79 protein-coding genes, 1 tRNA gene and 2 rRNA genes (1 of these 82 only partly in view) are annotated in these 88840 nt (G+C 67.4%); 44 read left to right on the top strand and 38 right to left on the bottom strand.

Translation table 11 applies throughout. The annotated features are described in order from the left end of the window. The 43 genes from IT361_18115 to IT361_17905 form a co-directional block, all read left to right on the top strand. Positions 1-402 (top strand): 23S ribosomal RNA (locus tag IT361_18115); the annotation flags it as partial. 94 nt (positions 403-496) lie between these two features. Next, positions 497-613: ribosomal RNA gene (gene rrf, locus IT361_18110) — 5S ribosomal RNA — on the top strand. Between the two features lie 64 nt (positions 614-677). Continuing rightward, a complete protein-coding gene (gene era, locus IT361_18105; protein MCC6319590.1) occupies positions 678-1550 on the top strand; it encodes a GTPase Era in 873 nt (290 codons plus the stop codon). Between the two features lie 8 nt (positions 1551-1558). Continuing rightward, positions 1559-1723: a Trm112 family protein gene (locus tag IT361_18100; GenBank protein ID MCC6319589.1), complete on the top strand. Its 165-nt coding sequence runs from the start codon at positions 1559-1561 to the stop codon at positions 1721-1723. A gap of 40 nt (positions 1724-1763) precedes the next feature. Beyond that, on the top strand, positions 1764-2696 hold the full coding sequence (locus IT361_18095; protein ID MCC6319588.1) for a PorV/PorQ family protein: 933 nt from the start codon (positions 1764-1766) through the stop codon (positions 2694-2696). Between the two features lie 457 nt (positions 2697-3153). Beyond that, positions 3154-4149, top strand: coding sequence for a diguanylate cyclase (locus IT361_18090; GenBank protein ID MCC6319587.1), 996 nt, complete (start codon positions 3154-3156; stop codon positions 4147-4149). A gap of 35 nt (positions 4150-4184) precedes the next feature. Continuing rightward, positions 4185-5117, top strand: a complete 933-nt coding sequence (locus IT361_18085) for a hypothetical protein (protein MCC6319586.1) — start codon at positions 4185-4187, stop codon at positions 5115-5117. Positions 5118-5264: 147 nt separating this feature from the next. Continuing rightward, entirely contained in the window at positions 5265-6356 is a 1092-nt protein-coding gene (gene prfB, locus IT361_18080) for a peptide chain release factor 2 (GenBank protein ID MCC6319585.1), read from the top strand. Next, positions 6353-7888 carry a lysine--tRNA ligase gene (gene lysS / locus IT361_18075; protein MCC6319584.1) on the top strand — a complete coding sequence of 512 codons (1536 nt, stop codon included), beginning with the start codon at positions 6353-6355 and terminating at the stop codon, positions 7886-7888. The genes prfB and lysS overlap by 4 nt, the downstream gene beginning before the upstream one ends. Next, positions 7885-9135, top strand: a complete 1251-nt coding sequence (locus IT361_18070; GenBank protein ID MCC6319583.1) for an ABC transporter permease — start codon at positions 7885-7887, stop codon at positions 9133-9135. The genes lysS and IT361_18070 overlap by 4 nt, the downstream gene beginning before the upstream one ends. Before the next feature lie 48 nt (positions 9136-9183). Next, positions 9184-10437, top strand: a complete 1254-nt coding sequence (locus IT361_18065; protein MCC6319582.1) for an ABC transporter permease — start codon at positions 9184-9186, stop codon at positions 10435-10437. Between the two features lie 54 nt (positions 10438-10491). Beyond that, a complete protein-coding gene (locus tag IT361_18060) occupies positions 10492-11244 on the top strand; it encodes an ABC transporter ATP-binding protein (GenBank protein ID MCC6319581.1) in 753 nt (250 codons plus the stop codon). 35 nt (positions 11245-11279) lie between these two features. Continuing rightward, complete coding sequence (locus IT361_18055) at positions 11280-11729, top strand: UvrB/UvrC motif-containing protein (protein ID MCC6319580.1); 450 nt, start codon at positions 11280-11282, stop codon at positions 11727-11729. Continuing rightward, positions 11726-12808, top strand: a complete 1083-nt coding sequence (locus IT361_18050; protein MCC6319579.1) for a protein arginine kinase — start codon at positions 11726-11728, stop codon at positions 12806-12808. Before IT361_18055 ends, IT361_18050 begins: the two co-directional genes overlap by 4 nt. A gap of 28 nt (positions 12809-12836) precedes the next feature. Then, a complete protein-coding gene (locus tag IT361_18045; protein ID MCC6319578.1) occupies positions 12837-15338 on the top strand; it encodes an ATP-dependent Clp protease ATP-binding subunit in 2502 nt (833 codons plus the stop codon). Between the two features lie 82 nt (positions 15339-15420). Next, positions 15421-17847 (top strand): outer membrane protein assembly factor BamA, encoded by a 2427-nt coding sequence (gene bamA, locus IT361_18040; GenBank protein ID MCC6319577.1) that lies wholly within the window; start codon positions 15421-15423, stop codon positions 17845-17847. A gap of 12 nt (positions 17848-17859) precedes the next feature. Further along, the gene (locus IT361_18035; GenBank protein ID MCC6319576.1) at positions 17860-18459 is read left to right on the top strand and encodes an OmpH family outer membrane protein; all 600 of its coding nucleotides are present in this window, start codon (positions 17860-17862) and stop codon (positions 18457-18459) included. Between the two features lie 8 nt (positions 18460-18467). Further along, positions 18468-19526: a UDP-3-O-(3-hydroxymyristoyl)glucosamine N-acyltransferase gene (gene lpxD, locus IT361_18030; protein MCC6319575.1), complete on the top strand. Its 1059-nt coding sequence runs from the start codon at positions 18468-18470 to the stop codon at positions 19524-19526. After that, positions 19523-20797 (top strand): UDP-3-O-[3-hydroxymyristoyl] N-acetylglucosamine deacetylase, encoded by a 1275-nt coding sequence (gene lpxC / locus IT361_18025; GenBank protein MCC6319574.1) that lies wholly within the window; start codon positions 19523-19525, stop codon positions 20795-20797. The genes lpxD and lpxC overlap by 4 nt, the downstream gene beginning before the upstream one ends. Continuing rightward, on the top strand, positions 20794-21570 hold the full coding sequence (gene lpxA / locus IT361_18020) for an acyl-ACP--UDP-N-acetylglucosamine O-acyltransferase (protein MCC6319573.1): 777 nt from the start codon (positions 20794-20796) through the stop codon (positions 21568-21570). The genes lpxC and lpxA overlap by 4 nt, the downstream gene beginning before the upstream one ends. After that, positions 21567-22574, top strand: a complete 1008-nt coding sequence (locus IT361_18015) for a Gfo/Idh/MocA family oxidoreductase (protein MCC6319572.1) — start codon at positions 21567-21569, stop codon at positions 22572-22574. The genes lpxA and IT361_18015 overlap by 4 nt, the downstream gene beginning before the upstream one ends. Further along, positions 22567-23679 (top strand): lipid-A-disaccharide synthase, encoded by a 1113-nt coding sequence (gene lpxB / locus IT361_18010; protein ID MCC6319571.1) that lies wholly within the window; start codon positions 22567-22569, stop codon positions 23677-23679. Before IT361_18015 ends, lpxB begins: the two co-directional genes overlap by 8 nt. Beyond that, positions 23676-24335 carry a lysophospholipid acyltransferase family protein gene (locus tag IT361_18005; GenBank protein ID MCC6319570.1) on the top strand — a complete coding sequence of 220 codons (660 nt, stop codon included), beginning with the start codon at positions 23676-23678 and terminating at the stop codon, positions 24333-24335. Before lpxB ends, IT361_18005 begins: the two co-directional genes overlap by 4 nt. Then, on the top strand, positions 24325-25353 hold the full coding sequence (lpxK, locus tag IT361_18000) for a tetraacyldisaccharide 4'-kinase (GenBank protein ID MCC6319569.1): 1029 nt from the start codon (positions 24325-24327) through the stop codon (positions 25351-25353). Before IT361_18005 ends, lpxK begins: the two co-directional genes overlap by 11 nt. Positions 25354-25394: 41 nt before the next feature. Then, positions 25395-26702, top strand: a complete 1308-nt coding sequence (locus IT361_17995) for a Glu/Leu/Phe/Val dehydrogenase (GenBank protein MCC6319568.1) — start codon at positions 25395-25397, stop codon at positions 26700-26702. Between the two features lie 78 nt (positions 26703-26780). Then, complete coding sequence (locus IT361_17990; GenBank protein MCC6319567.1) at positions 26781-27239, top strand: 23S rRNA (pseudouridine(1915)-N(3))-methyltransferase RlmH; 459 nt, start codon at positions 26781-26783, stop codon at positions 27237-27239. Positions 27240-27282: 43 nt separating this feature from the next. Further along, on the top strand, positions 27283-28857 hold the full coding sequence (bshC, locus tag IT361_17985) for a bacillithiol biosynthesis cysteine-adding enzyme BshC (GenBank protein ID MCC6319566.1): 1575 nt from the start codon (positions 27283-27285) through the stop codon (positions 28855-28857). Next, a complete protein-coding gene (murJ, locus tag IT361_17980) occupies positions 28854-30431 on the top strand; it encodes a murein biosynthesis integral membrane protein MurJ (protein ID MCC6319565.1) in 1578 nt (525 codons plus the stop codon). The genes bshC and murJ overlap by 4 nt, the downstream gene beginning before the upstream one ends. Positions 30432-30476: 45 nt before the next feature. Continuing rightward, on the top strand, positions 30477-32417 hold the full coding sequence (gene uvrC, locus IT361_17975) for an excinuclease ABC subunit UvrC (protein ID MCC6319564.1): 1941 nt from the start codon (positions 30477-30479) through the stop codon (positions 32415-32417). Between the two features lie 58 nt (positions 32418-32475). Continuing rightward, a complete protein-coding gene (locus IT361_17970; protein MCC6319563.1) occupies positions 32476-33621 on the top strand; it encodes a threonine synthase in 1146 nt (381 codons plus the stop codon). A 47-nt stretch (positions 33622-33668) separates the two neighbouring features. Then, the gene (gene larC / locus IT361_17965) at positions 33669-34856 is read left to right on the top strand and encodes a nickel pincer cofactor biosynthesis protein LarC (protein MCC6319562.1); all 1188 of its coding nucleotides are present in this window, start codon (positions 33669-33671) and stop codon (positions 34854-34856) included. A 68-nt stretch (positions 34857-34924) separates the two neighbouring features. Next, positions 34925-36535 (top strand): hypothetical protein, encoded by a 1611-nt coding sequence (locus tag IT361_17960; GenBank protein MCC6319561.1) that lies wholly within the window; start codon positions 34925-34927, stop codon positions 36533-36535. Positions 36536-36765: 230 nt separating this feature from the next. Next, a complete protein-coding gene (locus tag IT361_17955; GenBank protein ID MCC6319560.1) occupies positions 36766-38067 on the top strand; it encodes a DUF512 domain-containing protein in 1302 nt (433 codons plus the stop codon). Further along, a complete protein-coding gene (gene der, locus IT361_17950; protein MCC6319559.1) occupies positions 37998-39371 on the top strand; it encodes a ribosome biogenesis GTPase Der in 1374 nt (457 codons plus the stop codon). Before IT361_17955 ends, der begins: the two co-directional genes overlap by 70 nt. Further along, positions 39368-39997 carry a glycerol-3-phosphate 1-O-acyltransferase PlsY gene (gene plsY / locus IT361_17945; protein ID MCC6319558.1) on the top strand — a complete coding sequence of 210 codons (630 nt, stop codon included), beginning with the start codon at positions 39368-39370 and terminating at the stop codon, positions 39995-39997. Before der ends, plsY begins: the two co-directional genes overlap by 4 nt. Continuing rightward, positions 39997-40989 (top strand): NAD(P)-dependent glycerol-3-phosphate dehydrogenase, encoded by a 993-nt coding sequence (locus tag IT361_17940; protein ID MCC6319557.1) that lies wholly within the window; start codon positions 39997-39999, stop codon positions 40987-40989. Before plsY ends, IT361_17940 begins: the two co-directional genes overlap by 1 nt. Further along, positions 40989-41381, top strand: a complete 393-nt coding sequence (locus IT361_17935) for a MerR family transcriptional regulator (GenBank protein MCC6319556.1) — start codon at positions 40989-40991, stop codon at positions 41379-41381. The genes IT361_17940 and IT361_17935 overlap by 1 nt, the downstream gene beginning before the upstream one ends. Positions 41382-41414: 33 nt before the next feature. Next, positions 41415-42176 carry a 5'/3'-nucleotidase SurE gene (gene surE, locus IT361_17930; GenBank protein MCC6319555.1) on the top strand — a complete coding sequence of 254 codons (762 nt, stop codon included), beginning with the start codon at positions 41415-41417 and terminating at the stop codon, positions 42174-42176. Next, positions 42146-42811, top strand: a complete 666-nt coding sequence (locus IT361_17925; protein MCC6319554.1) for a protein-L-isoaspartate(D-aspartate) O-methyltransferase — start codon at positions 42146-42148, stop codon at positions 42809-42811. Before surE ends, IT361_17925 begins: the two co-directional genes overlap by 31 nt. A 279-nt stretch (positions 42812-43090) precedes the next feature. Beyond that, the gene (locus IT361_17920) at positions 43091-44347 is read left to right on the top strand and encodes a hypothetical protein (protein ID MCC6319553.1); all 1257 of its coding nucleotides are present in this window, start codon (positions 43091-43093) and stop codon (positions 44345-44347) included. A gap of 16 nt (positions 44348-44363) precedes the next feature. Then, positions 44364-44639: an acylphosphatase gene (locus tag IT361_17915; GenBank protein MCC6319552.1), complete on the top strand. Its 276-nt coding sequence runs from the start codon at positions 44364-44366 to the stop codon at positions 44637-44639. 4 nt (positions 44640-44643) lie between these two features. Then, the gene (locus tag IT361_17910) at positions 44644-45171 is read left to right on the top strand and encodes an adenine phosphoribosyltransferase (protein MCC6319551.1); all 528 of its coding nucleotides are present in this window, start codon (positions 44644-44646) and stop codon (positions 45169-45171) included. Between the two features lie 77 nt (positions 45172-45248). Continuing rightward, a tRNA-Arg gene (locus IT361_17905) sits at positions 45249-45322 on the top strand. 72 nt (positions 45323-45394) lie between these two features. Here IT361_17905 and IT361_17900 read toward each other — a convergent pair. Beyond that, entirely contained in the window at positions 45395-45814 is a 420-nt protein-coding gene (locus IT361_17900; GenBank protein MCC6319550.1) for an AP2 domain-containing protein, read from the bottom strand. Between the two features lie 185 nt (positions 45815-45999). Here IT361_17900 and IT361_17895 point away from each other — a divergent pair, with 185 nt between their 5' ends. Then, a complete protein-coding gene (locus tag IT361_17895; protein MCC6319549.1) occupies positions 46000-46653 on the top strand; it encodes a tetratricopeptide repeat protein in 654 nt (217 codons plus the stop codon). Positions 46654-46972: 319 nt separating this feature from the next. Here IT361_17895 and IT361_17890 read toward each other — a convergent pair whose 3' ends face one another. The 37 genes from IT361_17890 to nuoL all read right to left on the bottom strand — a co-directional run. Further along, positions 46973-50014 (bottom strand): aminotransferase class III-fold pyridoxal phosphate-dependent enzyme, encoded by a 3042-nt coding sequence (locus IT361_17890; protein MCC6319548.1) that lies wholly within the window; start codon positions 50012-50014, stop codon positions 46973-46975. A gap of 1 nt (position 50015) precedes the next feature. After that, entirely contained in the window at positions 50016-50852 is an 837-nt protein-coding gene (gene dapF, locus IT361_17885; protein ID MCC6319547.1) for a diaminopimelate epimerase, read from the bottom strand. Continuing rightward, positions 50849-51619 (bottom strand): polyprenol monophosphomannose synthase, encoded by a 771-nt coding sequence (locus IT361_17880; GenBank protein MCC6319546.1) that lies wholly within the window; start codon positions 51617-51619, stop codon positions 50849-50851. The genes dapF and IT361_17880 overlap by 4 nt, the downstream gene beginning before the upstream one ends. Continuing rightward, positions 51612-54044, bottom strand: a complete 2433-nt coding sequence (locus IT361_17875) for a YfhO family protein (protein ID MCC6319545.1) — start codon at positions 54042-54044, stop codon at positions 51612-51614. Before IT361_17875 ends, IT361_17880 begins: the two co-directional genes overlap by 8 nt. 135 nt (positions 54045-54179) lie before the next feature. Next, on the bottom strand, positions 54180-55337 hold the full coding sequence (locus IT361_17870) for a glycosyltransferase (GenBank protein ID MCC6319544.1): 1158 nt from the start codon (positions 55335-55337) through the stop codon (positions 54180-54182). 3 nt (positions 55338-55340) lie between these two features. Continuing rightward, complete coding sequence (locus IT361_17865; GenBank protein MCC6319543.1) at positions 55341-56411, bottom strand: glycosyltransferase; 1071 nt, start codon at positions 56409-56411, stop codon at positions 55341-55343. Next, positions 56412-57908 (bottom strand): RNA polymerase factor sigma-54, encoded by a 1497-nt coding sequence (gene rpoN / locus IT361_17860; protein MCC6319542.1) that lies wholly within the window; start codon positions 57906-57908, stop codon positions 56412-56414. After that, entirely contained in the window at positions 57905-58816 is a 912-nt protein-coding gene (gene lptB, locus IT361_17855) for an LPS export ABC transporter ATP-binding protein (protein MCC6319541.1), read from the bottom strand. The genes rpoN and lptB overlap by 4 nt, the downstream gene beginning before the upstream one ends. Before the next feature lie 311 nt (positions 58817-59127). Continuing rightward, on the bottom strand, positions 59128-60666 hold the full coding sequence (locus IT361_17850; protein ID MCC6319540.1) for a hypothetical protein: 1539 nt from the start codon (positions 60664-60666) through the stop codon (positions 59128-59130). Next, positions 60663-61220, bottom strand: a complete 558-nt coding sequence (gene lptC / locus IT361_17845) for an LPS export ABC transporter periplasmic protein LptC (protein ID MCC6319539.1) — start codon at positions 61218-61220, stop codon at positions 60663-60665. Before lptC ends, IT361_17850 begins: the two co-directional genes overlap by 4 nt. Continuing rightward, positions 61217-62137 (bottom strand): KpsF/GutQ family sugar-phosphate isomerase, encoded by a 921-nt coding sequence (locus tag IT361_17840; protein ID MCC6319538.1) that lies wholly within the window; start codon positions 62135-62137, stop codon positions 61217-61219. The genes lptC and IT361_17840 overlap by 4 nt, the downstream gene beginning before the upstream one ends. Positions 62138-62178: 41 nt before the next feature. Beyond that, complete coding sequence (locus IT361_17835) at positions 62179-62748, bottom strand: HAD hydrolase family protein (GenBank protein MCC6319537.1); 570 nt, start codon at positions 62746-62748, stop codon at positions 62179-62181. 23 nt (positions 62749-62771) lie between these two features. Continuing rightward, entirely contained in the window at positions 62772-63611 is an 840-nt protein-coding gene (gene kdsA / locus IT361_17830) for a 3-deoxy-8-phosphooctulonate synthase (protein ID MCC6319536.1), read from the bottom strand. 3 nt (positions 63612-63614) lie between these two features. After that, on the bottom strand, positions 63615-65258 hold the full coding sequence (locus IT361_17825; GenBank protein ID MCC6319535.1) for a CTP synthase: 1644 nt from the start codon (positions 65256-65258) through the stop codon (positions 63615-63617). 26 nt (positions 65259-65284) lie between these two features. Next, positions 65285-66046: a 3-deoxy-manno-octulosonate cytidylyltransferase gene (kdsB, locus tag IT361_17820; GenBank protein ID MCC6319534.1), complete on the bottom strand. Its 762-nt coding sequence runs from the start codon at positions 66044-66046 to the stop codon at positions 65285-65287. Between the two features lie 260 nt (positions 66047-66306). After that, positions 66307-67266 (bottom strand): site-specific tyrosine recombinase XerD, encoded by a 960-nt coding sequence (gene xerD / locus IT361_17815; GenBank protein ID MCC6319533.1) that lies wholly within the window; start codon positions 67264-67266, stop codon positions 66307-66309. Further along, on the bottom strand, positions 67205-67831 hold the full coding sequence (locus IT361_17810) for a DedA family protein (GenBank protein MCC6319532.1): 627 nt from the start codon (positions 67829-67831) through the stop codon (positions 67205-67207). Before IT361_17810 ends, xerD begins: the two co-directional genes overlap by 62 nt. A 4-nt stretch (positions 67832-67835) precedes the next feature. Continuing rightward, positions 67836-68309 carry a 2-C-methyl-D-erythritol 2,4-cyclodiphosphate synthase gene (ispF, locus tag IT361_17805; GenBank protein MCC6319531.1) on the bottom strand — a complete coding sequence of 158 codons (474 nt, stop codon included), beginning with the start codon at positions 68307-68309 and terminating at the stop codon, positions 67836-67838. Between the two features lie 13 nt (positions 68310-68322). After that, complete coding sequence (mqnC, locus tag IT361_17800; protein ID MCC6319530.1) at positions 68323-69360, bottom strand: dehypoxanthine futalosine cyclase; 1038 nt, start codon at positions 69358-69360, stop codon at positions 68323-68325. Between the two features lie 99 nt (positions 69361-69459). Beyond that, the gene (locus tag IT361_17795) at positions 69460-70299 is read right to left on the bottom strand and encodes a menaquinone biosynthesis protein (GenBank protein MCC6319529.1); all 840 of its coding nucleotides are present in this window, start codon (positions 70297-70299) and stop codon (positions 69460-69462) included. A gap of 1 nt (position 70300) precedes the next feature. Continuing rightward, entirely contained in the window at positions 70301-71458 is a 1158-nt protein-coding gene (locus IT361_17790; GenBank protein MCC6319528.1) for a CofH family radical SAM protein, read from the bottom strand. An 8-nt stretch (positions 71459-71466) separates the two neighbouring features. Further along, positions 71467-72711, bottom strand: coding sequence for a beta-ketoacyl-ACP synthase II (fabF, locus tag IT361_17785; GenBank protein MCC6319527.1), 1245 nt, complete (start codon positions 72709-72711; stop codon positions 71467-71469). Further along, positions 72711-72950 carry an acyl carrier protein gene (locus IT361_17780; GenBank protein MCC6319526.1) on the bottom strand — a complete coding sequence of 80 codons (240 nt, stop codon included), beginning with the start codon at positions 72948-72950 and terminating at the stop codon, positions 72711-72713. Before IT361_17780 ends, fabF begins: the two co-directional genes overlap by 1 nt. A gap of 56 nt (positions 72951-73006) precedes the next feature. Beyond that, positions 73007-73738, bottom strand: coding sequence for a 3-oxoacyl-[acyl-carrier-protein] reductase (gene fabG / locus IT361_17775; protein MCC6319525.1), 732 nt, complete (start codon positions 73736-73738; stop codon positions 73007-73009). 5 nt (positions 73739-73743) lie between these two features. Further along, the gene (gene fabD, locus IT361_17770; GenBank protein MCC6319524.1) at positions 73744-74688 is read right to left on the bottom strand and encodes an ACP S-malonyltransferase; all 945 of its coding nucleotides are present in this window, start codon (positions 74686-74688) and stop codon (positions 73744-73746) included. Between the two features lie 2 nt (positions 74689-74690). Continuing rightward, positions 74691-75680 carry a ketoacyl-ACP synthase III gene (locus tag IT361_17765; protein MCC6319523.1) on the bottom strand — a complete coding sequence of 330 codons (990 nt, stop codon included), beginning with the start codon at positions 75678-75680 and terminating at the stop codon, positions 74691-74693. Then, positions 75677-76708, bottom strand: a complete 1032-nt coding sequence (gene plsX, locus IT361_17760; GenBank protein MCC6319522.1) for a phosphate acyltransferase PlsX — start codon at positions 76706-76708, stop codon at positions 75677-75679. The genes IT361_17765 and plsX overlap by 4 nt, the downstream gene beginning before the upstream one ends. A gap of 3 nt (positions 76709-76711) precedes the next feature. Further along, positions 76712-76894 (bottom strand): 50S ribosomal protein L32, encoded by a 183-nt coding sequence (rpmF, locus tag IT361_17755; GenBank protein ID MCC6319521.1) that lies wholly within the window; start codon positions 76892-76894, stop codon positions 76712-76714. 33 nt (positions 76895-76927) lie between these two features. Continuing rightward, positions 76928-77431 (bottom strand): DUF177 domain-containing protein, encoded by a 504-nt coding sequence (locus IT361_17750; GenBank protein ID MCC6319520.1) that lies wholly within the window; start codon positions 77429-77431, stop codon positions 76928-76930. A 102-nt stretch (positions 77432-77533) separates the two neighbouring features. Next, positions 77534-77953, bottom strand: a complete 420-nt coding sequence (gene ndk / locus IT361_17745; GenBank protein MCC6319519.1) for a nucleoside-diphosphate kinase — start codon at positions 77951-77953, stop codon at positions 77534-77536. A 63-nt stretch (positions 77954-78016) separates the two neighbouring features. Further along, positions 78017-78889, bottom strand: a complete 873-nt coding sequence (gene sucD, locus IT361_17740) for a succinate--CoA ligase subunit alpha (protein MCC6319518.1) — start codon at positions 78887-78889, stop codon at positions 78017-78019. Beyond that, positions 78886-80031 carry an ADP-forming succinate--CoA ligase subunit beta gene (sucC, locus tag IT361_17735; GenBank protein ID MCC6319517.1) on the bottom strand — a complete coding sequence of 382 codons (1146 nt, stop codon included), beginning with the start codon at positions 80029-80031 and terminating at the stop codon, positions 78886-78888. Before sucC ends, sucD begins: the two co-directional genes overlap by 4 nt. A 142-nt stretch (positions 80032-80173) precedes the next feature. Further along, positions 80174-82654: a UPF0182 family protein gene (locus tag IT361_17730; protein ID MCC6319516.1), complete on the bottom strand. Its 2481-nt coding sequence runs from the start codon at positions 82652-82654 to the stop codon at positions 80174-80176. A gap of 3 nt (positions 82655-82657) precedes the next feature. Next, positions 82658-84025 (bottom strand): phosphomannomutase/phosphoglucomutase, encoded by a 1368-nt coding sequence (locus IT361_17725; GenBank protein MCC6319515.1) that lies wholly within the window; start codon positions 84023-84025, stop codon positions 82658-82660. Between the two features lie 51 nt (positions 84026-84076). Then, positions 84077-85606, bottom strand: coding sequence for an NADH-quinone oxidoreductase subunit N (locus tag IT361_17720; protein MCC6319514.1), 1530 nt, complete (start codon positions 85604-85606; stop codon positions 84077-84079). Position 85607: 1 nt separating this feature from the next. Then, complete coding sequence (locus IT361_17715; GenBank protein ID MCC6319513.1) at positions 85608-87203, bottom strand: NADH-quinone oxidoreductase subunit M; 1596 nt, start codon at positions 87201-87203, stop codon at positions 85608-85610. A gap of 4 nt (positions 87204-87207) precedes the next feature. Next, a protein-coding gene (gene nuoL, locus IT361_17710) for an NADH-quinone oxidoreductase subunit L (protein ID MCC6319512.1) crosses the window boundary here: on the bottom strand, positions 87208-88840 show its 3' portion. It continues 545 nt past the right edge of the window; the window shows 1633 of its 2178 coding nt (coding positions 546-2178); its start codon lies beyond the right edge, outside the window — the gene reads right to left on this strand; the stop codon is at positions 87208-87210.

Genomic DNA, 88840 nt, shown 5'->3' with positions numbered 1-88840 from the left:
TCGGCTTGTCACATCCTGGGGCTGGAGAAGGTCCCAAGGGTCCGGCTGTTCGCCGGTTAAAGTGGCACATGAGCTGGGTTCAGAACGTCGTGAGACAGTTCGGTCTGTATCCGTCGTGGGCGTTGGAATGTTGAGGAGAGCGGACTTTAGTACGAGAGGACCGAGTCGGACGATCCGCTCGTGTCCCGGTTGTCCCGCCAGGGGCAGCGCCGGGTAGCGATGATCGGTGGCAATAACCGCTGAAAGCATCTAAGTGGGAAATGCCCTCCAAGATGAACATTCCCTGTGGCCTTTGAGCCACCTGAAGGGCCGGGAGAGACGATCCCGTCGATAGGCCGCACGTGGACACGTGGTAACACGTTCCGAGCGCAGCGGTCCTAATCGCCCGTGAGGCTTGACTCACCCTTTGCAACATCTGCAGAGCATGCAAGATCTGTGTTGAGAACCAGTACCACCGATCTACTCCATTTCCGCTTGTCGTTCCTTTTCACGACTCGCTGGCGACTAGAGCGCAGGGGCCACACCCGTTCCCATTCCGAACACGGCAGTTAAGCCCTGCAGCGCCGATGGTACTCCGATCGAGAGATCGCGGGAGAGTAGGCCGTCGCTGGCACCCCTTCGCGGGCCATCCCTCCGGATGGCCCGCGTTTTTTTTCCTCCCCACTTCCGCTTCACCCGTGACCCGCTGCGCCTTCGTCGCCGTCGTCGGCGCACCCAATGCCGGCAAGTCCACCCTGTTTAACCGACTCATCGGGCAGCGGTTCGCCATCGTCAGCCCCAGGCCACAGTCCAGTCGCCAGCGCGTCGTCGGGATTCACTCGACCGATGATGTCCAGCTGATCTTCACCGACACGCCCGGCCTGCTGGATCCAAAGTATCACCTGCAGCGCGCGATGAAACGTGAGGCACTGGAAGCACTTGAGGGCGCTGATCTCGTGCTCTTTCTCGTGGACGGGCAGCGCGACGATGCCCCAGGACCGGACACGCTCGCCAACCTCGGACTCAGCCGCCGCGCGCCGCTGATCGTCGCCGTCAACAAGCTCGATGAGCTCGGCGAGGACCGCCGTCGTCAGCTCCAAACGACGTTCCCCGAGGCGGCATTCATCTCGGCGGCACGAGGAGATGGAGTTGCCGAGCTGCTCCTCAGCATCCAGGCGGCCGCGCCCGAAGGGCCGTTCCATTTCGACCCCGAGGACGCCAGCACGCAGCCGCTCAGGTTCTTTGTCGCCGAAGCCGTGCGCGAAGCCGCGTTCGAGCAACTCGAAGAAGAGCTGCCATATGCCGTGCACTGCGAGATCGAGGAGTTCCGGGAGGATCGGACCCCCGTGTACATTCGCGCCACGCTCTCTGTGGAGCGCGAGAGCCAGAAGCGGATCCTCATTGGACATGGCGGCAGCCGCATCAGGGAGATCGGCCGCGCCGCGCGCGGCAAGGTGGAACCCCTGGTTGGTGGGGCGGTGTACCTTGATCTCTGGGTCAAGGTCGTCCCCAACTGGCGCCGCAACGTGGCCGCGCTCGCCCGGCTCGGCTTTACCCTTCCCAAGGAGTGAGCGTGAAGGTGTCGGACCTGCTGCTGGAAATCCTGGCGTGCCCGCGTTGCAAGGCCAAACTGGAGTACCGCGAGGCCGAGTCCGAGCTGCGATGCGGGGCGTGCCGTCTCGCGTACCCCGTCCGGGACGGACTGCCGATCATGCTGACCGATGAGGCGCGGCCGATTCCGTAGGCTGGTCACGTGGGCGGTCGTTGGCGCCGCGCCAGTCCTCGTGCCAGTCATTCGCGCGGCCGCTCAGCAGCGACCGCCCGCGGCGGATGCGGCCTTGTTCCTCCTGCTGCCCGTCGGTGCCCGCGCCGCCGGACTCGGAAACGCCACCGCCTCGGCGTCCGGCACCGTGGATGCCGTGTGGTGGAATCCCGCGGGCCTGGCCTCGGTCAAGCGCATCGAGACGTCGCTCAACCACTCCCAGAGCATCATCGGCACCAGCGACGCCCTGGTGATCGCCGGCGCCTCACCGTTTGGTGTCACGGCACTCGCGGCGCGCGTGCTCGATTACGGGGGCGGCGAAGCGACGGGTCCGGATTCCGTGCCGTCAGGATCGCTCTATCCACGCAACGTGTCGTTGGGCGTTACGCACGCGGTTCGGATCGGCCGCGAGATTCGCCTGGGCGCCACGTACAAGCTGGTGCAGTTCCGCTTCGACTGCAGTGGCGAATGCCCGTCGCTGCCGACGGTGCTTTCGTCGACGACGGCGTTTGACGTCGGCGTGCAGTACGAGATTCCCACCAGACTCCCGCTCCACCTCGGCGCGTCCGTGCGCAACCTCGGCGTGAAGATCCGGGAGCAGGACCTGCGCGCCAGCGAATTGCCGTCTCGCGTGCAGGTAGGGGCATCGGTATCGTACACGTTGCCGCACGCGATCGCCGAGAACGCGCGGGCCATGCTCGCGGTGGACCTGCTCGACGAGCTTCACGTCAGCAACCCGCTGCCGCGAATCGGTGGGGAGTTTGTGTGGGACGACGCCGTGTACGTGCGAGGCGGTTACGTGCTCGAGCGACGGTCCACGGAATCCGGCGGGGCATCGCTCGGCATTGGCTTTGCGCTGAGGCGACTTTCGATCGACTTCGCGCGGAACTTCTCCGGCCTCTCCGCGGATGCGGGCCAGCCGCCGGCGTTTCTTTCGCTCCGGGTTCGTTTCTAGGCTGCCGAAGCGAGCGATCCGGTCGACCGAGGACGGTTGCGGTGAGCCAGGGTCTGCCTCGTTCACGTTAGGCGGCACCTGCACCGGATCGCATTGGATCGTCATCGCCGCCAGCAACATGAAGCTGATGCCATCCGGGGCGAAGTCCCACAGGGTGCCAGGCACCAGTGGCAGGTGCGCCGGCGGCAGGATTGCCTCGAACTCGGCCGGATCGGGCTTCCATCACGCCGCCAAGGAGTGTCCGCAACTCGCGTCGTTGATTGGCGTCGCAAGCAATTTAGAGAGGCGGCAAATTCGTGGCTGTCACGCGCGGGTCCGGCTGGTCGTCGTGTCATTGGGCTGGGACCTCAGGCAACACGGGGACTCTGCTCAGCCAGCCAAGTGCTTGATCCACTGCAACTTGACGTACGCAGGGTCCAAGGGGAGCGTGACCCCGAATGGCCCTTACCCGCCGCGCGTGTCCGCTCACCCTCCTGCAGTCCTCTTCGCCAGGGCCCATGGCGAGGCGCCCGGGATCCTGCTCGGGTGGCTCGAGGGCGCACGCATTCCCGTCACGTCAGCTGGCAGCGCTGACGACCTGATGGCGCTCGCGCTGCGTGGGCGACCGCGCCTTGCCGTGTTCGATGACCGCGACGGCGAGCGCAGCTTCCTGGCGCTCCTGCGGCTCAAGAGTGATTCGTACACGGGCATCGTACCGGCGGTGATGCTCACTGACGGCTCCTCGCGTTCCTTCGAGGCGGCGTTTCGTGCCGGCGCGGACGAGGTGCTGCGCCGGGACCTGGAGCCTCGAGAGTTCCAGCGACGGCTCGACCTGCTGATCCGCCGTTCGGATCGCGACGTGTACGTGCATCCTTCGACGCGCCTGCCTGGCACCGTGGCGATCGAGGAGGAGATGCAGCGGCGCATCGATCGCGGCGATCGCTTTGCGGTCTGCTACGCTGACCTTGACCACTTCAAGGAGTTCAACGATCGGTACTCATACTACGACGGCGACCGGGTGATCCGGCTGCTCTCGATGTTGCTGCACGACGTGGTGAAGGGGGTTTGCGGCGAGCAGGGGTTCATCGGGCATATTGGCGGAGACGACTTTATCTTTGTGATTCCCGCGGAGTACGTCACGGAAACCTGCGGGGAGATCGTCACGGTCTTCGACACGCTGATCGGCTATCAATATTCCGAGCAGGATCGGCGGGCCGGGTACTTCTTCGGGAAGGATCGCCGTGGCCAATTGCATCGGGTACCACTCATGACGTTGTCCATCGGAGTCGTGACCAATGAGCGACGCACGTTCACGACGGCGGCGAGCGTCAGCCACCTGGCCACGGAAATGAAGGGGTATGCGAAGACGCTGAACGGGTCGGTGTATTCCGTGGATCGTCGTACCGACGGTGTCGAGGTGGGCGAGAAGACGCCGCCGCGCGCGCCGCGAGCCATCAGCATCGTAGACGAATGAACGTATCGTGCCCGGAGTGCCGGACGGTCTACCGCGTGGACCCCGCGAAAGTCGTGGGAACCAACGTGCGCGCGCGGTGCGCTGCGTGCGGCGCCGTGATTTCCGTGAGCGAACATCTGTCATGGGGCGACGACTTCCCGGATGGGCGGCTGTCCCCACCCCGGGTGAGCGCCGCTACCGAGCCTCGGCGACGGACCGAGGTCGCGGCGGCTTCGCCGGTGGGCGTCGCCACGACGGGGATGGCCTCGCGGACCGCCGAGCCTCAGGCTGCCACAGGTGTCACCACGCGGTCGACCCCGTTGCCCTTCGAGCCGCCGCGGGCGGTGCCCGGACCCTCGGCCGCACGACCCGTGCCCTCGACGTCGGGTTCGCCCGAGTCTGCCGCGGCCGCTCCCCGTGTTCCGCCATTTGCACCCCCTCGCCGGCCAGCGCCGCCGGCCAGCGAATACGCCGCGCCGTCATTCCCGGCGTCGAGCCTTCGACCGCCCACGCCCGTATTCACGTCGGCGGTGAGCCCGGGACCCGCCTTCGGAGCACCCCTCGCTCCGCCACAGGCCGCGACCGCGTCGGCCAACCCGGCGGCGGCCCCGGGGACACGACCCGCGTCACCAACTCCGGCGGGTCCGCCCGTGATCGGCGCCACCACCTCGGCGGCGTCGCGAACGCCGTCAGCGAGTGCGCCGAGCGCCCCGCCAGTCAGGAAGCCGCTCAACCCGTTCCTCGCCAACGATCCGAACCAGAAGGCACGCCGCCTCGCGCGAGCGCTGGTGTCCGACATGGTGGCGTACCATCCGCAGAAGCACGCCGAGGGAATGCGCGACGGCACGCTCAAGCAGCTCTTCCGCGATGAGATCAAGAAGAGCTACGAGGAGTACGTGGAGCAGGTCGGTCGCGAGTTCGCCGAAGCCACCGCGCACTTTCAGGACGCCCTGAACGAAGTGCTCGCCGGCGGCAAGCGGCTCTTCTAGGGCGGGGTACACCGCCACGCGGTGGCGTGCTAAGTTGCACACCACGACGAATCGTCGACGGGCCGTGGCTCCCTCGGGGGCGCGGCCCGCGTGTTGTCCGCCCCCTGCCGCGAAATTCCATGGCCGAGACAGAACGCACCCGAGTCCTTGCCGACTATTCGGCCCGGATCGAGGAGCTGCGGAGGTACCTTTGACGTCGGAAGCAAGCGCGAGCGCCTGACGGCGCTCGAGGGCCGCATGACCGAGTCGGGCTTCTGGGATGACCAGGACGCCGCCCGTCAGGTGGTCCAGGACGTGAAGACGCTCAAGGGATGGGTGGAGCCAGTGGACGCGCTCGGCGGTCGTACGCGGAGCGCGCTCGAACTCGACGAGATGCTGAGCGCGGAGCCGGATGCCGCGATGCTTTCCGAGCTGGACACCGAGGTCGCGGCGATCGAAGTCGACCTGCGTGCCTTCGAGCTCAAGTCCCTGCTGCGGGGCCAGGACGACTGGCGCGACGCGCAGATCGAAATCGCGGCCGGCGCCGGGGGCACGGAGGCGCAGGACTGGGCCGAGATGCTCGAGCGGATGTACATCCGGTGGGCGGAGCGACACGGCTACCAGGTCGAGATCCTCGATCGGTCGGAGGGGGAGGAGGCGGGCATCAAGGGCGCGGTGCTCGAGGTGAAGGGCCAGTCGGCCTACGGATTCCTGCGGCCGGAAACGGGCGTGCACCGCCTTGTGCGCATTTCGCCGTTTGACTCGAATGCGCGCCGGCACACGAGTTTCGCGTCGGTGTTCATCTATCCCGTGGTGAACGAGGAGATCAACATCGAGATCCGCGACGAAGACATCCGGATGGACGTGTTTCGCGCCAGCGGGGCCGGAGGTCAGCACGTCAACAAGACGAGTTCTGCGGTACGCCTGACGCACATCCCGAGCGGGATCGTAGTGTCCTGCCAGCAGGAGCGATCGCAGGGCAAGAACAAGGCAACGGCCATGAAGCAGCTGAAGAACCGGCTGTATCAGCTCGAAGCGGACAAGCAGGCGGCGGCCAAGGCGAAGCTCGACGCGACGAAGTCCGACGTCTCGTTCGGGAGCCAGATTCGCAGCTACGTGTTCCAGCCGTACACGATGGTCAACGATCATCGAACGGAACTCAAGATCCCGGACGTCCAGCGCATCATGGACGGGGACCTCGACGAGTTCATCGAGGCATACCTCAAGCAGTTCGGCGCCGGCACCAGGGAGGGAGCATGACCGAGGACCTGAACTTCGTCCTGCGGGCGCGCCGCGAGAAGCTGGCGCGCCTCGATGAGCTCGGCATTCCGGCGTTTGCCTATTCGTATGACGTGACGCACAGCGCGGCGTCCGCGCTCCGCTCGCTCCCCGAGGGCGCCGCCGAGGGGCCCGAGGTTGCCGTGGCCGGGCGCATCGTGGCCTGGCGACCGCACGGCAAGACGATCTTTGGCCACGTGGCGGATGCCACGTCGCGGATCCAGGTCTACTTCCGCCGCGACGACCTCGGTGACGCGGCGTGGTCCCTCCTCGAGTTGCTCGACATGGGCGATCTGGTGGGCGTACGCGGACCCATGTTCCGCACGCGCACGGGAGAAACGACCGTCAAGGTGGAAAGGGTCTCGCTGCTGGCAAAGTCGCTGCGTCCGCTGCCGTTCGGGAAGGATGAGATCGTCGATGGCGCGGTGGTGCGGCACTCCGGTTTCAGCGATCCCGAGCAGCGCTATCGCCAGCGCTACGCCGACCTGGCCGTGCACGCGGACGTGCGACGCCGGTTCATTGCCCGTTCGCGCATGATCACCGAGATCCGGCGCTGCATGGACGAGTGGGACTACCTCGAGGTGGAGACGCCGGTCCTGCAGCCGCTGTATGGCGGCGCGGCCGCTCGGCCCTTCACGACGCACCACAATGCGCTGGACATGCCGCTCTACCTGCGCATTGCCGACGAGCTCTATCTCAAGCGACTCGTGGTCGGGGGGCTGGAGCGCGTGTACGAGATCGGCCACGACTTCAGGAACGAGGGGATCGACCGGACGCACAATCCCGAGTTCACGATGCTGGAGTTCTACGAGGCATGGGCCGACTACACCGTGATGATGGGCCGCGTGGAGCAGCTGCTGGTGCGAGCGTCCGATGCGGTGCGCCAGGTGCTCGATGCGCGCGCCGTGAGCCCCGAGGAACGGCTGCTCCTGCCTGACGAGAGCCTGGTGTCCGTGCCGGAGTTCCGGCCGCCGTTCCCTCGCATCGAGTGGGTGCCGACGCTGAACCAGGCCCTGGGCGCAGACATCATGACGCTCGATGATGCGACGCTGCGAGCGCGTGCCGAGCGCATCGGCGTGCACAAGGTGGAGACGCTGAGTCGCCCCAAGGTGCTGGATGAGATGTTCCAGGCGCTGGTCGAGTCGAAGATCGACACACCCACGTTCGTCGTTGACTACCCGGTGGAGCTCTCTCCGCTGGCAAAGCCCAAGCGCGGCGTTCCGGGACTCACGGAGCGCTTCGAGCTGTTCGCGAGAGGCAAGGAACTCGCCAACGCCTTCAGCGAGCTCAACGACCCGATCGATCAGCGACGACGGTTCGAGGCGCAGGCGCGGCTCAGGGAAGCAGGCGATGAGGAGGCGACGGGCGTGGACGAGGACTATCTGCGCGCCATGGAGTACGGCATGCCACCGATGGGCGGTGTGGGGATTGGCATGGACCGGTTGTTCATGTACCTCTCGGGCGCCCAGAACATCCGCGACGTGATCCTCTTTCCCACGATGCGCCCGGAATGAGTCGCCTGGAGCTTGGCATTGCGTGGCGATACCTGCGCAGCCGCCGCGGTTCGCGGCTGCTGTCGTTCATCAGCCTCATTGCGATCGGCGGCGTCATCGTCGGCGTGAGTGCGCTGATCGTCGTGATGGGCGTGATGAACGGGCTGCAGCGCGACCTTCGCGAGAAGATCCTGATCGGCTCGCCGGACGTGCGCGTGCTGCCGTACGGCGAGGATCCCCGCGTGAACGACTGGCGATCGGTGGTGCGCCGCGTGCGCAGCGATGCCGGGGTCGCGGCCGCTGCACCCTACGTGCTCACGCAGGGCGTCGTGAGCGCCGGGCATGACTACCGCGAAGGCGCCTACATCGCCGGCATCGAACCGGACGCTCCGGGGAAGGAGGGCGTGACGGCCATTCGGAAGCACGCCACACAGGGAGACTTCACCTTTCGGGCCTCGGACGGCTCGACCAACGGCGTGGTCCTCGGGCGGTTGCTCGCGCAGAAGCTGAATGCGTTCGCCGGCGACACGGTCACCGTCCTCACGATCGGTGGGGCCAAGGTGAACGCCGCGCTCGGTACCATCGTGCCCGTCCAGGCGCAGTTCGAGGTGACGGGCGTGTTCGATACCGGGATGTACGAATATGACAACGCGTACCTCTACATGTCCCTTGCAGCGGCGCAGCAGGTGGCCGGCCTCGATTCGGCGGTGACCGGCATCGAGGTCCGGACCACCGATCGCTGGTCCGCGCCCGAGGTCGCTCCGCGACTCGCCGAAACGCTGGGGTATCCGTATCGCACCGTCGACTGGCAGGAGCAGAACTCGTCACTGTTCCAGGCGCTCAAGCTTGAGAAGCTGGGCATGGGCGTGATCCTGCTGCTGATCGTGCTCGTCGCGGCGTTCAACATCGTGAGCAACCTCACGATGGTCGTGACGGACAAGACCCGCGAGATCGGGATCCTGAAGGCGATGGGGATGACCGCGCGCTCGGTGCGTCGGATCTTCCTGGCGCAGGGCCTCACCATCGGGCTCGTCGGCACCACCATCGGCCTGACGCTTGGCCTCGCCGTATCCGCGGCGCTCGGCACCTACAAGCTGATCCGGCTCGACCCCTCGGTGTACTTCATCGATCACCTGCCGGTTGCCACCGAAGTCGGCGACGTGACGTTCACCATCATCGCGTCGATCGCGATCGCCGGTATCGCCACCCTCTACCCGGCGCACCAGGCAGCGCGCCTGTTCCCCATTGAGGCCATTCGCCACGAGTAGCGCACACGCGAAGCGGCGGGCCTCGGAGCCGCAGGGAGCGCCGCGACGATGACCGGGCGACTCGAACTCGGGATTGCCTGGCGATACCTGCGAGGGCGTGGCGGTTCCGCCATGCTGTCGTTCATCACGCTCATCGCCATCGCCGGCGTGGCGATCGGTGTCGGCGCGCTCCTCGTGGTCATGGGCGTGATGAACGGCCTCCAGCACGACCTGCGCGAAAAGATCCTCATCGGCAGTCCCGACGTTCGCGTGCTGTCCTTCGGCGAGGATCTCAAGATCGAGGGGTGGCGCTCACTCCTCGGTCGCGTGCGCACGGAGCGAGGGGTCGTCGCGGCGGCGCCGTTCGTGCTGACCACGGGCGTGATCACCGCCGGGCACGGTGCCAAAGAAGGTGCGTACATCGCGGGCATCGAGGCGGCGGAACCGGGGCGGCGGGATCCCACGACCATCCGACAGCAGGCCACCAGCGGGGATTTCTCGTTCCGCGCGCGTGATGGCACACGGAGCGGTGTGGTGGTGGGCGATCTGCTCGCCAAGCGTCTCGGCGCGGCGTTAGGCGACACCCTCACCGTGCTCACCATCGGTCGCGGCGCGGTGAACGCAGCAACGGGGACCGTCGTGCCGTCCCAGGCGCAGTTCGAGGTGACCGGCCTCTTTCGCACGGGGATGTATGAGTATGACAACGCATACCTTTTCGTCGCGCTGAGCGCGGGTCAGGCCGTCGCCGGCCTCGATTCGGCCGTCACGGGGATCGAAGTCAGCACGACCGATCGGTGGGTGGCGCCGGATGTCGCACGAAGGCTCGCCGAGACGCTCGGATATCCCTACCGAACGGTGGACTGGCAGGAGCAGAACTCGACGCTGTTCCAGGCCCTCAAGCTGCAGAAACTCGGAATGACCGTGATCCTGCTGCTCATCGCGCTCGTGGCGGCGTTCACGATCATCAGCAACCTCACGATGGTTGTCTCGGACAAAACGCGTGAGATCGGCATCCTCCGCGCCATGGGCATGACGTCGCGATCTATTGGTCAGGTATTCTTCGCTCAGGGGCTCATCATCGGGCTGGTGGGGACGTCCGTGGGCCTGGTGCTGGGGCTGGTGGTCTCTGCCGTCCTCGGCAAATACGAGCTCGTGAAGCTGGACCCTTCCATCTATTTCATCGACCACCTGCCGGTCGCGACCCAGCCCACGGACGTGATCTTCACCGTCCTCGCGAGCATCGGTATTGCGGCGCTCGCCACGCTGTCTCCGGCGCGCACAGCGGCGCGCCTCTACCCGGTGGAGGCGATCCGACATGAGTAGGCCTGCGGGGTGTGGCCGTGTCAGCCGTCGGGACGGTCGGCCAGTTGTGCCGGCATGGTCGTTCGCGCTAACTACCGAGACGACGGCGTCGCTATCGCGGGAGCCACAGTGCCTGTTCTGAGTGCCCGGGGAATCGTGAAGACCTACCGTGGAGGTGATGGCGGGGTTCTGAACATCCTCAATGGCGTCGACCTGACGGTTGAGCGCGGGGAAATGGTCGCGATCGTCGGGGCAAGCGGTGCAGGAAAGAGCACGCTGCTGCACGTCCTCGGCGCGCTGGACCGGCCGACCCGGGGCGACGTGGTGATCGACGGCGAGTCGATCGAGGGGCGATCCGACGAGGAGCTGGCGGCGCTTCGCAACCGCAAGGTTGGATTCGTCTTCCAGTTCCACCACCTGCTGCGCGAGTTCTCGGCGCTCGAGAATGTGATGATGCCACTTCGGATCGCCGGCGTGGAGACCTCCGAGGCGAAGGGCCGAGCCGAGGAGCTGCTCGCCCGGGTCGGACTGACCGCTCGCAAGCATCACCGCCCGTCACAGTTGTCGGGCGGCGAGCAGCAGCGGACCGCGGTCGCGCGGGCCCTGGCGGCCGATCCCGCGCTGCTACTGGCCGATGAGCCGTCCGGCAACCTGGATCACGGAAACGCCGAGCGATTGCACGAGGTGCTGTCGAGGCTGGCGCGTGACCTGGAGATCGCGCTCGTGGTGGTGACGCACAATGCCGCACTGGCGGGGCGGGCCGGGCGGTGCCTGGTGTTGGCGGATGGGGTATTGGCCGAGACTGAAGTGGGGAGAATGGTGACCTGATGCTGTGTGACGTCTGCCGGGACCTGGATGCCAGTGTGCACCTCACCAAGGTGGTTCAGGGTGAGGTGAAGCAGGAGCATCTGTGTGCCAAGTGCGCGGCGGAGCGCGGCATCGAGACGACGGTCGCAAATCCACCGAAGACCATGCTCGGTGAGTTCCTGCACGCCGTGCAGGAGCAGGCGGCGGACGCGCCGGAGACGGTGCGGTGCACGTTCTGCGCGATGACGCTGAAGGACTTTCGAGCGACGGGTCGACTCGGCTGTTCGCATTGCTACCAGACGTTCGAGCCCAGCCTGCGCGAACTGTTGCGCCGCGTGCATGGGAGTTCGCAGCACGTGGGGCGGAAGTACGTGCCGCCAGCGCCGGAACTGATGGAGCGGGCGACGACGATCGGGGAGCTCCGGGACCGGCTGCGACGTGCGATCGCGAGCGAGGACTTCGAGATCGCGGCATCGCTCCGCGACAAGATCAAGGCGTTCGAGTGATGCTGGACCTGTCGCTCATCCCTGACGGTGGGATCGGCTGGCTGGAGGGCTCCGGCGAGTTCACCGACGTGGTGCTGTCGACGCGGATCCGGCTGGCCCGGAACTTCGAAGGGATCGCCTTTTCCGGCCGGTCACGGGAGGGGGAGCGGCTGCGGGTCTTGCAGGCCGTCCGTGACGCACACCCGCACGTGGCGTCCTTGAAACACGGGGTCTTGCTGCGGCTCGACGAACTGGAGCCTAACGATCGACTCCTGCTGCACGAGCGTCACCTGGTGAGCAAGGAGCTGGCGGGGCTGGAGCCTGGCGGGGTGCGTGGCGGCGCGGCGGTGGTGGTGAGCCAGGGACTCGGCGTGATGATCAACGAAGAGGACCACGTGCGGCTGCAGGCCGTGCGGTCGGGCCTGGCGCCTCACGAGACCGTAGCGGCTGCGCTGCAGCTGGACCGGGAACTTGGCGCGCGGGTCCCGTATGCGTATCACGACGAGTTCGGGTTCCTGACGGCGTGTCCAACGAACACGGGGACGGGCATGCGGGCCTCGGTGTTGATTCACCTGCCGGGGCTCGTGCTGACGAAGGAGATCGGCAAGGTGCTGTCCGGGCTTCAGGCGATGGGCCTGACGTACCGGGGACTGTACGGCGAGGGCAGTGAAGTGGTGGGCAACTTCTTCCAGATCTCCAACCAGACGACGTTGGGTCGGTCGGAGGATGAGTTGGTCGATCACCTGCAGCGCGTGGTGCGACACGTGATCCAGCGCGAGCACGAGGCACGGCGCGTGTTGTGGCGGGATGCGGGGTATATTATCGAGGACAAGTTGTGGCGCGCGTACGGAACGTTGCGGTTCGCGCGCAGCCTTTCGTTCGAGGAGGCGATGAACTACCTCAGTGGCGTGCGCCTCGCCGTTGGACTGAAACTGATCACTGGGCTCAGTGTATACACGCTCAACAAGCTCCTGATCTTCTGCCAGAGCGCGCACCTTTCGTACGCCGAGGGGCGCACGCTCACCGAGAGCGAAGCCAGCGTCGCCCGCGCACGCTACGTGCGCCAGGCGCTGGACGCGGAGACGGACCCCACCGCCTGACGGGCGACGGGATCGCATCGAGGGATTCATGAACGGCTACAACTTCACCGAGCGGGTTCGCAAGGTTCTCCAGATGGCGCGTGAAGAAGCGCAGCGGCTTCATCACGAGTACGTCGGCACGGAGCACATCCTCCTCGGATTGATCCGGGAGGGCGAAGGGGTCGCGGCAGCCGTCCTGCAGAACCTCAGCGTCGATCTCGACGATATCCAGCAGAAGATCGAGGACACGGTCAAGAAGGGCAAAGCCGGCCAGACCACAGCGCCCGACCTGCCCTACACGTCGCGCGCCAAGAAGGTGCTGGAGCTGGCCATGAGCGAAGCGCGCGAGTTGTCGCACTCCTACGTTGGCACCGAGCACCTGCTGCTCGGCCTGCTCCGCGAGGAGAAGGGCATCGCCGCACAAGTGCTGACCGACGCGGGCGTGAACCTCGACGCGGCCCGGGCGGAGACGCTGCGCCTGCTGGGCACCGAGATGCCCGCGCAGGGGAGCACCGCGACGCCAAACCCGCCAGCGAGTCCGCCGGCCCAGTCGGCGCCGGCCAAGGGCGAGAAGAAGAGCAAGACACCGGCGCTCGACCACTTCTGCCGCGACCTGACCATGCTCGCGGGCGAGGGGCAGCTCGATCCCACGATCGGCCGCGCCAAGGAGATCGAGCGCGTGATGGAGATCCTCACGCGTCGCAAGAAGAACAATCCGGTCCTGATCGGCGAGCCCGGAGTCGGAAAGACGGCGATCGTCGAGGGGTTGGCGCAGCTGATTGCCACGGGCGAATGCCCCGATGCGCTCCGTGAGCACCGCGTGCTGTCACTCGACATGGCGGCGGTCATCGCCGGGACCAAGTACCGCGGCCAGTTCGAGGAGCGCCTCAAGGCGGTGATGAACGAAATCGCCCAGAACAAGAACGTCATCCTGTTCATCGACGAGCTGCACACGCTCGTTGGCGCCGGCGCGGCCGAGGGCGCGATCGACGCCAGCAACATGCTCAAGCCGGCCCTCGCGCGCGGCGAGTTGCAGTGTGTGGGTGCGTCCACGCTCAACGAGTATCGCAAGTACATCGAGAAGGACGGCGCCCTCGAGCGTCGCTTCCAGACCGTCATCGTCGAGCCGCCCTCCATCGAGGAGACGGTCGAGATCCTGAAGGGGCTGCGCAAGAAGTACGAGGATCACCACCGCGTGATCGTGCCCGACGACACACTCGTCGCGGCGGCCAAACTTTCGGAGCGCTACATCACCGACCGCTTCCTGCCCGACAAGGCGATCGACGTGATCGACGAGGCAGGCGCGCGCGCACGCCTCGCCGCACAGGTGCCGCCGCCGGAAGTCACGCAGCTCAAGGACGAACTCGACAAGGTCAACGCCGAGAAGGAAGCGGCGGTTCGGGACCAGAACTTCGAGCGCGCGGCGGGGCTTCGCGACCGCGAGCGCGAGCTCCAGGGAGACATCCGCAAGAAGCAGGAAGAGTGGGAGAAGCGGCGCCAGTCGCATCGCCCCACGCTCGGCGAAGACGAGATCTCATTCATCGTCAGTCGTTGGACGGGCATCCCGGTGACGCGGCTGCAGGAGGCGGAGAGCGCACGTCTGCTGCGCATGGAAGACGAGTTGCACCAGTCGGTGGTCGCTCAGGACGAGGCGATTCGAGCGATCGCGCGATCGATTCGTCGGAGCCGTGCGGGACTGAAGGATCCCAAGCGCCCCATCGGATCTTTCATCTTCTGCGGACCGACCGGCGTCGGGAAAACAGAGCTCGCGCGTTCACTGGCGAAGTTCCTGTTCGCCGACGTGTCGGCGTTGATCCGGGTCGACATGAGCGAATACATGGAGAAGTTCTCCGTGTCCCGCCTCATCGGTGCGCCCCCGGGATACGTCGGCTACGAAGACTCCGGCACGCTCACCAAGGCCGTCCGGCGCAAGCCCTACAGCGTGGTGCTGCTCGACGAGATCGAGAAGGCGCACCCGGACGTGTTCAACATCCTCCTGCAGGTGCTCGACGAGGGTCACCTGACGGACAACTACGGGCGCGTGATCGACTTCAAGAACACCGTCGTGATCATGACGTCGAACGTCGGCGCCAAGGACATCACCAAGAACAAGGCCGTCGGCTTCAGTGCCCCGGACTTCAAGGCGTCGTTCGAGCGGATGGCTGAGAAGGTCCGGGAGGAGCTCCAGCACACGTTCAACCCGGAGTTTCTCAACCGGCTGGACGACGTCATCGTTTTCCACCCGCTGCAGAAGGAGCACATCGGCCAGATCGTGGGCATCATGCTTGGCGAGGTGCACAAGCGGCTCGCCGAAGGGGAGCTGACGCTCAAGCTCTCGGAGCCGGCCCAGGAGTTCCTGGTCAAGCACGGGTACGACGAGCAGTACGGCGCCAGGCCGCTCAAGCGCGCCATCCAGCGCTATATCGAGGATCCGCTGTCTGAAAAGATTCTCGTCGGTGAGTTCTCCAAGGGGGACGAAATCGACGTCAACGTCTCGGAAGACGGCCAGAAGCTGACTTTCAAGGTCCCGAATTCCGTCCCCAGGGCGTAAGCCGGCGAGGGGCGTCGGGTGTCAAAGAATCGGCCGGGTTCTCACTGAACCCGGCCGATCCCTTTGTGTATATTCTCTGGCTATGTTGCGACGGCTCATTGCCTTCCTCTCCCTGGTCGCCCCGGTCTGCCAGGTCGCGGCGCAGGATGTTGCGGCCCAGGGTCGGTGTGCCACACCGGACTCCATCGCCGTTCGCGGGAACCGGCGGGTGCCGGAGCTCACGGTGCTGGCCGATGCCGGCCTGGTCGCCGGAACCCTGCTGAACGCGAAGTCCGTGCAGCGTTCGATCCGCGCGCTGTACGAGTCCGGCAACTTCGAGCAGGTCGCGGTGTCCTGCGACCTCGACGATACGCGCGACAAGGCCGTGCTGATCGTCGACGTGAAGGAACGCCCGATGCTGATCGAAGCGGACGTGGTCGGTGTCGACCGGCTCTCGAACCGGAGCGTCAAGGATCGGGTGGACCTGATCTACCAGAAGCCGCTCGACCCCGCGGCCGTGGCCACGGTGGTCGCCCGGATCGACTCCCTCTATGAGCGGAATGGGTACTATCTGGCCCGTGTCGCGGTCGATACGGCCGCGGCGGGTGAGGGCGCGGTGCGTCTGACTTTCCGTGTGGAGGAGGGCCGTCGTCTCGCCATCAGCGGCATTCGGGTCATGGGCAACCGGAGCCTCTCAGCTGCGGAAATCGTGGGCGCTCTCAAGACCCGCCCCGAGGGGTTCTGGTGGTTCCGCAAGGGCGAGTTCGACGATGACAAGTATGCGGGCGACCTCTCCGAGCGGTTGCCGGGTCTTTACGCCCGTCGCGGCTTCATCGACTTCCACGTCGAGAAGGACACGCTGATCATCGACCGCGAGCGCGGCAAGGCGCTCGTCCAGATCCAGGTCGACGAGGGACCGCGCTACCAGGTCGGTGACTTCATCATCAACGGCAACAAGCATTTTTCGAGCGAAGACATCAACCGCTTTTATCCGTTTGCCGACGAGACGCGCCCGGTCATGTCGCGCGTGACCGATTTCATCCGCCGCCGCAAGCCCACGCCACAGGGGGTGTTCGACGCGACGCGATGGGAGGAGGCGAAGGGGCGCATCCAGAGCGCGTATGCGACCGACGGATACATCTACGCCAACGTGCGCCCGGTGGTCGAACGCCGCGTCGGCGACGACTCGACACGATACGTGGACCTGCGGTGGGAGGTCGAGGAGCGCACGCCGGCGATCGTGAATCGGGTCGAGATCTTCGGCAACGACTACACGCAGGAACCCTGCATTCGCGACCAGCTCGTCATTCTTCCGGGTCAGGTGTTCAACCAGGATGCGCTGATCCGGAGCTACCAGAGCCTCGGCAACCTCGGGTTCTTCGAGACGCCGATCCCGCCACCTGACACGCGCACGGCCAATGAGCAGGGCGACGTGGACATCATCTTCCGCGTGAAGGAGAAGCGCACCGGCAACATCAACTTTGGCGCCTCGATGGGGCAGGGCACGGGCGTCGGCGGGTTCATCGGACTCGACCAGCCCAATCTCTTCGGTTCGTGCAAGCGCGGCTCGCTCCAGTGGCAGTTCGGCCGCTACATCAACGACTTCCAGCTGACGTATTCGGACCCCCGCATCAAGCAGTCGTTCATCTCGGGGACGGTGTCGCTCTACCGGTCCCAGGCGCGCTATTACGTGGCGGACCTGGGTCGTTCGCTCCGAACGGGCGCGAACCTGCAGATCGGCCTGCCGTTCCCCGGCTCCCGCTGGACCCGGCTCTTCCTGTCGTATGGCGCCGAGAACGTGCAGTTTGGCACGGGCGGTTTGCTGGGCAACGTGCGAGGCGAATTTGGCAATGGATCGTTCCGATCGACCCTCGGCGCGCAGCTCTCACATGATACGCGCATCGACCTTCCGTTCCCGACCGCGGGGGCCCAGTACTCGCTGGGCGCCAACTTCAACGGCGGTGTCCTCGGCGGCTCCTCCACGTTCCAGCGTTATACGGCGGATGCGTCGGTCTTTGCGCCGCTGGGTCAGATCGGTGGTGGACGACCGGGCTCGCAGCCGATCAAGTTCGTGGCCGGGCTGTCGACCAAGTCGGGTATGCTCTTCGGGAACTCGGGCCCCTTCTTCTTCTCGCAGGAGTTCGCGCTGGGCGGCGTGCAGTTCGGCGAGCGCTTGCGCGGTTACGATGAGTTCTCGATTTCACCGGACGGGTACATCACCGGGACGACGACCTTCAACGCCTCGCGCCAGTCGTTCGGCAAGGCGTTCATGACCACGACGGCGGAAGTCGGTATGCGGCTCAACCAGGCGCTCTACCTGGCGGCCTTTTACGACGCCGGCAACGTGTGGCGGCATCCGCGGGACTTCGATCCGACGCGGTTGTTCCGTGGGGCGGGGATCAGCGCGTCCACCGTGACGCCGCTCGGTCCGCTCGGGCTGGACTATGCGTATGGATTCGACCGGCTCGACGCACAGGGGCGTCAGAAGCCGAAGTGGCAACTGCATTTCAGACTTGGACAACTGTTCTAGACCGGAGCCCCCATGTTCCTTCCCCGTTCGTTCGTCATGATCGCCGTCGCCGGTCTGTCGCTCTCCGCGGCGCCGCTCTCGGCCCAGCAGAAGTTCGCCTTCGTCGATTCCCGCATCATCGTGCAGCGGGCTCCGGGGGCAATCGCGGCCCAGGCCGCCCTCGAGAAGGAGTCGGCAGACATGCAGGCACGCGTGAAGGTGTGGCAGGATTCGCTGCGTGCACTGGCCGATGCCTACGAGAAGGTCCGTGCCGGACTCACCGAAGCCCAGCGCACGACCCGTGAAAAGCAGATCACCGACCGCCAGGCCGACTACGCCAAGCGCGCAGAAGAGATGGACAACGCCATGCAGGTCCGGCAGCAGGAACTGTCGCAGCCGGTGATGGCGCAGATTCGCGAGACGCTCGAGGATCTGCGGAAAGAGGAGGGGTACACCTTCATTTTCGATGTGGCGGCAACCGGCGTCATCGTCGCGGCTGACAAGAACCTGGACCTCACGGAGAAGGTGGTCGGGCGACTGAAGCCGATCCCGGTGGCGGCGCGCGCCGACTCGGCCGCGAAGCTTCCGCTTGGCGCCAAGGCGCAGCCGGCAGGGGTGACCAAGAAGCCGTGACCGGGGCGATGGCCCAGGAAGGCCGGAGCGGTGGGGGAGCGGTCGCGAGCCGATCTCTCACCGCTCGACGCATTGCGGAGCTGGTGCGGGGTGAGTTGCGCGGCGACGGTGACCTCGAGGTCAGTGGGGTGGCCCCGATCGAGCGGGCGCGGGTCGGCACCGTGACGTTCCTCGGCGCAGCGAAGTACGCGCCATTTCTGGAAACTACCGGCGCGAGCGTGGTGCTCGTGAGTTCGGCCCTGGCCGAAACGCCTGGTCCCGTGGGAGCCCGCGTGGTGGTGGCCAGTCCGCAGGAGGCGCTGCTTTCGCTGCTGCCGCACTTTCATGCGCCGGCGCCACGTCGACCGGGGATCGACGCGACGGTGCGAATCGGGCGGGGCGCGTCGATCGGTGAAGACGTGGAGATCGGCCCGTACGTCGTGATCGGCGAGGGCGCCGTGATCGGGGACCGGGCACGGGTCGGGGCATTCGTGGCCGTGGGGCCGGGCGTGACGCTCGGCGAGGACGTGCAATTGTACCCGCACGTCACACTGTACAGTGGCACGTCGTTAGGCGCGCGGGTCATCGTACACGCCGGCGCGCGCCTCGGCTGCGATGGCTTTGGCTACGTGTTCGCGTCCGGCGCCCACCAGAAGATCCCGCATGTGGGTCGCTGCGTGCTGGAGGCCGACGTGGAGATCGGTGCCAACACGACCATCGATCGCGGGTCCATCGACGACACGGTGATTGGGCAGGGAACCAAGATCGATAACCTCGTGCAGATCGGTCACAACGTGAGGATCGGGCGCCTGTGCCTCGTGGTGGCGCAGGCCGGCATTTCGGGATCGAGCCGCGTGGGGGATGGATGCGTGGTGGCGGGACAGGCCGGGATCGGGGGGCACCTCACCATCGGCGACGGCGCGCGCGTGGCGGCGCAAGCAGGAGTGTTCGGCGACGTTCCCGCAGGAGAGACGTGGTCGGGTTACCCAGCGCGTCCGCATCGCGAAGCGTTGCGGTCGCACGCCGCCCTGTTCAAGCTTTCCGGCATGATCCGCCGAATCGAGAAGCTGCTCGGAGACGATCCGTGAGCGGTCGGCGCACGATCGCGCGCGAAGTCGCGCTGGAAGGGGTGGGTCTTCACATGGGCGAGCCGTGTCGGCTTACGTTCCGACCGGCCGCGTGTGGCACCGGTGTGCGGTTCGTGCGTGCCGATCGGCCCGGAAGCGCACCGATCCCGGCGCTCGCTTCCGTGGCGGTGGAGACGGAACGGCGCACCCAGCTCGGCGAAGGCGATGCCGCGCTCCACACCGTCGAGCACGTGCTGGCGGCCGTGGCCGCCACTCAGCTCGACGACCTGGTGATCGCCATGGATGGGCCCGAGCCGCCGATCATGGATGGCAGTGCTGGCCCGTTCCTTCGGGCCTTGCAGGACGCCGGCGTGACCAGCAACGGCGGTGTGCCGGTCACGCTGGCGGTTCGCGAGCCCTTTCGGATGGTCGAGGGAGAGTCGTGGTACGAGGCGCACCCGGCGGCGGATCTCCAGCTCGAGGTCAGTATCGAGTTTGCGCATCCCCTCGTTGGACGCCAGCGGGGCGCGTGGCGTGTGACCCCGGATGAGTTCGGCCGCCAGCTCGCGGACGCCCGGACATTCGGCTTCGTGGACGAAGTCGAGTCGCTCCGTGCCAAAGGGCTCATCCGGGGCGGATCCACGGACAATGCGATCGTACTGGGGCCGGATGGGGTGGTCAACAATGCGCTGCGATGGCCCGACGAGTTCGTGCGGCACAAGGCGCTGGACTGCGTCGGCGACCTCGCGCTCGCCGGCGCCCGCATCAAGGGCCGTATCATGGCCCACCGACCGAGCCACAGCGGCACCGTCCGCTTTGTCCGGACGCTCATCCAACGCGCGACGAAGGAGACGCCGGTGATAGGGATCGAGGAGATCATGAACGTGCTGCCGCATCGCTACCCCTTTCTGCTCGTCGATCGCGTGATCGAGTACGAAGAAGGGAAGCGCGTGGTGGGCATCAAGAACGTCACCATCAACGAGCCATTCTTTCAGGGCCACTTTCCGGGGCACCCGATCATGCCGGGGGTCCTGATCGTCGAGGCCATGGCACAGGTGGGCGGCATGCTGCTCATGGGCACGATTCCGGACCCCGAGAGCAAGGTCGTGTACTTCGCGTCAATGGAGAGCGTGAAGTGGCGCAAGCCGGTGCGCCCCGGAGATCAGATCCGCTTTGAACTCGAGGTGCTCCAGATCCGCGGTTCGCTGTGCAAGATGAAGGGCGTGGCCAAGGTGGACGGGGCCGTCGTCACCGAGGTCGGAGAAATGTCCGCCATGCTGCGCGACCGATGACCGCACAGATCCACCCCACGGCCGTGATCTCGCCGAATGCCGTGATCGGCAGCGACGTGCGCATCGGAGCGTTTGCCCTCGTCGGCGACCACGTGACCATCGGAGACGGTTGCGTGATCGAGCCCCGGGCAACGCTGGAGCGCAACGTGCGCCTCGGAACGCAGGTGATTGTCGGGAGCGGAACGATCATCGGCGGCGACCCGCAGGATCTCAAGTTCAAGGGCGAAGACACCTGGGTCGAGATCGGCGACGGCACGCGCATCCGCGAGTACACGACGATCAACCGCGGTACCTCTCATTCCGTCACCACGAGGGTGGGAAAGGGGTGCTTCCTCATGTCGTACGTGCATCTCGCGCACGACTGCCACATCGGGGACGGTGTGATGATCTCCAACGGGACGCAGCTGGCCGGGCACGTGACCATCGAGGATCGCGCGATCCTGTCCGGACTCGTCGCGGTGCACCAGTTCGCGAAGATCGGCCGCCACGCCTTCATTGGCGGCTGTTCGCGCGTGGCCAAGGACGTGCCCCCGTTCATCAAGGCGGTGGGCAATCCGGTGAAGCTCTACGGACTCAACAGCGTCGGCTTGCAGCGCAGCGGGTTTCCCGACGACGTGGTGCGCGAGCTGAAGCGCGCCTATCGGCTCTTCTTCCGCTCGGAGTTGAACGTCTCACAGGCGATGACGCGCGCGCGCACGGAGTTGCGGCAGATTCCCGAGATCGAGCATTTCCTTTCGTTCCTGGAGGCCTCCGAGCGGGGGACCGTCATCTGACGGGCGCACGTCCGCGGGTCGGCGTGGTCGGCGCCGGGGCGCTCGGATTCCATCACGTGCGCATCATGCGCGAGATCCCGGAACTCGAACTGGTCGGCTTCCACGAAACGCGACCCGAGCGAGCGGCCGAGGTCTCGCAGGAACTCGGGGTGCGCGCGTGGGATCGTGTGGAGGATCTCGTCGACGCGTGTGATGCGCTCTCGATCGTGGTGCCCACGCCGGCCCATCACCGCGTGGCGCGGCTCGCGCTCGAGCGCGGGCGACACCTGCTCATCGAGAAGCCGCTCACCACGACGCTCGAAGAAGCGGACGAGCTGCTGCATCTCGCCGAACGTCATGGTGCGCTCATCCAGACCGGCCACGTCGAGCGCTTCAATCGGGCCATCCGCGCCGCGTTGCCCTTTGTCGACCGCCCGCGGTTCATCGAGAGCGATCGCCTGGCCCCGTTCAACCCCAGGGGGTCCGACGTGGCCGTGGTGCTCGACCTGATGATCCACGACATCGACCTGATCCTGACGCTGGTGGGCAGCGAAGTGCAGGACGTCGCGGCGGCGGGTATCCCGGTGCTCACTCCGTTCGTCGACATCGCCAACGCACGCCTCGTCTTTGCCTCGGGAGCGGTAGCGAACATCACGGCCAGCCGCGTGTCGCGCGAGCGCACGCGCAAGTTGCGCATCTTCCAGCAGTCCGGCTACCTCTCGCTCGACCTGGCACAGGGCGACGGAGAGTTCTATCGCATCCGCCAGGGGATCGACCTCGCCGCGCTCGCCCGGTCACCGCAGAACCTCGAGGCGTTCGTCGAGCGCATTCCGCTCACTGCGCCCGAAGGAGAGCCGCTGCGTCTCGAGTTCCAGAGCTTCGCCGACGCGCTGCGCGGCAAGGCGCCGGTGACGGTCTCGGGCCGCGACGGTCGCGACGCGCTCGCCTGCGCGCTGCGGATCGTTGGGGCGATCGAGCGATCGACGCCGAGCCTCGTGGCGGGGATGGTCCTGCCCCGTGCGTGAGGTCCTGGTGATCGCCGGCGAGGCCTCCGGCGATCTGCACGGGGCGGGGCTGGTGCGCGCCCTGCGCGCAATGCGGCCCGACCTCACGTTCGCCGGCATCGGCGGGCGCCACATGCGTGAAGCGGGTGTCACGCTGATCGAAGACGCCGAACGCATGGCGGTGATGGGCGTCGTGGAAGTCCTGCGGACCATCCCGCACCACTATCGCGTGCTGCGCCGTCTCGACGCTCGACTCGCGAGCGGCAAGGTGGGCCTGGTCATTCCCATCGATTATCCGGGCTTCAACATGAAGGTGGCGGCGGCGGCGCGGCAGCATGACGTGCCGGTGCTGTACTACATCACGCCGCAGGTGTGGGCGTGGGGCGCTGGTCGGCTGCCGCGCCTCGCTCAGCTCATCACGCGCGCGGCCACGATCCTGCCGTTCGAGGCTCCGCTGCTTTTGGCGCACGGGATCGATGCCACGTTCGTCGGTCACCCGCTGCTCGATCGCGCCGGTGATCTCCCGTCGCGGGAAGCCGCGCGTGCGCAGCTGGGCATCCCACCCCATGCACCGCTGCTCGCGCTGTTCCCGGGCAGTCGGCAGCAGGAGATCGCGCGACATCTCGGCGCGTTCGTCGAGACCGCGCGCCTGATGGAGGCGCGGCAGCCAGGATTGCGCGTGGTGGTCTCCGTCGCCGCGACGGTGGCGCTGGACGCGTCGCGTTGCCCGTATCCGCTGGTGCCTAACGCGTCGTTCAGCGTGCTGCGCGCCGCCGACGCGGCGCTCTGCAAGAGCGGAACGACGACGCTCGAGGCTGCGGTCGCCGGGTGTCCGCTGATCGTGGCCTACCGGACCAGCGGGTGGACCTACGCCATCGCCCGGCGTGCCGTGAAGATTCCGAGGATTGGCCTGGTGAACGTGGTGGCGGATCGTGAGGTCGCGCCGGAGTTCGTGCAGGACGCCATGCAGCCGGCGCGCATGGCGGCCGTGCTCGAACCGCTGCTGAACCACGGCTCGGAGGAACGGGCCGCGATGCTTGCCGGACTTGCCGAAGTACGCGCTCGGCTCGGGGAGCCCGGCGCTGCGGCGCGCACGGCGGAGATGGCGTCAGGAATGGTCCGATGAGCGACGAGCGGTACGCATCGCGAGCGCGTCGCGTCAGGACGGCCCTGGCTGCCCTGATCGGACAGGCGCTGGTGCGCGTGCTCGGCGCGACCTGGCGCGTGCGCCTCGTCGGCCCGGACCACCTGCGGGCGGCCGAAGGCCACGGGCCCGGCGTGGCGATCGCGATCTGGCATGGAGAGTTGCTGCCCCTGGTGTGGGCGCACCGACGGCGCGGCATCGCCGCCATCATCTCCACGCACGCCGACGGGGAGGTGATCGCGCGCATCGTCGAGGCATTGGGCTTCCAGCCGATTCGCGGGTCATCGAGCCGCGGAGGCATGCGCGCGCTGCTGGAGGCGTCGCGCACGCTGCGCGCGGGGCAGTCGGTCGCGTTCACCACCGACGGACCGCGAGGGCCGCGACGCGTCAGCGCCCCGGGGATCGGCGTGGCCGCCGCCCGTGCCAACGCCCCGGTCGTGGCCATCGGGTGCCGGGTGAGTCGCGCCTGGCGGCTCCGCTCATGGGATCGTTTCGTCATTCCCAAGCCATTCGCGCGCGTCGACGTCAGGTACGCTCCCGCCGTCCGTGCGGCGGGGCCCGACCCTGCGCATGGTGAAGCGATCGTGCCGGCGATCGATGCCGCCCTGTTCGCCGTCTGCGAGCCCGATGCCGCCTAACGCGGCGGTTGAGGCTGTGTGGGGTGACCACGCGACCGGTCGCATCCTCCGCACGCTGCTCGCGCCCGCGGAATGGGCATTTCGCGCGGCCGTGGCGGCGCGCAACGTCGCGTATGATCGCGGTGTCGCGCCGACGCATGCTTCGGAGCTCCCTGCCGTCTCCATCGGTAACGTCACGGTCGGGGGCACGGGCAAGACGCCGGTGGCGGCCTGGGTGGCGGCGCACCTTCGGGCGAGCGGCGCGTCGCCAGCGGTCGTGCTTCGCGGCTACGGCGGCGACGAGGCCGACGTACACGCGGTGCTCAATCCCGCAATTCCGGTGATCGTGAACCCGGATCGCGTGGCGGCTACGCGGGACGCGCGCTCACGAGGCTGTGATGTCGCCGTGCTCGACGATGCCTTCCAGCATCGCCGCGCGCACCGCGACCTGGACGTGGTGCTGGTGAGTGCGGACGTGCCATGGCCAACACATTGCCTCCCGGCAGGTCCGCTGCGTGAACCGTGGTCAGCGATGCGTCGCGCGGATCTGGTGGTCGTCACGCGCAAGGCGGCGCCGGTCGAGGTCGCACGCGATCGCGCCGAGCGCGCCCGACGCGCGGGCGCGACCACGATCGTGCAGGCGTCGCTCGCGCTGGGGCCGCTCCGATCCGTGACCGCTGGTGACGCGGCACCAATCGACCTCGTCTCGATGGGAGACCGGCGCCTCCTCGCCATCGCCGGTGTCGCGAACCCGGGCGCCTTCTTTGATCAGTTGCACGCGGCAGGGGCACGTGTCGTTGGTGCGCCATTTCCTGACCATCACACCTTCAGCGATGCGGACGTCAAGGATCTGATTCGCCGGGCCGGCCATGCGGACCTCGTCGTTTGTACGCTCAAGGACGCGGTCAAGCTGCGCCAGCACTGGCCTCGATCTGGCCCGACCCTGTGGTATGTTTCCCAGCGGCTCGAACTGGCCGACGGGGAGGAGGTGATGGCGGGGGCGCTCCGCCGAGTCCTCGCTGCCCGTTCGATGCGCTGAATCCCGTCAACCGCCGGCTCGCCGGCTCGAACAGTCTTCCCATGCCTACCGATCTGCGACTCCCGACGAACGCCATCGTCAAACCGGACAAGGATCGCTTTCTCAACGAGGAGAATCCGTTCGAGGCGATGATGTCCCGCTTCGACCGGGCGGCCGAGCTGCTCGACCTGGAGCCCGGTCTGTACAAGGTGCTTCGCAAGCCGGAGAAGCAGGTGATCGTCGCCTGTCCGACGATGATGGATAACGGCGAGATCGAGGTGTTCACCGGCATTCGCGTGCTGTACAACACGTCGCGCGGGCCGGCCAAGGGTGGCATCCGCTTCGACATGCAGGTGTCGCTCGACGAGGTGACGGCCCTCGCGGCCTGGATGACCTGGAAGTGCGCCGTGGTCAACGTCCCGTTTGGCGGTGCGAAGGGCGGCGTGATCTGCGACCCGCTCAAGATGTCGGTGGGTGAACTGGAACGCCTCACGCGGCGCTATACCGCGGGCATCATCAACACGCTCGGGCCGGATTCCGACGTACCGGCCCCGGACGTGAACACCAACGAGCGCGTGATGGCGTGGCTGATGGACACGTACTCGATGCACGTGGGCCATACGGTGACGGCGGTGACGACGGGCAAGCCGGTCGAGATGGGCGGATCGCTCGGGCGCCGCGAAGCCACGGGACGTGGGTGCATGATCGTGACGAAGGAGGCGCTTGCGCAGCAGGGCATGAACGTGAAGGGGACGACGGTGGCCGTGCAGGGCTTTGGCAACGTGGGCAGCGTCTCGGCGTCCCTGCTGGCGCGTGAAGGGTGCAAGATCGTCGCCATCTCGGACCGCACGGGTGGCTACCACAACGCCGCCGGGATCGACGTCGACGACGCGATCGCGTGGGTCAAACAGCATAAGTCGCTCGAGGGGTACAGCAAGGGCGACGCCATCTCCAACGAAGAACTGCTGCAACTCGACGTGGACGTGCTGCTGCCGGCCGCACTCGAAAACGTCATCACCACGAAGAATGCGTCGAAGATCCGCGCCAAGATCATCTGCGAGGGTGCCAACGGCCCCACCTCCGCGGCTGCCGACGCCATTCTCGACGAGAAGGGCGTGTTCGTCATCCCCGACATCCTGGCCAATGCGGGTGGCGTCACCGTGTCGTACTTCGAGTGGGTGCAGGATCGTGGCGGCTACTTCTGGGACGAGGAAACGGTCAACGATCGGCTGCGGAACATCATGGTGAAGGGGTTCCGAGACGTGCTGGGACTCGCCAAGCAGCACAAGGTGAACATGCGCACGGCCTGTTACATGCTCTCCATCAGTCGCGTGGCCACGGTGCACCGCCTGCGCGGTATCTACGCCTGAGCGTTCAGGTGGCCGGCGACGGCCCGGTCCGGGAGCGGGCGACGGAGCCACACGGCGCCGTCGCCCGATTCGCTTGAGGTGAAGTTCCGCATCGTCGCCGTTGGCAAGCCGCGCGATCGCGCTCTCGCGGCCGCGATCACGGAGTACGAGACCCGGGCGGGGCGATACTGGCCGCTGGAGGCCGTCGAGGTGCGCGACGAGAACGGCCGCGACAGCGCGCTCGTCCGGGCCAGGGAGGGCACGCGCCTGCTGGAGCAGGTCGGTGGCGCTCGCCTCGTGATCTGTGATGAACACGGCGAAGGGTACGATTCGGCGGCGTTCGCGGCATGGTTGCAGGCCGCTCGCGAAGCCGCCCGGGACGTGGCGTTCGTCATCGGCGGCGCCTTCGGCCTGGACGACAGTGTTCGACGGGTGGCAGAGCGCCGGCTGGCGCTTGCCCCGTGGACGCTTCCTCACGAGCTTGCCCGGGTCGTCCTGGCGGAGCAGCTCTACCGCGCGGGCACCATTGTTAGGCGCGAACCATACCACAAGGCATGAACCTGCCGTCGTTCCCGTCCGGCCGCTTCGACGCGAGGTGTCGATGACGGCTCAGTTGCCCCGCGTGATCGCGGAGTCCCTCGGCGGCTCCCCGCTGGTTCGGGCCGGCATCGCCGGCCGCCTCACTGAGTGGTACCCGCGACGACCCTGCTCGCCTGACGAGTGGCGGGATCGCGCCACGGCGGTACGGGGCAGCGCGGCAGGCACCGGTTGGCTGGACGCCATGGCGCCGGCCTTTGGGGCCACCGGGGCGGCGCATGAACGACTCGTGCGTGTCGCGCAGGGTGGCGGCGTGGTGGTCACCACCGGACAGCAGCCCGGGTTGTTCGGCGGGCCGCTCTACACGCTGAGCAAGGCCCTCTCGGCGCTGGAACTCGCTGATGCCATCGAGCGCGCGACGGGGATCCCGGCGGCACCGGTATTCTGGGCCGCGACCGACGATGCCGATTTCGCGGAGGCCACGTTCACCTGGCTCCGACAGGACGGCGGTGCCGTTCGGGTCGCCCACGCGCAGTCGGCCAGCGAAGGCATTCCCATGGCCGAAGTGCCGCTCGAGGGCATCGATGGCGCCATGCGCGAGTTGCTGCGGGCCTCGGGTTCGGCGGCCGATGCGAGCGTGATCGCAGCCGTGCGCAAGGCGTACAGGCACGGGACGACCATCGGTGGCGCGTACCTCGAACTGATGCGGCACGTGCTCGAGCCGCTGGGAATGGGCGTGATCGACGCCTCGCATCCGTCGCTGCTGGCGCGGGAGCGGCCGGTGCTCGAGGCGGCGCTGCGCGAGGCCGCGCAGGTCGAGCGTGCCCTCGTCGAGCGCGAGCGCGCGCTGCGGGCGCACGGGTACGAACCGCAAGTCGCCACGGTGGACGGACTCTCCCTGGTCTTCAGCAGGGACGGACAGGGGCGCAAGGCACGCGTGCCGGTCGCGCAGGGAGCCGCCATGGCCGATGGTTCCCCCACCCCACTTGGCCCTAACGTCCTGTTGCGCCCGGTGGTCGAGCGCGCGGTGCTGCCGACCGTGGCATACGTGGCCGGACCGGGAGAACTCGCCTATTTCGCGCAGGTCAGCGCCGTGGCGGCCGCCCTCGACGTGGCTCTGCCGCTGGGCGTGCCCCGTTGGTCAGGGACTGTGCTGGAGCCCCAGATCGAAGCGACGCTCCGCGCTCGCGAGATTGGCTGGCGCGAACTGGAGACCGAGCACGCGGTGGAGCGAAGGCTCGCCGTGTCGTCGTTGCCGATCGACCTCATGCACGCGCTCGACGACCTGCGACGGACCGCGCAGGAGCGCGCCGAAGTGTTCAAGGGCCGGCTGGAGGCTGCGGGCTCACCGATCGACCCGCGCATTGTCGACGGCACGACGCGTGGGATGACGTGGCGCGTGGATCGCCTGGAGCGGCGCCTGGTTGCGGCGGCCAAGAAGCGCGAACATCGCGCGCTGCACGAGATTGCGACGGCACGCGGAGCCCTCTTTCCCGCGGGCAAACGCCAGGAGCGGGTGCTCAACTTCGTCCCCCTGCTGGCCACGTGGGGCAGCGCGCTGCTCGACGCCATGCGGGCGTCGGCGCGGAGGCACGCCGAGGCGCTCGTGAGCGGCGCCGACCTGCCGAGCGATTCGTGACCGAACCGGCGGAACCGGCGAGGAGCGGCGTCCGGGGATCCGTCGCCGTCGCGGCCGGGATCTTCGCCAGTCGCATTTTCGGCCTCGTCCGACAGCGCGCGTTTGCCCACTACATGGGCGCGGGAGAAGTCGCTGACGCCTTCAACCAGGCGATGCGGATTCCCAACCTCCTGCAGAATCTCTTTGGGGAAGGCGCGTTGTCGGCGTCGTTCATTCCCGTCTATGCCCGGCTCAACGTCGCCGGCGACGACGAGGGCCGACAGCGCGTCGCGGGCGCGGTGCTCGGCATCCTCGCACTGGGCGTCGCCACGATGAGCCTGCTGGGCGTGCTGGCTGCGTCGGTGCTCGTCGACGTCATCGCGCCGGGCTTCGAGGGCAGCAAGCGCGACCTGACGGTGCAGGTCGTGCGTGTGTTGTTTCCGGGGGCGGGGCTCCTCGTGGTTTCTGCGTGGTGCCTCGGCGTCCTCAATTCGCACGGTCGGTTCCTGCTGTCCTACGCGTCGCCGGTCATCTGGAACCTGGCGATGATCGCGACGCTGCTCGTCTGGGGTGAACGCGAAACGCTGCCGCGCCTGGCCGTGCTGCTCGCCTGGGGAAGCGTGGCCGGCAGCCTGCTTCAGGTGCTGGTGCAGTGGCCCGTGGTGCATCGTGTGTTGGGGGCGTGGTATCTCTCCCTCGGACGCGGGCTGGCCGATGTCCGGACCGTCCTGCGGAACTTCACACCCGCCTTCATCGGTCGTGGCGTCACGCAGATTTCGGCGTTCGTCGATGCCTGGGTCGCGTCGTATCTCATCGACGGATCGGCGACGATGCTCGCCAATGCGCAGGTTGTGTACATGTTGCCGGTGAGCCTGTTCGGCATGTCGATCGCGGCTGCACAGCTACCGGCCATGTCGGGGGAGGCTGGTGGCAGCGAGGCGCACCAGCGGCTCCGCGGACGGCTCACCTCCGGCCTGACGCGCGTGGCCTTCTTCGTCGTGCCCAGCGCGATCGCGTTCGTGGCCATCGGGGACGTGGTCGGAGGCGTCATCTTTCGCACGGGACGGTTTGGGGGCGCAGAAACCCGATGGCTCTGGGGCACGCTCGCCGCGTCCTCCATGGGACTCGTGGCGGCGACCATGGCGCGCCTGTACGCGACCGCGCTCTTCGCGCTCCAGGACACGCGGACGCCACAACGTTGCGCCATCGTGCGCGTCATGGTGGGCGGTGCGCTGGGCGTGACCGGGGCGTTCTGGGTGGGACGCGTTCTTGGGCTGGACCTGCGTTGGAACGTGGTCCTGCTTGCCCTGGGGTCGGGACTTGCGGCCTGGGTCGAGTTCGCGCTGCTGCGGCGCGCCGTCTTCACCCGTATTGGCCACGCCGGCGTGCGCCAGGGGACATGGTGGCGAATCGGGCTCGCCGGTGGCCTCGCCGCGGTCGCGGCGCTGGGCCTCCGCCTGGCGCTGGGGTCCGAGTCGATGCCCAGGATGCTGGCGGTTCTTGTGGCGTTCGGCTTGACCTACTTCACGCTCACGCTCGTGCTCGGGGTTCCGGAGGCAAAGGGCGTGCTCGCGATGGTGCGGCGTCGCCGGTGACCGTGTTGGGTCGGGGCGGCGAAGGCGAACCGCTAGATTGCCCTGATGCTCGACGTTCCGGAGGCCGTCGCCGGCAAGCTCCCGCATCTGCCGGATTCTCCCGGGGTCTACCTCTGGAAGGATCGCGAGGGACGCGTGCTGTATGTCGGCAAGGCCAAGCGTCTGCGGTCGCGCGTGCGGAGTTACTTCGGATCCGATCACGAAGCCAGCGTGAAGACGCGGGCGATGGTCCGGCTCATCGCCGAACTGGACACCATCGTGGTGCCGACCGAGGCGCACGCGCTGATCCTCGAGGCGAACCTCATCAAGGAGCACCGCCCCCGCTTCAACATCTCGCTGCGAGACGACAAGTCGTACCCATATGTGAAGGTGACCGTCAGCGAGCCGTTCCCACGGGTCATCGTCACGCGCCGACTGGAGAACGACGGATCCCGGTACTTCGGGCCTTACACCGACGTCGGGCAGATGCGCCGGGCGCTCAACGTGGTAAAGCGCACGTTCACCGTCCGGTCGTGTCACTACGGCCTGCCTGACGACGCCCCGGATCGGCCCTGTCTCGACTATCACATCGGCCGGTGTCGCGCGCCGTGCGTGGGACTGCAGGAGCAGACCGACTACCGGCGGATGATCGACGAGGTGCTGCTGTTCCTCGACGGGCGGACGGATGAAGTCGTCGGGCACGTTCGCCAGCAGATGCTCGATGCGTCGGCGCAGCTCAACTTTGAACGGGCCGGCGAACTGCGCGACGCACTCCGCCACCTCGAGCGCATGGAGGAGCCGACGGTGGTGCAGGTGGAGGGCGGTGACCGCGACGTCGTGGGGTATGCCCGCGACGGCGACGATGCGTGCGTCGTCGTGCTGCGCATCCGCGCGGGCAGACTCCTCGCCAGGGACCAGCGGTTCCTGGAGAACATCGAGGGAGAAGGGGACGGTGCGGTCCTCGCGGCCTACCTCAACGGGACCTATCGCGCGTCGAACGCACGCGCGCACGAGTTGTTCGTGCCGTTCGACTTCGAGGACCGCGAAGCACTCGCCGAATCGCTCGGTGCGACCAGGGTGATCGTTCCGCAGCGCGGGCCCAAGCGCGAACTCGTGGACCTGGCGGAGCAGAACGCCCGGCACCTGCTCGAGGAGTTCAAGCTGGCGGCACTCGAGGCAGAGGAACGCGCGTCGAGCCCGGTCTATGAACTGCAGCGGGATCTCGGACTGCAGACGCTGCCGCGATCCCTCGTGTGCTTCGACATCTCCACCGCGCAGGGCACCGACACGGTGGGGTCGTGCGTGTGGTTCGAAAATGGTCGTCCGCGCCGGTCCGAGTATCGCAAGTTCAGGGTGAAGACCGTCGAGGGCACCGACGACTTCGCGTCAATGCGCGAAGTGGTGGGCCGCTACTTTCGCCGCCGCCTGGGGGAGGGAAGGGCCATGCCGGACCTCGTGGTGATCGACGGGGGCAAGGGCCAGCTCAACGCGGCGGCGGGCGTGCTGACCGAGCTTGGCCTGGGCGCCCTGGCGCTCATTTCGCTGGCCAAACGCGAAGAGGAAGTGTTTGTGCTCGGGCGGAGTGAGTCGGTCCGGCTCTCGCGACGCTCCCCGGCGCTACGCACGCTGCAGCAGGCGCGCGACGAGGCCCACCGGTTCGCGGTCACGTTCAATCGCGCGCGCCGCTCGATGCGCACCCTCACGTCGGAGCTGCTGCAGATCCCGGGGATCGGACCGTCCCGGCGTCGCTCGCTGCTGCACCGGTTCGGCTCCCTGCAGGGCGTCAGGGACGCCAGCGTGGACGACATTGCGGCACTGCCGGGCTTCTCCAGGCTCTCCGCCAGGCGCGTCCTCGCGGCCCTCGGCGTCGCCCTCGACGCGCCAGCCAGGGACGCCGCCCGAGACGGTGGTTCGGGCACCGCCGATGCCGCGGCGATGGACGAACCCGCGAGCCTCCCATCCACCACGCCATTACCGGCCGCGGAGCCTAACGACGGCGGTTGTTGAACGCGTGACCGTGCGGTATTGTCCCGCCGTCGCGGCCCTTCACCCATCCACTCCCGATATGGCCTCCTGGTCCCTCGTCTGCTCCGGATGCAGCGCGCGTGAAACGCAGCACGCGCCGGTCGGGCTGTGTCCCAGCTGCCAACAGCCGTTCCTCGCCGAATATGAAGGGCCACCGCCGAGTCGTGAGGACCTGCTGCCGCGGATGGACATGTGGCGGTATGCGCCGGCTCTGCCGCTCCTCGCCAACGAGGAGCCGGTGTCGTTAGGCGAGGGCGCCACGCCCCTCATCGAGGCGCCTGCGCTGGCACGTCGGATCGGCCTTCGACGCCTCTGGATCAAGGACGAGGCGGTGAACCCCACGGCCTCGTTCAAGGCACGTGGGCTCGCCGCCGCCGTCACCCGGGCGAGACACCGGGGCGTGCCGGGCCTCGTCGTGCCAACCGCCGGCAACGCGGGCGCCGCACTGGCGGCCTACGGCGCCGCGGCCGGAGTTCCGGTGCGTGTCTATGCTCCGGCCACCACGCCACGGCCGATCCTCGACATCATTCGCGCCGTCGGTGCCGAGCTGATCACTATCGATGGCCACATCGGCGACGCTGGCCGCCTGAGCGTGGCCTTCGCCGCCGAGTCCGGGTTCTTCAACGTCGCGACGCTGCGGGAGCCGTTCCGCGCCGAAGGCAACCGCACCCTGGGCCTCGAACTCGCTGAACAACTCGGGTGGCGTTTGCCCGACGCCGTCGTGTACCCGACCGGCGGGGGAGAGGGCGTCATCGGCATCTGGAAGGCGTTTCTCGAGATGCAGCGATGGGGATGGCTCCCCGCCCCGACCGCGCTGCCGCGCGTCATCGTCACACAGTCCACCGGCTGTGCCCCGTTGGTACGCGCGTTCAACGACGGCGCCGATCGGGCGACGCCGTGGGAAAACCCGATCACCCACGCCGCCGGGCTCCGTGTGCCCGGGCCGCTCGGTGACCGCCTCGTCCTTCGGGCGATCCGCGAGAGTGGCGGTATCGCCGCCGCGGCCTCCGAAGACGACATCCGCGCCAGCACGCGACTCCTCGCGACGTCAACCGGGATCGATGCGGCGCCCGAGGGAGGCTGCGCGCTTGCCGTCACGGCGGGCCTTGTCCGCGCCGGGAAGTTGTCTCCTGATGCCGAGGTCGTGATCTACAATACCGGGAGCGGGGCGTCGTATCGGCAGTAGCGTCCCTGCGGGTTCGTCGGCGCAGGCGAGCGCTATCTTGCACCACGGTGGAACCTCTCATTTCGGCGCCTGTGCAGGCCATTCTCGATCCCTTCAGTGGCATCTCGGGCGACATGACCCTCGGCGCCCTGGTCGACGTGGGGCTCTCCTCGGGGTGGCTCGAGTCGCTGCCGGCGCGCCTTGGCCTTGGTGGCGTGGGCGTTCGGATCGCAAAGGTCTCCCGTGGCGGGATCGCCGCCACGAAAGTCGACTTCGACATCCCCGAACAACCGCACGGTCGCCACATCGACGAAATCCTGAAGCTCGTGGAAGCCGCGAGACTGCCGGCCGGTGTGGCGTCACGCGCTGGCGCGGCGTTCCGGGCAATTGCGGAGATCGAAGGTGAAGCGCACGGCGTCCCCGCGGATCGCGTCCACCTGCACGAGGTGGGAGCGGTCGACGCGATCCTTGACGTGGTCGGCGGAATCTGGGGCTTCGAGCAGCTGGGCGTGACGCGCGTCACATGTGGGACCATCTCGCTCGGCGACGGCTTCGTGCGGGCCGCCCACGGCGTTCTCCCGGTCCCGGCTCCGGCGACCATGCGCCTCCTCGAGGGGCAGCGCGTGCGACCTGGGCCCGAGGGGACCGGCGAACTCGTGACGCCCACCGGCGCGGCGCTGGTGCGCGTGCTGGCGGAGGGACCGCCGCCCGTCGCCTTCGTCCCGCGACGCGCGGGGTTTGGCGCCGGGACGCGCGACCTTCTTGGACGCCCCAACGTGCTTCGCATCATTCTGGCAGACACGGACCGCGGGTCCGCCACGCAGGAGCACCTTGTGGTGCTCGCCTGCGACCTCGACGACATGACCGCGGAGGGACTCTCGGGCGCGGCGCAGGAACTCTTGAACGCCGGGGCGCTGGACGCCGTGCTCATCGCCACGCACATGAAGAAGGGCCGCCCGGGCACCCGGCTGGAAGTCCTTTGCGCGCCGGGTGATGTTTCTCTGCTGGAATCGCTGGTATTTCGGCACACCACCACGCTGGGCGTCCGACGATGGCCGGTGGAACGGACGAGTCTGCGGCGGGAGGTACGGGAGGTGGTGGTGGGCAGCCACACCGTGCGCGTGAAGATCGCGACGCTGCCTAACGGTGAGCGGCGCTGTAAGGCGGAATTCGATGACGTGCTCGCGGTTGCTCGCGCGACGGGTCGGACAGCGTCCGACGTGGCGCGCGCGGCGCTCGCCGCAGCGGAACGGTAGATCCTCGCACGTGTAGTACGCACCCTGCGCGCGAGCCTCGCGCGCTCACCCGACGGAGATTCAGCACCATGAGTTACAAGCGACGTTCAGCGGCCCTCGGCTTCGTGCTGGCGGTGGCGCCCGCCGCGCTGTATGCCCAGGCGCCGCAGTGCAGCATCGACCTTGGCAAGCCGGGCCAGGTGAAGGACGCCAACAACGCGATGGCCAAGGCCGCCCTCTTCCAGGGAAAGCCAGACCAGGTCATCGCCGCCGCCAAGGAAGCGTTCGGCAAGCTCGCGAAGGACGAAGCCAAGGTGATCCAGCAGAACCCGACGGGGCGCGCCATGGTGATGGGCAATGCCTTCGCCGAACTGGCCGGTACTCCGGATGGCCTCGCGCCCATGCAGAAGGCAGCGCTCGGATTGGGTGAAGGCACGATCGACGTCGTGGCGGCGGCCGACTCGATGTTCGACATCGTCGACGCAGCCGGACCAGGCTGCAAGGACCAGACGGAGGAAGCTCGTCGCAAGGTCTATGCGACGCTCATCAACAATGCGGTCAACGCCTACAACGGCCAGAACGTCGATTCCGCCCTCGCGCTCGCAACGCGCGGCCTCAGCATCTACGACGGCTACAAGCTCGCGTACATCGCCTACAACATTCAGGGCAACGCGCGACAGGCCAAGGACGACATCAACGGCGCGGCTGAGTCGTTCACGAAGATGACGGCGCTCATGAAGGGCGACACCGCCCTCGTCGACGAGCGCAAGCAGACGATGACCAACCTGGCCAACCTCATGCTCGGGCACGCCGAGACGCTGACCGATGAGGGCGCGAAAAAGGCCAAGCTCGACCAGACGATTGCGCTGCTGCAGGGCTACCTGCAGGAGTTCCCGGGCGACGCCAAGGCCGAAGCCGCGTTGGCGCGCGCGCAGACGATGAACGGGGACGCCAGCGCGGCCGACCGATTCTTTGGCGCAATGGCCGCCAGCCCGGACAAGTATTCGGAGAGCCAGCTCTTCGAAGGCGCCGTCAACGCGGCGCGAGCAGAGAAGGCGAAGGAAGCCACGATGCTCTTCGAGGCCGGACTCAAGAAGAACCCCTACAGTCGCGATGGCCTCTTCAACATCGCGCTCACGCTCCAGAAGCTCGAGCGTTACCCAGACGCCGACGCATACCTGCGCCGGCTCGTGGCCATCGACCCCGAGAACCCGGAGGCCTATCAGGTCTTCGCGCTGAACTACCAGTCGCAGGCGCGGACGCAAAAGGTGGTGATCGATTCGCTGCGCAAGGCGGCGCTCGACGCGGCCAACGACCGGAAGACCACCACGGCGCAGAAGAACGCGATTGCCGCCCGGATCAAGGCCGACCTCGATCCGCGTGAGGCGGAGTACAAGGTGCAGAACGACTCGCTGCTCAAGTACTTCAACCGCTACCAGAACGCCAAGGCAAAGGTCGCGTTCAACCTCTGGAGCCACGACGGCGACAAGCACGTGCTGGCCGGAACCGTCGAGAACCTGGGTGAAGCCCAGGCCGACTACGCCGTGAAGTTCGAGTTCCTCGACGCCACCGGAAAGGTCGTCGCGGCCAAGGAAGCACCGGTGGCCGCGGTCGCAGCAAAGGGCACCAAGGCCTTCCGCGTCGAAGTGGAGGGGGCAGGGGTCGTCGCCTTCAGGTACGCACCGTTTTCGGGCAGCTGATCGACGCCTAACGGCACCACACGGGCGGAGCGGCTACGGCCACTCCGCCCGTTTTTCTTGCGAGGACACCTGCCATTCCGGGTGCGGTGAGTGGACTGAAGTGCAAGTCTGACATTGATATCCGCCAGCGGGCCTGCTAGAATCCTTGAGGTCCAACGTCCCCCTCGCGCGTCGCGTGGTGAGGTTTCAATTCGCGACGGGCCCCGCGCGGGAAGGCCCCCAGGAGCAGCATGGTTCGTGTCGCCAGGGTTCTCCCCGGTAGCATTGCCGAGGCAGTCGAGATCGTCCCGGGGACCGAGATCAGGTCCGTCAACGGGCGCGCGATCGACGACTTTCTGGACTGGGAGTTCCTTACCGCGGACGACGAGCTCGAAATCGAGGTCGTGCTCCCTGGCGGCGAGCCCGTGGTCTTCGAGATCGAGCGGCCGGACGGCGAAGCGATCGGCGTCGAGCTGGAGCCACCGTCGGTGCGGCGGTGCGCCAACCGCTGCGAGTTCTGCTTCATCGAGGGACTGCCCAAGGGCCTCCGCAAGCCGCTCTACATCCGCGACGATGATTACCGCCTGTCATTCGCCTACGGCAACTTCGCGACGCTGAGCAACCTCAAGGAGCGCGACTTCGCGCGCATCCTCGAGTACCGCCTGTCGCCGTTGTATGTGTCGGTGCATGCGACACCCTGGGAGGCGCGGAAGACGCTGCTCAACAACCCGCGCGTCCCGAACATCGTCGAACAGCTGTCCCGCCTGGTGGCGGGCGGCATCCAGTTCCACGGCCAGATGGTCGTCGTGCCTGGGCTCAACGATGGCGAAGTCCTTGAGCAGTCGCTGCGTGACCTGTGGGCGTTCGAGGACGCGTGTCTGTCGGTGGCGATCGTCCCGGTCGGCCTGACGCAGTTCTCGCACCTGTACACCGGCAAGTCGATGGACGAGCTGCGCGCACGCGAGCTGCTCGAGGTCACGCAGCGCTGGGCGGCGCGCGCACACGACGAACGAGGACACCACTGGGTGTACGGCGCCGACGAACTGTACCTGCTGGCCGGCGCCGAGCTCCCGGAAGCGGAGCACTACGGAGAATTTCCACAGATCGAAAACGGCGTCGGCGCCGTGACTTCACTGCGCGGACGGGTGCGAAATGGCCTGCCGCACCTCCCGCGGCTGGATGGGCGGCGCATCGGCGTGGTGACCGGCCTTGCCATGCGCAACCTCATGCCCAAGTTGCTCGAACAGCTCCAGGGGGTAACGGGCGCACGGTTCGAAATGATTCCGGTCGAGAATTCGCTCTTTGGCCCCACGACCACCACGGCGGGGCTGCTGGTGGGCGCTGACATCAGACGAGCGCTCGACGGTCGGACCGATCTCGATCTCGCGCTGATCCCGGCGGAAACGATCAACGACGATGGGATCTTCCTCGATGATGCCTCGTTCGAGACTGTGCGCACGCAGGTGCCCATTCCCGTGTTCCCATCCTACGATTTCATCGATGTGCTGCAGGACGAGGGGATCGTCGCCGGCACCGGGAGCCTGATCGCGTGAGTCTTCCAGTCGTGGCGCTCGTGGGCCGGCCGAACGTTGGCAAGAGCGCCCTGTTCAATCGCATCGTCGGTCACCAGGCGGCGATCGTGAGTGATGAAGCCGGGACCACCCGCGATCGACACTTCACTCGTGCCGAGTGGGCGGGTTCGGCGTTCTGGCTCGTCGACACAGGCGGGATCACCGACGATGCGCGGGGCGCCATGGACGTCGAGATTCGCCGGCAGGTCGAGCAGGCGATCGAGGAGGCGGACTTCCTGCTGTTCGTCGTCGATGCAAAGGCAGGCCTGCACCCGATCGACCACCGCATCGCCACCATGCTCCGCGAGGCGGGGAAGCCGTTTCTGATCGCGGCCAACAAGGCGGACGACCCGCGCAGCACGGACTACTACGAGTTCTTCGCGCTCGGCGCCGGCGACCCGATCCCGGTCTCGGCGATGAGCGGCAAGCAGTCCGGCGACCTGCTCGACGCGCTGGTGGCCCGCATCCCCGCGCTGCCACCGGAAAGCGAAGAGAGCCTGCGGATCGCCGTGATCGGACGCCCGAACGTCGGCAAGTCGAGTTTCGTGAATCGTTTGCTGGGCGAAGATCGGCTCGTCGTGAGTGCCGAGGCGGGCACGACACGCGACGCGATCGATACCGCCATGAAGTATCACGGCCGGGAACTGATCTTCGTGGATACCGCGGGACTCCGCCGGCAGTCGCGCGTGGACGAAGGGATCGAGTTCTATTCGGCACTGCGCTCTCGCAAGGCGATCGAGCGCGCCGAGATCTGTTGCCTGTTGATCGACGGGTCGGACGGCTTGCAAGGCCAGGATCTCAAGATCGCCAACCTGGCATGGGAAGCAGGTCGAGGGCTCATCGTCGTCGTCAACAAGTGGGACCTGGTGGAGAAGGACGACAAGACCGCAGCGAAGTTCGAGAAGGAGGCCCGCGAGAAGGCGCCGTTCCTCAACTTCATTCCCTTCATCTACACGTCCGCAAAGACCGGCCAGCGCGTCACCAGGGTGCTGGATGTGCTGCTGGAAGTCGAGGCGGAGCGCAGCAAGCGCATCACCACCTCGCAGGTGAACAAGCGGCTCGAGGAACTGCTGGCGCGCCGTCAGCCGCCCCAGGCTGCGGGCCGCGAGATCCGGTTGATGTATGCCACGCAGGTCGAGACGGCGCCGCCGACGATCGCGGTCTTCAGCAACCACCCGGACCTCGTGCAGGAGCACTACATCCGCTACCTGCACAACGGCTTCAGGGAATCGTGGGGCTTCACGGGCAACCCCCTGCGCGTCGTGATGCGACGGAAGGCGGCGTGAACGCATTTTCCGGTATGGGCGTCGCGGGGCTCGGGGCAGCATACCTGCTCGGGTCCACACCGTTCGCCTGGCTTGCGGGACGCGTGATGCGTGGGATCGACCTCCGCCAGCATGGCTCCGGCAACCTCGGCGCGACGAACGTGTTTCGCACGCTCGGCGCACCCGCGGCGGTTATCGTCCTGCTGCTCGATGCCGCCAAGGGCGCCGTGCCCACGCTGTTCTTTGCCCCGATCTTCGTGCCGGGCGGGAGTTCCTGGTGGCCGGCGGCGATGGGAGTTGCCGCGATCCTCGGGCACGTGAAGCCTTACCTCGGGATGTTCAGGGGTGGTGGCAAGGGTGTCGCGACGGCATCCGGCGTGTTCGCCGCGCTGGCTCCCGGAGCCTACGGCGTGGCCTTGACCGTGTTCCTGCTCACGGTGGCAGTGACCCGCTTCGTGTCGTTAGGGTCGATGATCGGCGCGGTCGCGCTCGCGGCGGCGGCAGCCGTGCTGTACGGGCCCTCCTCGCACCAGGCGCTGCTGAGTGTCATCATCGCGGCCATGGTCGCATGGACACATCGGGCGAACATCGGACGGCTGCGGCGCGGCGAGGAGTCGCGCCTCGGCGGCAAACCGGTGCAATCCTGATGCGGTGCGCCGTGGTGGGTGGCGGCGCCTGGGGTACCGCGCTGGCCCATGTATTTGGGCAGCGCGGGCACGAGGTCACGCTCTGGGCGCGCGAGGCAGACGTCGTGGAGCACGTGAATGCCATCCACGCCAACCCGCGCTTCCTTCCCGGCGCGCGACTGTGCGATGCGGTGAAGGCGAACGGCGATCTCGGAGCAGCGGTCGCTACGGCAGAGTGCGTGGTGTTCGCCGCGCCGTCACACGTTCTGCGCCCCGTGGCGCGCGCCGCCTCAGCGGCGATCTCCACACGTGCCACCCTCGTGGTCGCCACGAAGGGCATTGAACGAGGCTCGCTGGGGCTGATGACCGACGTGGTCGAGCAGGAAGTGCCGAACCGCCCGGTCGTGGCGCTTTCGGGTCCGAGCTTTGCGCTCGAGGTGGCCGAGGGCCAGCCGACAGCGATCGTGGCGGCGTCGAGGAGTGACGAGGCGAGCCAACTGGTGCAGCAGGCAATTGGTACCGGCACCGTGCGCGTCTACACGAACGATGACGTCACCGGCGTGGAACTCGGCGGTGCGCTCAAGAACGTAATGGCCGTGGCGACAGGCATTGCCGAGGGCGTTGGACTCGGCCTCAACTCGCGGGCGGCCCTGATCACACGCGGTCTGGCCGAGATGACCCGACTCGGCGTCGCACTTGGCGCGCGCGCCGACACCTTCGCCGGCCTCGCGGGGATGGGCGATCTCGTGCTCACGTGCACGGGCGCCCTGAGTCGCAACCGCGCGGTCGGGATCGAGGTGGGGCGAGGTCGTCAGCTGGCCGAGGTGCTGGCGGGAAAGGAGAGCGTGGCCGAGGGCGTGGTCACGGCGGAGAGCACGCTCGCGCTGGCCGAGCGCCACGCGGTGGAGATGCCGATTGCCCACGCCGTGGCACGCGTGCTGTTCGAGGGATGTCCTCCGCGTGATGCGATTGCCGAGCTGATGGGCCGCGAACTGCGACCGGAGCGTGACTGATGCGGAGCGATCCCGTTCAGGAGTTCTTCTCGATCGGCGAGGTGTGCGAACTCACGGACCTCAAGCCGCACGTCCTGCGCTACTGGGAAAGCCAGTTTCGATTCCTGAGCCCCGCAAAGAATCGCTCGGGCAATCGCGTGTACCAGCGACGCGAGGTGGAGCTCATCCAGCTCGTCAAGCACCTGCTGTACACCGAGAAGTACACGATCGACGGTGCACGCCAGAAGATCGACGAGTTCCGCAAGGGAGGCACGCTGAAAGTCGCCGCGCGCGATGCGCTGGCCACGGAGACGCTGGTCGAACTGGAGTCAGCACTCGAGTCGCTCATCCAGGTCGTCGAGGGCGTGGTGCCGGTGCCCGCGACGCCCGACGGACCGCCCCCGCCACCGTAGCGACCCCGGCCGGGCTCGGTTAGCGTTAGGTCCATGCGGCTCCTCTGCTCCAACGACGACGGCATCCTCGCCCATGGCCTGGACTGTCTCGTACGCGCCGCCGAGCAGATCGGCGAGGTGACCGTGGTAGCGCCCGATCGCGAGCAGAGCGCAACCAGCCACTCGCTGACCCTCCATCACCCGCTGCGACCCGTCAGGCGGGGCGAGCGCCGGTTTCAGGTGGATGGAACGCCGACCGACTGCGTGATGATCGCGATCGAGGTGCTCATGGACGCGCGCCCCGACTTCGTGCTGAGCGGCATCAACCACGGCCAGAACATGGGCGAGGACGTCCTCTATTCCGGGACCGTCGCCGCCGCCATGGAGGGCCTCGCGTTAGGCGTGCCGTCGATCGCCATTTCGTTCGCCGGCGGCGATCTGCGCGCCGATATCGGCAAGCTGGACGAGCAGGTGGAGGTGCTCGCGCCGCTGCTGCGCCACCTGACGTCGCTCTCCGCGTTTCCGGAGCAGACCCTCCTCAACGTCAATCTCCCGCCGCGCCCGGCGTCGGAGGTAAAGGGGATCAAGCTCACGCGGCTGGGGCGTCGCGTGTACTCCAACTCGATCATGCCAATGCGCGACCCGTACGGCCGCGAGATCTACTGGATCGGTGGGGGCGAGTTCTCCTGGTCGGGCGCCCCGGATTCCGACTTCCAGGCCGTCAGTGATGGCTACATCTCCGTCACGCCGCTGCACCTCGACCTGACGCATCGCGACATCCTCGAATGCTCGGAGCGCTGGTGGCGAACCCCGTAGGTCCAGACTACCGCGCGCCGCGCCGCCGACTGGTCGAGGTGCTGCAGGCCGCCGGCATCAGCGACCTCGCCGTGCTGCGCGCCATCGAGCAGACGCCGCGCCACCTGTTCGTTCCGACCGGCATGCAGGCGCAGGCCTACGAAGACAAGCCGATCTACATCGGAAACGGCCAGACCATCTCGCAGCCGTCGATCCATGCCAACTACCTGCAGCTACTGCGACTCACCGGGCGGGAGCGCGTGCTCGAGATCGGGACCGGCTCGGGATACCAGACCGTCCTCCTGGCCAGCCTGTGCGAACAGGTCTTCTCCATCGAGCGCGTGGCCCCGCTGCTGGAGCGCGCGCGCGCGATGTTTCGCGAGCTTGGACTCCGCAACATCTCGACGCTCCTGGGTGACGGGACGGTGGGCTGGCGCGACTACGCCCCCTACGACGCCATTCTCGTCTCGGCGGGCGGACCCACCATCCCCAACCCGCTCCTCGAACAGCTCGGCGAGGGTGGCCGCCTGCTCATTCCGGTGGGCGACCGCGATGAGCAGGTGCTGGTCATGGTCACGCGACGTGGCTCACAGTTCGAACGCCGTGACATCGGGGCCGTCAGGTTCGTCCCCCTGAAGGGGACCCACGGCTGGTAGACGTGGTGCCGATGGGACCCTCCGACCCACAGGAGTGGTCCTCCCATGGCACTGTTCAGCGGTTCAGGTAACAAACCCTCGCTGGGGCCTCGTCCATTCTCCGGCCGGCAGCACTCGGCGCACGCTCCCGTTCTCCGGCCCATCGGGGCCCCGCGCCGCGCGACTGCCGCGCCGTTCCCGATCATAGCGGAGGACGTCGCGGAGACACCGTCCCCAGCGACGCCTCGCGCCCAGACAACCGCGCCCCCGCGTCTGACGCCCGCGGACCTGCAGGACGCCGTGGCTCCCCTCGCGCACGGCGCGCCACCGATTGATCAGGCGTCGCCGGCGACCCAGCAGCCCTCGATCCTTCGCGTCGGCGATCTCCGAGGTGAGTCCCCGGCCCAGACCGCTGACGCCGAGCCGCGCACCAGCGACTTCGCGTGGCCGTCCGCGCCGGCTGACGAGCCGGAGCGCTCGCTGCCCCAGATCGCCGCGGCGGACGTCGATGTGTTCGCCTCGATCGACAACGAGCCGCCGATCGTCGAAGCCATCGAGATTGTGCCGTTCACGAGCGAACCCGAGGCGTGGGTGCAGGACGAGGAAGGCGCAAGGCCGCGCGCGGCGGAGGCAGACGACGCAAGCGAAGCCTCGTCGGCGTCCGCATCGGACGTCGCGTACGACGCAGGTGCCTGGGTCCCGGCAGAGCGCCTGGACGAGTCCGAGACGCCGGCTCCCTCAGCCGAGCACGAGGCCAGCGAGCACGCAGTTCCGGCGACGGTGGACCTCAGCGATGGGCCGGATGCTCTGATGCCGCCGGTCGGTCATGCGGCCAGCGAGCCCGCGGTGTCGGTAGTGCTGGACCTCAGCGATGGACCTGACGCTCTGATGCCGCCGGCCGAGCATGTGGCCGGAGAACCCGTGGTGTCAGACTTGCTGGACCGCAGTGATGGGGCGGAAGTGTCGATGCCGCCATCCGAGGGCGAAGCCAGTGAGACTGACGTGTCGGCGACCTCGGACCTGAGCAGCGGGCCGGAAGCGCTGACGGCGCCGGCCGACCGCGTTGCCCGCGAGCTCGATGCAGCCTGGAGCGACATGAATGAACACGAGCCCGTCCTTGAGGAGCGCGCACCCGAGGTGTCGGCGGCAGCGGGAGCGACGGACGGCGGGTTCGCGATCGAATGGAGTGGGCCGAGTGACGAAGTTGCTGCGAGTGAGCCGTCGTCGGGCTCCAACGACGCGGACCACGCCGACTGGTCCGCGGAGGCGCCTGACGAGTCGTGGTGGCCCGCGCCCCCCGACGCCAACGCTCCGGCGCGCGCGGCGAATATCCCTTCGTACCCCGAAGGGGTCCCGCGCTCGGCAGCAATGGATGGGCTGGCCGGGCTCGAGGCGCTGGTGCAGGAGACCCAGGGGGCGGAGCGCGCCGTGATGGTGCTGGAGGCAGTAGCGCGCATGATCCGGTCGCGCGAGATTGTCGTCTCCGTTGGTGCCGGGGCGACCGCCGAAGCGGTTCTTGCGTCGATCCTGGCATCGTTGCTCTCGCACCCATCGTAGCGACGCCAGGCGGCACGTGCAGATTGTCCACCTCGAAATTGCCGGCCACGTCCAAGGGGTCGGCTTTCGACATTTTGTCAGGCAGCACGCCTCGCGTCTTGGGATCGCGGGGTGGGTGCGCAACCTGTCGAGCGGCAACCTGGAGTGCACGGCAGCCGGTTCGCCGGTGGCCATCGAGGAGTTCGTGGGGATCCTCCGGCAGGGACCGCCCGAGGCGGTGGTGAAGCAGGTCATCACGCTCACGCCGCCCCACAATCCGGAGCTGCCGATGCCGTTTACCATCCTGAAGTAGTCGGATGAGCCAGAGCCTCACCGCCACGCTGGGCGCGCGCATCCGGACCGTGCCGGACTTCCCGCGCCCGGGGATCCAGTTCAAGGACATTACGCCGCTGCTGGCGGATCCCGAGTCATTCGCGACCGCGTGCGCCGCGATGGCTGAGGTCTGGAGCGGAGCAGGCGTTACGCACGTCGCCGCCGTGGAGAGTCGCGGTTTCCTGCTCGGCGGGCCCATCGCCCTCGCGCTCGGCGCTGGGCTGATCCCCGTTCGCAAGCCTGGCAAGCTGCCCGCCCAGCGGACACGTGAGGACTATGCTCTTGAGTACGGCACCGATGCGCTGGAGGTCCATAGTGACGCGCTGCGTGCCGGTGATCGCGTGCTCATCGTGGACGACGTACTGGCGACGGGCGGGACGGCAGCGGCCACGTGTCGGTTGGTCGAACGACTCGGCGCAACGGTCCTCGGGTGCGGGTTCCTGATCGAACTCGCATTCCTCAATGGGCGTTCGCAGCTGCCGACGCGCATCGAGCGCGTACTGGCGTACTAGCAAATCCCGCGTGGTGACGTGGCCGCGACGTCGCGCTGACGGGTTCTGCCAGGCGTCCCGTTAGATTGACGTGGATCGCCCCTGTAGCTCAGATGGATAGAGCAGCGGTTTCCTAAACCGTTGGTCGCAGGTTCGACTCCTGTCAGGGGCACTGGAGCGTGGAAACGCGACACGGGCGGTCTCCCTCAGGGAGACCGCCCGTGTCGCACTTCGCCATGGCGCGTCAGGCGCTGCGCTTGGCGTAGATGTCCTTCTCGAGCTTGAGGCGAAGCTTCTTGGCCTCGGCCAGCGCCTCGGCGCGCTTGCGTCCCTTGGCGGGCACGTAGAAGCGCTTCTGCTTGCCGGGCTCCGGATTGATCGACACGATGAACGCCTGATGGCGCTTGTCCCACTGCACGCCCGTGACCCCGAACTTGTTTCGACGCGAGCGCACCACGACGCGGCCCGTGGCCGGCTTGCCGAGAGCCTTCTCCGTCTTGTCCCGCCACACCACCGCATCCGCAAACGCCTTCTTCCTGCCACCGTGTTTGTTGTCCGAGAACCACTTTCGATGGGTCTTGCCCTCGAACGTGACCTGGACCAACCAGCCGTGGTTGTGCTTCTCCGGCTGGTCGATGCGTGAGATGCCTTTGCGTCTGATCATGGGAGTGGGTTGAGGGTGAGGGGCGCCCAAAGGATAGTGCGCGCGCACGAGTTCACCAAGGTCGGACTTCCAACAAACGACGCGCATCGCCATCTTTGTACGCTCCGGTGGCAGCCTTGCTCGCCCCATAACGAGTCCCTGAGCCCGCGCGAGTGGCGTGTCGCTCGCTCCCTGTAGGTATTTCCATGACGAGTCCCACGCAGACCGGTGGCCTTGACCTCGATGACGCGGGTGCCACGGCCCTCGAATGGGCAAAGACCCACAGCCGCCAGCTGGGGATCGGGGTGATCGTGGTGGCGGCTTTGGCCGGGGTCTTGTGGGTGGTCCGTTCCCAGCAGGAAGGGAATGAGCTGACGGCGTCACGGCAGTTGGTGGCGGCGCAGCGCAGCGTTGGGGCAGGCAACCTTCCGCTGGCAGCAGCTGACCTCCGAAAGCTCGTCGACCGCTACGGCTCCACGCGCGCCGGTCGCGAGGCACAGGTGCTCCTGGCGCAGGTCGAACTGCAGCAGGGCAAGACCGCGGACGCGCTCAAGGTGCTCGACGAAATGGGCTCCGGTGGCGCGCAGGCAGGATCGATGCACGCGCTTCGAGCGGCGGCGCTGGAGCAGACCGGCAAGCCTGCCGAGGCTGCCGCGGAGTACCTCAAGGCTTCGGCCGCGACGTCGCTGTCCGGCGAGGCAGAGAGCCTCAGGGCCGACGCCGCGAGGGCGTACCTGGCCGCCGGCAAGAAGGACGAGGCCCTCAGGATCTGGAAGGACATGGCGGCGAACCCCGCATCCGTCCTGTACAGCGAGGCGCTCCTGCGAGTCGGTGAGCTGAGCGCGCAGGTCCAGAAGTAGGCACGTCGATCACACCGCGGGCCCTCCGGTTGGTGGGCCTTTTGCGTGTCAGGTTGAGCGACCGGGTCGAGCCCAGCTTGTCACGCCTCGTGACGTCCGCGCTTACCGCAAGCGCGAGCCTGGGGTTGCAGCGTGGCGATTTCGTGCGGCATCGCCCCAGCGGGCAAAGGCAGCCCTCGGCCGAGATCGGCACGGTGGGTAGGGCCGGGGAGCTGGGACGCCAGGCGCCGTCGACCAAGAGCCCTGGCGAACGACGGATAATATGTGTTATGTAAAGTACGAGTCGACACTCGTGTGGAAACCCACACAGGCATCCGACTTAGCGCCCTTCGACCGCGTCCCCCACCGCCTGAGCGAACACGTCGAGCAGGAGCCGGACGTGTTCTGGCTTGGTGGTCATCGGCGGGCGCAGTTTGATCACGTTCGCGGCCGGACCGTCGGTCCCGAGCAGTACGCCCAGTTCCCGGCAGCGATCCACCACGGCCGCCGCCAGGTCCGTTGCGGGCGCCTTGGAGCGCGGGTCTGTCACGAGCTCGGCGCCCAGGAATAGTCCCCGGCCTCGCACGTCTCCGATCAGCGGGTAGCGGCCCGCCAGCGCCCTCAGGCCAGCCTCGATCTCCTCGCCCCGAGCCTTGGCATTCTCCGGCAGGCGCTCGTCGCGCAGAACGCCAAGGACGGCCAATGCCGCGGCGCAGGACACGGGGTTGCCGCCGAACGTGTTGAAGTACTCGGGCCCGCTCGCAAAGCTGGCAGCAACCTCAGGCGTGGTCACTACCGCGCCCATGGGGTGCCCGTTCGCGATGGGTTTGCCCATGGTGACGATGTCGGGCACGAGCCCGTGCTCTTCGAATGCCCACATCGCGGTCCCGACGCGCCCAAACCCCACCTGGACCTCATCGAGTACGCAAAGCCCACCGGCACGCCGAAGCGCGGCAAAGGCTTGCTGAAAAAAGCCGCCGGGAACCACGATCTGACCCGCGCAGCTCGGGATCGTCTCCGCAAACAGCGCCCCGGGTAAGACGCCGCCCTCGATCACCCGCTCGACCGCCCGCGCGTAGCACACGCCGATATCGGCCACCGGCCAGTCCGCCGGGGCCCGGTAAGGATCGGGCACCGGCACCTCGTGAACGTGCGACGGTCGCCCTCCCCCTCCGCGCTGCTTGTATTTGTACGGCGACATCTCGACCAGCGACGTCGTGGAACCGTGATAGGCCTGATCCAGGACCAGCACGTCGCGGCGGCCCGTGTGCGCACGAACCATCCGCAGCGCCAGTTCGTTGGCCTCGCTTCCCGAACACGTCAGGAAGCAGACGGAAAGCGGCGCCGGGAGGCTCCTGGTGAGCGCTTCCGCGTACTCAAGGATGCGCTCGTGGAGGTACCGCGTGTTGGTGTTCAGCTGCGCGGCCTGCTCCGCGATGGCCGCGGTCACACGCGGGTGCGCATGACCGACGTGCGCGACGTTGTTGTAGCAGTCGAGGTAGTGGCGGCCGCGGCTGTCGACGAGCCACACGTCGTGGCCGCGGACGATGTGCAGCGGCCGTCGGTACGACAGCGAGAGATTCCGACCGAGGATCCGTTCGCGCCGGGCCAGAAGCGCGCGGTCACCGGGAGGGCCCAGCGTGAGCGCCTCCGGTGGGACTCCCGCAAGCAGCGTTGGATCCGGATACAGCGACCGCCACACCTCGCCAAGTTCCGGCTCCCCGACCCCGACGATCGACTCCGGATCGGTTTCCCCTGAGCAACAGAGCTGCAGATGGAGGTGCGGCACCCAGCCACCGTTCTCGTGGCTGGCGCCAAGGCGCGCGATCATGGCACCGGTCGGGATGCTGTCGCCCGGCCGCCAATGGGCAATCGACGACGGTGCCAGATGCCCCCAGAGCGTTCGAAAGGCGACCCCGGTCTCCGTGCGGTGCTCGACCAGCAGCACGCCGCCATAGTCCTGCGGGCGTTGGCAATCCGCCGTTGCGAGCACCACACCGTCGATCGGCGCGTACAGGGCCGCTCCGGCGTCGACAAACACGTCCAGGCCGAGATGGACCGAGCGTCGAGCGCCATCGAGCAGTCGCGAGGCGAACGCGTCGGCGGCGTACGTCGCGCGATGTTCCCCCCAGGCGCCGATGCCAACGTCAAACGCACCCGTGGTCGCGGCCTGCGCATAGGCGGCATCCGCGCCCGCAAGGTCGCCGCGCACGGTCGCGGACACGACGGGGTCGGTCGGGTCGCCCCAGTCCAGGCGCTGCAGCCGATGCCGGGCCAATGGTGCGCCAAGGATCGGCGCGAACGTCTGGGCCTTGGCCGCAATCCATCGTTGGATTTCCTGACCACCCGATGCCGGCTCGAGCCCGCACGCGTGGCGAAGCATCGCGCGCGCATGATGCTCGTTGACGCCGTCGAGGAACGCGAGCAGCTCCCAGGCCGGCGCCTCGGACACGTACCAGTAGGTGTTCCCCTCCCCGGATTGCGCGCGTCGGGCGGCAGCGAGGCACAGGCTGGTGACGAGTCGGGCCCGAATGAGGTCGAGCAGGAGGTCGGCTTCGGCTGGCTCCACGGCAAGTTGTGCGCAGAACCCGACCACCACGTCCTGTGCGGCGGCGAGCGGCGATCGCGCGCCGAGCATGGCATAGGTCGCGGCGATGGCCAGTTCCCCGATCTGCGCCGAGAACACGGCGTCGCCAACATCAATGATGCCAGCGATGCGCGATGGGTCATCCGGAGCGACCAGGACGTTCCAGTCGTTGAGGTCGCCGTGGATCACCCCGTGCCTGAGTTCCGGCAGCCGGGGCGCCACGCGTCGCTCGAAGGTGTCGAGCAACTTTGCGAGACGCGCGCGCCTCGTCGCGTCTGTGACATGAACCAGCCGCGACCGGTTATCGAGCGTTCTGGCAAGGTCCCACGCGAAGGCGCGGTGCGCGCCGGCGTGTCCGAAGCTCCGCAGCGCGCGTGACAGCCGACCGGCGGCATCGCCAACCTGCCGCAGTTGCGCCCCTGACCTGGACGCCTCGGCCAGCGGGACGCCGTCGAGCCACGACACGAGCCGCAGCCGATACGCGGCGTCACGCACGGCGATCGACACGATCGGGTCACCGTTGAGGGCCGGCGCGACCCTCGGCATGGCGAGCGAGGGATCGACGCGAGCCACATGGGCGAGCAGCGCGGCCTGCATGGCGAACGCCGCGTCTTCGTCCGGGTGCGCCACCTTGGCCACCCAGCTTCGTCCATTCGGCTCGACGACGCGGAAGTTCTGGTCCCGTTCGCTCGGGAGCGGCGTCAGGGCCCCGCGCACGCCGTAGTGGCGATCCAGCATGGTGGCGACCATCGCCGCATCGAGCGCGGGCACCACGGGAGCCTCGATCGAACGCACGTCAGCCCGGAACGAGGTCCCTGAGCAACCCGGTGTAGACGATCCGACCCTCGCCGCGAAGGACAGGCACGCGTCCGGGCGTCGCGCTGGCAAACACGTCGCAGCCGCTCACCGTGCGCAGGGCGATACCACCTTCGGCGGCGTGCCAGGCGTTGAGGAGCGCCACCGTAGCCACGGTTCCCGTCCCGCAGGCCAGCGTCTCCTCTTCGACGCCCCGCTCGTAGGTCCGCATCCGCCAGCGATCGGCGGCCTCGCGCGAAACAAAGTTCGCATTCGCACCTGCCGCGAGTTGCGGCAGGTGCCGCAGGGCGCGCCCACGCTCCGCGACATTCACCCGCGTGACGTCGTCACACAGCACGACGAGGTGCGGCACGCCGACGCGAGCGTACCCGATCCGCTGTTCGCCGGGCGCGAGTGGCGTCTCGAAGGAAATGGCGAGCTCCGTCACGGGCACCATGTCGATCTCCGGCTCTCCGCCGGCAAAACGCGCCGTGACGGGACCGGACGGCGTCTCGAACGAGAAGTCGTGCACGCCGGCCATGCCGAGTTCACGCGCCAGGCTGGCGCTGCACAACGCCGCGTTGCCACACATCTCGGCGAGCGATCCGTCGCGGTTGTAGTACCGCATGCCGAACGCACGCGATGGATGCGTGTCGATCAGCACGATACCGTCGGCGCCGGCCCCCCGGCGCCGGTCGCATAGCGCGCTGATGACATCTGAGCGCACGAGATCTTCATGCGCTCCCGTGCGATTGTCGAAGAACAGGAAGTCGTTCCCGGAGCCCGTCATCTTCCAGAAGGGACGGCCGGCGATCTTCGGGGGGGCGGAGGTCGTCATTTCGCCTGGATCGCGGCGTCTGCGCTCCCCGCGGCGCGCGGACGGCTGAGGCGACCGGTGAGCCCCCACCACCTGAGGCGCCACACCATCCAGATCGCTTCACGCACGATCTTCTTCGACATCTTGCTCTCGCCCTCCGTGCGGTCCACAAAGACGATCGGGATCTCGACGATGCGGAAGCCGAGTTGCCAGGCGCGGAAGGACATCTCGATCTGGAACGCGTAGCCGTTCGAGCGCACGTCGTCGAGGTCGATGGCCTCGAGCACACGCCGACGAAAGCACTTGAACCCGCCGGTCGCATCAAAGAGCGACAGTCCGGTGACAAACCGCGCGTAGATGTTGGCCGCGTAACTCAGGATGAGTCGCCCCATCGGCCAGTTGACGACCGTGACCTTCCCGTCGCGATAACGGGACCCGAGTACCAGGTCCGCATCCCGGATGCTCTCGAGGAACTGCGGGAGGTGCGACGGATCGTGCGAGAAGTCGGCGTCCATCTCGAACACGTAGTCATAGCCGCGCTCGAGCGCCCACTTGAAGCCGGCGACATAGGCCGTCCCAAGGCCCAGCTTCCGGGCACGACTCAGCAGGTGCACCCGCGTGTCCACCGCGGCGCGTTCATCCACGAGCGCGCCCGTGCCATCGGGCGATCCGTCGTCGACGACCAGCACCTCGAGCCGCGGATCCTGCGCGAGGGTCGCGTCGATGAGTCGGATGATGTTGTCCCGTTCGTTGTACGTCGGGACGATGACGAGCCCCTTCTCAGCCACGCGACGCTCTCCTTCTGGTCGCGATCGTGCCAACGGCCCACGCGACGAGCGAGACGATCACCGCGATCCATGTCAGCATGCGTCCGGTCGCGTATGGGCCGTTCACGAACGTGAGCTCCACCTTGCGCGCACCTTCTGGCAGTGCCACACCGATGAGCGAGACATCGGCAATGCCCGTGGTCGCCGGCTTCCCGTCAACGGTGGCCTGCCAACCCGGATAGTAGTTCTCGGAGACCACGAGCGCTGAACCGGCCGGGGCCGCACGGTCGAGCTCGATGGTCGCCGACCCTGGAAGGTAGCGAGTGACCCGCGCCTGGATGCCAAGGGGCTCCGGGAGCGCCTCCAGCGACGTCCCGGTGACGTTGGCGGATGAGTCGAACAGCGCCGCCCGCCGCACGTCGAAGCGCGGATCGAGCACGGCGCGCGCGGCCGCCGCCTCGTTCGCGCGCACGATCACCGGCGTCACCCACGCATACGACGACGCGCCCGGCACCTCGTGGACAAACACGTCGTTGCCAGCGAGATCCTTCACCGGGCCAAGCACACGCTTCGCGCCTTCGATCGGCAAGTCGGCTTCGTCGCTCACGAAATAGCGCACGTTGGCCAGCCGCCAGAAGTTCGGATTGGCGCGATTCTGGTACGCGGGCGCCTCGCCGATCAGCAGATCGTACTTGCCGATGTGATTCCCGTGATACCCCATCACGACGGGGATCCGGTGGGCCATCAGGCCGGCAAAGCGCAGGTCGTCGAGGTAGATGTCGTTGTAGTTCCCGCGCTGCGGCGGCAGCGCGATCACCCGGAACGGGCCGGGTTGCTTCTGCAGGAAATCGATCAGGGGATCGGTCGCGAACAGCTCCGAGGCCGGGGGCGTGAACACGAAGTACTGGCGAACCACGGTCCAGAGGTCGGCACCAACGAGCACGACCAGGAGCGCGCCGGCCAGGTCTCGCGACAGCCGACGCGTGCCCGTGAGGAGCGCGGCGGCGCAGGCAAGCACCACGAACAGCATCATCCGCACGGCGCCAGCCTTGAGGGCGGGTTCGGCGGCGAGGATGCGCTCAGCGAGTTCGGGAACGGTGCGATTCAGGGCGCTGTTGGAGAGCATCCCCGACGCACCCGCGAGCCCGAGGCACATCAGGATGCCGCCCAGTCCAAGCACCACGCCCCGTCGAACGGAGCCGCGCAGCAGTCGCTCTGCGCCAAAGGCGGCCAGCGTCGCGAACGAGAACGCCACGATGTACAGCATGGTGCTCGGCGCACGAAAGAACTTCGTGCCGGGCACGAGCGCGTACACGAGACGATAAAAGGGCGTATTGCCGCCGAGTGCCCAGAGCAGCGACACGACGAGCGTCCCGGTGAGGAACCAGACCAGGCGTCGGTGCGCCGACGCACCCCAACCGCCAAATGCGCACGCGGCGAGAATGAGGACGGCGACGCCGACGTATTCAGAGTGGAGGTGGATCCCGTTGCGGCCCCAGTAGTCGAGCAGGATGCCGGAGAACTGCGGCAATGCGAAGTTCAGCATCTCCTCGGGCGGCAGCGAAAACGAGGTCGCGGCCTCGTACCCGCCCGCGATTCCCCCCGAGCGTGGCGACCAGGGCGTGTACCCGATCACCGGGTAGAACTGGATCGCGCCGATGAGCATGCCGACGGCGATGGCGCCGAAGGCGAAGCCGAGCCTCGTCAGGCCGGCGCGCGGCGTCGGGCGCTCGTCATCGACGTCGCTGGCCCAGCCACGCCACGTGAACAGGACGAAGGCCCCCGTCAGCAGGAGCATGTATTGCAGCAGCTGCGGGTGCGGCGACAGCACCGTCAGGCCGACGACAATGGCGAGCGGGCCCCAGGCCCAGTGCTTCCCGTCGCGCATCCCGCGCAGGACCAGCAGGAGGGCCAACGGCAGGAGCGTCGCGACGAAGATCTTGCCGTCGTGTCCTGGCGAGACCAGCCCGGCGATGTTGCCGGCCATCTGGTACGCCACCGCGCCCACGAGGGCCGGGAAGAACGAGAGGCGGCACGCCCGGAGAAAAGCGTAGGTGAAACAACCGGCGAGGAACAGGTGGATGACGAGGCCCCATGTCATCCCGGGTCCCGTACCAATCAGCAGGCGGAGCAGCGCCGTGGGGTAGAACGTGTCGCCGTGCATCGCGTCGACGAACGGCAGACCGCCCCACAGATAGGGGTTCCATTGCGGGATCGCCCCGTGGTCGAGCCAGTACTGCCGCGCGAAATCACGGAAGGCAAAGCCGGCCTTGAACTGATCCGACCACATCGGGAGCAGGAGCTTGCCTCCCAGGGCGGGCCATGAAAGGCTGAGCGCCGCGACCAGACATGTGAGCGTGGCCCACACGCCCGCCAACGGGGGCACGTGGGGCGCTGGCGCCGTGGTCGTTGCCTTGTCCTGCCTGCTGTCGGCCGATTTCGTCATGTGGGAGGGTCGAATCCGGACGCGCGGAGCCACGGCGAGCGCGAAGCGACGAAATGTAGCCGCCGCGCCGCGACCGGGTGAAGGCAAATGGGACGCTCGGGCTCCGCGACGGCGACCGTCGTGGCGGGAACCGGCCTAACGTTGGACGACGCGCCGGTACAGTTCGGCGTAGCGCCGCGCGGCCGATTCCGGGGCGAAGAGGGCGAGGGCCTGCATGCGGCCCCCCTTCCCCATCGCGGCACGCCGCGCGGGATCCGCGAGCAGGGCGTCGAGCGCGCTGCCCAGCGCCCGGACATCACCGGCCGGCACCAACACACCGGTCTCGCCGTCACGCACGGTGTCGGTGGTCCCTCCGGAGGCGTAGGCCACGACCGGTGTTTCGCAGAGTTGCGCCTCGACGGCCACGAGTCCCAGTCCTTCCCCGATGGACGGGACCACCAGCGCCGTCGCCGCACGATACAGCGCGGGCAACTCGGTCTGTGGCCGGGCGCCGAGCCAGCGGATCCTGGCGGCCACGCCTAACGACTCGGCGCGCGCGAGGAGGGCGGAGCGATCCGGGCCGTCCCCGACGACGTCCAGCGTCACGGAGGTCCGCAACGACGCCAGGGCCTCCACGAGGTCACCGATGCCCTTCTGCGCATTCAGCCGCCCGACAAACAGCAGCCGGTGCTCCTCGCGCTCACCCCCGGGGGAAAAGAGCGTCGTCGAAACGGGCATCGGCGCCACCAGCGGCTCGACCTCGGGCATCATGGCGCGCACCTCGTCCCCCAGCCATCGCGATACCGTGGTCACGGCAGCGGAGTGGCGCATGACGTGGCGAAAGAGCGGCTGGGCAAACGCCCTGGAACGCGCGAGACGGACATCCGTGCCATGCATGGTCGTCACCATCGGCACGTGCCCCATCGAGGCCACCCAACTCCCCACGAGGCCACCGGGGAACCACCAGTGGGCATGCACGAGATCCGGTGCAAACTCGCGGCGGATGCGCGTGGCCGCGGCGAACTCGGCGCCGAGGAACCCCACCAGGGCGAACCGCGCACTCCAGGACCGCTGGACCTCGGTCGCCATGTTGCCGGTGTACGCGAGGTTTTCGTAGCGGCGTGGCGCGTACCGGAAGCGATCGACGGGAATGCCGTCGAAGACATCGTGCGCCGGGACATCGTCACCCGACGGCGCCACGACCCGGACCTGCACGCCCTCGGCGCGCAGCGCCACGGCGAGGTGCCACAGGAAGGATCCCGCAGCGTCGCCCGGCACCCTGGGATAGGAGTGCGTGATGAAGAGGACGTTCACGCCCTATTCGCGGGGAGGTGCGTGCAGGTCGTCGGTCACGCGGCGCAGCTCGCGCACCTGCGCGCGCAAGCCGGCGACCTGTTCACCGAGCAGGCCGGCCACAAAGAAAATGGAACCGAGCACGAGGCTGGTCTGGATGATGGTCCAGACCGAACGGGTGCCCACCCCCGTCAACGCCAGGCGAGCCAGAGCCGCGACACCGGCCAGGACACCGAGCGCAAAGAGCGCGGCGCCCAGCATGCCAAAGAGCAGCAGCGGTTTCTGCGAGAATCGCAGCTCGAACCACACCGAAAGCATGTCCAGCACGCCCACCGGGATGCGACCGATGCCGAACTTGGACTTGCCGGCATTCCGCGGGTAGAGCGGAACAGGAATCTCCGTGACGGTAAAGCCCTGCGCGGCGGCCAGCACGATCATGTAGCGGTGCCAGTCCGGCCGGACCGGCAGCGTCTCCATGATCTCGCGGCGATACGCCTTGACGCTGTTCAGATCCTTCACCCGCACGTCGAACAATGTCCGCGAGAGCAGGTTGTAGATTCGCGAGACGAACGCCTTCTCGTACTTCCCTTCCTTGAAGCCCGTGACCATGTCGGCCTGTCCGGCGAGGATCGGCGCGACGAGCCGTGGAATGTCTTCCGGCTTGAACTGGAGGTCGGCCGGATAGAACACCATCACGGCGCCGCGCGCGTTCAGGAAGCCCGTACGCAGCGCGTCGGCAATGCCGCGTCGACTCCGATGGCGCACGGCGCGCAGGAACGGGTACCTGGCGCGCAGCTGCTCGAGCACGACCCACGAGTCGTCGACAGAACCATCGTCGACCACGATGACCTCATAGCGCACGCCATCGCGGCCCAGCACTTCCGCCGCCTGTGCCATGAAGATCGGGAGGTTCTCGGCTTCATCCTTGGCCGGGACCAGCACCGACACCTGCACGGGCGCCGGGGCGCCCGGTCGACGGGGCGGAGCGGACGCCAGCTCGCTCTCGTGCGTCAGCGGCGCCGGCGCATCGACCGTTGCGGCCCGGGCATCGACCGGTGCCACGCGTGAGCCGTGACCTTCCGTGCGCTCGCGCACTCAGACGCGCTTCCGCATGCGTGCCGACAGCACGCCAAGCTGGTCGCGGTACTTGGCCACGGTACGCCGGGCGATGTGCACGCCGCCGTCACGCAGGATGTTCACGATGGCCTGGTCGGTGAGCGGATTCCTTGGGTCTTCGCTGGACACCAGCTTCTCGATCTGGTCGCGAATGCCGCGCGCCGAGACGTCTTCGCCGCCGGTGGTCGACAGGCCCGACGAGAAGAAGAACTTGAGCGGCAGCACGCCGCGCGGCGTCTGCACGAACTTCTCGTTGGTCACGCGGCTCACGGTGCTCTCGTGCATACCGATCACGTCGGCCACCTCACGCAGGGTGAGGGGCTTGAGGGCGCGCACACCCTTCTCGAAGTAGTCCCGCTGCCGTTCGACGATGTAGTTCATGACCTTGAGCATCGTCTGCCGGCGCTGCTCGATGGCCTGGATCATCCAGTTCGCCGAGTTGAGCTTGGTCGAGATGAACTCCTTGTTCTCGCCGTCAAACTTCTTCTTGTCGCGGGCAATCTCCTGGTAGGCCCGGGACAGCTTGAGCCGCGGCAGGTTGGCGTCGTTGACGAAGACGTGGTACGCGCCATCGATCTTCTCGACGACGAGATCGGGCACGATGTAGCCGTCGTTGCCGGCCGAATAGCGCAGCCCGGGCTTTGGGTCGAGCTTGGCGATCTCGTCGGCCGCACGCTGGACGTCGGCTGGGCTGATCCCGAACCGCTTGGAGATCTCGCTCCACCGGTGGGCGATCAGTTCCTCGAAGGCGTCCCGAACGAGGCGGTACTGGAGCGAGTCTTCCTGTCGCGCATCGGCGAGTTGCAGCAGGAGGCATTCGCGCAGATCCCGCGCCCCGACCCCTGAGGGATCGAGCCGCTGGACCACTTCGAGCATGGCCTGCATCTCCTCCGCCGTGTAGAAGGGCAGCTCGCCCTCGAACCCTTCTTTTTCGGCGGCGCGCGCCACGACCTCGTTGATACTGCCCTGGATCTCCTCGAGCGCGCAGGTGAGGTACCCGTCTTCGTTGACGTTCCCGACGAACTCGTCGGCGAGGAGCAGTTCGCGCGGGGTGAGTTCGAGCAGCGAGATCTGGTCCTTGAGGTGGTCGCTCAGGTCACGGGTCTCGACGGAGACCGGTTCGAAGTACTCGCGCTCCTCGTGCTCCTCACGTGGCCCGTCCGACGCGAATCCGTCGAGGAGGATCTCCTCCCAGTCGACGGTCTCGTTCTTCTGCGACTCGAGTTCCGGGGTCGCCGACTCGGGTTCGGAGAGATCGACCGGACCTTCGTCGTTCTCCGTGGTCGTGTCCTCTTCCTCGCCTTCTTCTTCCTCGGGCTCGATCATCTCGAGGAAGGGGTTCACCAGCAGCTCCTGCTTGAGGTGCTGCTGGAGGTCGAGGAGGGGCATGTAGAGCAGGTCCATCGCCTGGTACAGGCGTGGATTGATCTTGAGCTCCTGCCGGAGTGAGGCACTCTGGCCGAGCCCTGCCCTCATCGGACGGCGTCCTCGGTGGCGAAGCGCTCGCGAAGCCGCGCCGTCAGCGTGGGCCCGAGGTAGATGCGCGACACTTCCTCGTCAAAGACGAGTTCGCGCACGGTCCCGGAGACCTTGACCTGGCCATCGAACATGATGTACGCGCGGTCCACGATATCGAGCGTCTGTTCCACGTTGTGATCGCTGATGAGCACCCCGATCCCCCGATGCCGAAGCCCGGCGACGATGGACTGGATATCGTGCACCGCGATCGGATCGACCCCGGCAAAGGGTTCGTCCAGCATCATGAACTTCGGCGACGACACCAGCGCTCGCGTGATCTCGAGCCGGCGCCGCTCTCCGCCGGACAGGGCGTATGCCCGGCTCTGACGAAGATGCTTGATCCGCAGTTCATCCAGCAGTCCCTCTAACCGAGCTCGACGCTCGTCCCGGGTGAGAGGCAACGTTTCGAGAATCGCCAGCAGGTTGTCCTCGACCGTCAGTTTCCGGAAGATCGACGGCTCCTGCGAAAGATAGCCGATGCCCAGCCGCGCTCGTCGATACATCGGCATGCGCGTGATATCGACACCGTCCATGTGGATGGTCCCTTCGAGCGGCGGGATCAGGCCGACGATCATGTAGAACGTGGTCGTCTTTCCCGCGCCGTTGGGGCCCAGGAGTCCAACGATCTCGCCCTGCTGCAATCGAAAGGCGACATCGTTCACCACGCGCCGACGACGATACACCTTCACCAGCCCTCGCGCCTCGATCACGGAGCCGGAGGGTGCCGGGATCGCGTCGCTCCCGCGCGGCGTCGGCGGGGCGAGGACGGCATGTTCACCCGTGCGACGAAGCGTCTCGGCGACGTCGCCTCGCTGGGGCGCAATGGCCGCCCAAACCGCCGGCGACAGACGCAGCGGCTGGCCCATGGTGCCCGGGGCGCCGTCGGCGGGGAACTCGACGAGGACGAGCGCGACGAGCCGGGGCACCACCGACTTCGCGAGGAACGCGCTCACCTCATCGAGGCTGAGCCTGGCAGCCTCCTGGTCGGCATCCTGACCACGTGAGCGCACCGAGGCGAGGTAGTCTTCGCGGAACCGGATCGCGACGTCATGGAGCGCGGCATACCCATCGGGATCGGCGGCGGTAATGATCGCGTGCAGGCCGAACGCGAGCGACCGATCACCACCGACGAGCTGTTCGATCCGGGCCCGGATCTCATCCGGGAGCTGACCAGCGTTCATTCGGGGTTGCCGGGGCTTGGGGGGCGCCGCGCCGCAGTCGGCGTGGCTGGAGGGCGCCTGGTGGTCGGCCGGCGCCGCCCTCGGGGATCGGGCGGGAGCGTGTCGACGGGCGCCGCTTCGAGGAACACGCCGGCCACCGAATCCACCACGGTTACCGTACTCACATCCTGGGCCTTGAAGTCGACGGTGATGCGTCGGCCCCGGACATAGTTGATGCCCGGCTTCTCCCGGTCGCCGTCGTTGGCCGGGATCTGATAGAACGAACTGGCATTTCCGTCGGCCACCAGGTCGATGATGCGCGGCTGCGCGGTGGTGTCTCGGACGACAGAGTCGAAGTGGGCGACGATCGCCGCGCCACGCAACCAGTCGCGTTCCTTCGTGGCGATCTTCGTCGAGTCCGGGTCGCTGTCCGCGTACGCGTCTCCGATCGCGTGCAGCTCACGAATGCGCTGACTCGGCATGTGCACGTCGAGCGAATCCGCGACGATCCGGCGATCGCGCGTCACTGCCACCGCGCGCCCAGGCCCAAAGGCGTACGCCCGCTGCAACTTGTTGTCGTTCACCCTGAGATCGAGCGTCTGAGCGGTAAGCGTCAGGTCCTTGTTCACGGCCTTCGCCGAGTCCACCGAGAGCACGCGGTCGACGCGGCGCGTACGCCCAAAGATGTCGATGACCTTGCCGGTGAGCGTAAACGGCTGCGAGCCCTTGCTCTCGACGATCGGTTCCTTGAGCAGTCGCGAGTACTGCCGGACGTTGTCGAGCACCGCCGAGTCGCTCCGTGCGGCGAGGTCGGCGCGGTCGAGCTCGACGCGACCGTGGGCGACGAACAGTGTTTCTCCCTCCCCGATGATGTTGTCGGCGACCAGGCGCACGGGTTCGCGTTGCCGGCGTCCGAGTGAATCGGTCTCGTACATTCGCAGCGTGGGGCGCGCCGTGGCGTGGATGCGGCTCGCCGGTCGCACGCCCCGAACCGCGCGCCAGTACTCGGCGCGTGGTCCGGTCATCGACGACGAATCGCGCATCGTGACCACCACGTTGCCCTCAGCGAGCAGGCGCTCGTCGGCCTGGAAGTACGTGAGACGATCCGCGTCGAGCGAGACGCGATCCTCGCGGTACTTCACGCGGCCGATAAGGTAGTACAGACGGTTCTGCTCGTAGCTCTCGGCGGAGTCGGAGGTGATGTGGATGTTCTGGCGTCGACAGACGCCGACGAACCCGCCGCCGATGTAGCTGGTGTACTTCTGCGAGATGGGGTCCTTCACCGACTGCAGGCGCGTCTCCGGGGTATTCTCGAAGTCCAGGGTACAGCGCTGGGCCGGTCGGTCCGGCGTGGCCGGGCGCGCCACCGAGTCGATGTGGGGCGGCAGGACCACGGGCACCATGGGCAGTGAGTCCTCCTTCGCGCGCGCTGCCGTGTCCGGCGCCGGAACGGGGAGTGTCGGGATGGCCGGCGCGGGCAGGTGGGCGGCGCCGCCCCGGCTGCAGGCCGCGGCGAACAACACGACGAATGCCGCGACCAGCCGCTGCCGTGTCATCGACGCGGAATGGTGACCTGGTGGCCCGTGGACTGCGCGCCCTTGAGGACGCGCACGGAGTTCAGGTCGGGATCGCTGATGAAGCCAATGCCGCGCGTGATGCGCCCGGTCTTCTCGGTGAGGACGAACGCGCTGTCGGAGGAGATTTCGTTGCGCGTCGGGTCGAAGCGCAGGTGCGGCGAGGTCAGCGTCCGCCCGTCGGTCGATTTCACCACGACGTCGCCCCGGGCCTCCATGCTGCCGATCCGCGTGTTGTACGTGCCCTGTTGCGACGTAAGGGTGGCGTTCTGGGCGCCCTGCGCCGTGAAGAACGTGGCGTTCACCTTTCGCAACTCGGTGCGTGTGTTCTCCTCGTAGGTGAGCGCGGTATCGGCGCGGACCTCAGCGCGCCGCAGGCCGGCATCGGTCACGAAGAAGTGCACGCCGAACATCACCTGATCGGCGGAGTCGGCCGCCGTGGCCGCGGGCGCGGCCTGGGGCACGCCGGCATCACGACAGGCGACCGGGCCGCAGAGGGCCATGGCGAGGAGGATGCCTCGGTGAGGTAGGGTCATGCCACTCCGGCTCGCATGAGGTCGTGCAAGTGGACGACTCCCACCACGAGCCCGTCCTGGTCGACGACCGGCATCGCCATGATGCCGGATTGCTCCATCCGGTACACCACGGCGGAGGCAAGTTCCTCGGCGTGCGCCACGCGCGGAGACCGTGTCATCACCTCGCCGATCGCCCCTCCGAACGGATCATCGACGGCCTGCATGTGCCGCGTGAGATCGCCCGCCGTGAAGACGCCGGCGACCCGCCGTCCGCCTTCCACCACGACAACGATGCCGCGTCGCCTGGCGAGCAGCACGACCGCCTCGCGGATCGGCGTGGCCGCGTCGGCCAGCGGCAGGTCGTGGCGCTCCATGACGGCATGCACGCGCATCAGGAGCTTGCGGCCCAGCGCACCCCCGGGGTGCAGGCGGGCAAAGTCCTCGCGACGGAACCCCTTCTGGTCGAGGATCACGACGGCGAGCGCGTCACCTAACGCGAGCGCGGCGGTGGTGCTGGTCGTCGGCGCCAGGTCGTGGGGACAGGCTTCTTCGCGCACCCACGCGTCCAGCGCCGCGTCGCACTCGAGACCGAGCGTCGAGTCGGTGTTGGAGGTGAGGGCGATGGTGCGGGTGCCGAACCGTTTGAGGTGTGCCAGGAGCGTGAGGATCTCCTCGCTCTCTCCGCTCTTGGACAGCAGGATCGCGACGTCGTCGCCGTCCACGATGCCGAGGTCGCCGTGCAGGGATTCGGTCGGGTGCAGGAAGGTCGTGGGCGTGCCGGTCGAGGTGAGCGTCGCGGCGATCTTGCGGGCGATGATGCCCGACTTGCCGACTCCGCTCACGATCACCCGGCCATGGGCTGCCGTGATCAGCTCGACCGCCCGAACGAAGGAGGGGCCGATCCTGCGCTCCACCTCGACGAGCGCCTCGGTCTCCATGGCGAGGACGCGGCGGCCCAGCGCGATGATGTCATCTGGCGTCACGCGGGCACCTCGCGCGCGCGACTCTCCACCCAGCCCCCGGCGAGCACATCCCACACGCCTCGGGCGCGCAGGAGTGCTTCGCAGAACTCGCGGACCGCGCCATCACCCCCGTTGCGCTGCAACACGAACCGCGCGGCCTCGAGCCCGTCGGCCGACGCGTTGGCCACCACGACCGGCAGACCCACGACGCGCATCGGGCCGACATCGGGGAGGTCGTCACCGACAAACGCCACATCGGCCAGGGCGATCCCATGCTCACCAGCGATGCGCTGCAGGGCCGGCAGCTTGCGCGCGTGGACATCCTGCACGACGGCGTCGACGCCCAGTTCGGCAGCACGCAGCGCCACGCTCTCGGACACGCGCCCGGTGATGATGGCGACCTTGATCCCCGCGCGCTGCAGCAACTTCATCCCGAGGCCATCCTGAATGTGATATCGCTTGAACTCGAGGCGCTGCCCCTGCACGTCGCCGAGGTAGACCCCTCCGTCAGTCAACACGCCGTCGACATCGAAGGCGACGAGCCTGATGCGCTGGGCAAGGTCGCGGCCCTCTGGCGTCGCGCCGATCGTGGCAAACAGGGCCGGTGACGTCACGCGCGCGCCGCCTGCCACACCGCCACCATGCGTCGGAGCAGCCCCTCGAGCTGATCGAGCGGGAGCATGTTGGCGCCATCGCTCGGCGCGCGCGCTGGGTCGGGATGGGTTTCGAGGAAGATGCCATCGACGCCCGCCGCGGCGGCGGCGAGCACCAGCGTCGGGATATGTTCGCGCAGGCCACCGCTCGCCCCCCCCTGTCCCCTTCCCGGCTGCTGCACCGAGTGCGTGCCGTCGAAGATCACGGGGTGGCCCGTGGACTCGCGAAGGCGGGCAAACGCGCGAACGTCGACGACGAGGTCGCCGTAGCCGAAGAAGGTGCCCCGCTCCGTCACGGCGATCGGTGAGGAACGCGGATCGTCGGCCCGGGTGTGCCCGGCGGCGCGCCGTGCGCCCTCCACCTTGTCGACTGCGCCAGACATCCCTTCGGGATGCATCCATTGCCCCTTCTTGACGTTCACCGCACGGCCCGTGGCGCCCGCGGCCTCCAGCAGGTCAGTCTGCCGACACAGAAAGGCGGGGATCTGCAGGTAGTCGACGACCTCCGCGGCCGCGGCGCACTGCTCCGGCAGGTGCACGTCGGTCAGGAGCGGCAAACCGGTGGCCGCACGAACGCGCGCGAGACTCGCCAGGCCCGCGTCCATCCCGGGTCCGCGAGCGGCGGCGGCATTCGATCGGTTGGCCTTGTCGAACGACGCCTTGAAGATGACGCCTCCGGGCAGCAGCGGGGCGAGGCGCGCCAGCGCTTCGCCTACCTGGAGGTTCAGGGCATCGTCCTCGACCACGCACGGGCCGGCGATGAGGAACAGCGAGCCCCGCGGGAATCCCGGCGCCATCCGTCAGTCCGCAGCGTCCACGAGCACGTGCTCACCCGTGTGCGCGCGCGCCTTGCGCTGCCTGACCGCCGCGCCGATGAATGAAGCGAACAGCGGGTGTGGCCGCGTCGGGCGAGACTGCAGCTCGGGGTGGAACTGGCATCCGATGAACCACGGGTGCGACGCGTGCTCCACGATCTCCACCAGCGACTCGTCGGGTGAGAGGCCACTGAGACGGAGGCCGTGTTCGGCGAACTGGTCGCGATAGGCGTTGGAGACTTCGTAGCGATGGCGATGTCGCTCGCTGACCTCGCCGACGCCGTAGATCTCGGCCACCTTCGAGCCCTTCTGCAGGCAGCAGGGATAGGCGCCGAGCCGCATGGTGCCTCCGAGCTCCGTCACGTGCTTTTGCTCCTCGAGCAGGGCGATCACCGGGTGCGCACACGCCGGCTCGAACTCGCTCGAATGCGATTCGGCAAGGCCCAGGACGTGGCGCGCGAACTCGATGATGGCCACCTGCATGCCCAGGCAAATGCCGAAGAATGGCAGGCGAGTCTCTCGCGCGGCGCGGATCGCCTCGACCATGCCTTCGACTCCGCGCACGCCAAAACCGCCGGGAACCAGCAGCCCGTGGAATCCGGACAGGATCTCCCGCGCCCGTTCGGGTGAGGTGAAGTCATCGCTCGACGTCCAGACCATTTCCACGCCGACGTCGTTGGCGATGCCGCCGTGGATCAGGGCCTCCTGCACGCTCTTGTAGCTGTCGATGTACTGCGTGTACTTGCCGACGACCGCGATGCGCACCTTGTCGCGCGGATGGACGACCCGGTTGACGATGACCTCCCACTGGCTGAGGTCGGGTTGACGGCCGGTGAGGTCGAGGCGCTGCATCACGCGCTCATCGAGCCCCTGCTCGTGGAACGCGAGCGGGATCTGGTAGATCGTGGGCACGTCGACGCTCTCGATGACGTTCCCGAACTCCACGTTGCAGAAGAGCGCGATCTTGCGCTTCACGTCTTCGGACAGCGGCTGCTCCGCGCGGCAGATGAGGACGTCGGGCTGGATACCGATCTCCATCAGCTCGCGCACCGAATGCTGCGTCGGCTTGGTCTTCACCTCGCCCGCAGCCGCGATGTAGGGCACGAGCGTCAGGTGAATGAACAGCGTGTTCTGCTTGCCGACCTCCTGCCGGAACTGACGGATCGCCTCGAGAAACGGCAGCGACTCGATATCGCCGACCGTGCCCCCGATCTCGACGATCACCACGTCGTTCCCGGGTGCCATGCGCTTGATGTGCGACTTGATCTCGTCGGTGATGTGCGGGATCACCTGCACCGTCGATCCCAGGTACTCCCCGCGCCGTTCCTTGGTGATCACGTTGAGGTAGATGCGCCCCGTCGTGACGTTGTTGAGCTGTGACAGCGACCGATCGATGAACCGCTCGTAGTGCCCGAGGTCGAGGTCGGTCTCGGCGCCGTCGTCGGTCACGAACACCTCACCGTGCTGGAACGGCGACATCGTGCCGGGATCGACGTTGAGGTAGGGGTCGAACTTCATGATCGACACCCGCTGGCCGCGCTCGACCAGCAACCGACCGAGCGACGCGGCGGCAATGCCCTTGCCGAGCGACGAAACCACGCCGCCGGTCACGAAGATGAAGCGCGTCACCTGGGTTGCGCTTTGAGCGTTCTGCATCAGGGCCGTCCAGCGTAGAGGTCTGTCCAGCGCGCGTTCGCGCGCTCGAGATCGTCTTCGGTATCAATGCCGCCGGCTGGCAGCGGATCCACCAGCGCGACGCCCATGGCCAGACCGCCGGCCAGCGCGCGCAACTGTTCGAGCCGTTCGACGCGCTCCAGCGGGTGCGGCGGGAGCGCGACCCACGCGAACAGCGCCTCCCGACGGCACGCATAGACGCCCACGTGCTGACGGATGAGCCGCTCCTGTTCCATGACGTCAACCGCGTCGCGACACCAGGGAATCGGCGCCCGCGAAAAATACAACGCACGCCCATCGGAGGCGCATACGACCTTCACGACGCCAGGGTCGCGAAGGACCGCCGGGGGCGCGAGCGTGGCCGCGGTGCCGAGCGGAAATCCCCGCTCCCGCACCATCTCCACAGCGCCGCGCAACGCGTCGGCCGTCACGAACGGCTCGTCGCCTTGCACGTTGAGAAGCACCTCGAAGTCGCGATACTCCGGGCGCCGAGCCACCTCGGCCATGCGGTCCGTCCCGGAGGGATGGTCCCCGCGCGTCAGGACCGCCGTACCCCCCGCCGAGCGAACCACGGCCTCGATGTCTGTGCTGTCGGTGGCCACCACGACCGCATCCGCCACACCGAGCGAGACGACTCGCCCGAGCACCCGGTTGATCAGGGGGACGCCAGCGATGAGCCGGAGCGGCTTGCGTGGGAGGCGCGTGGCCCCGAGCCTGGCTGGAATGACCGCCAGGACCTTCAAGGGCCTCCGTCCGCGTGCAGGTTCGTGAAAGGCACGCCCGTCAAGTTAGCCCCGATCTGCGGGGATTCAAAGAGCGCCAGGGCGAGCGCGCCTGGAGGGCACGAGCGGTCGCAGCGCCGCAGGGTGCGGCCGCGGTACGCATTGCATGTGACGGCGGTCGGCAGCGGCTCACGTTCCGGCGAACGCGAGCGCGCGCGGAGCGTGGCGACGCGGGGCGCTACCCAACCGGTTGATCGGTACGCCAGCGCCGGAATCGACGCCTACCCTCGCGGATGATAGGTCCGGTGCACGCTGCGCAGGTACTCGCGATTGATGTGCGTGTACACTTGCGTGGTCGAGATGTCGGCGTGCCCCAGCATCTCCTGCACGGCGCGCAGGTCGGCGCCCCCTTCGAGGAGGTGCGTGGCGAACGAGTGTCGCAAGGTGTGCGGAGAGACGTGCTTCTCGATGCCCGCACGCTCCACCGCGCGACGGAGCACGTCCCACGCCCCCATCCGTGAGAGCGGACGCCCCCGCGCATTGAGGAACAGCACGCCCTTCCCCTCGCCGCGTTCGAGGCGCGGCCGGAGTTCGCGCAGGTAGATCGAGACGGCCGCCACCGCGCTCCGGCCGATCGGTACGAGTCGCTCCTTCGAGCCCTTGCCCATGATCCGGACGACGTCGTTGTCGAACAGCAGATCACGGACCTGGATGCCGATCCATTCGGAGACCCGCAGTCCGGCGCCGTACGCCAGTTCCAGCATGGCCTTGTCACGGAAGTACAGCGCGTGTCCCTGGGGCACGGCGGCGATGAGCCGGTCGACCTCGTCACTCGTCAGCACGTCGGGGAGTTCGCGCGCGGGGCGCGGCAACTCGATCCGGTCGCTCGGGTCACTCGTGACCGCCCCTTCCCCCAGCAGAAACCGGAAGTAGGTGCGCACAGCGGACACGTTGCGTCGAATGCTCAGCGTACCCAGCCCGATGTCCTTGAGGTGCCAGACCCACGTGCGCAACTGCGCGGGTGTGAGCGCGACAGGCGCCCTCACGCCTTGCGTCAGCGCGTAGACGGTGAGCCGCTGGACGTCGCGGCCGTAGGCTTCGCGCGTTCGTGGCGAAGCGCCCTGCTCGAGCGAGAGCCAGTCGTCGAACCGTTCGAGCGCCCACGCCAGGGCGATGTCGTCAGGCAGCGGGGCGGCGGACACGGCGACGACGCCACCAGATGGCGCCTCCGAGGAGGGCAAAGCCCAGCGCGGCCGCAGCGGCGCTCCACGAACCAAAGCTCGCGACCGAGGTCCGCAGCAACTCCCAGTTGGTCCCGGCGCGCGTGGCCAGCAGCGTGATCGCGCCGTACCAGATCCCCGACGCGGCTCCCATCGCCAGGTGCGCGCGTATGGCCGGTACGCGCAGGGCGCCCGCCACCGGGGGGACGACCGCGCGCACGCCAGGGACAAACCGCGAAAGGAAGAGCGCAAACGTGCCGTACTTTCGATAGGCGAGCTGGAGTCGCCGATCCGCGCTCCCCGTGGCATCGAGGTGGTATCGCGCCTCGATGCGGGCCGCGCCGAAACGCCGGCCCAGCGTATACATCAGCGCCACGCCCGCCATGTTCCCGAGCCACACGGCAAGGAACGCAGGGACCGACGAATGTCCGGCCCGGGCCGCGATGAAGGCGCCAAAGGCCACGAGCACGTCGGCCGGGATCGGCGGAAAGAGATTCTCCACCGCGGACAGGGCAGCCATGAGCGAGAGCAACGCGCCCTGCGGTTGCGCCGCGAGCCAGGTGAGGGCGGCATCGAGGCTGCCCATCGCGTCAGGCGATGGTGGCGATGGCGATGCAGGCAAGGCCCTCGCCGCGACCCACGAATCCCATGCCTTCGTTCGTCTTTCCCTTGACGCTCACCATGTCGACACCGACGCCCAGCGTGGCGGCGAGCCGCGCGCGGATCGCGTCCCGATGCGGGCCGATCTTTGGCCGTTCCGAAATCACGGTGACGTCCACGTTGATCACCCGGTGTCCCCGGGCACGCAGCCGATCGAGAGCGAGCGCCAGCATCTCGATCGAATCGCGGCCACGGTTGGCCGGGTCGGTGTCCGGGAACATCGACCCGATGTCGCCGAGCGACGCCGCGCCGAGCAGCGCGTCGGTCACGGCGTGGCAAATGGCGTCGGCGTCGGAGTGCCCGCTCAGCCGCAGGTCACCGGGGATATCCACGCCCCCGAGGCGCATCGGGCCCCCGGCCGCGAAGCGATGCGAGTCGTACCCGATCCCGGTGCGGTAGCTCATGACGCCGCGGCGTTCAGGCAGCGGCCGGGTGGTCGATCGGGATGATGGAGTAGTCCTGACGGCGGCGGGCCGGCGTGAAGCCGGCGTCGCGAATCAGCCGTTCGAGCTCCTCCGTGGTGGTGCGGTGGGTCGTGTTGGCGGCGCTGACTACATTCTCCTCGATCATCAACGATCCGAAGTCGTTGCAGCCGAACCGGAGTGCCAACTGCCCGATCTTCATGCCCATCGTCACCCAGCTGGCCTGCAGATTGGGCACATTGTCCAGCACGATGCGGGAGAGGGCAACGGTCCGCAGGTAGTCCACCGCGGTCGTCTTGGGCTGGTGGGAGAACGCGGGCGTGTTCTCGGGCTGCAACGGCCAGGTAATGAACGCGGTGAAGCCGCCGGTCCGGGCCTGCAGTTCTCGCACGCGCTGCAGGTGCTCGATGCGCTCGGCCAGTGTCTCGCCCAGTCCGTACATCATCGTGACGGAGGTCTTCATGCCCTCACGATGCGCCAGCTCCATGATCTCGAGCCATCGGTCGGCGCCGGCCTTGCCCGGCGCGGCGTAATCGCGCACGCGTTGCACCAGGATCTCGCCGCCACCACCCGGGATCGAGTCAAGCCCGGCCTTCCGCAGCTCCCTGATGATCTCGGCCGCATCCATCCGGAAGACCTGCGAGAAGAAGTCGACCTCGCTCGGCGAAAAGCCGTGAATGTGGATCGGGTGGTTGGCCTTGATGTAGCGCAGCAGATCCAGGTACCACTCGAACGGGATGTAGGGATTGTGCCCGCCCTGGATGAGGATCTGCACGCCGCCGAGCGCCTTGGTTTCTTCGATCTTCTGCCCGATCTCCTCGAAGGACAGCGTATACCCCTCGGCGTGTTTCGGGCGACGGTAGAAGGCGCAGAAGCCGCAGTCGGCGACGCAGACGTTGGTGTAGTTGATGTTGCGGTCGACGATGTAGGTGACCGTGGAGTGCGGGTGCCGGGCCTGGCGCGCGCGATCAGCCTCGAGTCCGAGTTCGAGGAGCGGAGCGTTCGCGTACAGGTCGAGGAGATCGCGGGACATGGCAGAGGGTCGCGGAACACCGGAAAGGTACAAGGCCGGGCGACCAGATGGGGCAGTGTCCGCCAGGCCCGAAACGCCAGCCGTCGTGCGCGGTTTCCGCTACGCGGCCAGGAACTGTAGCTGCGTGGCCGGCACGCGCCCGCTCGCCGCCAGCCGGCCAAAGAACTCCGTCAATCCGCCGAGGTACTCGATGCCCAGCCCGTAGTCGAGTCCGCGGAAGTAATCGCGGCAGGCCCCCGCCGGCACGCCGGTCTGTGCCGCGGCCTGGCGCGACAGTTCGTCGAGGTGCGCGAGCCCCCAGTCGCGCGAGGCGATCAGCGACGCGTGCGCGCCTAACGACTGCGCCACCGGCGTCGCGCGCAGTGCCACCCAGACGGCAAACACGAACGGCAACCCCGTCCACGCCTGCCACTCCAGCCCGAGGTCGTACACGTATGGGTAGCCGACGCCGTCGGGCGCCTCGCGGCCCCGGGTCCGCAGCAGGAGCGCCGCGTCGCCAATGACCAGCCGCGCTTCGTGCTCCTCCTGCGGAAACCCCTCGATGTCGGAGACCTCGGCGTCTCCCGGCACGAACTCGGGGCGCGCCTTCCACACGGACTCGAACAGCAGCTCCGTGAGCAGCACGCTGGTCATCGAACTGCGGGAGACGATCACGCGTCGTCCGCCGAGTGCGGACGCCGGTCGCCTGGAGAAGAGCAACACGCTCCGCACCGGGCCGTGGCAGGAAATCGCCAGGTCGGGCAGCAGCACGTATCGACGCGAGTCCCGCGCGTATTCCACCGCCGAGACCACGGAGACGTCGAGCGTTCCGGCCGCCATCTGCCGGTTGAGCGCGCTCGGCACGCCGGTCACCAGTTCCCCGTCGAGCGCCACGAGGCCACGGTCGATCGCCCCGTAGACCGGAAAGCAGTTGATGTACGGAATGCGCCCGACGCGCATGTCAGGCCGCCGCGTGGGCGGGCCGTTCGTCGAAGGTGCGGAGCACGTTGTAGAACGAGTCGCGCTCCGCCGGCACCCGCTGGGCCCCGCGAATGAGCGCGACAATCTGGTCCAGCGTCATGCCCTGCGGAGTCGTGGCGCCGACCGCGTGGTAGATCTTCTCGCGCACCACGGTCCCCTCGAGGTCATTCACCCCGAATGCAAGCGAGGCCTGCGAGAGGAACGGCGTGACCATGATCCAGTGCGTCTTGATGTGCCGCACGTTGTCGAGAAAGAGCCGACCAACCGCCAGCATGCGCAGGTCGTCGAAGCCCGTCGTACCATGACCCTGGCGCCCGAGCCGCTTACCGAGCTCGTTGTCATCGGGATGATAGGCCAGCGGGATGTAGGCGAGAAACCCGCCGGTCTCATCCTGCAGATCCCGGAGCATCTGCAGGTGCGCCACGCGGTCCTCGATGGTCTCCACATGGCCGTACAGCATGGTCGTATTCGAGCGGATGCCGAGGGCGTGCGCGGCCCGATGCACCCCGATGTAGTCCGCACCACCGAGCTTGCGATCGGCGATCTGCTCGCGCACCGCTGCGCTGAACGTCTCGGCGCCGCCGCCGGGCAGCGTATCCAGCCCGGCCTCGCGCAGCGCCACCAGCACCTCCGTCCAGCTCAGCTTCTCGATACGGGCGACATGTGCGATCTCGACGGCCGTGAGTGCCTTGATGTGGACGTGCGGAAACTCGCGCTTGAGCGCGCGGAACATCGTCGTGTAGTACTCGAGCCCCGCCTGCATGTCGAGCCCACCCACGATGTGGAACTCGCGCGTGAGTCCATCGCGTGCGTGCTCGGCCTCGGCCATCACCTGGTCGAGCGTGTAGCGGTATGCCCCGTCCTCCTTCGGCAGTCGCGCGTAGCCGCAGAAGACACACGTCTTTCGCAGGACGCAGACATTGGTCGGGTTGATGTGCTGGTTGGCCGCAAACGTGACGACATCACCGTTCGCCGCCCGGTTCACCGCGTCGGCCATGTGGCCAACGCCGAGCAGGTCGCCCGAGCGATAGAGGGCGATGGCGTCTGTGGCGTTGAGGCGCGTTCCCGCGAGCAGCTTCTCTCCGATCGGCCGCAGGACCGGATCGGAAAGCCGGGTCAGGTCGATGGCCGGCGACATCCCTGCCCTCAGGACTCGTATCCCGAGACGGCGAGCGACACGTTGTGACCCCCGAACCCGAAGACGTTGCTGAGGGCGACGCGAACCGGTCGCTCCACCGCGACGTTAGGCGTCACGTTGAGGTCGCACTCGGGGTCCGGGTGCTCGTGGTTGATCGTCGGCGGAACCTTCCCCTCGCGCGTGGCCAGCAGTGCCACAATGAACTCGAGGCCTCCGGCCGCTCCGAGCAGGTGTCCGGTCATCGACTTGGTGGAACTGACGTTGAGCTGGCGCGCGTGATCCCCGAAGACCGCCTTGATCGCGCGGATCTCGTTCGGGTCGCCCTGCGGCGTCGACGTCCCGTGCGCGTTGATGTAGTCCACCTGCTCCGGCGCGATTCCACCGTCCCTGAGGGCGCGTCGCATGGCACGTTGTGCGCCTTCCCCTTCGGGCGCGGTGGCCGTGAGGTGGTAGGCGTCACCGGTGGCACCGTAGCCGCGGACCTCGGCGTGAATGGTCGCACCGCGTCGCAGCGCATGCTGCAACTCCTCGAGGACCACGACTCCTGCACCTTCACCCGCGACAAAGCCGTCGCGATCCCGGTCGAAGGGACGCGACGCGGCCTTCGGGTCGTCGTTGCGCTCGGAAAGCGCCTTCATGTTGGCGAACCCACCGATCGCCATCGGGGTGATCGTCGCCTCGGCGCCACCGGCAAGCATCACGTCGGCATCGCCGTACTGGATCGTCCGGTATGCCTCGCCGATCGAATGCCCGCTGGTCGAACACGCGGACACGGTGGCCAGGTTGGGACCCTTGAGCCCAAACCGCATGGACACGATCCCCGCCGCGATGTTCGAGATGAACATCGGAACGAAGAACGGTGAGATCTTGCTCGGGCCGAGCGTCCGGTACACATCGTGCTGCGCCTCGAAGATCTTGAGGCCGCCGATGCCGCTCCCCATGATCACGCCGCTCTCGAACGGATCGAAACCGGTGCCGTCGCCAAACCCGGCATCGCGCATCGCCTCCACGGAGGCCGCTATGGCATACTGCGTGTAGACGTCAGAGCGCTTGGCCTCCTTCCGGTCCATGTACTGGAGCGGATCGAAGCCCTTGACCTCGCACGCGATGCGCACAGGAAACGAGGACGCGTCGAACTGCGTGATCGGCCCCGCGCCGGACTGGCCGGCGAGCAGCGCGCTCCACGTCGACGCGACGTCATTCCCGACAGGGGTGAGGGCGCCAAGCCCCGTGACGACGACCCGACGCTTCATTACGGCGTGCCCTTCTCCTGCAGGTACTTCAGGGCATCCCCGACCGTGCGGAGCTTCTCGGCATCCTCGTCCGGGATGTCGATGTTGAACTCCTTCTCGAACTCCATCACGAGCTCGACGATGTCGAGGCTGTCAGCGCCAAGGTCCTCGATAAAGCTCGCTTCGTTCGTGAGCTTCTCCCGCTCAACCCCGAGCTCCTTCTCGATGATGTCTTTGACCTTCTCACTCATGTCCGCCATGACGCTGTCTCCGTTAGTGCAAAGTGGGTGAAGCCAAGATAACGAGGAGAACCGACTTACATCACCATACCGCCGTCCACCACGAGGACCTGGCCGGTGATATACGCGGCAAGGTCGGAACTGAGGAACAGCACGGCGCCGGCGATATCCGCGGGCGTACCCAACCGCTCCAACGGAATCTGTGAGGACAGGCCACTGCGCGCCTCGGGCGTCATCTGCGCGGTCATGTCCGTCTCGATGAATCCCGGCGCGATCACGTTCGCCAGAATCCCGCGCGACGCGAACTCCTTCGCCACCGACTTCGTCAGGCCGATCAGCCCGGCCTTCGACGCGCTGTAGTTCGTCTGGCCCTTGTTTCCAATAAGGCCCACGATGCTCGCGATGTTGATAATCCGTCCGCTTCGTCGCTTCATCATGCCACGAGTCGCCGCGCGCATCGCGACGAACGCGCCGCGCAGATTGGTGTCGATGACCGCGTCCCAATCCTCGTCCTTCAAACGAAGCATGATGTTGTCGCGCGTGAGGCCGGCGTTGTTGACAAGTATGTCGATGCCACCAAAGGTCTTTTCCACATCTTCAACAAGTGCAGTCACTTGAGCCACATCGCTCACGTCGCACGTGAAGCCCGCTGCCCCGCGCCCAATCTCTGCGGCGGCGGCGTCGGCACGCGCCTTGTCACGTCCGACCACTGCCACGCGCGCCCCCGCCGCTGCCAGTGCCTCCGCGATACCGCGTCCTATGCCACGAGTGCTTCCCGTGACCAGCGCGTTCTTTCCCGAGAGATCGATCTGCATCAGGCCACCTTCGCAAGCATCGACTCGACCTCGGCCGCGGTGCCGCAGGTCGTCGTCTGGATCGTCGGCGCGATCTTCCTGACGAGCCCGGACAGCACGGTGCCCGGTCCCATCTCCACGAAGAGCGCATCAGGGAATTGCGCGGCCAGGCGCGCGACCACGTCGGTCCATCGAACCGGCGAGGTGAGCTGCTCCACCAGGAGCCGCCGCCCCACGTCGGCGCTCGACACCATGGTGGCATCCACGTTCGCGCAGACCGGCGCCTTCGGCTCGTCGAACCTCGCCTCGGAGAGCGCGGTCGCCAGCCCCTCCCGGGCGGGAATCATGAGCGGCGAATGAAACGCGCCGCTGACGTTGAGTGCGATGGCGCGCTTGGCTCCCGCGGCCTTGGCCAGTTCCATCGCCTTCTGCACGCCAGCCACCTCTCCGGAGATCACGACCTGACCCGGCGAATTGAAGTTTGCGGCAACCACGAGGCCCCCGTCCGCTTCACTCGACGCGCGTTGACAGATCACGTCGATGGACTCGGACGGATCGCCAAGGATTGCCGCCATGGAGCCCGCGCGCACACGGCCAGCCTCGTACATCAGCTGCCCCCGCCGCCTGACGAGCCGCACGGCATCCTCGAGGGAGATCGATCCGACCGCATGCCACGCCGTGAATTCGCCCAGAGAGTGCCCGGCCGCCGCGCGCATGCGCCCGCTGAGCGCTTCACGCAAGACCGCCCATACCGCCGCACCATGCGTGAGCAGAGCCGGCTGTGCGTTGTGCGTCAGGGTCAGCGCTTCCGCCGGTCCATCGAAACAGAGCGTTGCAAGAGACTCGCCCAGGGCCGCGTCCGCGCGCCCAAAGACATCGCGCGCGGCGGGAAACGCCTCGGCGAGGTCCTTGCCCATGCCGGGCTTCTGCGAGCCCTGGCCCGGAAACAGCGCGACGATGTCCATGTTCAGAAGCGAACGACGAGCGATGCCCAGGTGAACCCGGCGCCGAACGCGACAAGCAGCACCGTCGAGCCCTCGGTCACGCGCCCACGCTGCACGGCTTCGTCGAGCGCGAGCCCGATGGATGCGGACGAGGTGTTGCCGTAGCGGTCGACGTTGACGTACACCTTGTCCATCGGCACGCCGGCGTGCTTGGCCGTGGCCTCGATGATCCGGATGTTGGCCTGATGCGGGATCATGAGGTCGATGTCCGCCCCGGTGAGTCGCGCACCGTCGAGCGCACGATCGGCCGCTTCGGACATCGAGCGGACGGCGTGCTTGAAGACCTCGCGACCTTCCATCTTGACGTAGAAGGACCGGTCATCGAGCACCTGCTGGCTGAACGGGTGCGCTGCGCCGCCGTGCGGTCGGTACAGCAACTCAGCGAGCGTGCCGTCGCTGCGCATGAAGGTCGACAGGATCCCCTTGCCGTGGCGCGAACGTTTGAGGACCGCTGCACCGGCGCCGTCGCCAAACAGCACGCACGTCGAGCGATCCTTCCAGTCCACGATGGTCGTGAGCTTTTCGGTGCCGATGACGAGCGCGGTCTCGGCGCCTCCGCTCGCCATCAGGCCCTCGGCGACAATGAGGCCGTACAACCAGCTCGAACACGCGGCCATCACGTCGAACGCAGCGGCTCGCTTGGCGCCAAGCGCCGCTTGCAGGTCGACCGCCGTGCTGGGCAGCAGGCGATCAGGGGACGCGGTGCCGAGGACGATGATGTCGAGTTCACCGGGGGAGACACCGGCGCGCTCCATCGCGACGCGTGAAGCAGCCGCCGACATCGAGCAGTTGGTCTCGTCCGGGGCCGCGATACGCCGTTCGCTGATCCCCGTCCGCTGCACGATCCACTCGTCGTTCGTTTCCAGCCCCAGCGCCGCGAAGTCGGCGTTGCGCATCACGCGGGCGGGCGCGTAGGTGCCGAGGCCCGCCAGGTAGGCGATCGGTCGCTTCATGAGGCGCGAGCCGGCTGTGAGGCAGGCGTCGACAACCGGCGCCCGATGTGGTCGTTCATGTGCGACTCGATCGCGCGCACGGCCACGCGCACCGCGTTCTTGAGCGCCCGCGGATCGGACTTGCCGTGCGAAATGATGCTGACGCCCTTCACGCCAAGCAGGGGCGCGCCGCCGTGTTCCGAGTAGTCAAGTTCCCTGAACGCGCCAGACAGCTGTTCCTTTGACAGGCCGGCGCTTCGGGCGACGAGGCCAAAGAGGAACGGAGCCACGCCTTCGTAGAACTTGAGCAGCACGTTGCCGGTGAACCCATCGCAGACCACCACGTCGAACGGGCCGCGGTCGCTGGCGCCCGCCGGGAGGTCGCGCCCTTCCACGTTGCCCTGAAAGTTCAGGCCCGACTGCACGAGCAGTTGGTGGGCTTCCTTCACCACGGCGTTTCCCTTTTCCGGTTCCTCGCCAATGCTGAGGAGTCCGATGACGGGATGTTGCCGTCCAAGGATGTCTTCGGCATACACCGCGCCGAGCCGAGCGAACTGCACGAGCTCTGCCGCGGAGCAGTCGACGTTGGCCCCCGAATCGAGCACCACGACGGGCTTTCGCGCGGTGGGAAAGAAGGTACCGATCGCGGGTCGCGAGAGTCCCTCGTGGAGTCGGAGCACGAGCGAGGAGATCGCCATCTGTGCTCCGGTGTTGCCCGCCGAGACGAACCCGTCGGACTTGCCATCGGCCTGCAGGCGCAGGCCCACGTGCATGGAGCTGTTCGGCTTCCCACGCAGGACCGCCGAGGGCTTGTCCGACATCTCGATCACATCCGACGCGGGGACAATGTCGATGCGCGAACGCAGGCCGGCATGACTGGAATAGTCGCCAGCGAGAAGCCGATCGAGCGCCCCTTCGATCACGGAGGGACTACCGATCAGCTGGATGCGGTGCTCTTCTGCGAGATCCGCCAGCGCGAGCAACGCGCCGGCGACTGGTGCATCCGGCGCGTGATCGCCCCCCATGGCGTCCAGCGCGATTCGCGCCAACGCCTACGCCTCGGCGGGTTCGACTCGCTGCTTGCCCGCGTAGTATCCGCACTCGCCACACACGCGATGCGGACGCTTGGGGCTGCCACACCGCGGGCAGTTCTGGATGATGATGGCGGGCGCGGTCTTGTGGGTATTGCGGGCGCGCTTTTTCCGCTTGGATGTTCGTCGCTTCGGGACAGCCATGGTGGTGCTCGGAGAGTGGTGAGGACGCGAGTGCTACGGGTTGCGCAGGGCCGACAGGGCGCCCCAGCGCGGATCGATCGCGGTCGTGCACGTACAGGCACCGTGATTCCGGTTGCCACCGCACTTTGGGCACAGGCCCTGGCAGCTCTCGGAACACACGGCGTATGGCGGGACAGCGAGCAACCACTCCTCGCGAATTGCTGGACGCAAGTCCAGGTCGTGCTGACGGACGTCGATCAGATACACATCCGGTTCGTCCGCCTCCTCGGCTGCGCCGTCGACCAGGAGCAAGTGCACCTCCTGGTCCACGCGCAGGGACACGTGGTCGAGGCAGCGACGGCATGATGTGGCCGCCTGCCCTTCCAGCCGTCCGCTGAAGTAGAACCTGCCTGCTCCAGCGGCGGACAGCCGACCGGTCACCTGCACACCAGCGTCGGGCCGCGTGTCCCCCTCCCTCCACACCGCATCATCGGCGCGAAGGTCGGCCTCGACCTTGACGGCATTCGACTCGAGGGACCTGAGGTCGAAGGACAGCATAGCCCGGCAATCTAGGCCGCCTGCATGAGACTTTCAAGTCACGATGGCAGATAGACTTAGCCGCGCCATACCCGCCGTGACCCGCGAACCCTGCCCATGTGCCTACAGAACGTCCGACTCGGCGAAGAAGAACCGCGCTTCCCGGATCGCGTTGTCGTCTGAGTCCGAGGCGTGAATCGCGTTTCTCTCCTTCGACTCGGCGTACAGTTTCCGAACCGTTCCCGCCGCGGCTTCCGCGGGGTCGGTCGACCCGATCGCCTTCCGGAGTTCCGCGACGGCGTCCGCCTTTTCCAGTATCATCGGCATGCAGGTGCCCGACGTCATGAACGTGACCAACGACCCATAGAACGGGCGCTCGCGATGGACGGCGTAGAACTCCTCCGCCTGCGCGGTCGTCAGGCGCATGACGCGCGCCGCAACGAGCCGGAAGCCGCCGGCCTCGAGATGGGCGAGGACCTTCCCCGCCTTGCCGGCGCCGAAGGCGTCGGGCTTGATGATCGTCAGGGTGCGATTACCGGGCATCGTCAGTGATTCAGGTACGAGGGAATAGCGGCGCCCCGTCTCACGGGACCGGACGCCGCCGTCTCAGGCGAGTCGTGCCTTGATGAGTTCCACAAAGTCGAGCGGACGCTTGGCCACGCCCATCCCGGCCGCCTGGAACGCTTCGATCTTCTCGGCCGCCGTGCCGGACGATCCGGAGATGATCGCGCCCGCGTGGCCCATCCGCCGTCCGGGCGGCGCCGTCTGACCTGCGATGAAGCCCACGACCGGCTTCTTCATGTGGCGCTGCACGTATTCCGCCGCGTTCTGTTCGTCGGTCCCGCCAATCTCGCCCATCAGGCAGATCGCCTGGGTGCTCGGGTCGCGCTCGAAGGCCTCGAGGCAGTCGATGAAGTTCGTCCCGTTGATCGGATCGCCACCGATGCCGACGCACGTGGTCTGGCCGATTCCGGCCCGCGTGAGCTGGTAGACGATCTCGTAGGTGAGCGTCCCGGAGCGCGAAACCACGCCAACCGGTCCGGGGGTGCAGATGCGGCCCGGGATGATGCCGACCTTGGATTGCCCGGGCGAGATGAGCCCCGGGCAGTTGGGGCCGATGAGCCGAACGCCCCGTTCCTTCACGTACGGATAGACCTTCGTCATGTCGAGGACCGGTACGCCCTCGGTAATTGCGACGATCAGCTGAATCCCCGCGTCGGCGGCTTCCATGATGGCATCCGCCGCGAACATCGGCGGCACGTAGATCACCGTCGTGTTGGCGCCGGTGGCCTCGGCCGCCTGGGCCACCGTGTTGAACACCGGCACCTTGCCCTCGAACGTCTGCCCTCCCTTGCCAGGAGTGACGCCACCGACGACCTGGGTGCCGTAGTCGATCATCTGCCGGGCGTGGAACGAGCCATCGCGCCCCGTGATGCCCTGCACGATCAGTTTGGTGTTCCGGTCGATGAAGACGCTCACGCGGCGGTCCTCCCGGTGGCGAGTGCCACGGCCTTCTTCACGGCTTCGTCCATGTCGCTGGATGCCGAGAAGCCGTTGTCCGTCAGAATCTTCATTGCGATCTCTTCGTTGGTACCGGTGAGGCGAATGACGATCGGCACCGTGAGCGGGTTCTCCTTTGTCGCGGTCACGATGCCATTGGCCACGTCGTCGGTGCGGGTGATGCCACCAAAGATGTTGAACAGGATCGCCTTCACGTTCGGGTCGGCGGTGATGATGCGGAGAGCATTCACCACCTTTTCCGGGTTGGAGCTGCCGCCGATGTCGAGGAAGTTCGCCGGCTCGCCGCCGTAGTACTTCACGAGATCCATCGTCGCCATGGCGAGCCCGGCGCCGTTGACGCAACACCCGACGTTGCCGTCCAGCTTGATGAACGTGAGGTTCGCGTTGCGCGCCTGAACCTCACTCGGCTCCTCCGCGGTTTCGTCGCGCAAGGCGGCAATCGCGGGCAGCCGATCGAGTTCGTTGTCGTCGATGCTCATCTTGGCGTCGAGGGCGATCACCTCGCCCGCGGGATTCACGATCAGCGGATTGATCTCGGCGAGCGAACATCCGTTCGCCATGAACGCCCGGTAGAGCTGCCCCATGATCCGGGCCGCGGCGCGCGCCTTGGCGAGGTCGTCGTACAGGAAGAAGCCCAGCCGCATCGCCTGGAACGGCATCAGACCGAATCGGGTGTCGATCGGCAGCTTGAGGATCTTCTCCGGCGTCGTCGCGGCGACCTCCTCGATGTCGATCCCTCCCGCCGGGCTGACCATGAACACCGGCTTCCGCGTCGCCCGGTCGAGGATGATGCCGACGTAGGCTTCGCTCGCGATGTCCGCGGCCTCGGTGACAAGCACCTTGTACACCGTGAGACCCTTGATCTGCATGCCGAGGATCGCGGTTGCTCGCGCGCGCGCCTCAGAAGGATCCTGTGCGAGCTTCACGCCACCGGCCTTGCCGCGGCCGCCGGCATGCACCTGGGCCTTGACGACCACGGGTTTGCCGATGCGGGTGGCGATGGCCTCGGCTTCCGCGGGTGTGGTGGCGATCTCCCCGGCGGGGATCGGGACACCAAGGGTGCGAAGGATGTCCTTCGCCTGGTACTCGTGGATGTTCACGGAGTCTCCGTGCGTGGTGAGCAGGCGGCCCGCGGCTGACGTTGCGCCCGCCGGCCGGCAGGGTGAATCGAGCGGAACACGTTGCGTCCCGCGTGCGCGCGCAGGCGCTGGCGGGGCAAGCTATCGGGGAAAAAAAGGCGGTTCAAGGCGCGGTTTGACTGGCGCGAAGCAGGCGGCCCAGTGCGTCGTAGGCGACGCCGAAGCCGGACAGGTCGCCGCGCGCCAGGGCCTCGCGCATCTGCGCATAGAGTTGGGTCACGCGGGCCCGGAACGCCTCCGGCGTGAGCGGAATCGTGTTCACCGCCGGCTCCGGAACGCCCAGCGCGTTCATGACCGTTCGGCCGATGCGCACCGAGTCGGCTCCGTACATGGCCGCGGCAAAACGGACCGCGGGCGCGCTCTCGCTGCGCCACAGGTACGCGGTCTGAACGACGGCGAGTCGATCGCCAGCGGCCACCACGCGCGCGGGACCGCGGGCCAACGTGACCGGATCGCCGCGCCCTGCGCTGGCTGCAGAGTCGAGCCCGCGCCGCAGAAGCTCGATCACGCCCTGCCAGCGCGGGCCGATAGAGTCAACGGGGAGCCACCGAAGACTCACGTCCGCTCCACCCGAAGCTACCACCGCACCCCGCAGTCGCTCGGCCGCGTCGACGACGGGCCAAGCCACCGCGATCCGCTGGCGCGCTGAATCCACAAACGGTGTGTAGGCAGGAAAGGCAAACAGTGTGTCACCGCCGGTAACGCGCGCGAGGTGTGAGGGCGGTCCGGCCTCTCCACGACGGCCGAATCGCGCGAGCACTCTTGCCTGCGTCATCGCACCGTCGCCCGGCGGCGGAATCTGCCGCAGGACCTCTTCGCGCACCGCACTCACCGGCACGAAGAGACGCGGGAACCGCCGCATCCAGGTGACAGCGACGGGATCGGGTTCGGGATCGCCGACCGCCACGACGCGCCCGGTGTGCGCATTGACCAGGGCAACCGCGGCATGGCGCGCGTACCGCACGTCGGCTCCGGTGAGCGCGATCGGGTCGGCCAGCGGATACGTCGCCGACGCCGAATACAGGTGCACAGCCCACGTGAGCGAATCACCCAGCAGCATCGGCAACACGCGATTGCCCTGCATGAAGAACGGGAACAACCGCTGAACGCGTTCGCGCACTCCGCGATACTGGACCACCTTGGGATCCTGGGCGCCGTCGCGGTGGCGCAGGAGTCGGGGGTTCTGCAGTCCCCACGCGTGGGCCAGGCGGTCGCCCTGGCTCCGCAGCACCGGCGCGGCGATGTTGCCGATGGAGTCGAACACCACGGCGTAGCCGGTGAGCGAGTCGGCGACCATCGCTGCCGGAACCCGCTGCACCCCGTCGGCCGTCACGCCGGGACGCATCAGGACGCCATTTTCGCCGGTGAGGCCCGCATCGAGGCGGGAGACGTACCACGCCGCAAGCAAGTCGGCGGCGTCGGGCCCGATCGGTTGTTCCACCACCAGGGCCTGAAGTCGATGATCGCGCAGCTCCCAGCCTAACGAACCCAGGGCGCGCCCCGAGAGCCGCATGAAGGCCACGGAGCGCTGAATCGCCTCGGGATCCCACAGCGGGGTCGGGCCGGCAATGTCGGAGATCGGCCCGACCCGGCGTACGGAATCGGGAGCGGCGATGCGGTCCACGTCGAACGCGCGGCGCGTGAAGCCGGCGCGGATGGACGCATACGGGCGGTCGCGTGCCTCCGCGTCAGCCGGCGTGAGGAACCTGGCGGCGATCGGTGGGACCAACTGACGCAGCCCGAGCGACAGAACCAACACCGACGCCAGCGTCACGAAGGCGAGGCGGAGCTGACCGATCCATCCCGACCAGACCAGCAGCATCGCACCGACGATCGTGGCAAGGGCGAGCACCAGGTTGGCCGGGATCCCGACGCGATGGTCGAGGGCCACGAATGTTCCGTTGTCCCCGCTCCCGTCGAGCAGGAGGCCGTATGCGTCCAGCCGGTAGCTCCACGCCAGCAGCAGGAGAAACAGCCCACCGAGCACGAACAGGTGGCGACGGACATAGTTGGTGATCACCAGTCGACCCTGTTCCCAGCGCAAGCTGGGCGTCAGCGCGTACAGGAACATGACGAGCACGGTCACACCGAGCACCGCGATCAGCGCCCAGATGTGCAGCGCGCTCTCGACGGGCAGCCAGTACACCCAGAACGCGAGATCGAGCTGGAAGTAGGGATCGCTCTCCCGGAAGGTTTCGCCGTGCCGGATCAGCTCGAGCGACGTCCAGTCACCCCAGCTAAACGCGAGAAGCAGGCCGATTGCGACGGACAACACGAGCACGGCCCCGAGCAGGTAGCGCCCGGATACTTCCTCACCGATCTCGATGTTGCCGACGCGTCGCGGAAGCGAGACCGACTGCACTGAATGCCGGACCGCGTAGAGATTCACGAAGACCAGCGCGGTGCCCACCGTGAAGGCCACGCCGCGCAGGAGCGCGAGATTCGTGGCCTTCGCCCAGAACAGCCGCGTTGCACCCAGCGATTCGTACCATCGGAAGTCCACCACCCAGCCGGCCACGACCCGGCCGGCGAGCAGAAGCACCGCCGCGCCGAGCACGAGACCGAGGAGCCAGCGGCGCCGCATCCGCTAGGGGCTGATGCCCTGCGACCGCAACCACGCCTCCATCTCGCCCTGGATGGTGGCGAGCCGATCCGGTGTCATGGCCTCGTACCGGGTCACGAGGACCGGCTGCGTGTTGGACGCGCGGATGAGGCCCCATCCATCGCCAAAGAGGACGCGCACCCCATCAACGTCGATCACCTCGTGCGACGCACGGAAGTGCCGCACGGCTTCGTCGACGATCGCGAACTTGCGTTCGTCCGGACAATCGACGCGGATCTCCGGGGTGGAGACAAACTTCGGTACGTCGGCCAGCAGCTCCTCGACCGACTTGCCGCTGTCGGCCACGATGCGCAGCAGGCGCGCTCCGCCATACAGGGCGTCGTCATGCCCGTAGAACCCTTCACCGAAGAACATGTGGCCCGACATCTCACCGGCGATCGGTGCGCGCGTCTCCTTCATCTTGTCCTTGATGAGGGAGTGGCCCGTCTTCCACATGACCGGGACTCCACCCGCCTCGCTGATGGCGTGCGGCAGGGCCTGCGAGCACTTCACGTCAAAGATGACCGACTGGCCCTGACCCGTGCGGGCGAGCACATCGCGCGCGTAGAGAATCAGGATGTGGTCGCCCCACACGATGTTCCCTTTCGCGTCCACCACGCCAATGCGATCGGCGTCGCCGTCGAAGGCGATGCCCAGATCGGCCCGTTGCCGCGCCACCTCGGCGATGATGTCGTGCAGGTTCTCGACGACGGTGGGATCGGGGTGATGGTTCGGGAACGTGCCGTCGCTCTCACAGAAGATGTAGGTCCCGGTCAGGCCCAGTCGACTGTAGAGCTTCTCGGCGACCAGCGCGCCGGCGCCGTTGCCGGCATCGAACACCACATTGAGCGGGCGTGAGAGGCGACCGATCTTCGCCACCACATCGTCGATGTAGCGATCGATGATGGCCTCGTGCCGCACCCGGCCCTGCCCCTGCACGAACGCTCCGGCCACGATGATCGCGTGCAGGCGCTGGATACCCGATCCGTGCAACGACTCATGCCCGACGCAGAGCTTGAAGCCGTTGTATTCGGGCGGGTTGTGCGAGCCGGTGATCTGGATACCACCGACGACGCCGACATGGTGCAGGCTCCAGTACAGGAGCGGCGTCGGGACGACGCCCACGTCGACGACATCGAACCCGCTCGAGGTGAGCCCCTCCACGAGCGCGTCTCGCAAGGCGGGGCCGCTGGGCCGGTTGTCGCGGCCAACGGCGATGGCGCCGGAGAGACCGAGCCCACGCACGTGCGCGGCGTAAGCCCGACCGATGCCCAGGGCCGCCTCGGTCGTGAGATCCTGGTCGACGATGCCCCGGATGTCATACTGCCGGAAGATCCCTGCCGTGATGGTCATGGCGAACCCTCGAAGGAAAACGAGACGGGGCCGTTCTCACGGCCCCGGACCCTAACGTGACGTGGCCGTCTGCGCGGCGGGCGCCGCCGGTGCACCAGGCGGGGCACCCATCGTGGAGCCGCGCTGCACGAGCTTCACGAGTGGCTCGGGCCACGCGCCGAAGACAAGAATGATGGCCACCGATGCCACGATCACCGCCCGCACGATGCCGCCGGTCGGCGGCAGGGCCTGCGCCCCGGCCGGTCGCGGCTTCATGAACATCGCCATGACCAGCGCCAGGTAGTACCCCGCCGAAATCGACGTGGCGATCACGAGGATCACCGCGAGTCGCGTCTGCGGTGCCGGCGCCTGCAACGCAGCCTGCAGCACGTACCATTTGGCAAAGAACCCCATGCCGCCAAAGATCGGGAACCCGAGCAGGGCGAGCATGAAGACCGCCATCGCGACCGCCATCCCCGGCCGCTCGTGCCAGAGCCCGTGATAGTCCTCCATGGTCTCGCGCGGCTGAGCCGCGGTACCGAGCGCGACCATCACCGCAAACGCGCCCATCGTGGCCAGCGTGTACGCCACGAGGTAGAAGATGAAGGCCGTGGCCGCCTGCGGCGTCCCGGCGGCGAGCGCGACCAGGATGAACCCGGTGTGTCCGATGCTCGAGTAGGCGAGCATGCGCTTGAGATTGCGCTGCTGAAGGGCCACGACGTTGCCGACGATCATCGTGATGGCGGCCAGCCACCAGACGGCGCGGTGCCACTCCCCGTACACCGCCGGGAACGCCTCGAGCCAGACGCGGAGAAACGCGGCGAAGGCTGCCGCCTTCACGCCGGCGGCCATGTATCCGGTGATCGGCGTGGGCGCACCCTCGTACACGTCCGGCGCCCACATATGGAACGGCGCCGCCGCCAGCTTGAACCCGAAACCGACGAGCAGGAGCGCGACGCCGACCAGGAGCATCGGGCTCTGTGCCAGGTTCATGGTCGCGATGCGCTCGCCGATCGTCGCGAGGTTGGTGCTGCCGGTGGCGCCGTACACCAGCGCGATCCCGTACAGGAGGAACCCGGTGGAAAACGCGCCGAGCAGGAAGTACTTGAGCGCGGCCTCCGCGCTGCGGTTGGAGCGACGGTTGAGGCCCGCGAGCACGTACACCGCCACCGACATGAGCTCGATGCCCAGGAACAGCACCATGAGGTCGCGGGCGGCGGCCATGAGCATCATGCCTCCGGTGGCAAAGACCACGAGCACGTGTGCCTCGCCCATTACGATGCCTTCGCGCGCATTGTACTCGACCGAAAGCGCGATCGTGATGATCGCTGCGAGCAGGAACACCACGTTGGACGACCAGCGGAATGCGTCCACCGCCACCACACCGTTCCCGGCCGACCAACCCTGCCCCGCGATCGCGACGCACGCCACGAGCACGAGGACGCAGAGCCCGAGACTGGCGAGACCGACGGTGCGCTGATGCGCGGCGCTGTCGGGTCGCCAGGCCGCGACGAGCATGAGCACCATCGCACCGGCGAACAGGAGCAGGTCCGGCGCGAGCGCCGTCGAGAGCTGCGACGGAATCGAGAGATCGAATGTCATGTCAGCGGCCTCCGCCCATCGAGATCGTCGCCGACTGCTGCGCCGCCTTTGTCTCCACCGTCTGCACGAACTTCGTCACCGAGGCCTCCATGCGGGTCAGCACGGGCTTGGGATAGACGCCCATCCAGATGATGACGAAGATCAGCGGGGCGAGGAGCCCGATCTCCCGCCAGTTCAGGTCGGTGAGGTGCGCATTGGCTGGCTGGTCGAGCCGGTTGTACAGGATGCGCTGCAACGCCCAAAGGAGGTATGCAGCGGCGAGGATCACCCCGATCGCCGAGATCGTGGTCATCACCGGCACGGTGCGGAACGAGCCCACCATGACCAGGAACTCACCGATGAATCCGTTGGTGCCCGGCAGGCCGATGGAGCTGAGCGCGACGATGGTGAGCAGCGTCGCGTAGATGGGCATCACTTTCGCGATGCCGCCGTAGTCGGCAAAGAGGCGCGAGTGACGGCGCTCGTAGATCATGCCGATGAGAAAGAACAGCGCACCGGTCGAGATCCCGTGGCCGATCATCACCATCAGGGCGCCCTGCACCGATTCGCGCGTGAGCGCAAAGATGCCGAGCATCACCATGCCGAGGTGCGCCACCGAGCTGTAGGCCACCAGCTTCTTGAAGTCCGGCTGTACCAGCGCGACGAGTGACCCGTAAATCACGCCGATCACCGCGAGGGCAATGATCACGGCGCGCACCGTGGGGTGCAGAGCGATACCCGGGAACAACGGGACCGCGAGCCGGAGGAACCCGTAGGTGCCGAGCTTGAGCAGCACACCGGCCAGAATCACCGAACCTGCCGTCGGGGCCTCGACGTGCGCGTCCGGCAGCCAGGTGTGGAACGGGAACATCGGCACCTTGACCGCAAACGCCACGAAGAACGCGACGAACAGCCAGAAGGCCACCATGGGCCGGAACTCAGGAAGGTTGAGAATCGCGTCGAACGCGAAGTTCGGCCGACCCTCGAGGATTCCCGCCTGCCAGCCCAGGTAAATGATCGCCACCAGCATCAGCAACGACCCGACCATGGTGTAGATGAAGAACTTGATGCTCGCGTAGATCCGACGCTCCCCGCCCCACACCCCGATAATGAAGTACATGGGGATGAGCATCACTTCCCACATGACGTAGAACAGGAAGAGATCCTTCGCCACGAAGACGCCGAGCATGCCGACCGTGAGGAGGAGCATGAGGACGTGGTACGTGTGCACCTTGTGGCGCACGCTCGTCCAGCCGCCGAGCACCGCCAGCGGCATGAGGAAGGTCGTGAGCAGCACCATCATCAGCGACAGGCCGTCGATGCCGAGCGAGAAGCGCGCGCCCCAGGAGTCGATCCACGGCCAGTCCACCGCCGCCTGCCAGCCGCTGGACGCGGGGTCGAACGACCACCACAGTCCAACGGACACGAGGAACTCGATGACGAGGATCGCGAACGTGAGGCGGCGTGCCACCATCGCGCCGGCGGCCTGATCGGCCTCGGATGCTCCGCGCCGCGTGAAGCCGTGCAGCCACACCACCAGCGCGCCGAGCGTCGGGATCACCAGCAGCGCCGGCAGCACCCACCCGTGGTAACCGATCGATTGCAGAAACGTTGCCATGGGTCTACCGGAGGGAGAAGGCGCCGAGCACGCCGAGGACGCCGATCACCAGCACCCATGCATAGGTGCCGACCTGCCCTGACTGCAGCCTGGCGCCAAGCCAGCCGAAGCCGCGGGCCAGCCGCGCGCTTCCGTTCACGACCAGGCCGTCGATGAGACCGGCGTCCACACCCTTCCACAACACCGAGCGCGAGACGCCGACCAACGGCTGCACGACGACCTTGTCGTACCCTTCGTCGACGAAGTACTTGTGCTCGAGGACCCGCGCAAAGCCTTCGCTCTCCGGCGCCTGCGCCTTGGGAACCAGCCGCTCGGTTCGGAGTCGAGTGACCGCGAAGGCGATGCCGACGACCGCGATGGCGATCGCAATGCCGACGAGCATGTATTCCGTGGAGTGTTCGAGGTGCGCCTCGGCGCCGTGCGTGACCCGCAACGCGGCGGCCCCCGTCACCGGTTCGAGCCAGTGGTGCAGCGCCTGGATCGGGCCCGCGGGAAAGAAGGTCGGAAGGTTGAGCCACCCACCGGCGAGGCTGAGCACGCCGAGCACGGCGAGCGGGCCGGTCATCACCCAGGGCGCCTCGTGCAGGTGCGCACGCTCCCCGTCACCCGTGCGGTTGGCGCCGTGGAAGGTGTACAGCATCATCCGCGTCATGTAGATCGCGGTGAGGAGCGCGGCGGAGAGACCGACCGCCCAGATCGCGTACAGCAGCACGCCGCCCGGAATGCCGAGCAGCGAGGCATCGGCCAGCGTCGAACCATGCGCCCGCGCGAACACGCTGCCGAGGATCTCGTCCTTCGAGAAGAATCCGGCAAACGGCGGGATGCCGGCAATCGCGAGCGTGGCAATCCACATCAGCGCGAACGTGACCGGCATGTACTTCCGCAGCCCGCCCATGTTGCGCATGTCCTGCGCGTCGTCGTGATTGCCGGTGTGGTGATACGCGTGGTGCATCGCGTAGATCACGGAGCCGGACCCGAGGAACAGGAGGGCCTTGAAGAACGCGTGCGTCACGAGGTGGAACACGCCGGCCGCATAGGCGCCCACCCCGACACCGACGAACATGTAGCCGAGCTGCGAGACCGTGGAATACGCCAGCACCTTCTTGATGTCCCACTGCTTGAGGCCGATCGTCGCGGCGAACAGCGCCGTCAGCGCGCCAACGGAGGCCACGGTCAGACTGGCGACCGGCGACAGCGAAAAGAGGACCGAGCTGCGTGCCACGAGGTACACGCCGGCGGTCACCATCGTGGCCGCGTGGATGAGCGCGGAGACCGGCGTTGGGCCGGCCATCGCGTCAGGAAGCCAGGTGTAGAGCGGGATCTGCGCGCTCTTGCCCGTGCAGCCGAGGAACAGGAAGAGGCAGATCGCGGTGACGACGAGCGGCGACAGTTGCGTCGCCCCGGCATTCACGCCGGCAAAGTCCAGCGTGCCCAGGTTGGCGAACAGCAGAAACATCGCCACCAGAAAGCCGAAGTCGCCGATCCGGTTGACGATGAACGCCTTCTTGCCGGCATCGGCGTTGGCCTTGTCGCTGTACCAGAAGCCGATGAGGAGGTACGAACACAGGCCGACCCCTTCCCACCCCACGAACAGCATCGGGTAGTTCGCTCCCAGCACGAGCAGGAGCATGAAGAAC

The organism is Gemmatimonadaceae bacterium (assembly GCA_020846935.1).
In the GTDB taxonomy this organism is placed as follows: Bacteria; Gemmatimonadota; Gemmatimonadetes; order Gemmatimonadales; family Gemmatimonadaceae; genus RBC101.
Note: the sequence above shows the minus strand (reverse complement) of the source record. Positions and strands in the feature narration are given on the sequence as shown.

Bases quoted from the DNA above. Each gene is read 5' to 3' on its own strand.
- lysS (MCC6319584.1), top strand. From the start codon at position 6,353: ATGACCGAGGACCTGAACTTCGTCCTGCGGGCGCGCCGCGAGAAGCTG.
- IT361_18070 (MCC6319583.1), top strand. From the start codon at position 7,885: ATGAGTCGCCTGGAGCTTGGCATTGCGTGGCGATACCTGCGCAGCCGC.
- IT361_18065 (MCC6319582.1), top strand. From the start codon at position 9,184: ATGACCGGGCGACTCGAACTCGGGATTGCCTGGCGATACCTGCGAGGG.
- IT361_18060 (MCC6319581.1), top strand. From the start codon at position 10,492: ATGGTCGTTCGCGCTAACTACCGAGACGACGGCGTCGCTATCGCGGGA.
- IT361_18045 (MCC6319578.1), top strand. From the start codon at position 12,837: ATGAACGGCTACAACTTCACCGAGCGGGTTCGCAAGGTTCTCCAGATG.
- bamA (MCC6319577.1), top strand. From the start codon at position 15,421: ATGTTGCGACGGCTCATTGCCTTCCTCTCCCTGGTCGCCCCGGTCTGC.
- IT361_18035 (MCC6319576.1), top strand. From the start codon at position 17,860: ATGTTCCTTCCCCGTTCGTTCGTCATGATCGCCGTCGCCGGTCTGTCG.
- lpxD (MCC6319575.1), top strand. From the start codon at position 18,468: ATGGCCCAGGAAGGCCGGAGCGGTGGGGGAGCGGTCGCGAGCCGATCT.
- lpxA (MCC6319573.1), top strand. From the start codon at position 20,794: ATGACCGCACAGATCCACCCCACGGCCGTGATCTCGCCGAATGCCGTG.
- IT361_18005 (MCC6319570.1), top strand. From the start codon at position 23,676: ATGAGCGACGAGCGGTACGCATCGCGAGCGCGTCGCGTCAGGACGGCC.
- lpxK (MCC6319569.1), top strand. From the start codon at position 24,325: ATGCCGCCTAACGCGGCGGTTGAGGCTGTGTGGGGTGACCACGCGACC.
- IT361_17995 (MCC6319568.1), top strand. From the start codon at position 25,395: ATGCCTACCGATCTGCGACTCCCGACGAACGCCATCGTCAAACCGGAC.
- bshC (MCC6319566.1), top strand. From the start codon at position 27,283: ATGACGGCTCAGTTGCCCCGCGTGATCGCGGAGTCCCTCGGCGGCTCC.
- uvrC (MCC6319564.1), top strand. From the start codon at position 30,477: ATGCTCGACGTTCCGGAGGCCGTCGCCGGCAAGCTCCCGCATCTGCCG.
- IT361_17970 (MCC6319563.1), top strand. From the start codon at position 32,476: ATGGCCTCCTGGTCCCTCGTCTGCTCCGGATGCAGCGCGCGTGAAACG.
- IT361_17960 (MCC6319561.1), top strand. From the start codon at position 34,925: ATGAGTTACAAGCGACGTTCAGCGGCCCTCGGCTTCGTGCTGGCGGTG.
- IT361_17955 (MCC6319560.1), top strand. From the start codon at position 36,766: ATGGTTCGTGTCGCCAGGGTTCTCCCCGGTAGCATTGCCGAGGCAGTC.
- IT361_17940 (MCC6319557.1), top strand. From the start codon at position 39,997: ATGCGGTGCGCCGTGGTGGGTGGCGGCGCCTGGGGTACCGCGCTGGCC.
- IT361_17935 (MCC6319556.1), top strand. From the start codon at position 40,989: ATGCGGAGCGATCCCGTTCAGGAGTTCTTCTCGATCGGCGAGGTGTGC.
- surE (MCC6319555.1), top strand. From the start codon at position 41,415: ATGCGGCTCCTCTGCTCCAACGACGACGGCATCCTCGCCCATGGCCTG.
- IT361_17925 (MCC6319554.1), top strand. From the start codon at position 42,146: ATGCTCGGAGCGCTGGTGGCGAACCCCGTAGGTCCAGACTACCGCGCG.
- IT361_17910 (MCC6319551.1), top strand. From the start codon at position 44,644: ATGAGCCAGAGCCTCACCGCCACGCTGGGCGCGCGCATCCGGACCGTG.
- IT361_17900 (MCC6319550.1), bottom strand. From the start codon at position 45,814: ATGATCAGACGCAAAGGCATCTCACGCATCGACCAGCCGGAGAAGCAC.
- IT361_17895 (MCC6319549.1), top strand. From the start codon at position 46,000: ATGACGAGTCCCACGCAGACCGGTGGCCTTGACCTCGATGACGCGGGT.
- dapF (MCC6319547.1), bottom strand. From the start codon at position 50,852: ATGACGACCTCCGCCCCCCCGAAGATCGCCGGCCGTCCCTTCTGGAAG.
- IT361_17875 (MCC6319545.1), bottom strand. From the start codon at position 54,044: ATGACGAAATCGGCCGACAGCAGGCAGGACAAGGCAACGACCACGGCG.
- rpoN (MCC6319542.1), bottom strand. From the start codon at position 57,908: ATGAGGGCAGGGCTCGGCCAGAGTGCCTCACTCCGGCAGGAGCTCAAG.
- lptB (MCC6319541.1), bottom strand. From the start codon at position 58,816: ATGGGCCAGCCGCTGCGTCTGTCGCCGGCGGTTTGGGCGGCCATTGCG.
- IT361_17850 (MCC6319540.1), bottom strand. From the start codon at position 60,666: ATGACACGGCAGCGGCTGGTCGCGGCATTCGTCGTGTTGTTCGCCGCG.
- lptC (MCC6319539.1), bottom strand. From the start codon at position 61,220: ATGACCCTACCTCACCGAGGCATCCTCCTCGCCATGGCCCTCTGCGGC.
- IT361_17840 (MCC6319538.1), bottom strand. From the start codon at position 62,137: ATGGAGACCGAGGCGCTCGTCGAGGTGGAGCGCAGGATCGGCCCCTCC.
- kdsA (MCC6319536.1), bottom strand. From the start codon at position 63,611: ATGGCGCCGGGATTCCCGCGGGGCTCGCTGTTCCTCATCGCCGGCCCG.
- IT361_17810 (MCC6319532.1), bottom strand. From the start codon at position 67,831: ATGGGCAGCCTCGATGCCGCCCTCACCTGGCTCGCGGCGCAACCGCAG.
- ispF (MCC6319531.1), bottom strand. From the start codon at position 68,309: ATGAGCTACCGCACCGGGATCGGGTACGACTCGCATCGCTTCGCGGCC.
- mqnC (MCC6319530.1), bottom strand. From the start codon at position 69,360: ATGTCCCGCGATCTCCTCGACCTGTACGCGAACGCTCCGCTCCTCGAA.
- IT361_17795 (MCC6319529.1), bottom strand. From the start codon at position 70,299: ATGCGCGTCGGGCGCATTCCGTACATCAACTGCTTTCCGGTCTACGGG.
- IT361_17790 (MCC6319528.1), bottom strand. From the start codon at position 71,458: ATGTCGCCGGCCATCGACCTGACCCGGCTTTCCGATCCGGTCCTGCGG.
- fabF (MCC6319527.1), bottom strand. From the start codon at position 72,711: ATGAAGCGTCGGGTCGTCGTCACGGGGCTTGGCGCCCTCACCCCTGTC.
- IT361_17780 (MCC6319526.1), bottom strand. From the start codon at position 72,950: ATGGCGGACATGAGTGAGAAGGTCAAAGACATCATCGAGAAGGAGCTC.
- fabD (MCC6319524.1), bottom strand. From the start codon at position 74,688: ATGGACATCGTCGCGCTGTTTCCGGGCCAGGGCTCGCAGAAGCCCGGC.
- IT361_17765 (MCC6319523.1), bottom strand. From the start codon at position 75,680: ATGAAGCGACCGATCGCCTACCTGGCGGGCCTCGGCACCTACGCGCCC.
- rpmF (MCC6319521.1), bottom strand. From the start codon at position 76,894: ATGGCTGTCCCGAAGCGACGAACATCCAAGCGGAAAAAGCGCGCCCGC.
- IT361_17750 (MCC6319520.1), bottom strand. From the start codon at position 77,431: ATGCTGTCCTTCGACCTCAGGTCCCTCGAGTCGAATGCCGTCAAGGTC.
- ndk (MCC6319519.1), bottom strand. From the start codon at position 77,953: ATGCCCGGTAATCGCACCCTGACGATCATCAAGCCCGACGCCTTCGGC.
- IT361_17730 (MCC6319516.1), bottom strand. From the start codon at position 82,654: ATGCGGCGCCGCTGGCTCCTCGGTCTCGTGCTCGGCGCGGCGGTGCTT.
- IT361_17725 (MCC6319515.1), bottom strand. From the start codon at position 84,025: ATGACCATCACGGCAGGGATCTTCCGGCAGTATGACATCCGGGGCATC.
- IT361_17720 (MCC6319514.1), bottom strand. From the start codon at position 85,606: ATGACATTCGATCTCTCGATTCCGTCGCAGCTCTCGACGGCGCTCGCG.
- IT361_17715 (MCC6319513.1), bottom strand. From the start codon at position 87,203: ATGGCAACGTTTCTGCAATCGATCGGTTACCACGGGTGGGTGCTGCCG.